Below are 113403 nucleotides of genomic sequence, written 5' to 3'. Positions count from 1 at the left end.
ACCGATGACCTCTTGCATGCCATGCAAGCGCTCTCCCAGCTGAGCTATACCCCCACTAAATGACTTCAAACACTTGGTATTTGTTGTCATCACCTGAGCCTTGAATTATAGACAGATTTTTAGCGGTTTCGCAAACGCGCTACAACTTTTTCACGTCCGACCAATTCCAGCACCGCATCGACCGATGGCGTGTGGGCGGTACCAACCGTCAACACGCGCGCAGGCATGGCCAGTTGGGGCATCTTCAGACCTTGGGCAGCCAGCACTTGCTTGAACGCCGCGCTGATGGAAGCCTTGTCCCATTCACACGCAGACAGCGCATCGGCCAGCGCGTCCAGAGCCGGTGCAATGGCGTCGGTGACATGCTGCGCGCGCTCAGCATCCACGGGCGACACATCGCCATAAAAAACCTGCGCCCAGGTGGCGAGCGCAACGGTGGTATCGCACCGGTCTTTGAACAGCGCGCAAATACGGGGCAGACGCCCATCGGCCAGCGCCTCCGCCGAAACACCACGCGCCTGCAATTGCGGAGCCACCAGCGCAGCCAAAGCGTCATCAGCCATGGCTTTCAGGTGCTGGGCATTCACCCAGCGCAGCTTGGCTTCATCGAACTGCGCCGCGCTGCGGCCCAGATGGTCGAGGTTGAACCACTGCAGGAACTGCTCACGGCTGAAGATTTCATCGTCGCCGTGACTCCAGCCCAAGCGGGCCAGGTAATTCACCATGGCATCGGGCAGATAACCTTCATCACGGTACTGCGTCACAGGCTTGGCACCATTGCGCTTGCTCATCTTCTCGCCCTGCTCGTTCAGCACGGTGGGCAGGTGGGCATAGACCGGAGGTTCCTTGCCCAGGGCGCGGAAGATGTTGATCTGGCGTGGAGTGTTGTTAACGTGGTCATCGCCACGGATCACGTGCGTGATGGCCATGTCGATATCGTCCACCACCACGCAGAAGTTGTAGGTGGGCGTGCCATCGGGCCGCGCGATGACCAAGTCATCCAGCTCATCGTTGCTGATCTCAATGCGGCCCTTGACCTTGTCGTCCCAGGCCACCACCCCGCCCTGCGGGTTCTTGAAGCGCAGCACAGGCTGCACGCCTTCTGGAATGGCGGGCAGAGTCTTGCCAGCCTCGGGGCGCCAAGTGCCGTCGTAGCGCGGCTTCTCCTTAGCGGCCATCTGCCGCTCGCGCAGAGCATCCAGCTCGGCCACGCTCATATAGCAGGGATACACATGACCGGCAGCCTGCAACTCTGCCAGGACCGCCTTGTAACGGTCCATGCGCTGCATCTGATAGAACGGGCCTTCGTCGTGGTTCAGGCCCAACCAGGCCATGCCCTCGATGATGACGTCCACCGCTGCCTGGCTGGAGCGCTCCAGGTCGGTGTCTTCAATGCGCAGAATGAAGTCACCACCCGTGGCGCGAGCGAATGCCCAGGGGTACAAGGCCGAGCGGATATTGCCCAGGTGGATGAAGCCGGTGGGCGAAGGAGCGAAGCGGGTGCGTACGCGGCCCGTGCTGGAAGCAGTGGTTTCAGTCATAAAAATCAATGCTGGCCCTCAACGGGGCCAGTTCTCAAGTGGGGTCAATCCATCGGGCGCAGTCAATACTGAAACAGCATCGCCCGCTTTGCCGAAAGTCCAGCATCGCGTGCGATGGCCCTAAGGGGCTGCGCAAGCCCTTGGCTACGCCTCTTGCGCGTTGGGCAAAGCAAGGCGCGAGGTGTCTTCCTCGCCTTCTTCCGCACCCACGCGCCCTTCATTCAGGCTGGCGATCCCTTCCGCAGTGATGTCGCCAGTCACATACACACCGTCAAAGCACGAGGCATCGAAGCCGACGATAGCGCTGTTGAGCGCACCCACGGCCTTCTTCATGCCATCAACATCCTGGTAGATGAGAGCATCGCAGCCGATGGCCTGACGAACTTCTTCGACCGTGCGGCCATGGGCCACCAGTTCGCTGCTGGTGGGCATGTCGATGCCATACACATTGGGGTAGCGCACGGGCGGCGCAGCACTGGCCAAGTACACCTTGCGGGCACCCGCGTCGCGCGCCATCTGCACGATTTCGCGACTGGTCGTGCCTCGTACGATGGAATCATCCACCAGCAACACATTGCGGCCTTTGAATTCGCTGCCAATCACATTGAGCTTCTGGCGCACCGACTTCTTGCGCACGCCCTGCCCCGGCATGATGAAGGTACGACCCACATAACGGTTCTTGACGAAGCCTTCGCGGTACGGGACGCCGAGCAGATGCGCCAGTTGCGTAGCGCTGGGGCGGCTGGACTCGGGGATGGGAATGATCACATCGATCTCGTTGGGCGGCACCGTGGACACCACGCGCTTGGCCAATGCTTCACCCAGGTTCAGACGCGCCTGATAGACCGAGATGCCGTCCAGCACCGAATCAGGCCGCGCGAGGTACACAAACTCAAAGATGCATGGATTGAGCTGCGGGTTCTCTGCGCATTGGCTCGCGTGAACCTGGCCATCGAGCGTGATGAAAATCGCTTCGCCGGGGTTGATATTGCGCTCGAACACATGGGAGGTGCCTTCCAGCGCCACCGACTCGCTGCCCACCATCACGGTGCCGTCCTGGCTGCGGCCCATGGCCAAAGGGCGGATACCGTGCGGGTCGCGGAAGGCCAATAGGCCGTGGCCTGCGATCAGCGCGATGACGGCATAGGAGCCCTTGATGCGCTTGTGAACCGCACGCACGGCCGTGAAAACATCCTCGGGCTGCAGAGGCACGCCGCGCGTGGCTCGTTCGAGTTCGTGCGCAAACACGTTCAGCAGGACTTCCGAGTCACTTTCCGTATTCGTGTGGCGGTGGTCTGTCTGGAACAGCTCGGTGCGGAGTTCGCGCGCGTTGGTCAGATTGCCGTTGTGCACCAGCACGATACCGAACGGGGCGTTGACGTAGAACGGCTGTGCCTCTTCTTCGCTGTAGGCGTTGCCGGCGGTGGGGTAGCGCACCTGGCCCAGGCCCACGTTGCCCGGCAGAGCACGCATGTTGCGCGTGCGAAAAACGTCGCGCACCATGCCCTTGGCCTTGTGCATGAAGAATTTGCGGCCCTGCTGGGTCACGATGCCAGCAGCATCTTGTCCGCGATGCTGCAACAGCAGCAAAGCGTCATAGATCAGCTGATTGACGGGCGCAGGACTGACGACGCCGACGATTCCACACATAGTTGTATTCCATCCGTTTGCGGGAACAGCCCCGCGGTCATCCAACGGCAGCAGCTTCTGACCGCTGCCGCTTCGATCTTACGAAGGCAGATGCCTTCCAAATTCGTCCGGCAGCGCCGGTTTCAACCCCTTGAGCACTTCGGCCAAGACCGGCGCGCCCCGCGACTCCTGCCACCACTGCGCCTCGTGCACGGGGGTGATGCCAGCCACCACAGCCACCGCAAGTAACAAAACGAGGCCACGCAACACACCAAAAACAGCACCCAGCGTGCGGTCTGCCGGGCGCAGCCCCACAGCCTCCACCAGCTTCTTGGCCACCCAGGCCAGAAAACCACAGGCAAAGACTGAAGCCACAAACACCACCACGAAGCCGGCGGCGTATCGCAACGACTCACCCAACCCGCCCATGGGCAACAAGGCCGCCGCATCGGCTGCAAACCACTGCGCAACAAAAAACGAGACCACCCAACCCAGTACCGACAACACCTCAAACACCAGACCGCGCCACGCACCGATCAGCATGGAGGCCAGCAACACGGCCACGAATACCCAATCCAGCGCGGCCATGGACAAATGGCAGTCCGACTAACGTTTACAGGGTGAGCACTGAAGCAGACAAGTCCAGCGCCTTGATGCGCGCCGCCGCCTTGTCTGCCTCTGCCCGATTAGTGAACGGGCCCACGCGCACACGGGTGCGCTTCCCGTCCTTCGTGTCCACCACCTGTGTGTAGGTCTTGAGACCAGCCCGCTCCACCTTGGTACGCGCCTCGCGGGCCTTTTCGGCATCGGCGAAGGCACCCACCTGAACAATGAAGCGCGCCTCCTCGGCACCGGCAGCGGCGGGCGCCTCGGTGCTGCGGCCTTCCAGCAGGGCACGGGCACGCGCCGAATCATCAGCCCGTGCAGGCTTGGGCTCTGGGGCCGGAGAAGGTGCGGGCGCCGCAGGCGGCTTGGCTTCGTGTTTCACCTCGGGCTTGGCGGCTGCAGGTGCGGCTGCCGGTGCAGGAGTGGGTTTGGCGGGAGCCGGGCGAGCACTTGGCACCAGCTCCTCACCGTCCGCCAGGCCATTGGCAGCGGCAGTGCGCGAAGGCGCAGGCCGCTGCACTGCTGCCGTCGGGGCAGGCTCTGGCGTGGCTGGAGCTGCGGGCTTGGCAGCGGGTGCATCGGCCACCGGCGCGGGCACCACCAGGGGCGCTACCTTGTTGCGGTCCGGGATTTCGATGGGAATGTCCACGGGGATGGGCCGTGGCTGGGTATCAAACAGCAGAGGAAACCCAATGACCCCCACCAGCACCAGCACGGCAGCGCCGATCAAACGGTGCCGGGCGCGGCGGCGCATCACTTCGATGCTCTCAGCCTGGGGTGTGCGCGAGCGCTTGGACGGCTTTTCAGCCTGTTGCTGCTCACCCTGACCGGGCCACCGGAACTTGAAAAATGCCATGGACTAAGGACTCGTGAGGCGCTCAGGCGCCCAGATGTTTGGCGTGCAAGCGGGGTGTTCCGTTGATCAACACTCCACCCACCGTATAGAACGAGCCAAAGACCACGATTCTATCAGCGGGGTCTGCGGCGGCCACCGCCGCCTGCAGGGCCTGCAGCGGGTCGGCATGCAAGCTGGAGGTGACGTCTCGGCGACCGCCCGCCACCATGTGCACAGCATTCCACTTCTGCTGCAACACGGCAGCCGACTCAGCGCGCGGCGTGGGAAGGTCGGTGAAATACCAGCGGTCCACCAAAGGCCCGACCTTGGCCAACATGGGCGCCAGGTCCTTGTCCGCCATCGCGCCAAACACCGCGTGGGTGGTGGGAAAGAACCCCATTGCATCCAGATTGGCCGTGAGCGCTGCCACGGAGTGCGGGTTGTGGGCCACGTCCAGCACCAGGGTCGGTTGCCCCGGCACGATCTGGAAGCGCCCCGGCAACTCCACCATGGCCATGCCGTTGCGCACAGCCTGGGCAGTCACGGGCAGCCGCTCACGCAATGCCTCAAAAGCCGCCAGCACGCCCGAGGCGTTCACCAGCTGGTTGGCCCCCCGCAACGATGGGTAGGCAAGTCCGGCATAGCGCCGCCCCCGGCCAGCCCAGTTCCACTGCTGCTTGTCGCCCGAGAAATTGAAATCGCGCCCAAAACTCCACAAATCGGCGCCGATCTCCCTCGCGTGGTCCACCACGCTCTGCGGGGCCATGGGGTCACTCACGATGGCTGGGCGCCCCGTGCGCATGATGCCTGCCTTTTCGCGGCCAATGCTCTCGCGGTCCGGGCCCAGAAACTCTGTGTGGTCGATGTCGATGCTGGTGATGATGGCGCAGTCGGTGTCGATCACGTTCGTGGCATCCAGGCGTCCTCCGAGGCCGACTTCGAGAATCGCCACATCCAGCAACGCATGGCTCATCAACCGCAGGATGGCCAGGGTGGTGAACTCAAAATACGTGAGCGAGACCTCATTGCCGTTCTGGATTCTGGCGGCCTCCACTGCCTCAAAATGCGGCACCAGATCGGGCGCCGAGACGATCTCTCCATGCACCCGGCAGCGCTCTTCAAAGTGCACCAGATGCGGTGAGGTGTACACGCCGGTGCGATAACCTGCCTGCAGCGCCACCGCTTCCAGCATGGCGCAGGTCGATCCTTTTCCGTTGGTGCCCGCCACCGTGATCACCGGGCACTCTAACCGCAGTGCCATGCGGCGGGCGACTTCCGCGACCCGGTCCAGGCCCATGTCGATGTTGCGGGGGTGCAGCTGCTCGCAGTGGCGCAGCCAGCCTTCCAGGGTGTGGGGTTTGGTTTGCATACAGCCCGGGATTGTCGCCGAGCCCGCATTCACCCCGGCAATTTCGAGGATGATGCGCGGCATGAACACCGTCATCACCGTCTACGGCATCCCCAACTGCGATACCGTCAAAAAATCCCGCGCCTGGTTTGCCGAACAAGGACTGGATATCCAGTTTCATGACTTCAAGAAGCAGGGTGTTCCCGCCGACCTGCTCCCTGGCTGGCTGAAAGCGGTCGGCTGGCAAAAGCTGGTCAATCGCCAGGGGACCACTTGGCGCAAGCTGGACGCAGCCACCCAGACATCGGTGCAGGACGACGCGAGCGCCAGCGCATTGGTGCAGCAACAACCCAGCGTGATCAAGCGCCCCGTGGTGCAGTGGCAGGACGCCCAAGGCCTGCATGTCACGGTCGGATTTGTGCCGGACCAGTGGCCCGCCGGGCCCAATCGCGCACCCAAAGGCTGACTTCGGACGAGTAACGCGGGAAAATCGCACAAATCTTTACGCAGATTTACGGCGCCCGGGCCCCGAATTGACCTTGCGGGCCTAAACTTTTCTTCAGTCTGGTGCGTTATGTACCGACCCGAAAGGAGTTTCTCCATGAAAAAGATTGTGATTTTTTCTGCCCTGGCTGCCGTCGCTGTTGCGGCCAGCGCTCAGGAACAAGGCCGTGTGCTGTCTGCCACGCCCATCATTCAGCAGGTCGGCGTTCCGCAGCAGGTGTGTGGCAACGAAACCGTCTACAGCGGGAACCGCACGACGGGTGCCGGTGCAGTGATAGGTGCCATTGCCGGGGGCGCAGTGGGCAACACCATCGGCAAGGGCAGCGGCCGCGCCGCGGCCACCGCCATTGGGGTGCTGGGAGGCGCCGTGGTGGGTAACCAGATCGAGGGCAATGGTCAGCCGCAATACCAAAATGTGCAGCGCTGCACCACCGAGACCTACTACGAAAACCGCACCGTGGGCTACAACGTGGTGTATGAATACGCTGGCCGCCAGTACACCACGCGCACCCAGAACGATCCAGGCCGCTGGATCCCCGTGAACGTGCAGCCCGCTGGCCAGACCTATTCCACACAGCCCGACCCGTATGCCGCCCAGGGCGTGTACAGCCAGCCGGGGGTGGTGACCTCCACCTACCCTGTGCAGCCGGTGTACCAGGCGCCCCCCACCTATGTGACGCCTCCGGTGACGGTGATTGAGTATGGCTACGACAGCGGTCGCCCCTACTACCCGCACCACCGCAACCCCTACTGGCGTTGAGCGCAGGCAGCCAAGCTGCGCAGCCCAGTGAACAAAGAGCCCTCCGGGGCTCTTTTTCTTGGTGCGTGCGATCAAGTGCGCGGATTTCGTGGCAGCGCTCCGTCCGGGGCGTCAGCACCCTGCCCTAAAATCGCGGGTTTCCTCCATTCCTACCCGCGCATCCATGACCACCGAAAAAATCGACGGCGTGTCCGTCACCACCCAGGCCAATGTGTACTTTGACGGCAAGTGCGTGAGCCACGGCATCACCTTCCCGGACGGCACGAAGAAATCGGTGGGCGTGGTGCTGCCCGCAACGCTTACGTTCAACACCGGCGCGCCTGAAATCATGGAATGCGTGGCAGGCTCGTGCGAATACAAGCTGGCAGGCGCCGATGCATGGGTGAAATCGTCCGCAGGCGAGAAGTTCAGCGTGCCCGGCAACTCCAAGTTCGACATCCGCGTGACCGAGGCCTATCACTACATCTGCCATTTCGGCTGAGATGTTCGAGCTGAAATTTGATTGATTTTGGCCTCTGGCGCTAGTCCACAATGCGCTGGCAGCTATCATTTTTGAAGAAAACTCCATGGCAACCATCCTCCAGAACCTCCCCCTCGGCCAGAAGGTCGGCATCGCGTTTTCCGGCGGCCTGGACACCAGCGCCGCGCTGCGCTGGATGAAGAACAAGGGCGCCCTGCCCTACGCCTACACGGCCAACCTGGGCCAGCCCGACGAGCCCGACTACGACGCGATTCCGCGCAAGGCCATGGAATACGGCGCCGAGAAGGCCCGCCTGATCGACTGCCGCACGCAGCTCGCCCACGAAGGCATCGCCGCGCTGCAGGCCGGCGCTTTCCACGTGCGCACCGCCGGTGCCACCTACTTCAACACCACGCCCCTGGGCCGCGCCGTGACCGGCACCATGCTGGTGGCCGCGATGAAGGAAGACGATGTCAACATCTGGGGCGACGGCTCGACCTTCAAGGGCAACGACATCGAGCGCTTCTACCGCTACGGCCTGCTGACCAACCCGTCCCTCAAGATCTACAAGCCTTGGCTCGACCAGCTGTTCATCGACGAACTGGGTGGCCGCGCCGAAATGTCCGCCTTCATGACGAAGGAAGGCTTCGGCTACAAGATGAGCGCCGAAAAGGCCTACAGCACCGACAGCAACATGCTGGGCGCCACGCACGAGGCGAAAGACCTGGAGTTCCTCAACAGCGGCATCCGCATCGTGAACCCCATCATGGGCGTCGCCTTCTGGAAGGATGACGTGGTCGTCAAGGCCGAGGAAGTCTCGGTGCGCTTCGAAGAAGGCCAGCCCGTGGCCCTGAATGGCATCGAGTTCAACGACCCGGTAGAGCTGTTCCTGGAGGCCAACCGCATTGGCGGCCGCCATGGTCTGGGCATGTGCGACCAGATCGAGAACCGCATCATCGAAGCCAAGAGCCGCGGCATCTACGAGGCCCCGGGCCTGGCGCTGCTGCACATTGCCTACGAGCGCCTGGTGAGTGGTATCCACAACGAAGACACCATCGAGCAGTACCGCGTGAACGGCCTCAAGCTCGGCCGCCTGCTGTACCAGGGCCGCTGGTTCGACCCGCAAGCCATCATGTTGCGCGAAACCGCCCAGCGCTGGGTGGCGCGCGCCGTGACCGGCACCGTGACGCTGGAGCTGCGCCGCGGCAACGACTATTCCATCCTCAACACCGAGTCGCCCAACCTGACCTACGCGCCCGAACGCCTGTCGATGGAAAAGGTGGAGGACGCGCCGTTCAGCCCGCTGGACCGCATCGGCCAGCTGACCATGCGCAACCTGGACATCGTGGACACGCGCGACAAACTGGGCGTGTACTCGCGCGCTGGACTGCTGTCGCTGGGAGGCAATGCCGCCCTGGCCCAGCTGGAAAACGACCGCAAGTAAGCCCTGAAGAAGCCCTCAGCTGTCAGAAACCTCCCGGGTGCCGCCGGGAGCACCTTGGCAGTTCCTTTGGGATGAAAATGACTGGTAGCGATAGTGCAATATGCCTGAGCAGCTATCAATCAATGAGTAAAGCCACCCCTGGGGTGGCTTTTTCATTGCCGCATCGGAGCAGGCGCTATACATGCATGCCTGAGGCACAGGGGCCGCAAAACACTTCGCGCGCTACACCACCACCGGCTCGGGCTCCAACCGGATGCCAAAGCGCTCGTACACGCTGGTCTGGATGGCCTTGGCCAGGGTCATCACCTCGCCCCCCGTCACACTCTCCGCCCCCCGCCCCCGGTTGACCAGAACCAGGGCCTGCTTTTCGTACACCCCAGCCTTGCCGATGGATTTGCCCTTCCAGCCACAGGCATCGATCAGCCAGCCCGCCGCCAGCTTGATGCTGCCGTCCGGCATGGGGTAGTGCACGATCTTGGGCTCGCGGGCGATGATGTCGGCGCACTGGTCGGGCGACACCGTAGGGTTCTTGAAGAAGCTACCGGCGTTGCCCACCACGGCAGGGTCGGGCAGCTTGGCGCGGCGAATGTCGCAGATCCAGTCAAAAATCTGCTCGGCACTGGGGTGCTCCACCCCCGCCTCGGCGCGGCGGCGCTCCAGGTCCAGGTAGCCCAGCACCGGCTTCCAGGGTTTGGGCAGACGAAAGCGCACGTGGGTGATCACCGCCCGGCCGGCCAGCCCCATGCCGCGTGGCAGCCCGCTGCCGCCCTGCGCCTCCGAAGGCGCGTGCTTGAAGACCGAATCGCGATAACCGAAGCCGCATTGCGCGGCATCCAGGCTGAACGACTGGCCGGTGGCCAGATCGATGGCGTCGAGCGACTCGAAACGGTCCTGCAACTCCACGCCGTAAGCACCAATGTTCTGGACGGGCGACGCCCCGACGGTGCCCGGGATCAGGGCCAGGTTCTCCAGGCCGGGATAGCCATGGGCCAACGTCCAGGCCACGGCGTCGTGCCAGACCTCGCCAGCACCCGCTTCCACGATCCAGGCCTTGGGCGTTTCCTCGACCAGGCGCAGGCCCTTGATTTCCATCTTGAGCACGACGGGCTTCACATCGCCCGTCAGGATGATGTTGCTGCCCCCGCCCAGCACAAACTTCGGTGCGGGTGCCAGTTCCGGGTCGGCCAGCACAGCCAGCAGGTCATCCACTGAACACACACGCACCAGGGTCTGGGCGCGTGCGGCAATGCCGAAGGTGTTGCAGGGCTGTAAAGGGGCGTTTTTCTCGACTACCATTGGCCCGATTGTCGCACCCGCCCCCGCCGGCGGCCTGTGAGCCACCTTTGTTTCCCGAGATTGATTGAGACCCACCATGCCATCTTTTGACACCGTCTGCGAAGCCAACCTGGTTGAAGTGAAGAACGCCGTCGAGAACACCGCGAAAGAAATCGCCACCCGCTTCGACTTCAAGGGCACTGCCGCCAGCATCGAGATCAAGGACAAGGACATCACGCTGATCGGCGACGCCGATTTTCAGCTCACCCAGATCGAAGACGTGCTGCGCAACAAGCTCACCAAACGCAATGTGGACGTGCGTTTTCTGGACATGGGCGACGTGCAGAAAATGGGCGGCGACAAGGTCAAGCAGGTCATCAAGGTACGCAACGGCATCGAGAGCGAGCTGGCCAAGAAGATCCAGAAGCTGCTCAAAGAGAGCAAGCTCAAGGTGCAAGGCGCCATTCAGGAAGACAAGGTGCGCGTGACTGGCGCCAAGCGCGACGACCTGCAGGCCGCCATGGCCCTGATCCGCAAGGACGTGACGGACGTACCGCTGTCGTTCGACAACTTCCGCGACTGATATGAAGCGACACCCCCCTGAGGCCGTGCGGGCCTTTCCCCCGCTCTCGCAGGGGCTGCGCCGTTATCAGCGCCTCGTCGCCCTGTGCATCGGGTTGCTGCTGGCCCCCGCATGGGCGCATGCGCAGGCCGTGGCGCTGGCGGGTGTGCTGGGCAGCAAGGCACTGCTTGTGGTGAACGCCAGCCCGCCCAAGGCGGTGGGCGCGGGGGACGAGTTCCAGGGGGTGAAAGTCATCGCTGTCGCCAAGGACGAGGCCACTGTCGAGATCCAGGGCGCGCGGCGCACGCTGCGGCTGGGCGAGGCACCCGTGAGCGTGGGCGGGCGCAGTGGCAGCGGCAAGCGCATTCAGCTGGTGGCCGACGGCCGCGGGCATTTTGTGAACAGCGGCACGATCAACGGTCAGGTCATGCAGTACATGGTGGACACCGGTGCTTCCACCGTGGCCATCGGGCGGCCCGATGCGGAGCGCATGGGCCTGAACTACCAAAGCGGCCAACCGGTGCGCGTGAACACCGCCAATGGTGTCGCCCAGGGCTGGCGCATGAAGCTCGACTCCATCCGCATCGGCGACGTGGAGGTTTTTGGGGTGGAGGCGATCATCACCTCGCAGCCCATGCCCTATGTGCTCCTGGGCAACAGCTTTCTGAACGAGTTCCAGATGACCCGCACCAACGACCAGATGGTGCTGGAAAAGCGCCACTGACGCCGGTACACCCGCCATGTCTGCACACCCATCCTCCACCCACGCGCACTCCGAAGGGGAGTACGAAGACCTGCTCAGCCTCTGGTCCGATCTGGAGTCAGCCCTGTCGGTGCTGCTGAGCCGGCCGCTGCAGGTGCAGGACTTTCCGGGCAAGGTGCGGCAGTTCGATGCCTGGCTGCAGGACCTGGTGGCGCATGACATCGACGCGGCGCTGTACCTGATGTTCCAGCACGCGTCCACATCCACCGTGGGCTACAGCGCATCGCACGCGCTGGTGTGTGGCACGCTGTGCCACATCATGGCGCTGGAGCTCAAGCTGCCGCCGCGCGAGCGGGACAGCCTGGTGCGGGCTGCGCTCACCATGAACATTGGCATGACGGCCCTGCAGGACGAACTGGCCGTGCAGCGCGAACGCCCCACGGCCGAGCAGCAGGAGGCCATCAAGAGCCACCCCGAAGACAGCATGCTGCTCCTGGAGCGCCTGTTCATCAACGATCAACTCTGGCTGGACGTGGTGGGGCAACACCATGCCAGTATTGCAGAGCGCGTCCCCCTGGCCCAACAGGAGCCAATCGACCGGCTCACCCGCGTCCTCGGCACCATTGACCGGTATGCCGCCATGATCAGCCCGCGCAAATCCCGCGCCGGGCGCAGCGCCACCGACTCGGTGCGCGCCATCGTGGGACAAGAGGTGGACCAGCGCGACGAGGTGAGCTACACGCTGGTGCGCTCCATCGGCCTGTGCCCCCCGGGCACCTTCGTCAAGCTGGACAACGGCGAAACCGCCATCGTGCTGCGCCGCAGCGACAAGGCCAACCACCCGCTGGTGGCCAGTCTGCTGGACAACACCGGCAACCACCGCAGCCAGCCCAGCCTGTACCAGACCGCCAGCGGCAAGCCCCGCATCCAGTCGGCCTTGGCCCGGTCCGCCGTGAGCCTGGAGCTGAACCACCGTACCATGGTGCGGCTGGGACTGTATGCCGCGCAGCACAGCGCGGGGCTGCGCGGGCTAGTGACGGCGCCCGGCGCGCTCTGACGCAGGGCACGCGCCCAAACCGGGCGCGTGGCTACATCAGTGTTTGGCCTTGGGCTTTGCTTTCGGCTTTGCCTTGGCGCTCTCTTCACCCTCGGCAGGTTTCGCCTTCTTGCTGCCCAGGCGAGATTCCGTGCCCGCAATCAGGCGCTGGATATTTTCGCGGTGGCGCCAGGCCAGCAACAGCGCCATGACCACGATCGAGGCTGCAATCGTGCCCTCGGCATACCAGACCACGCCGTCCACCATCAGGTAGTACACCGGGGCAAACGCAGCGGCCACCAGCGAGGCCAGCGACGAGTAGCGGAAGAAAAACGCAATGATGAGCCAGGTGGCCGCCGTGGCCAGGCCCAGCCAGCCGCTGATGCCCACCAGCACGCCCAGCGCCGTCGCCACGCCCTTGCCGCCCTGAAACCGGAAGAAGACCGGCCACAGGTGCCCCAGGAAAGCAGCCAGACCCACCAGCGCCACGGTGCCGTCCTCCAGCCCATAGGGGTGGCCAAACCACATCACCAGCGCCACCGGTAGCCAGCCCTTCATCGCGTCCAGCAGCAGGGTCACGATGGCCGCCGCCTTGCTGCCCGAGCGCAGCACATTGGTGGCGCCGGGGTTCTTGCTGCCATAGGTGCGCGGATCGCTCAGGCCCATGACACGCGTCACGATGACGGCAAACGACAGCGAGCCCAGCAGGTAGGCGGCCACAGTGGCAAGAACGGGATAGACGGCGGTCAAAGCAACTCCTTGGAAATCATTGGGTCAGCCTTCTGACGGGCTGAATCGCACGGCGGCCTATTCTGCCAGCGCGCACTGCACCGGCTTGGCGCCCAGCAGCTGCACGCACACCTGCGGGTCCAACTGCACCAGAAAGCCCCGGCGCCCGCCATTGATGGCAATGCGGGGCAGCGCGAGGATGGTTTCTTCGATGTAGACAGGCATGGTGCGCCGCGTGCCGAACGGGGACGTGCCGCCCACCAGGTAGCCGCTGTGCCGGTTGGCCACCTCGGGCGCGCAGGGCTCGACCGACTTGGCTCCGATCTGGCGCGCGAGGTTCTTGGTCGAAACCTTGCGGTTGCCGTGCATCAGCACCAGCAGTGGCTTGGCGTCCTGGTCTTGCATGACAAGGGTCTTGACCACGGTGTAGGGGTCCAGACCCAGCACCTCGGCGCTGTGCATGGCACCGCCGTGCTCCAGGTACTCATACGGGTGTTCGGTGAAAGCCACCTTGTTCGCCTTGAGCAGCTGGGTGGCTTGGGTCTCGGAAACGTGTTCTTTCTTGGCCATGGTGTGGTGCGGATAGGGCACTGATGGTATCCGTATCCAAATGTGAGCGCGTTGAATCCTGCAGCGACGTGTCAGAACACCGTGGCAGGCGCTGCAGCGGCCTTGCGGCGTCGCCCCACCTTGCGTTTGCCGTATTCCTCAATGGCGACCACCAGTGCCTGCGTGAACTGCCGCACCAATGTGGACTGACTGCGCCCCTCGGCCGCCAAGACCTGCAGGCGGCGCTGCTGCAGCTGCGCCTCGTCAAAAGGCCGGGCGGCCAGCAGGCCCGCCTCCACCCAGCGCGCCGCCGTGAGGTAGCTGGCCAGCACCACGTCCTGCCCGCTCAGCAGCGGCAGCAGGGCCGATGAGAAATTGCTCTCCACGGCGGGCACATAGCGCAGCCCCTGCACCGCACAGCTCAGGTCAAACAGCTGCCGCCCTGTGGTGTTGGCGGCGCCCAGCAGCAGCGGGTAGCGCACCACATCGGCCACGCTCACGCTGCGCTGGCGCGCCAGCGGGTGCTGCGCGGGCATGACAGCGTAAATGGGTGCGATGGCCGAGTGCAGCACCTGCAGGCCCTTCTCGGGTGCCGTGCTGTACTTCAGCGCCAGATCCGCCTCGCCGCGCAGCACCAGGGCCGACACCTCTTGCGGCACGGCCACCTGCAACTGCAACTGCACCTGCGGGTGCGCCTGCCGAAACCCCGCCATGACCAGCGGCATGAACGCTGCCGCAAACCCTTCGGTACACGCCAGCCGCACCCGCAGGGCACCTTGGGCAGACAGATCCTGCAATTGCTCGACCAGCTCCAGCGCCTGCGCGTCGTGCGCGCTGGCGTGGGCCAGCAGCCGGGTGCCTGCCTCGGTCAGCGTCATGCCCCGGGCCTGGCGCTCGAACAGCACCACGCCCAGGCTGTCTTCCAGCTTGCCCAGCTGGCGGCTCACGGCCGACGCAGCCACATGCAGGCGCTGCGCCGCCTGGTTGACGGAGCCGGTGCGCGCCACCTCCAGAAAGTAACGCAAGGGCAGGCTGAGCAGTGAAATGGCCATGGTTGTTTGAATCACAAAAAGGCAACGGTCAGTTGCCAAATCTCTATTCAAAGCAATGGTAAACCAGCATCCATCTTGCATGGCTTGAGGCTCCAATTCACCCATGCCCTGGCACGTGCGCCGCTTGGCCTCATGGAGCCACGCGCCCGCTGCCGGGGCCCTACCACCGGAGTCCGCATGAAACGCCTTGTTCGAGCCACTTTCCTGTCTGCCACCCTGGCAGTGTTTGCCGGCCACGCCAGCCTGGCCTCGGCCCAGACTACCCCTCCTGCCGATGCCTGGCCCCAGCGTCCGGTGCGCATGGTGGTGCCCTTCCCGCCCGGCGGCGGCACCGACGTGGTGGCGCGCGCGCTGGCACAGAAGCTGGCTGGCCGCCTGGGCACGGCGGTGGTGATCGACAACAAGCCGGGCGCCTCTACCATCATCGGCACCGAAACCGTGGTGCGCGCCGATCCGGACGGCTACACACTGCTGGTCTCGGGCTCCACCAGCTACACGGTCAACCCGGCACTGCGCAGCAAGCTGCCCTACGACCCGGCCAAGGACCTCGTGCCCGTGGCCACCGTGGCCCGGGCGCCGCTGGTGCTGGTCGTCAGCGCCAGCGCGCCGTACAAAGACCTGAATGCGCTGATCGCAGCCGCCAAAGCCAAGCCCAAGAGCATCCACTACGCCACCTTCGGCTCGGGCTCCGGCCCGCACCTGGCAGGCGCACTGCTGGAGCAGGCTGCGGGCATCCAGCTGCAAGACGTGCCTTACCGGGGCAGCAGCCAGTCGCTGATCGCCCTCATGGGCGGTGAAATCCAGTTGGGCATCGACACCGTGGCCGCTGCGGCGCCGCAGGTGAAGGCCGGCAAGCTGCGCGCCCTGGCCATTGCAGGCAAGTCGCGCTCCAGCATGCTGCCGGGGGTGCCCACGGTGGAGGAACTCAAGCTGCCCGACGCCGTGTTCGACGCGTGGTACGCCATCGCCGCCCCCGCCAAGACGCCACCATCCGTCATCCGCAAGCTGGTGACCGAGGTGGAAGCCGTCACCCGCGACAGTGGCCTGCAGGAACAGATGCGCACCCAGGGCATGGAACCCGTGCACCTGGGCCCCGTGGCCACGCGCGCCATGATCGATGACGAAATCGGCCGCTACCGCGCGCTGGCCCACCGCGCCAAGATCGTGGTGGATTGACGAACACCGGAACTGGAGCTGCACGATGAACCGCCAACAACTCATTCAAGACGTCCAGCGCTACTTTGACGAGGGCCGCTTTGCCACCGACCTGCGCCGCCGGGTGGCCTGGCGCACCGAAAGCGACACCGGCAAGGTGCCGCCCGAACTGCGCGCCTACCTCACCGACGAAATGGTGCCCTGGCTCACGCCTCTGGGTTTTGAGTGCGAGGTGCTCGACAACCCCTCGCCGCAAGGCGGCCCCTTTTTGGTGGCACGCCGTGTGGAAGACCCTGCGCTGCCCACCGTGCTCACCTACGGCCACGGCGACGTGGTCAACGGGCAGGACACGCAATGGCGCGAGGGCCTTTCGCCCTGGGAGCTGACCATAGAAGGCGAGCGCTGGTACGGCCGGGGCACGGCCGATAACAAAGGCCAGCACACCGTGAGCCTGGCCGCACTGGCCCACACCATCGAGGCCCGGGGCGGCCGTCTGGGCTACAACGTGACGCTGCTCATGGAGATGGGTGAAGAAGCGGGTTCACCTGGCCTGGCCGCCTTCTGCGAGCAACACCGCGATGCATTGAAAGCCGACCTGTTCGTGGCCAGCGACGGCCCGCGTGTGAATGCGGGCCACCCCACCCTCTTTCTGGGGTCGCGCGGTGCGATCAATTTCTCGCTCGCTGTGCGCAGCCGCGACAAGGCGTATCACTCGGGCAACTGGGGCGGCGTACTGGCCAACCCGGCCACGGTACTCACGCACGCTCTGGCCACGCTGGTGGACGCGAAGGGCCGCATCCTGGTCAAAGGCCTGCTGCCGCCTGCGGTGCCCGACAAGCTGCGCACTGCCCTCCAGGACGTGGTGATTGGCACCGGAGCCGATGACCCCGCGCTCACCCCCGGCTGGGGCGAGCCCGGCCTCACCCCCGCCGAGCAACTGGTGGGCTGGAACACGCTGGAACTGCTGGCGCTGGGCGCGGGCAACGCGCAGCGGCCCATCAATGCCATCCCTGCACAGGCCGTAGCGCATTGCCAGCTGCGCTTTGTGGTGGGCACCGATTGGCAGAACGTGCAGGCCACGCTGCGCGAGCACCTGGACGCGCATGGCTTCAACCAAGTCGAAATCACCATGGGCATGCACTGCGGCGCCACGCGGCTCGATCTGCACAACCCCTGGGTGGACTGGACGATGGCCTCGCTGCAGGCCAGCGCCGGCCAGCCCGCCACGCTGCTGCCCAACCTGGCAGGCTCGCTGCCCAACGACATCTTTGCCGACCAGCTGGGCCTGCCCACGCTGTGGGTGCCCCACTCGTACCCTGCCTGCGCCCAACATGCACCCAACGAGCATTTGCTGGCACCCGTGGCCCGCGAAGGTTTGGCGGTGATGGCCGGGTTGTTCTGGGACCTGGGCGAGCCCCAAGGAACGCCGTGGACGGAAGGACGCACCGCCCGGCAAGAGGCGACGGCCTGACGGCTGTGCCCGACGATTCGTCAATAAACAAAGGGGCCCTGCTGGGCCCCTTTGTTTTTCTCCTGCAGAGTCACAGGGCCACGCCCTGCCCGCTCACAGCGCCGGGTCGCGCAGCTCCCAGCGGATCGCGTCGATGGCCTTCAGTACCTCGGGCGACAGCGTGGTGCCCCAGGCGTTCAGGTCTTCCTCCAGCTGCGCCACCGACGTCACGCCGATGATGGTGCTGGCCACTTGCCACTTGGTGTAGCAGAACGCCAGCGCCATCTGCGTGGGCGTCATGCCGTTGGCGCGGGCCAGCGCGTTGTAGCGGCGCGATGCCTCCAGCGCCTCGGGGCGGCCCCAGCGCTGTTTGCGCACGGATTCATACGATGCAATGCGCGCGCCCTGCGGAGCGTTGGGGCCGGTGATGCCGCTTTCGTCATACTTGCCCGTCAGCAGGCCAAAGCCCAGGGGCGAATAGGCCAGCAGCGACACATCCAGGCGGTGGCAGGTTTCATCCAGCCCGTTTTCCCAGGTGCGGTTGATCAGGCAGTACGGGTTCTGCACGGTGGCGACACGCGGCAGGCCGTGCTGCTCGGCCAGGCGCACGAATTCGTGCACGCCGTAGGGGGTTTCGTTCGACAGGCCGATGTAGCGCACCTTGCCGGCCTTCACCAGCCCGGCCAGCGCTTCCAGCTGCTCTCGGATGGGGGTTTGCGACGTTTCCTTGGCGGGGTCGTAATACAGGTTGCCGAACGCAGGCACATGGCGCTCGGGCCAGTGGATCTGGTAGAGATCGATCACATCAGTCTGCAGGCGGCGCAGGCTGCCTTCGCACGACGCCACGATATCGGCCGCCGTCATGCCCTTGCCCTCGCGCACCCAGGGCATGCCGCGCGATGGGCCCGCCACCTTGGTGGCCACCACCAGCTTCTGGCGCGCGCCGGGGTTCTTGGCAAACCAGTTGCCGATGATGGTTTCAGTCGCGCCAAAGGTCTCGGCCCGGGCGGGCACGGCGTACATCTCGGCCGTGTCGATGAAGTTCACGCCGCGCGCAAGCGACTGGCTCAGGATGGCATGCGAGTCGGCCTCATTGACCTGCTCGCCGAAGGTCATGGTGCCCAGGCAAATGGGGGTGACAAGCAGGTCACTCTGACCCAAGCGGACGGTGTTCATGCGGTGAAGGCTCCAGATGGTGGAAAAGGAAACAGGGCCTGCTGCGGCCCGGCTGGCGATGGTACAAGCGATCGCCAAAACCTGCCGGGCGCCGGACTCCTTGGTGACACCGCAGGGCGCCCCTCCAGAGCGGCGGCAACGTAACATTGGCACAGCATGTACCAAGTCCTCACCCCTTCGCGCAGCAGCACACTGGCGCTGCGGCACCTCAACTACCACGTCCGCCACTGGGGCCCAGAGCAAAGCGACCTGCCCACGCTGGTGCTCCTGCACGGCTGGATGGACGTCAGTGCCTCTTACCAGTTCACGGTGGATGCGCTGCGCCAACCACGCCGCATCATCGCGCCGGACTGGCGCGGCTTCGGCCTGACCACCGGCGCACCGGTGGACCACTATGTGTTTGCAGACTACCTGGCCGACCTGGACCTGCTGCTGGACCAATACGCGCCCGGCGAAGCCATCGACCTGGTGGGCCACAGCATGGGCGGCAACGTGGCCATGATGTATGGCGGCGTGCGGCCCGAGCGGGTGCGCAAGCTCGTCAACCTGGAAGGCTTCGGCCTGCCCGCCACACGCCCCGCGCAGGCGCCCACGCGCTACGCGCAATGGATCGACGAGATCAAGCAGCTGCACCAGGGCACCAAGGAACTCAAGACCTATGACAGCGCTGACGGCGTGGCCCGCCGCCTGATGAAGACCAACCCCCGCCTGTCCGAAGACAAGGCCCAATGGCTGGCCCAGCACTGGGCACGGCCCAACGCGCAGGGGCAGTGGGAAATCCTGGGCGACCCCGCCCACAAGATCACCAGCGCGCAGCTGTACCGCGCGGACGAGGCCCTGGCGATCTACGAACGCATTACCGCACCCGTGCTGGCCATCGAGGCCAGTGGCGACAGCCTGGGCCAGTGGTGGAACGGCCGGTACACCCTGGACGAATATCACCAGCGCCTGACCCATGTGCGCACCTGCAGCACGGCCGTCGTGCAAGACGCAGGCCACATGCTGCACCACGACCAGCCCGAGCAGGTAGCGCAGCTGATCGAAGCGTTTTTGGATGCTGCCTGAGGCAATTTGACGCCCTAGCGCCTCCAAGCGCTAGTGCATATTGCCTGAGTAGCTATCATTTTTGATATTCACCCGGCAGATTGCCCGCCGGGCTCCACGCGCCGCTGCAGCGATCGCCCCGCGCAAAGGGCATTGCCGGGGCACTTAGAGCCTGTTCAAAGTCTTTTTGGAGATCGCATTTGAGTGCAATCGGGATGATTGGATGCTTCGGATGCGCCGCATGGGCTCGTGCCCATGCAAGCAGCCGGGGCGTCCAATCGCCCGATTTCGCTCCAACCCTTCGGGCAAGTACCTTGCCGGGCGGTTTGCTGCGTAGCGGCGCTTGTGGATAGCCGAGCTATCCACGGCGCACCGCGCCTTGCATCCCATCCCGGCAAGGGACTTGTGAGACTCCAAAAAGACTTTGAACAGGCTCTTATCCTTCCCATGAGAAAATCGCGGGTTATTCCACAGAACACGCAGGACAAGAATCATGGACGCAGAACGCATCAACCTCATCGGCACCACCCTCGAAGACCTGGCTCAGCGCACCACTGAGTTACGGAGGTATCTTTGACTTCGATGCCAAGTTCGAACGCCTGCGCACGGTAAACGCATCGCTGGAAGACCCCGCGGTCTGGAACGACCCCAAGAAGGCCCAGGAGCTGGGCAAGGAACAGAAGTCGCTCTCCAGCGTGGTGGTGACGCTCGACAAGCTCACCCGTGAGCTGGCCGACAACGCCGAGCTGTACGAGATGAGCAAGGAGGAAGGCGACGAGGCCGGCCTCATCACCATCGAGGCCGAGGCCGCCAAGCTCAAGCCGCTGATCGAGGAGCTGGAGTTCCGCCGCATGTTCCGCAATGAGGCCGACCCGCTCAACTGCTTTGTGGACATCCAGGCCGGCGCTGGTGGTACCGAGGCCTGCGACTGGGCCAGCATGCTGCTGCGCCAGTACCTCAAGTACGCCGAGCGCAAGGGCTTCAAGGCCACGGTCGAAGAAGAAACCCCGGGCGACGTGGCCGGCATCAAGAGCGCCACGATCAAGATCGAAGGTGAATACGCCTTCGGCCTGCTGCGCACCGAAACCGGTGTGCACCGCCTGGTGCGCAAGAGCCCGTTCGACAGCTCCGGCGGCCGCCACACTTCGTTTGCGTCGCTGTTCGTCTACCCCGAGATCGACGACTCCATCGAGATCAACATCAACCCGGCCGACGTGCGCACCGACACCTTCCGTGCCTCCGGCGCGGGCGGCCAGCACATCAACAAGACCGACTCGGCCGTGCGCCTGACGCACATTCCCACCGGCATCGTGGTGCAGTGCCAGGACGGCCGCAGCCAGCACAGCAACCGCGACGTGGCGTGGCAGCGCCTGCGCAGCCGCCTGTACGACTTCGAAATGCGCAAGCGCATGGAAGAGCAGCAAAAGCTGGAAGACACCAAGACCGATGTGGGCTGGGGCCACCAGATACGCAGCTATGTGCTGGACAACAGCCGCATCAAGGACCTGCGCACCAACGTCGAAATCTCGGCCACGCAAAAGGTGCTGGACGGCGACCTGGACGCCTTCATCGAAGCTTCGTTGAAGCAAGGCGTCTGAGCGATGCGGATGCGCACCGACGCCATCATCTTCGACATGGACGGCACCATGATCGACTCCATGCCCTGGCACGCCCAGGCATGGGTCGAGTTTGCACGCCGCCGGGGCATGGACATCGACGTGCCCGACCTCATGGCGCGCACCACGGGCCGCAATGGCACCGAGTGCATCGTGGAACTGCTGGGCCGCCCTGTGTCGCAGGACGAGGCCGACGCGCTCACGCACGAAAAAGAAACCATCTACCGCGAGCTATTCGCCCCGCGCTTTGCCGAGGTGGCGGGCTTTCGCCAGTTTGCAGCTCAGGTGCGCGCGCGCGGCCTCAAGGTGGCCGTGGGCACGGCCGGCGACATCGGCAACGTGGAATTCGCCCTGGGCCACCTCGGCCTGGAGCCCGCGCCGCAAGCGATCGTGCGCGGCGACGAGGGCCTGCCTGGCAAGCCCCAGCCCGCCATCTTTCTCGAAGCCGCACGCCGCATCGCGGCTGACCCGGCGCATTGCATCGTTTTTGAAGATGCGCCTTTCGGCATCGAGGCCGCCCGCCGCGCGGGCATGCGCGCCGTGGCCATCTGCAGCACCCACACGCCCGAGCAACTGGCCGGGCCCCATGTGCTGGCCGCCGTGCGCGACTACACCGAACTCATGAACACCGACTTTCTGGAGAGCATCCATGTTGCAACTGCATAAAGCCGACGGAAGCGGAGACGGCGCGGCCCCGGCCATCGCCATCCGCCGCGAGGACTACACCGCCCCCGCCTACTGGATCGACAGCGTGGAGCTGACCTTCGACCTGGACCCGGCCAAGACGCGCGTGCTCAACCGCATGACGCTGCGCCGCAACCCCGACGTGGCCGCGCAGCCGCTTAAGCTCGACGGTGACGACCTGAACCTGGCGCGCGTGCTGGTCAACGGCCAGGGCACATCGTTCAAGATGGAAGGCTCCCGCCTGGTGCTGGAGAACCTGCCTGAAGGCTCCGAGCCTTTCGCGCTGGAGATCTTCACCACCTGCTGCCCCGCCAAGAACACGCAGCTCATGGGCCTGTACGTGAGCCAGGGCACCTTCTTCACGCAGTGCGAGGCCGAGGGCTTTCGCCGCATCACCTACTTCCTGGACCGGCCCGATGTGATGGCCAGCTACACCGTCACACTGCGCGCCGACAAGGCCCAGTACCCGGTGCTGCTGAGCAACGGCAATCTGGTGGACAGCGGGGACCTGGAAGACGGCCGCCACTTTGCGAAGTGGGTCGACCCGCACAAGAAGCCCTGCTACCTGTTCGCCCTGGTAGCGGGCAAGCTGGTGGCCCGCGAGCAGAAGATCAAGAGCCGCTCGGGCACCGACCACCTGCTGCAGGTCTACGTGCGTCCGGGCGACCTGGGCAAGACCGAACATGCCATGAACTCGCTGATGTACAGCGTGGCCTGGGACGAAGCCCGCTTCGGCCTGCCGCTGGACCTGGAGCGCTTCATGATCGTCGCCACCAGCGACTTCAACATGGGCGCCATGGAGAACAAGGGCCTGAACATCTTCAACACGAAGTACGTTCTGGCCAGCGAATCCACCGCCACCGACACCGACTTTGCCAACATCGAAAGCGTGGTCGGCCACGAGTACTTCCACAACTGGACCGGCAACCGCGTCACCTGCCGTGACTGGTTCCAGCTGAGCCTGAAGGAAGGCCTCACCGTCTTCCGCGACCAGGAATTCAGCATGGACCTCGCGGGCAGCCCGTCCGCCCGCGCCGTCAAGCGCATCGAGGACGTGCGCGTGCTGCGCACCGCCCAGTTCCCCGAAGACGCGGGCCCCATGGCCCACCCGGTGCGGCCCGACAGCTACGTCGAGATCAACAACTTCTACACCGTCACCATCTACGAAAAGGGTGCCGAGGTCGTGCGCATGCAGCACAACCTGGTGGGCCGCGAGGGCTTTGCCAAGGGCATGAAGCTGTATTTCGAGCGCCACGACGGCCAGGCCGTGACCTGCGACGACTTTGTGCAGGCCATTGCCGATGCCAACCCGGGCAGCCCGCTCACGCAGCACCTTGGGCAATTCAAGCGCTGGTACAGCCAGGCCGGCACGCCCCGCGTGCGCGCCACGGGCCGCTACGACGCCGCCACACGCTGCTATGCACTCACCCTGTCGCAAAGCTGCGCGGCCACGCCAGGCCAAAGCGAGAAGCTGCCCTTCGTCATCCCAGTGGAGCTGGGCCTGATCGACGCCACCACCGGTGCCGCCCTGCCCTTGCACCTTGCGGGCGAAGGCGCTGCAGACGGTGCTACCCACGCCACCTCGCGCGTGGTGGTGCTCACCGAAGCATCGCAGACCCTGACCTTCACCAACTTGGATGCCGAACCCGTGCCCTCGCTGCTGCGCGGCTTCAGCGCGCCCGTGGTGCTGGACATCGACTACACCGATGCGCAGTTGCTCACCCTGCTGGCGCACGACGCCGACGCCTTCAACCGCTGGGAAGCAGGCCAGCGCCTGGCACTGCGAATCGCTATTAATACAATAGCTAACGAGGCATATAAAACTAGCGCTAACGGCCGATTTGACCAAGCCATCCTTTCGGTAGAGTTTGTGGAAGCCATGCGCAGCGTGCTGCGCAACCCGGCCCTGGATGCAGCGTTCAAGGAGCTGGTGCTCACGCTGCCCTCCGAAACCTACATCGCCGAGCAGCTGGACGTGGTGGACCCGCAGCGCATCCACGCGGTGCGCGAAGCCATGCGCGAAGAGCTGGCGCTAGCACTGCAGGGCGACTGGGAAACCGTCTGGGAACAGAACCAGGACACCGGCGGCTACTGCCCCGACCCCGTCTCCTCCGGCCGCCGCGCGCTCAGCGGCCTGGCGCTCCACATGCTGTGCATTGCCGCGCAGAAGACAGGCGATGTGGTGTGGCCTGGCAAGGCCTACCAGCGCTTCAAGGTGGCAGGCAACATGACGGACCGCTTCAACGCCCTGACCGCCCTGGTAGCCAGCGGCAGCGAGCTGGCCGCCCCTGCCCTGGCACGCTTTCACGCCATGTTCAAGGACGAGCCGCTGGTCATCGACAAGTGGTTTGCATTGCAAGCCGGCGCCCCGGACCGTGGCGGCAATGTGTTGCCCGCCGTGCGCCAGCTCATGTCGCACCCGGACTTCAGCCTCAAGAACCCGAACCGCGCACGCAGTGTGATCTTCAGCTACTGCAGTGCCAACCCCGGCGCGTTCCACCGGTCGGACGCAGCGGGCTACGTGTTCTGGAGCGACCGCGTGATCGAGCTGGACGCCATCAACCCACAGGTTGCCGCGCGCCTTGCGCGTGCGCTCGACCGCTGGAAGAAGCTGGCAGACCCGTGGCGCAGCGCTGCCCGCGAGGCCATCGCCCGCGTCGCCGCCAAGCCCGACCTGTCCAACGACGTGCGCGAGGTGGTGACCCGCGCGCTTGCCGAATAAACCACGACCGAGAAGAGACTGACATGGCAAAAAGCATCAGCCTGACCCGCTACCTCGTTGAGCAGCAACGGGTGGACGGACTCATCCCCTCGCAGCTGCGCCTGCTGCTTGAAGTGGTGGCCCGCGCCTGCAAGAGCATCAGCCACGCCGTGAACAAAGGTGCGCTGGGCGGCGTGCTGGGTACGGCCAGCAGCGAAAACGTGCAGGGCGAGATCCAGAAAAAGCTCGACATCATCGCCAACGAGGTGCTGATCGAAGCCAACGAATGGGGCGGTCACCTGGCGGCCATGGCGTCCGAAGAAATGGACGGCATCTACCTGGTGCCCAACCGATACCCACAGGGTGAATACCTGCTGCTGTTCGACCCCCTGGACGGCTCCAGCAACATCGATGTGAACGTGAGCATCGGCACCATCTTCAGCGTGCTGAAGAAGCCCGATGGCGACCGGGGCGTAGAGGAAGGCGACTTCCTCCAGCCCGGCACGCAGCAAGTGGCCGCAGGCTACTGCATCTACGGCCCGCAGACCACGCTGGTGCTCACTGTGGGCGACGGCGTGGCGATGTTCACGCTGGACCGCGAACAAGGCTCCTTCGTGCTGACCGAAGAGAACATCCGCATTCCCGAAGACACCAAGGAATTCGCGATCAACATGAGCAACATGCGCCACTGGGACGAGCCCGTGAAGCGCTACATCGACGAATGCCTGCAGGGCAAGGAAGGCCCGCGCGGCAAGGACTTCAACATGCGCTGGATCGCCAGCATGGTGGCCGACGTGCACCGCATCCTGACCCGTGGCGGTGTCTTCATGTACCCCTGGGACAAGCGCGAACCCAACAAGCCCGGCAAGCTGCGCCTGATGTACGAGGCCAACCCCATGGGCTGGCTGGTCGAACAAGCCGGTGGCGCTGCCACCAACGGCAAGCAACGCATCCTCGACATCCAGCCCACCCAGTTGCACGAGCGTGTCAGCGTGATCCTCGGCTCAAAAAATGAAGTCGAACGCGTGACCAGCTACCATTCCACGCTATAATGCAAGGCTAAGCCGGTGTAGCTCAGTCGGTAGAGCAGCTCATTCGTAATGAGAAGGTCGGGTGTTCGATTCATCTCTCCGGCACCAAATGAAAAGCCCTGATTCGCAAGAGTCAGGGCTTTTTTCTTGGCGGCCTCGAAAGGTCAAGAAATCGACCCACTGCATTGCAGGCTCGCCGACCATAGGATGGCGGCCGACGCCCTCCAAAACGGCCATTTCGGCGGCAAGGCGTCGACCAACAACAAGTACCACCCCACCACGATAGGCACCCGCCTTCGTCAACAATCGTTTCTTGCGCCACGTGCAGAGCGAGGATGGCACCTTGGATGTTTGCAAATGCCAGCAACTGATGCAGACTGTGTGCCTCAGTCGACGCCCAAAGATGACCCATCCATTGGCGGCCGGCTGTGTACGTAACCCACCTCACTCCATCCACCACCACCAGCAGCATCATGAGTGTCGAACGCAGAGGCAGCATGGACCGCCGCAGCGGCAAGGATCGCCGCCAGGAAGAAAAAGGTCCACCCACCAATTTCGAACGGCGGCGAGCCATTGAGGCGCGCCAGCCCGAATTGACCGAACTGCACATGAGCGAGGATGAGCTCAAAGCCTTGGGTTTTGCCCCCAATCCTTCGGGCAATGCCCGAAAGACCGGCTAAGCCTCGAGCCTGCCGCCCGTGCAGGCATTCATCCCGCCCAAAAGTCACCACACTTCGCCGGCGGAGCGCGGCTTCCTTATTGCTCAGCGTCGGAAATCGGCATGCTGATCAGGCGGTGCGCCACCATATCCAGTGCGGGCCTTGCATTGCCCTGCTTGTCTGTCCACACACGGGGATTCAAGCTGCCAGAAAGCGCCACGGAATCACCATCGCGCAATCGATGCAGGGACGCGCACAGATCGTCATCAAAGGCGATGACGTTGACGAACAGCACTTCGCCTTCTGCAGTACTGGCCCTGACCTTCGCCAGGCTGTAAGCCTTGCCCGCCTTGTCCGTGCGGCGCTCCGCCTCACCATATAGCCGTCCGGCTACCAAGCCATCAATCATGAGGTCTCCTTGCCCATCACGGGGCGCTGGGCTGTTATGCCTTAGTAGCCATCCTTCGCCGCCGTCCGGCTGGCATAGCCACCACGGGCTCTTGATTTCGCCGCCTTCAGAACACAGAGGCGCCAGTGTGAATCCGGAGGGCCGACCTTCCAGCGCCAGCGGTGATGCAAAGAAAGCCCGAAGCGACAAAAGCAAAAAAGCCCAGAACCTTTCGGTTCTGGGCTTTTGCTAACAATGGTCGGCGTGGCGGGATTCGAACTCGCGACCCCTTGCACCCCATGCAAGTGCGCTACCAGGCTGCGCTACACGCCGACAAGACTTAGATTATATGCAGAAAAAAGCTCAGTTCAGAGAAAGTAGCGCACGAATTTCAAATAATTCTTGGCGCACTGCGTTGGAGTCCAGAGAAAAGCCTGCAGCAACGATGGAAAGGTCGCGCGTGCTGTCCACCAGCATGCTGGGCAGCTCGGTATCTTGCGCCACGGAAACCTCGTCGCCCCCCCCTCCATCCCGCACCGGATGGGCAAGCTCTTGCAGGCGATTGCGCGCCCCACTGATGGTGAAGCCCTGGTCGTACAGCAGATCACGAATCCGGCGAATCATCAGTACCTCATGGTGCTGGTAGTAGCGGCGGTTGCCGCGCCGCTTCATCGGGCGCAACTGCGTGAACTCCTGCTCCCAGTAGCGCAACACATGCGGCTTGACGCCGCACAGCTCCGCGACCTCACCAATCGTGAAGTATCGCTTGGCGGGAATGGAAGGGAGGGTGGTGCCCATGAGATGCAGGTTCAAACGGGAAAGCTTTCAAGCGTACTGCAGACCAGCCTGCACCGCCAGCCACCAAGAACATCTTGGCAACAAAAACAGCACAAATTCACGCAGCAGCCGCCGTCTGGATCTGCTCCTTGAGCTTGCTGCTGGCGTGGAAGGTCACCACACGGCGCGCCTTGATGGGAATGGCCTCTCCCGTGCGCGGATTGCGTCCGGGACGGGGCGCCTTGGTCCGGATCTGAAAGTTGCCAAAGCCCGAGAGCTTGACGTCCTTGCCCTCGACCAGGCTTTGGGCGATCAGGTCGAAGAAGGCGTCAATCATGTCCTTGGACTCGCGCTTGTTCAGGCCGATCTGATCGAACAACAGATCTGCCAACTGCGCCTTGGTCAGTGCCGGTGTCTCCAGGCTTTCGACTGCAAATTCGATCATGGTTGGTCACTCCCCTTGGACATCGTCACACCCGCAGACGAGCGCCTGTGCGCTGCGTCAGCTGCGTTATCACGGACTGCACTGCGGCGTCGATTTCCGCCTCGGTGAGCGTGGCTTCATCGCGGCCGAGGGTGAGGCGCACAGCCAGGCTTTTTTCACCGGGTGCCAAACCCCCTGCGGGTGCATCTTCGCCAGCACGCAGCGCCTTGGGTCGGTACACGTCGAACAGCACCGCAGAGCGCAACATGCCGCCGGGAACAGCCTGCTCGACCGCGCCCATGATGTCGGCGTGGGTCACACGCTCGGCCACCACCACGGCCAGATCGCGCTCGACCGCTTGGTGTTTAGTCACGGGCTTGAACTGTGGCACCACACGCTGCAACACAGCGTCCAGCTCCAGCTCGAACATCACAGGCGCCTGGGGCAGATCCCACGACTGACGCCATTGCGGATGCAGTTCGCCCACAAAACCAATCGCGCGACCACCGACCAGAACGCGCGCGCAGCGGCCGGGGTGCATGGCTGGGTGGTTGCCGGGTTCGAACGTTGCGCGCAGAGGGGCCAGCAGGGCCTCCACGTCGCCCTTCACATCAAAGAAATCGATGGCCTGCTCCTTACGCCCCCACTGCAGCATGTCGTTCGGGCCGTAGGCCAGACCCGACACGCGCATGGGCTGGTGGAAACCTTCCACCGTGGTGTCGGTATTGCGCACACTGCCCTCCCGCAGGAACACGCGGCCCAGCTCAAAGACACGTACTCGCTCGGCCTTGCGGTCGAGGTTGAACTTCAAAACTTGTAGCAAAGAACCCAATAGAGTCGAGCGCATCACGCTCATCTGGCTGGCAATCGGGTTCAGAAGCTTGATGGGCTGCGGATTGGCAGCCAGCTCGTGCTCCCACCGCTCTTCCACAAAGCTGAAGTTGATCGTTTCCTGATAGCCCAGCGCTGCCAGCGATCGGCGCACCGCAAACGGGCTGCGAGTAGCCTCTAGCGCCAGCTTGGGCGTGATGGGGGCCAAAGGCGGAGTGGTCGGCAGGTTGTTGTAACCCACCATGCGGGCGACCTCTTCGATCAGGTCTTCCTCGATGGTGATGTCGAAACGGAACGATGGGGGCGTGACCGTCAGCGTGCCGTCGCCCTGCACCACCGGCAGGCCCAGGCGCTGCAAGGCGTCTGCACACTGCGCCTGCGTCAGCGGCATACCGATGACCTTGGCGGCACGAGCCACGCGCAGCGTGACAGGCTGCGGCGCAGGCAGGTTCACGGCCTGATCATCCATGGGACCGCAGGCGGTGTCGGGCGTGCCGCAAATGTCGATGACCAGCTGGGTGATGCGCTCGATGTGCTCCACCGTGAGGCTCGGGTCCACGCCACGCTCGAAGCGGTGACCGGCATCCGTCGAAAAGTTGAAGCGGCGCGAGCGGCCCGCCACCGCCTTGGGCCACCAGAAAGCGGCCTCGATGTAGATGTGCCTGGTGTCATCCGACACAGCCGTGGCGTCACCGCCCATGATGCCTGCCAGCGACTCCACCTGGCTGTCATCCGCGATCACCCCCACCTTGTCGTCCACCATGATGGTGTTGCCATTGAGCAGCTTGAGCTGCTCGCCCGGCTTGCCCCAGCGCACATCCAGGCCACCATGGATCTTGTCCAGATCAAAAATGTGCGAAGGGCGGCCCAGTTCGAACATCACGTAGTTGGAGATGTCCACCAGCGGCGACACGCCACGCTGACCGCAACGGGCCAGACGGTCCAGCATCCACTGGGGCGTGGCGGCGCGCGTGTTCACATTGCGCACTATGCGGCCCGAGAAGCGGCCGCACAGATCAGGAGCGCTCACCTTCACCGGCAGCGTGTCCGCCAGCTTGGCAGCCACCGCAGGGAACGCGGGGCTTTGCAGCGGTGCACCCGTCAGTGCAGACACCTCGCGAGCAATGCCATAGACGCTCAGGCAATGCGCCAGATTAGGCGTGAGCTTGAGCGTGAACAGCGTGTCGTCCAGATTCAGGTACGCACGGATGTCCTGACCCACCGGCGCTGCGGCATCCAGCTCCAAGAGGCCGCCGTGGTCTTCCGACAGCTTGAGCTCGCGCGCCGAGCACAACATGCCCTGGCTTTCCACGCCGCGCAGCTTGCCCACCTTGATGAGAAACGGCTTGCCGTCATCACCCGGCGGCAGTTCGGCACCCACCAGGGCGCATGGCACCTTGATGCCCACGCGGGCATTGGGTGCGCCACACACGATGTTCAGCAGGGCGCCCTGCCCCACATCCACCTGGCACACGCGCAGGCGGTCGGCATCAGGGTGCTGGACGGCTTCTTTGATCTCGCCCACAACGATTTTGGTGAACGGTGGGGCCACGGGACGCAGCTCCTCTACTTCGAGGCCCGCCATGGTCAGCGTTTCAGCCAGTTCGGCCGTCGTCAAGGGGGGGTTGCAGAACTCGCGCAACCAGGATTCAGGAAATTGCATAGTCGGACACTCTTGTACGGAAGGTGCGCGGCGCTGGGCTGGCCCTGCGCGCTGCGTGAAGTCGGCGGGCTTTACTGGAACTGCGACAGGAAACGGATGTCGCCGTCAAAGAACAGGCGCAGATCGTTCACGCCGTAGCGCAGCATGGTCAGGCGGTCTGGCCCCATGCCGAACGCAAAGCCAATGTACTTCTCTGGGTCGAGGCCCATGTTGCGCACCACGTTGGGATGCACCTGGCCAGAACCCGCCACCTCCAGCCAACGACCCGCCAGCGGGCCCGTCTGGAACTGGATATCGATCTCGGCGCTGGGCTCCGTGAACGGGAAGAAGCTGGGACGGAAGCGCAACACGAGGTCGTCGCTTTCGAAGAACGTGCGGCAGAAATCCGTGAAGATGACCTTCAGGTCCTTGAAGCTCACGTTCTCGCCGATCCAGAGGCCTTCGCACTGGTGGAACATGGGCGAGTGCGTGGCGTCACTGTCCACACGGTAGGTGCGGCCCGGGGCGATCACGCGGATTTCGGGCATAGCCTGGCCGGCATCCAGCGCGGCGCGGTGCTTCTTCACGTGCTGCACCGCATGGCGGATCTGCATGGGGCTGGTGTGGGTGCGCAGCAGGTTGGGTGCGGTAGCGGTGCCGCCTTCCACGTAGAACGTGTCGTGCATGGAGCGCGCGGGGTGGTCTTCCGGCGTGTTCAATGCAGTGAAATTGAACCAGTCGGTTTCAATCTCGGGGCCTTCGGCCACGTCAAAACCCATGGAACCGAAAATGCCCTGGATACGTTCGAGGGTCAGCGAAACGGGGTGCAGCCCCCCCTGCCCGCGCTGGCGACCTGGCAGGCTCACGTCCAGCGCTTCGGCCTTGAGCTGCAGTTGCAGTTCCGCGTCGGCCAACGCCTGGCGACGCGCAGTGAGCGCCGCTTCGATGGCCTGCTTGGCCACATTGATGGCCGCACCACGGGATTTCTTTTCCTCGACGGACAGCTGAGCCATGCCCTTCATGAGCTCCGTCACGCGACCCGACTTACCCAAAAACTGCGCCTTGGCGTTTTCGAGGTCAGCGGGGGTGGCGCTTTGGGCAAACAGTTGCGTCGCGCTCTCAACCAGGGAATCCAACTCGTTCATAACGACTCTTTCATGACTTACGCAAACAAGGATGCACAAGTGCCATTGGCATATGCCATATGGCATATGGCAAGCGTCTTGCCTCAGCAGCCTGTTTTGCGTAAGTCGTTTTTATCGACCCGTGAAAATGAACAAGGGCTAGTGCCTTTACAAGCCCTAGCCCTTGCTGTTATTGCGCAAGCAGCTATCAAAAAGATAGCCGCTCATCGTGAACTCAAGCAGCCAGCTTGGCCTTGACTTGCTCCACGATGCTGCCAAAGGCAGCCTTGTCGTGCACTGCGAGGTCGGCCAGCATCTTGCGGTCGATCTCGATGGAAGCCTTCTTCAGGCCGTTGGCGAACTGGCTGTAAGTCAGGCCCAGTTCACGGGCAGCGGCGTTGATACGGGCAATCCACAACTGGCGGAACACGCGCTTCTTGGTGCGGCGGTCACGGTAGGCATATTGCCCAGCCTTCATTACCGCCTGTTTGGCGATACGGAAGACATTACCGCGGCGACCACGGAAACCCTTGGCAAGGGCGAGAACTTTCTTGTGACGGGCACGGGCCGTTACACCACGTTTGACGCGAGGCATGTATGTACTCCTTGTTCGTCAGTTATTAAAGGCCAGCGCTGGGCAGCATTTGTGCGATCGAGCCCATGTTGGTCTCATGCACATTCACTGCACCACGCAGGTGGCGCTTGTTCTTGGTGGTCTTCTTGGTCAAGATGTGACGCTTGAAGGCTTGACCGCGCTTGACGGTGCCACCGGGACGAACGCGGAAACGTTTTTTCGCGCTGCTCTTGGTCTTCATTTTGGGCATGTGAATGCTCCTTTTTCATTGTGCTCGTGAGGCGTTTGCAAACCGATCTGCAAACTTGTTGGCCCCGAGCCACTTTTATCGAAAGGCTTTCGCCTTCCGCTCGGCAATGCCCGAAAGCACCGCCTTTCCGAGCACTCCGCCTGTTGAATGGCGCAGTGCTCAAAACTTCATACCGATCCGCAGCTTTATGCCGCCTGGCCCGCCGCTGGTGCAGCGCCTTCAGACGCTGGCTTGGCCGCAGGCTTTTTCTTGCCGGGGGCAATCATCATGATCATCTGGCGGCCTTCCAGCTTGGGAAACTGCTCGATGATGATGCTGTCAGCCAACTCGTCACGAATCCGGTTCAGCAAAGCCAGACCAAGTTCCTGGTGCGTGATTTCGCGACCGCGGAACCGCAGCGTGATCTTGCATTTGTCACCATCCGCCAAAAAGCGGCGGATGTTGCGCATCTTGATGTTGTAGTCGCCGTCGTCCGTACCGGGACGGAACTTAACTTCCTTGATCTCAATGACCGTCTGCTTGGCTTTGGCTTCTGCCGCACGCTTTTGCTCTTGGTACTTGAACTTGCCGTAGTCCATGAGACGGCACACCGGTGGGTTCGCCGTGGCAGCGATTTCCACCAGATCCACGTCCAGCTCACCGGCCATCCGCAAGGCCTCCATGAGACTGACAACACCCAAGGGCTCGTTGTCAGGCCCGGACAGACGAACTTCCGGGGCCATGATTTCACGGTTCAGGCGGTGCTTGCGCTCTTCCCGCTGGCGACGATCACGAAATTCAGTAGCGATGGCTATCTTCCTTGAATCAAAATGCTACAAATAAAGTAGCTACTTCCGCACAGTCCACGAGCGGCAAAGCAGTTTTTTGTACAAAATCAGGCTTTGGTGGCGATGTCGTTGGCGATCAATTCAATGAACGCATCAACCGACATCACGCCGAGATCACGATTACCTCGGGCTCGCACTGCAACGGCTCCCGCCGCCTTTTCCTTGTCGCCTGCGACGAGGATGTAGGGCAGCTTTTGCATCGAATGCTCCCGTATTTTATACGTAATCTTCTCGTTACGCAGATCCAGGGCCACCCTAAGGCCTTGATTGGGCAGCGCTTTTTGCAGTTTTGCTGCGATTTCACGACAGTAATCGGACTGCGCATCCGTGATGTTGAGCACCGAAACCTGCACGGGAGCGAGCCAGGTGGGCAAGGCGCCTGCATGCTGCTCGATCAGAATCCCGATGAAGCGCTCCAGGCTTCCCACGATGGCACGGTGCAGCATGATGGGCCGATGGCGGCCGCCATCCTCGCCCACGAACTCTGCATCCAGGCGCTCGGGCATGTTGGGATCGACCTGGATCGTGCCGCATTGCCACGGGCGCCCCAGCGCGTCCTTGAGCGTGTACTCGATCTTGGGGCCGTAGAACGCGCCTTCGCCAGGCAGGTACTCAAACTCGCAACCGGACGCGCGCAAGCCCTCTGCCAAGGCATTTTCAGCACGGTCCCAGCTTTCCTCACTGCCGATGCGCTTTTCGGGGCGTGTGGACAGCTTGTAGATGATGTCCGTGAAACCAAAGTCCTTGTAGACCTTTTGCAGCAGGGTGGTGAACGCCACCACCTCTGACTGGATCTGGTCTTCGGTACAGAAGATATGGCCGTCATCCTGGGTGAAAGCACGCACGCGCATGATGCCATGCAGCCCCCCTGTGGGTTCATTGCGGTGGCACTGGCCGAACTCGCCAAACCGCAGCGGCAGGTCGCGGTAGCTCTTGATACCTTGCTTGAAGATGATGATGTGCCCGGGGCAGTTCATCGGCTTGAGCGCGTAGTCGCGCTTTTCCGACTCCGTCACAAACATGTTCTCGCGGTACTTGTCCCAGTGGCCCGTTTTCTCCCACAGACCCTGGTCCAAAATTTGTGGCCCCTTCACCTCTTGGTAGCCGTTCTCGCGGTACACGCGGCGCATGTATTGCTCGACCTCCTGCCACACCGTCCAGCCCTTGGGGTGCCAGAACACCGTACCGGGCGAATGCTCGTCAATATGGAACAGGTCCAGCTCACGGCCCAGCTTGCGGTGGTCGCGCTTCTCAGCCTCCTCCAGCATCGTCAAATACTGCTGCAACTCGTCTTTGGTGGCCCAGGCCGTGCCGTAGACACGCTGCAGCATTTCGTTGCGGTGGTCACCGCGCCAGTAGGCACCCGCCACCTTCATCAGCTTGAAGAACTTGAGCTTGCCGGTGCTGGGCACGTGCGGGCCTCGGCACAGGTCTTCAAAATTGCCTTCGCGGTACAAACTGACGTCTTCGTTGCTGGGGATGCTGGCAATAATTTCGGCCTTGTAGTGCTCCCCCAAGCCCTTGAAATACGCCACGGCCTCGTCGCGCGGCAACACGCGGCGCACCACGGGCTCATCTTTGGCTGCCAGCTCGGCCATGCGCTTTTCGATGGCCACCAAGTCCTCGGGCGTGAAGGGGCGCTTGTAGGCAAAGTCGTAATAGAAGCCGTTTTCGATCACTGGACCGATGGTGACCTGGGCATCAGGAAACAGCTCCTTGACCGCGTAGGCCAGCAAGTGGGCGGTGGAGTGGCGGATCACCTCCAGGCCATCCGCATCCTTGGCCGTCACGATGGACAGCGGGCTATCAGCCGTGATCTGGTAGCTGGTGTCCACCACCTTGTCTCCGATCTTGCCCGCCAAAGCGGCTTTGGCCAGACCAGCGCCAATGGAGGCGGCCACCTCGGCCACCGTGACGGGGCCTGGAAACTCGCGCTGCGAACCGTCAGGAAGCGTAATGTGAATCATGGGAGCAACTCTTTCTCTGTGATCAGTGCAATGGATGCGGGCACGCGCCAGGCCCGTAAAACAAAAAAGCGCGGAACAGGTCCGCGCTTTTTGGAGGTGTGTGCAATCTCGTGCAGGCGCGAACAGCCAGCCTCAAAGGCCGGTCAACATCTCCGATGTAGTTCGCGGTGTCATAACCAGATTGCCTTTCTCGCTCTTGTGCAGTGAATTTCTACGGATTTTAACCCCAGCACCCAGAAAAAAAGCCCGAAGCAGATGCTTCGGGCTTTTGTCGAGTGCATTTGGCGCCACAACAAAGTGGCGCCAAGCCTCGCAGATCAGTGGAACTGCTCTTCTTCGGTCGAACCCGTCAGGGCCTTCACTGAGGACGAGCCGCCCTGGATCACGGTGGTCACGTCGTCGAAGTAGCCTGCGCCCACTTCCTGCTGGTGCGACACAAAGGTGTAACCCTTTTCGCGTGCTGCGAATTCGGGTTCTTGCACCATCTCGGTGTAGTGCTTCATGCCTTCGCCTTGGGCGTATGCATGGGCGAACTGGAAGGTGTTGAACCAGTTGATGTGGATACCAGCCAGGGTGATGAACTGGTACTTGTAGCCCAGAGCCGACAGGTCTTCCTGGAACGAAGCGATCTGCTTGTCGTTGAGGTTCTTCTTCCAGTTGAACGATGGCGAGCAGTTGTACGACAGCAGCTTGCCGGGGCAGGCAGCGTGCACGGCTTGCGCAAACTCACGGGCAAAGCCGATGTCTGGCACGCCGGTTTCGCACCACACCAGGTCCGCGTAGGGGGCGTAGGCCACGCCACGGCTGATGGCTTGTTCCAGACCGTTCTTCACGCGGTAGAAGCCTTCTTGCGTACGCTCGCCGGTCAGGAAAGGCTTGTCGTTGGCGTCGTGGTCGGAAGTGATCAGGTTGGCGGCTTCGGCATCGGTACGAGCCAGCACGATGGTGGACACGCCCATCACGTCAGCGGCAAAGCGTGCAGCGATCAGCTTTTCGCAGGCTTCTTGTGTGGGCACCAGCACCTTGCCACCCATGTGGCCGCACTTCTTCACGGCAGCCAGTTGGTCTTCAAAGTGCACGCCGGCTGCGCCTGCAGCGATCATGTTCTTCATCAGCTCGAAGGCGTTCAGCACGCCGCCAAAGCCAGCTTCAGCGTCGGCCACGATGGGCAGGAAGTAGTCGATGAATTCCTTGTCGCCGGGGTTGATGCCACGGCCCCACTGGATTTCGTCAGCGCGCTTGAAGGTGTTGTTGATGCGGCGAACCATGGTGGGCACCGAGTCATACGCGTACAGCGACTGGTCGGGGTACATGGTTTCGCTGGTGTTGCCGTCGGCAGCCACTTGCCAGCCCGACAGGTACACGGCTTCGAGGCCGGCCTTGGCTTGCTGCATGGCTTGACCGGCAGAAATGGCGCCGAAAGCGTTCACGTAGCCCTTCTTGGCGCCGCCGTTGATCTTGTCCCAGAGCTTTTCAGCGCCGCGCTTGGCCAGCGTGTGCTCGATAGGCAGCGAGCCACGCAGGCGCACCACGTCGGCTGCGGAGTAACCACGCTTCACGCCCTTCCAGCGGGGGTTGGTCGCCCAGTCTTTTTCCAGGGCGGCAATTTGCTGTTCGCGGCTCAGTTGTTCGTTGAGGGATTGGGGCATGAGATCACTCCAGGGGTTGGTTGAAAACGCCGGGCTGCTGTGTGCCGCCCTTGAAGACAACTTTAAGTCTTCTATAAGACTTGCGCAAGCTCTTATGTCTTATAGAAGAGATAAATTTTCTTCTTTCAAAACAACCACTTAACCACGTGATTTCTCAATACAGAAATTGATTTCTCATATCGAGAAAAATTGCGGCAATGCAACATCTATCGCATTCCACATCAAGAAATTTAGCTTTCGTATTGTGATAATTCAAGCGGGCGCAGTGCCAACTGCCCTGAGCCAGTCGCCATGCTCGATCCGGCGTACGCCCTCTGCGTATCGGGGATGGATCTCGTACACCAGACAAGACAGCCGTTGGCCCTCAACTGTCACCACGATCTCGCGCTTGAGGTATTCGTCGGTGGGGTGATCTCCGGTCAACCCTTCAATGGCATCCAGAACCTCCTCCAGCGCAGGCTCGATGGCGTACACCTCGCCATGCACCGGCTGATCGCCACCCAGCGTCATGCCCGGATAAGCCCCCAGGTGAAACAACACTCCCGGCACCTGCGCAAAACCCACCCAGTGCGGCGCAGGCAACAAGCGCGTGATGTCATTCGACCCACCGCGGCGCAAGGTGCCGTATACAAACACATGGCGTGGGGTGCCAGCAGGCAAAGAAGGCTCGGGCATGATGCGCAGTCTTTTTTGATTGAACAGCGCCCCAGTCTAGTGAATACGCCCGCTCCCAGCCGCCCTTTCGCCTATTTGTGCCTGGCTCTCAGCATGTCGCTGGTGGGCAGTTATGTGGCACTCTCCAAACCCCTGGCAGCCGTGCTGCCCGTGCTCTTGCTGGCCTGGATGCGCTTTGGCATCGGGGGCGTCGCCATGCTGCACTGGCTCAAAAAGCCCGCCAACGAGCCGCCACTGACGCCGCAGACCAAACGGCTGCTGTTCCTGGAGTCCTTTCTGGGCAACTTTCTATTCACCATCTGCATGATCTATGGCGTGAGCCTGACCGACGCTGTCTCAGCAGGGGTGACCATGGCAGCCATTCCTGCAGCCGTGGCATTGATGGGATGGGCATTTCTGGGTGAACGGGTGGCGCCTCGCACCTGGATGGCGGTGCTCTGTGCGGTGATTGGCATTGCCCTGTTCTCACTATCAAAACCAGAGCACGCAGCGCATATGGAACCTGCGCTTGGAGCCAAAAACACTGCAAACCATGCCTTGTGGGGCCAAATGCTGCTGCTGGGGGCAGTGATTTGCGAGGCCGCCTACACGGTGATCGGCAAGAAGCTCACCGGCAGCCTGGGGCCCAAGCGCATCACCTCGCTCATCAACCTGTGGGGCTTTGTGCTGACGACACCGTTTGGCCTGTACCTGGCGCTGGACTTCCCGTTTGCCTCGGTGGGATGGGGCACCTGGCTATTGCTGCTGTTTTATGCGCTGGCCGCCTGCATGTGGACGGTGTGGCTGTGGATGACCGGGCTCAAGGCCGTGCCCGCTGCGCAAGGCGGCGTGTTCTCGGTCATGCTGCCGGTGAGTGCTGCGCTGGTGGGCGTGCTGTTTTTGGGCGAGGTATTGACGCGCCTGCAACTGGTCGCCTTTGTCATTGCCCTGGCCAGCGTGTTGCTGGCCACCCTGCCCTCGCGCGCGGCGCTGCGCGTAGGGCGGCGGGGCGGCAGCGCCGACTGACGGGCCCTTCGGCAACCGTCTTCACCATCCTGCCACGGGGACTGGACAGACCGGGCAGAACCAGAGAAGGCCGGACTCAGCCGTGCAAGGGCTGCGCACTGACCACGATGCCATCGGCATCGGCATACAGCCAGTCGCCGGGGCGCACGGGCACGCCCTGGATCGACACAGCCACATCGCGTTGCCCCTCGCCACGCCGCTCGGTGGGCAGCGGCATCAGCGCCAGCGCGCGGATGCCGACGGCTTCCGCGTTCAGCTCGGCCACGTCACGCACACAGCCGTCCACCACGATGCCGGCCCAGCCATTGCGGGCGGCGGCTGCCGCCAGGTTGCCGCCCACCAGGGCCCGGCGCAGAGAACCGCCGCCATCCACCACCAGCACCCGGCCCTCGCCTGCTGACTCGACAGCCGCCTTGACTTGGGTGTTGTCCTCGTGGCACTTGACGGTGGTGACGGGGCCCGCGAACGCGGCAACGCCCCCAAAGCTCTGGAACACCGGGGGCAGCACGCGGAACGCACCGCTGGTGTCGCCCTTGTGGACGTCACAAAAGTCGCAGGTGGCAAACGGCGTGAGGGGAAGAGGCGAAGCTGCAGCCATTCCAAGATCCTTTCAGTCAATCAAACGGTTCCAACAATCAAACCCGCCCCAACGGCAGCGGCGAGCACGAACCCCATACTGAACGCCCCCTCGCTGCGGCACACGCCTGCGGGCGAGCCGCGTTCGTTGAGCGGCAAATCTGTTGTGCAAGATTGTGCAGCAGCAGCAGCAGCCACCCCAGATGCGGTGCCCAACGCCGCACTCAGAAGATGCCCCCGGGGAACCGCACTTGAAACCCGCCCTCTGCCGCGTCTTTGTCAAGCCTGGCGCGCCTTGGCGGCCTATTGCTGCGGGGTGCGCGGCGCCACCGCTACAAATCGAGGCAAAAAAAGCCGTTTCTCCCTTGGAAACGCGTTTTTTTCCCATTAGCATCGGCCTGCCAGTGGGAAAGCGTCGTTTTCGCTGGTAAAAATTTATTCCCAACAAGGACAACCCAACATGGCAACTGCAAAAAAAGCTCCGGCAACCACAGCCCCAGCAGCCAAGAAGGCCGCTGCACCCGCCAAGAAGCGGACCCCCAACGCCGCATTCATGAAGGCGCTCACGCCCAGCCCCGCGCTGGCCGCTGTGGTGGGCTCGGCACCTCTGCCGCGCACGGAGATCATCAGCAAGCTGTGGGTCTACATCAAGGCCAACAACCTGCAGGACGCCACCAACAAGCGCAACATCAACGCCGACGCCAAGCTCAAGGAGCTGTTCGGCAAGCCCCAGGTCTCCATGTTTGAACTGGCTGGCCTGATCGGCAAGCACGTCAAGTAAGCCCTGGCGCTTTGCGACCCGCGTCGCACCCGTAAAAGAACCGGCTCTGCCGGTTTTTTTACGCCCCTACCCGGTCGAAGTGTGGCGCGCTCGCATCAATGCAAATGAGAATGACCCGCATTTGATGTAACATAAAGCTGCACGACGACGCACAGCCATGTTGATCTAGCCACTGCCTCTCGCCTGCTCTTGGTGCCTCTGCGCGCCACCTGCACACCCCTATTGACGGAGGCCCTCTTGGCTAAATCTCGCGCCCAGCGCCGCAGCGGCATGCTGCGTTCTTCTCCCGCATTTGTTGTTTCTCACGCTGCTGTGCCCCCGCAAGCCGCATCGTCTGACAAGGCCTTGCTGCCACTGGGCGCGCTGATGCTGGCCGCCTCGATGGGCGCCATGGCGCAGACCAACACGCCAGAAACCACCTTGTCCACCGTGACGGTGAAGGAAACCGCCGAAGTCCAGGGCAAGGACACCCTGCTCATCAAGAAGACCACCGTGGGCAAGGGTAAGCAGGACATCAAGGACATTCCCCAGTCCGTGACGGTGTTCACCGAAAAGCTGATGAACGACCGCAACCAGGACGACTTCCGCGAAGTGCTGCGCACCACCGCGGGCGTGACCTTCCAGTCCGGCGAGACCGGTGAAGAAGATGTGCGCCTGCGCGGCTTCTCGCTGGGCCTGGCGGGCGACATCTATGTGGACGGCATGAAGGACGCCCCGCTGATCGAGCGCGACACCTTCAACAATGACCGCATCGAAGTGCTCAAGGGTTCGGCCTCCATGCTGTTTGGCAAGGGCTCGACCGGCGGTGTAGTCAACCAGGTCAACAAGTACCCGCTGCTGATCGACCAGCACGAAGCCGGCTACACGCTGGGCACCGGCATGTACCACCGCGCCACGGGCGACTTCAACTGGGTGACGGGCGAGAACGCGGCCTTCCGCCTGAACGCCATGGTGCAGGAGTATGACAACTACGGCGCCAAGCAGGACAAGCGCGGCATTGCACCCACGTTTGCCTGGGGCATCGGCACGCGCGATGAGTTCTCCATCGGCCTGTACTACCTCGAATCCAAGGGCCGTCCCCTCTACAACCACCCCTGGCGCCTCTCGGCCGACGGCAAGATCAACATGCCGCTGGAAGCCGGCAAGTACTACGGCCTGGCCAGCGACCACAACGACACGACCTCGCAATACGTCACGCTGGGCCACATCCACCGCTTTGACGACAACGGCGAGCTGACCACGCGCCTGCGCTACGGCAAGTACGAGCGCGACCTGTTGGCCAGCACCATCGGCTTCCAGAACAGCGCCATCACGCTCGACCAGATCAACAGCAGCACCGTGCTGACCCGTGGCTCCAAAGGCCGCGTGGGCGAAAGCAACGTGCTGCAGGTGCAAAGCGACTACAACAACACCTACACCTGGGGTGGCAAGAAGCACGCGGTGCTGACCGGCGTGGACTACTACGACGACGACGCCAAGCGCAACCAGAACTACGCCAACACCACCACACGCCCCACCACCACCGTGGGCACGCCCAACGATGGCGCCTGGGTGGCCGACGGCCGTGCGCCGGTGCAGTGGAACACCTTCACATCGCGCAACCTGGGCCTGTACTTCCAGGACACGGTCTCGCTGACCGACACACTCAAGCTTGTAGGCGGCCTGCGCTACGACAACTTCCGCGCCTCGTACCGCAATGCCGCAGGCAACCTGAGCAACTCGCGCTCCGACAGCCTGTTCAGCCCCCGCATGGGCTTGATCTTCCAACCTGACGAGCTGACCTCGTACTACGTGTCGTACGGCACTTCGTACAACACCTCGGGCGACACCTACCAGTTTGGTAACCCTGGTGCCACCACGGCGCGCACGGCCAACACCGACCCGGAAAAGAGCCGCAACATCGAAGTCGGCGGCAAGTTCGAGCTGTTCGAGCGCCGCGCCCTGCTGGGTGTGGCCGCCTTCTACAGCCAGAAGTACAACGAGCGCAACACCGACCCCGACACCGCTGCCGCGCAGGAACTGCTGTCGGGCAAGCGCCACGCCACCGGCATGGAGTTCAACCTGGCCGGCCGCCTGACACCGAAGTGGGAGCTGTTCTTCAACCACACCTGGATCCCATCGGCCAAGATCGACAAGAGCAACGTGGTGCTGGCCTCCAACGGCGGCGGCGCGCAGGTGCAGGGCGACCGCCCCGGCCTCACGCCCAAGCACAGCGGCAGCGTGTGGAGCACCTATGCCGTCACGTCCAAGCTGCGTGTGGGCGCCGGCCTGACGTACCGCGCCAAGCAGAACCCCGAGGGCTCGCGCGCCGTGTACGCCAGCGGCTTTGCGGTGGTGGACGCCATGGCCGAGTACGCGTTTGACGACAAGACCTCGCTGAAGCTGAACGTGAGCAACCTGTTCGACCGTACGTATGCCGAAGGCCTGTACCGCGGCTTCTACACGCCCGGCGCACCCCGCGCCGTGCAACTGACGCTGAAGACACGCTTCTGACGCACCTCTGAAGTCCCTCGAATGAACCGGCCTCGGCACTGCCCGGGGCCAGTTCACAATGGCTCCATGTTCCTGCACATCCAAGACGTTCTCACCGCCGACGAGGTCGCGTTCTTCCGGCAAAAGCTCTGGGCGGCCGACGCCCCCTGGGTGGACGGTGCTCGCAGCGCGGGCGGCCAGGCGGTGCACCAGAAAAACAACCTGCAGCTCGCGCAAGCCAGCGAGCTGTCCGCGCAGCTTCAGGGCCTGGTCAAAGCCGCGTTGAATCGCAACGCCCTCTTCTTTTCGGCGGCTCTGCCGCGCCGCATCTACAACCCGCTGTTCAACAAGTACGGTGATGGCGCCAACTACTATGGCAACCACGTGGACAGCGCCGTCATGCACTCGCGCGCCGACAACTGCTGGGTGCGCAGCGACCTGTCGTGCACGCTGTTCCTCACCCCGCCTGAGGACTATGAGGGTGGCGAGTTGGTGATTGCCGAGGCGCTGGGCGAGAAGCGCATCAAGCTGCCTGCGGGCGACATGATCGTGTACCCCAGTAGCACCGTGCACCAGGTCGCGCCGGTCACGCGCGGCCACCGCGTGAGCAGCTTCTTTTGGGTGGAGAGCATGGTGCGCGGGCTGGAGCAACGGCAGTTGCTGTTCGACATGGACATGGCCCTGCTCAAGCTGCGCCAGACCCACGGTGACACCGACCCATCGGCCATCGCGCTGTCGGGCACGTACCACAACCTGCTGCGCATGTGGGCCGATGTGTGAGACACCTCAAACGCCCAATCCCACTGCAGCTACTGGGGGTATGAGACACCCCAAAAACTATTATTTTGATAGCACCCAGCGCATGATCCACTAGCGCTTGGTGCTATTTTTGTTTGTATGACCCCACTTCCTGCACGCCACACCATCCCCCCGGGCCTGGTCACCCTGGCCGACCACGAGCTGCACGCCCGCACGCAGCTGGACGACAACGCCTGGGCCTACTTCAGCGGCGGCGCGGCCGACGAGATCAGCCTGCGCGCCAACCGCAGCGCCTGGGACGCCCTGCCCCTGTGGCCCCGCGTGCTGCGGCCGCTGGCGGGTGGGCACACCCGCGTGCCCCTGCTGGGCCGCACGCTGGCGCACCCCATCCTGCTCGCACCCGTGGCCTTCCAGCGCATGGCGCACCCCGATGGCGAACTGGCCATGGCCTATGCCGCAGCAGCGCTGGGCGCGGGCGTGGTGCTCAGCACCCAGGCCAGCGTGTCGCTGCAGAGCGTGGCCCAGGCCGTACTGCCCGACCCGGGGCGCGGCCCGCTGTGGTTTCAGCTCTACCTGCAGCCGGACCGAGGCTTCACCCAGGCGCTGGTGCAGCGTGCCGAAGCCGCCGGCTACGAAGCCCTGGTGCTCACGGTGGACGCCCCCACCAGCGGCGTGCGCGACCGGGAGCGGCGCGCGGGCTTTCGGCTGCCGCCCGGCGTGAGCCCGGTCAACCTGACGGGCCCACAGGTCCCCGCCCCTTCCGCATTGAGCCCCGGCCAGAGCGCCTTGTTCGACGGCCTGCTCCACCATGCGCCCACGTGGGACGACATCGCGTGGCTGCAGTCCATCACCCGGCTGCCCGTACTGCTCAAGGGCGTGCTGCACCCCGCCGACGCGCGCCAGGCCGTGTCGGTGGGCGCGGCGGGCCTCATCGTGTCCAACCACGGCGGGCGCACGCTCGACACGGCCCCCGCCACCGCCACCGCCCTGCCCCGTGTGGTGCAGGCCGTGGGCGGCGCGGTGCCGGTGCTGGTGGACGGCGGCATCCGGCGCGGCACCGACGTGCTCAAGGCCATGGCACTGGGCGCATCGGCCGTGCTGGTGGGCCGTCCTGCCGTTTGGGGCCTGGCCAATGCGGGGGCGGCGGGCGTGGCCCATGTGCTGCGCCTGTTGCGCGACGAGCTGGAGGTCGCCATGGCACTGACCGGCTGCGCCACCCTGGCAGAGGCCACGCCTGCACTGCTGGAGGGGCAGGACGGAGCCCCATCGGGCAGAGACTGAGCCCGGGGTATCAGCAACCTGCCAGAGGCAGGTGTCACCTTCCCCCTGTCGGCAGGAATGATTTATTGCAAATGCGATAGATTCGTATTTATAATCTCAATCATCCTTTCAACAGCCAGCCACACTGCCTGCCGCCATGATCGTCTGTGTTTGCCGCCGGGTTTCGGACCGTGAGATTGCCCGCCATGCCCGTGCCGGCATGAGCTTCGATGAGATCCAGTTCGAGCTGGGCGTGGCCACCCAATGCGGATGCTGCGAAAGCTGCGCCCGCGACGTGGTGGCGCAGTGCAGTGCTTCGCAACCGGTAGCCGCCTTGCGCAACGACGCGGCGCCGCAGGCGATCCAGCTTGCCAGCTCCATCCTGGAAAGCAAGTCATGGAACTCCTCTCAACCCTCGCAGGCAGCCTGATCCTGGTCGCAGGATCGGCCTGGTGGATCTTTCGCAAATAATCCGGGTTTACCCGGCAACGTCGGCTCTATGCTCTGGGTCGGCGCTGCCTTTCCTTTCGTTTTATGTCTCACCCTGATCGTTTTGCCTCCCCCGGTGGTGTGAGCCGCAACACCGTGATCGTCGGGTCCGTTTTGGCGCTGCACGTGGCCGGCATCTGGGCCCTGCAATCCGGCCTGGTGCGCAAGGCGGCCGAAGTGATCGTGCCGGCCGAGCTGCTCAGCGAATTCATCGCACCGCCCGCCCCGCCCAAGGTCACCCCACCGCCACCGGCCCCTCCTCCACCGCCCAAGCCCGCCCCCAAGGCCGCGCCCCGCCCGGCCCCGATGCCGGTGGCGATTGCCGACCCCACGCCAGCGCCCAATGCCCCCACCGGCATCACCACGCCCCAGCCACCCGCGCCGCCCATCGAGGCCCCTGTGGCGCCCCCGGCCCCCACGCCTGCGCCACCGGCACCACCCGCACCACCTGCACCGCCCAAGATCGAGCTGCCGTCCAGCGACGCGGCCTACCTCAACAACCCCAAGCCCAGCTACCCCGCCATCAGCAAACGCATGGGCGAGCAAGGCAAGGTGGTGCTGCGGGTGCTCATCGGCACCGACGGCGTGCCGCAGAAGGTCGAGGTCAACAAATCCAGCGGCTTTGACCGGCTGGACCGCCAGGCCCAGGACGCCGTGATGCGCTGGCGCTTTGTGCCCGGCAAACGCAACGGCGTGCCCGAGGCCATGTGGAACCTCGTCCCCGTCAACTTTGTTCTCGAATAAACCAATCACCGCTCAGGGAGTTTTCATGGAATCGCAATTCGGCATCGCCAACGTCTGGATCCAGGGTGACTTTGTCACCCGCGCCGTCGCCATCCTGCTGCTGGCCATGTCGCTGGCCTCGTGGATCGTCATCCTCATCAAGGCGCTGGACATCATCAAGTTCAAGAAACACGCCCGCGCCGCCCAGGACTTCTGGCACAGCGAAGACTTTGCCGCTGGCCTGACCAAGCTGGGCGCCGACCCGACCAACCCCTTCCGCCACCTGGCGCTGGAGGGCCGCGAAGCCACCGCCCACCACCGCAACACCAAGGCCCATCTGCACGACAGCCTGGACGTGAGCGACTGGGTGACCCGCTGCCTGCGCAACTGCATCGACGAGTTCACTGCCCGCCTGTCCTCGGGCCTGGCCATCCTGGCGTCGGTGGGCTCCACTGCCCCGTTCATTGGCCTGTTCGGCACCGTGTGGGGCATCTACCACGCGCTGCTGGCCATCGGCACATCGGGCCAGTCCACCATCGACAAGGTGGCCGGCCCCATCGGCGAGGCGCTGATCATGACCGCCCTGGGCCTGGCCGTGGCCATCCCGGCGGTGCTGGGCTACAACGCGCTGGTGCGCGGCAACAAGTCCATCCTGAACGGCCTGAACAGCTTTGCCCATGACCTGCACGCCTACTTTGTGACCGGCGCCCGCGTGAACGCTGGCGAGCCCGGCAAGGTGCTGCCCATGAAGAAAGGCAGCTAAGCCATGGCCTTTGGAACCCAAGACGACACCGATGACGTGATGAACGAGATCAACATGACGCCCTTGGTGGACGTCATGCTGGTGCTGCTCATCATCTTCATCATCACCGTGCCGGTAATGAAACACGCGGTGAACGTGGACCTGCCCCGCGCCACCAACCAGCCCGAGAACGTCAAGCCCGAGACCGTGCGCCTGTCGGTGTCGGCCGATGGCAAGTTCTTCTGGAACGAATCGCAGGTGTCCGAAGAAGAACTCTTCCCCCGCCTGCAGGCCGAGGCCGCCAAGGAGCCCCAGCCGGACCTGCACATCCGTGGCGACAAGAACGTGCGCTACGAATTCGTGGCCCAGGCCATGGCGGCCGCGCAACGCGCTGGCGTGCGCAAGATCGGGTTTGTGACGGACCCACAGGGGCATTAACGGCACGGCGACAGCTACCTGCAGCCCCCGCGCATCCTGCCAGCCTACCCACGGGGGACGCGCTGGCGGGCGGCAAAGAGGTTGGGCTTTTGCAGCGGGCTCATGGCCTGCTTACCCGGCGCCCGCAGCGCACAAAGCCCCCGGCCTTGCGCCTGATGCAGGTCGGGCGCAGGAACAAAAAGAAACACACTCTTCGCTTGACTTGTAATTGCGAATCGTTATCATTAACAAAACGCACTGCAATGACCCAGGAAACCTCCATGCAAGCCTCCCTGACCTCCGCCCCGCTCCGCCGCACTGCGTCTGCCGACACGGCGGGCGCCCCGGTATCTGGCGAGGCATCGTCCTCCGGCGCGCAGGGCGCCACCGCCGCGCTGGACAGCAGCGTGCTGCTGCAAGGCCACAAGACCGTCGCCATCAGCCACAACGGCTCGGTCTACCGCCTGCAGGCCACCAAGCTGGGCAAGCTCATCCTGACCAAATAGTTTCATCGTGGGGCGACTCCCGGGCTTGCAACAAGCTCGAAAGGGTCGTTTTTGCCAGCCAACGGGTTTGCGCCCGCGTAGCCAGGCTTTTTTTGCTGCCCCCGACCCCGCCAACGAAAAACCGGCCCACAGGCCGGTTTTTTTATGCTCCCACAGGTTTTGAAGCCTTTTCGGCGCCATGCGCTAGTGGAATATGCGCTTGAAGCTATCAAAATGAGAGCGAATGCAATCCCTGCTGGGAGTGCTCCCGAATCACAGCCCCAGGGCTGCGATGCCCGCGCGGGCGATCTGCGCATCTTCGGTGGACTTCACGCCGCTCACACCCACGGCGCCCAGGCACTGGCCGTCCTTCATGATTGGCACGCCGCCTTCGAGCAGGCCATCAATGGTGGGTGCGCTCAGGAACGAGGTGCGGCCGCCGTTGATCACGTCCTCATACACCTTGCTTTCGCGGCGGCCCAGCGCGGCCGTGCGGGCCTTGGAAGGGGCGATGTGCGACGACACAGCCGCTGCGCCGTCCAGACGCTGCAGCCACAGCAAATGGCCGCCATCGTCCACGATGGCAATGGTCACGGCCCAGTTGTTCTTGAGGGCTTCGGCTTCAGCGGCGGCGGCCACGGCCTTGACGTCGGCCAGTTCGAGTTCGTGCTTGGTTTTCATGAAAGGATCCGAAGGTGGGAGAGGAAACCGGGCCGCACAGGCCGCCCCGGCACGCAAAGAGAACCGAGCATACCGGCATCCCCGGCGCCGTTGCCCTCAGCCAGGGTGAAAGTATCCTTACCAAAAGTAGGTAACCGGGTGCGGTCATTGCAAAGCAAAAAAGCATCACCACCTAGAATTTGTGATGTCTGCGTCGTGCAGGCCAACAAGGAGAGACACAAGATGAATGACCAAGTCACCACCCTGGGCCACTCTGCGGGCTATGGCATCTCGCAGGAAGAGCGCCATACGGTGCTTCGCAATACGTACTGGCTGCTGGCCCTGAGCATGATCCCCACGGTGCTGGGCGCCTGGATCGGCGTGGCCACCGGCATCACCCGCTCGCTGACCGGCGGCCTGGGCCTGATCGTGTTCCTGGGCGGCGCGTTCGGGTTCATGTTCGCCATCGAAAAGACCAAGCGCTCGGCCGCTGGCGTGCCGGTGCTGCTGGCCTTCACGTTCTTCATGGGCCTGATGCTGTCGCGCATGATCGGCATGGTGCTGGGCTTCAAGAACGGCACCGACCTCATCATGACGGCCTTCGCCGGCACGGCCGGTGTGTTCTTCGTGATGGCCAGCCTGGCCAGCGTCATCAAGCGTGACCTGTCGGGCATGGGCAAGTGGCTGATGGTGGGCGCGCTGGTGCTCATGGTCGGCGGCATCATCAACGTGTTCGTCGGCTCCGGCGTGGGCATGATGGTGATCTCGATGCTGGCCATCGGCATCTTCAGCGCCTACATGCTGTATGACCTGAAGCAGATCCTGGACGGCGGCGAAACCAACTACATCAGCGCCACGCTGGCCCTGTACCTGGACATCTTCAACGTGTTCCAGAGCCTGCTGGCCCTGCTGGGCATCATGGGCGGCGAGCGCGACTGAGCCCTGCCAGTCCCTTGACCTCCATCAAAAGGCTCCCTCGGGAGCCTTTTTTGTGGGTCGCGCCCCAGGATCAAGCCTCAATAGCGCGGCCAGTGTGCCGATAATGCAAGTACATGTGTCCACAAAGCCCCTCCACCGCATTGCGCCTGATGGTTCTGGCGGGCCTGTTGCTGCTTGCCGGCTGCGACAAGATCCCGGGCCTGGGCCCTGATCCGCGCGTGGCGCAACGCGATGCCGAGGCCAAGGCCATCGGGGGTGCCTGCCGCCACGCACTGCGGGGGCTGGAAGACTGCTACACCCTCAACCCCAAGGCGTCCAAGGCCTCGGTGTTTGCAGGCTGGAAGGACATGGACGCCTACATGCGGGAGAACAAGATCGAGGGCACGCCCTCGGTGCTGGGCAAGGTGGAAAAGCCAGAACGCAGCGAACGCGCACCCGACATCGAAACCGAACCCCGGGACCCCGCCGCCAGTCGCAACCGCAGCTGACGTGGCGCCCGGGTGGCGATGGCACGGGATGGAGGGCTGAACCCTCCGCGCACCCTCTTTCTCACGGACTCTCAGACCCGCTCGAACACCGCCATGCTCTCCACATGGGCCGTGTGCGGAAACATGTTGACCATGCCCGCCGCCGTGCACCGGTAGCCGGCCAGATGCACCAGCAACCCCGCGTCGCGCGCCAAGGTGGCCGGGTTGCAGCTCACGTACACAATGCGCTTCGGAGGCGTCCAGCCTTCGGCCCCTGCGGGCAACGGGCCAGCGCCCTCGGCGCCAATGCGGGCCTGCTCAATGTCCGCCAACGCCTTGGCCAGAGCAAACGCCCCTTCGCGGGGTGGGTCCACCAGCCACTTGTCGGCAGCGCCGTCGGCCACCAGCATCTCCGGTGTCATCTCGAACAGGTTGCGCGCTACAAAATTCGTAGCTGCCAGCGCTTTATGGTCGGGCGCCTGGGCCTGATTCAGTGCATAGTTCTCACGCGAGCGGGCCACCAAGGCCTCACTGCCTTCAATGCCCAGCACCTCGCGCGCCTGCGTGGCCAGCGGCAGCGTGAAGTTGCCCAGGCCGCAGAACCAGTCGATCACGCGCTCGTGCGGCTGCACGTCCAGCAGGCGCAGCGCGCGGCTCACCAGCACGCGGTTGATGTGCGGGTTCACCTGGGTGAAGTCCGTGGGCTTGAAAGGCATGGTGATGCCAAAGTCAGGCAGCGCGTACGACAGGGGCTCGCCGCCCTCGTCCAGCAGCTTCACCGTGTCAGGGCCCTTGGGCTGCAACCACCATTGCACGTGGTGCTCTGCGCCAAAGGCACGCAGCCGGGCGATGTCCTCGGCGGAGAGCGGCTCCAGGTGGCGCAATACCAGCGCGGTCACGGTGTCGCCACAGGCCAGTTCGATCTGCGGGCAGGTGTCGCGGGCGTCCAGGCTGGCAATCAGGGCGCGCAGGGGCATCAGCATCGCATCGACATGCGGCGGCAGGATCTTGCAGGTCTGCATGTCGGCGATATAGCGGCTCTTGCGCTCATGAAAGCCCACCAGCACCTGCCCCTTCTTGATCACGTGGCGCACGGCAAGGCGGGCACGGTAGCGGTAGCCCCAGGCCGGCCCTTCGATGGGACGCAGCATGGTCTCGGCCTTCACCTTGCCCAGGTGCCAGAGGTTGTCCTCCAGCACCCGCTGCTTGACGGCCACCTGGGCACCGACGTGCAAATGCTGCATCTTGCAGCCGCCGCAGGCGCCTGCGTGCAGGCCAAAGTGCGGGCAATCCGGCCGTACGCGCTGGGACGATTCGCGGTGGATCGCCACCAGGCTGGCCTGCTCCCAGTTGTTCTTTTTGCGGTGGGTGTTGGCGGTGACCAGCTCGAATGGCAGGGCGCCATCGATGAAGACCACCTTGCCGTCGGGCTTGCGGGCCACGCCCTGGGCGTCGAGGTCCATGGACTGCACATGCAGCCAGCCTTCAGGCAGGTTGTCTTGAGCGTTCTGCTCGGTGGGTTCAAACGAGGGGGATAGTTCTTTCGGTGCGCTCATCCCCCGATTGTCTCAGGCGCGGCATGCCCGCTGGCAGCACCCGGGCGAACTGCCCATGTCAGCCCCGATCAGCCCCGGTCAGCGCGCGCAGGCCGCATGCCACCGGGCGCGGACACAGCCGTCAGCGGCAGCTTGTTGATGGTGAGCTCGCAGCCAAAGTTGTCGGGAGAAAACACCAGGGTCGAGCCTGGCGCCACCAGCGGCAGGGTTTCGTGGATCTGCCGCGACATGTCCACTGGCGGCTCCGGGGCGCGGTACACGATGTCCTTGTCGGGGCCATAGACGACGTAGCAGGATGCAGCGGCCGTCTGGCTGAACAGGGCAGCCACCAGGGCTGCGGCGGCATAGGGAAAAGCGGTCGTCATGGTGTGGCTCCTCATGCAAGCAAATCTGCAGGGAATTATGCGGGCTTCTGCCAGCACCGCCAATCCGGTGGGTGTACGCGCACCGTGCGCGGTCAGCGCAGGTACAGATGGTTGGTGTGCTTGACCTCTTCCATCACCGCATAGGTCCGCGTCTCGCGCACTCCTGGCAGCTGCCACAGCACATTGCCCGCAAACACGCGGTAGGCGTTCATGTCGGCGGACCGGGTTTTCAGCAGGTAGTCGAACCCGCCCGCCACCATGTGGCATTCCATGATCTCGGGGTGCACCTGCACCGCCGCCTTGAACTGGTCGAACACGTTGGGCGTGGTGCGGTCCAGCAGCACCTCCACAAACACCAGCATGCCCGCGCCCAGCTTGAGCGGGTTGAGCCGCGCCTCGTAGCCCAGGATGAAGCCATCGCGCGTGAGGCGCTGCACCCGTGCCAGCACGGCCGTGGGCGACAGGGCCACGGCCTCGGCCAGCTTGAGGTTGGCAATGCGTCCGTCCTCCTGCAGGATTGACAGGATCTTGCGGTCGATGCGGTCCAGATCGGGTTCTGTTTGCATTTGTATTAGCGATTTATTCTGCCTGAACCGCCATTTTCGAACATTTATTCACCAGCAACCCAAGGATCATCGCCAGTAACACGCCCAACGCCTTGTTTGGCCCTCCAAACCACCGAAAGACATCGCCATGACGCAGCCCTCCGCCCCGTTTGCAGACTTCGCGCCCCGCACACCGCTGAACAACCCGCTGCGCGCCGCCATCACCGCCGCCTATCGCCGCCCCGAGCCCGAGGCCCTGGCCCCACTGCTGGCCCAGGCCCGCCTGCCGGCCGATCAAGCCGCAGCGGCCGAGCAACTGGCCCTGCGAATCGCCAAGGCGCTGCGTGAACGCAATGCCAGCGCCGGGCGCGCGGGCATCGTGCAAGGGTTGCTGCAGGAGTTCTCGCTGTCGTCACAAGAAGGCGTGGCGCTGATGTGCCTAGCCGAGGCGCTGCTGCGCATTCCCGACAAAGCCACACGCGACGCGCTCATCCGCGACAAGATCAGCCACGGCCAGTGGGATGCCCACCTGGGCAAGAGCCCATCGCTCTTCGTCAACGCCGCCACCTGGGGCCTGCTGATTACCGGCAAGCTGGTGGCTACGCACAGCGAAAGCAGCCTGGGTAGCTCGCTCAGCCGCCTGATCGGCAAGGGCGGCGAACCCCTGATCCGCAAGGGCGTGGACATGGCCATGCGAATGATGGGCGAGCAGTTTGTGACCGGCGAGACCATTGACGAAGCCCTGCGCAACGCCCGCACGATGGAGGCCGAGGGCTTCCGCTATTCGTACGACATGCTAGGCGAAGCCGCACTGACCAGCGAAGATGCCAAGCGCTACTACGCGTCGTACGAGCAAGCCATCCACGCGATTGGCAAAGCTTCTGCCGGGCGCGGCATCTACGAAGGCCCCGGCATCTCCATCAAGCTCTCGGCCCTGCACCCGCGCTATAGCCGCGCACAGTTCGACCGCGTGATGGACGAGCTGTACCCGCTGGTGTTGCGCCTGACGGTGCTGGCCAAGCAGTACGACATTGGCCTGAACATCGACGCCGAAGAAACCGACCGGCTGGAGCTGTCGCTGGACCTGCTGGAACGCCTGTGCCACGAGCCCACGCTGGCAGGCTGGAACGGCATCGGCTTCGTCATCCAGGCCTACCAAAAGCGCTGCCCTTTCGTCATCGACTACGTGGTGGACTTGGCCCGCCGCACCCAGCGCCGCCTGATGGTGCGCCTGGTGAAGGGCGCGTACTGGGACAGCGAAATCAAGCGCGCCCAGGTCGATGGCCTCACGGACTACCCCGTCTACACCCGCAAGGTGCACACCGATATTTCGTACATCGCCTGCGCCAAGAAGCTGCTGGCCGCGCCCGAGGCTGTGTACCCCCAATTCGCCACGCACAACGCGGAAACGCTGGCCACCATCTATCACCTGGCGGGCAGCAACTACTACGCCGGGCAGTACGAGTTCCAGTGCCTGCACGGCATGGGTGAGCCGCTGTACGAGCAAGTGGTAGGCGCCATCACGGCTGGCAAGCTGGGCCGCCCCTGCCGCATCTACGCCCCCGTGGGCACGCACGAAACCCTGCTGGCCTACCTGGTGCGCCGCCTGCTCGAAAACGGCGCCAACACCTCGTTCGTGAACTGCATTGCCGACGAAACCATTGCGCTCGACGAGCTGGTGAAAAGCCCCGTGCAAGTAGTGGATCAACAAGCCGCCACCGAAGGCACTGCCGGCCTGCCCCACCCTCGCATTCCGCTGCCAGCGGCGCTGTACGGAGCCCACCGCAGCAATTCGCGCGGGCTGGATTTGTCGAACGAAAACACGCTGACCGAGCTGGCCACCACTCTGCAAGCCACGGCAAGCCACACCTGGACGGCAGCGCCCCTGCTGGCCGCTGATGTGCCCGCAGGCACCACCCAGCCCGTGCGCAACCCCGCTGACCACAACGACGTGGTGGGCCAGGTGCAAGAAGCCACCACCGCCGACGTAGACCAGGCCCTGGCCCACGCCCAGGCCGCCGCAGCCCCCTGGGCCGCCACACCGCCGGCTGAGCGCGCCGCCGCCCTGCTGCGCACCGCCGACCTGCTGGAAGAGCGCATGCAGCCCCTGCTGGGCCTGCTGATGCGTGAAGCGGGCAAGAGCGCCAGCAACGCCGTGGCCGAGGTGCGCGAGGCGGTGGACTTCCTTCGCTACTACGCGGCCCAGGTGCAAAGCACCTTCGACAACGCCACCCACATCCCGCTCGGCCCCGTGGCCTGCATCAGCCCCTGGAACTTCCCGCTCGCCATCTTCATGGGCCAGGTGGCGGCAGCGCTGGCCGCAGGCAACCCCGTGCTGGCCAAGCCGGCAGAGCAAACCCCGCTGGTCGCCGCCGAAGCCGTGCGCCTGCTGTGGCAGGCCGGTGTACCTCGCGCCGCCGTGCAGTTGCTGCCCGGCCAGGGCGAAACGGTCGGTGCCCGCCTGATTGGCGACGCCCGCGTGATGGGTGTGATGTTCACCGGCTCCACCGAAGTCGCCCGCATCCTGCAGCGCACGGTGGCCGGCCGCCTCGATGCCGCAGGCCGCCCCATCCCGCTGATTGCCGAAACGGGTGGGCAGAATGCGATGATCGTGGATTCGTCCGCGCTGGTGGAACAGGTGGTGGGCGATGCGGTGTCGTCCGCCTTTGACAGCGCTGGCCAGCGCTGCTCCGCCCTGCGCGTGCTGTGCGTGCAAGAAGAAGCTGCCGACCGCGTGGTCGAGATGCTGCAGGGCGCCATGGGCGAACTGCGCGTGGGCAACCCCGCCGAGTTGCGCGTGGACGTGGGCCCCGTCATTGATGCCGAGGCGCAAGCAGGCATCACCCAGCACATCGAAAAATTCAAGGCCCAAGGCCACCGTGTGTTCCAGCACCCGAATCACGTTTCTGCCGTCAGCGCACCGGGCACTTTTGTACCCCCTACCCTGATCGAACTGAACCACATCGGCGAGTTGCAGCGAGAAGTCTTCGGCCCCGTGCTGCACCTGGTGCGCTACGCGCGCAACGACCTGGACCAGTTGCTCGACCAGATCAACGCCACCGGCTACGGCCTCACACAAGGCGTGCACACCCGTATCGACGAAACCATTGCCCGCGTGGTCAACCGCGCCCATGCCGGCAACGTGTACGTGAACCGCAACATGGTCGGCGCCGTCGTGGGCGTGCAGCCCTTTGGTGGCGAAGGCCTGTCAGGCACGGGCCCCAAGGCGGGCGGGCCGCTGTACCTGCTGCGCCTGCTGTCGCAGCGTCCGGCGGATGCGCTGGCCCGCACTTTTGCAGACGCTGACCGCGCCACGCCACCGGAGGATGCTGTACGCGAGCGTCTGCTGGCGCCCCTGGCCACCCTGCAGCAATGGGCCCGGCAACAAGGCAATGCGGCCCTGGCCAGCACCTGCCAGCGCTTTGCCCAGCAAACCCAAAGCGGCACAGCCCGCACCCTGCCCGGCCCCACCGGCGAGCGCAACGTCTACACCTTGGCGCCCCGCGCCCGCGTGCTGTGCATGGCGCAAAGCGCGGACGACCTGCTGGTGCAGACGGCAGCCGTGCTCGCCAGCGGGGGCACCGCCCTGTGGCCCAGCCCCCACGCCGGGCTGCGCGCAAAGCTGCCCACCCACGTGCAGGTCCAGGTCATGCAGCAAGACAACGCCCTGAGCGATGGCGCCGTGGCATTGGACGCCGTGCTGCACCATGGCGACGCCGCATCGCTGCAAGCCGTATGCACCAGCCTCGCCCACCGCCCTGGGCCCATCGTGGGCGTGACCGCGCTGCAGCCCGGTGCTACCAACATCCCGCTGGAGCGCCTGTTGATCGAGCGGGCGCTGAGCGTGAACACCGCAGCAGCTGGCGGAAACGCAAGCCTAATGACGATTGGATGAGGGCCACTTGCCGGGCTACCAACCGAGGAAAGCATTTTTGAATCAAATGGGCTGCTAGCGCCTTTTAATCATGCGCTAGCAGCTATAGATTCAATAGCAATCAAGATGCCGATGCCAACGGCAGATTGAGCAACAGGTTCTGCGGCTTGATGCGCACCACGCCCTCGGCGTTGGTCGCCAGCCCCAAGTACACCGGCTTGCCCGCCACGTCGGCCCGCATCTCGGCCGGGTTGGCGAAGGTCAGCGTGAACAGGCTCACCAGGCGCTGCATGCGCTCGGCCTCCACCGGGCGGTCCTGGTACAGGTCGTTGAGGATGGCAGTGGACTCCACATCCAGCCCCACATGCCAGCGCCACGCGCTGTCGGTGACCTGGTGCACTGGCTCGACATGCACCTGCACACCCAGCAGATGCGCCACCCAGCGCTCCAGCACACGGGCCAGCGCTTTCAGGCCCGAGCGCGCACGGGTCATCTTGAAGGTCAGGCCATGGCTCAGGTCCTGCGTCAGCTCGTGGGTCAGGTCGAGCAGAAAGTGGTGGCGATCGCTCTCCAGCCAATATTGCGCCGCATTGTCGGCAGACAACACCTTGACCTGCGCTGTGGGCTGCAGCGCGCCACTTTGCAGCAGCAGACGCCCCACCTCGCCCAGACCCACAGTCTCGTTGAGCATGTCGAGCGTATCCCGGTCGCCTGCCAGCATTTGCCCGTCTTGCAATGTGATGCGCTGGGGCCGAAACAGCATCTCCGCGGCGCGGGCTTCAAAGGCATCATTGCAGTCATCCAGCACATTGCGCAACAGGGCCTGCACCACGGCGTCGATGAATACGGCGGGCACGTTCACCGCCCCACTGCGCATGAGTTGCAGGTAATAAGCCTCCAGCGTGCCGGCGGCCAGCAGGCCATCGCGGAAGCGCAGGAACACGGTGTAGTTCTCGCGGGCGTCGTCGTCCTGCAAAGCAGCCAGCTCCGCCGAGGCGACCGCCCGCGCGGGTGACTCCTTCAGCGATTCATGCAGTGCGATCTCAGCAGCGCATGACTCTGGCACCAGCGCCAGCTCTGGTCGGGCCAGCAGCCAACGCAGGTATCCGTCGGTGGGGGGCAGCCAGCCACGGGCATCTCGATCCAGCGTTTGGAAACCACAACCTGACCAGAAATCGTGAAATGTCGTCATGAAGAAATGAGAGAGCCAATGACCTCAGAGGATGGTAGCTGCGGAAGCTTCCGCACCACGATGCAGCACAGCAAGTCCACATGGGTATCCGCTTGCTTCGCAAGGTCACCAGTCAAGAAAGACCTGTTGCCGTGCCTTCAAGGTCCAGCGCGAGCACATCATGCCTGCCCAGGCCGTAGAGGCTGTCTACCAAGGCAAACTGTGTCACGGTCCACGCTACGGGAGCGACCACCATCCGGTCAATGCGTTCGTGCTTGTAGTGCAAAGTCATGTGCGGGTTGAAATGGCTGCGGATCTGAGTCTCTGCAAACCCCATGCGGCGCATCGTGTTGCCAAGCGCATGTTGAAATCCTCGCAATTCACGCGCAGCGCCCGCTTGTGGCGCCAGCTCGACAGTGCCGAAAGTCCCCTTTTCAAAGCCGCCCCGGGACTGCAGCACGTCGAGGCGGACCCCAAACGGTTCGTTGTCCATGGCGCTACCCGCCGCCAGCGCCAAGTCGATTACCTCTCGGGGGATGCTGTTCAGGAAGCGCCCCAGGTAATGGAGCGTGATGTGCAGCCGATCCAAGGACATGGGCTCGCCTCTGCCCGCACAACGGGGGCCTTGGAGGCGCCGCAGCAACTCCTTGGCCGTCTCGGCGGCAAGCGGCGTAGGGAAGAGAAAATAGTAGAGATCGTGAAGCTGGGACATGGCACACGAATCTCCGGAAGATCCGTTGCATTGTGTGTCAATACTGTTTAAATAAACAGTATTTTGATTTACCCTTACTCACTCCCACTCGATCGTCGCTGGTGGCTTGCTGCTCACGTCGTACGTCACGCGGTTGATACCGCGCACTTCATTGATGATGCGGCCCGACACCTTTTTGAGCAGCGCGTAAGGCAGCTCGGCCCAGTCGGCGGTCATGAAGTCGCTGGTCTGCACGGCGCGCAGGGCCACCACGTAGTCATAAGTACGGCCGTCGCCCATCACGCCCACGCTCTTGACGGGCAGGAACACGGTAAAGGCCTGGCTGGTGAGGTCGTACCAGGTCTTGCCGGTGGCGTCGTCCTTAAAGTTGCGCAGCTCTTCGATGAAGATCGCGTCGGCACGGCGCAGCAGGTCGGCGTATTCCTTCTTCACCTCACCCAGGATGCGCACGCCCAGGCCGGGGCCGGGGAACGGGTGGCGGTAGACCATGTCGGGCGGCAGGCCCAGAGCCACGCCCAGTTCGCGCACTTCGTCCTTGAACAAATCACGCAGCGGTTCCAGCAGCTTCAGGCCCAGCTGCTCGGGCAGGCCACCCACGTTGTGGTGGCTCTTGATGGTGACGGCCTTCTTGCTCTTGGCACCACCGGATTCGATCACGTCGGGGTAGATGGTGCCCTGGGCCAGGAAGGTGGCGCCCTTGTGGCCGCCGGTGCCGGCCTTGAGCTTTGCGGCTTCGGCCTTGAACACGTCTACAAACAGGCCGCCGATGATCTTGCGCTTTTGCTCGGGTTCGCTCACGCCGGCCAGCTTGCCCAGGAACAGGTCACTGGCGTCCACTCGGATGACCTTGGCGTGCAGCTTGCCTTCGAACATGTCCATTACCATGTCGCCTTCGTTCAGGCGCAGCAGACCGTGGTCCACAAACACGCAGGTGAGCTGGTCGCCAATGGCGCGGTGGATGAGCGCTGCCGCCACCGACGAATCCACACCGCCCGACAAGCCCAGAATCACTTCTTCGTCACCAACCTGCTCGCGGATTTTCTGGACGGCTTCTTCGATGTAGTCGCCCATGACCCAATCTGCACGGGTGCCGCAGATGCCCAGCACAAAACGCTCCAGCAAGGCGCGGCCCTGCACGGTGTGGGTGACTTCGGGGTGAAACTGCACGGCGTAGTAGTGGCGGCTTTCGTCGGCCATGCCAGCAATGGGGCACGACGGTGTGGAGCACATCACCTTGAAGCCCGGCGGCAGCGCAGTGACCTTGTCGCCGTGGCTCATCCACACCTTGAGCATGCCGTGGCCTTCGGGCGTGGCGAAGTCTTCAATGCCCTTGAGCAGCTCGGTGTGGCCGTGCGCGCGCACTTCGGCGTAGCCAAATTCGCGGGTGTTGGAGCCTTCAACCTTGCCGCCCAGCTGCTGGGCCATGGTCTGCATGCCGTAGCAGATGCCCAGCACAGGGATGCCCAGCTCGAACACTGCATTGGGTGCCTTGTCGTCCACCTCGTACACGCTGGCGTGGCTGCCCGACAGGATCACGCCCTTGAGCGAGCCGTCCTTGGCGTAGTCACGGATCCATTCGTCCGTCACATCGCAGGGGTGCACTTCGCAGTACACATGGGCCTCGCGCACGCGGCGGGCGATGAGCTGGGTGACTTGCGAGCCGAAATCGAGGATGAGGATTTTCTGGTGTTGCATGGTGGTGGTCCGTCAGAGGCTGGAGAGATCAAGAAGCGGGACGCCGCTGCGCTGGGCGGCAGCGATCTGCTGGGGGTCGAAAGTGGCCAGCGGCAGGCGCAGCGACCGCGCCAGCCACAGGTAGGCGGCATCAAAGGTGGGCAGGCCGGTGTCGAGCGCCACGTCCATCACGGCCTTGTGCTGCGCGGGGGCCAGGTCGTGCAGCTCCACGCGGTGTCGGATCGCCTCCAGCACGCTCCACAAACCCTCGACCGAGACAGCCGGGATGCGGCCGCTGTGCACGCCGCTGCTGATGAGGTTGCTGCATTCCCACTGCCAGAGGTTGGGTGCCTGAGGCTCGACCTCGTCGCGGCGGATCAGGGTGTAGAGGCGGCGGGTGTGTTCGCTGGCCGCGTCGGGCAGCAGCCAGGCGGCGGTGACGGAGGCGTCGAGGACGAACGCAGTCATGCAGTAGCCCTGCCCTGGCGGCGTAACGTATCGGGATTCGCGGCTTCAGCCACGGAGCGGATGCTGGCATGCAGCGCATCAATCTGGCCGAGCTCGCGGGCGATCTGCTCGTCGGTGATGACGGGGCGACGGCGCACGGGCAGCATGCGCACCACCTCTTTGCCGTGACGCGTGATGCGCACTTCCTCACCCTGCTCGACCAGCTCGATCAGGGCGGAGAACCGGCTTTTGGCTTCGTAGATACCAACGGACTGCATGGAAACGCGGGCCCCAAAACAGAAAAGTCTGGCCTGAAAAATAAATTCAGACCAGACTATATCATTCTGACCAGATTTTTTCAATCAGGCCAGATTGGATCAACAACGATCAGTCAGCGCGATAGTTCGGCGCTTCCTTGGTGATCTGCACGTCGTGCACGTGGCTTTCGCGGATACCGGCGGTCGTGATCTCGACGAACTCGGCCTTGTTGTTCATCTCTTCAATGGTGGCGCAACCGCAGTAGCCCATGGATGCCCGCACGCCACCCGCCATCTGGTAGACGATGCTGACCATGGAGCCCTTGTAGGGCACACGGCCTTCAATGCCTTCAGGCACGAGCTTGTCAGCGTTGGGGTTGCCCGTGCTCGATTCCTGGAAGTAGCGGTCCGCGCTGCCCTGCTGCATGGCGCCAATGGAGCCCATGCCGCGGTAGCTCTTGTAGCTGCGGCCCTGGAACAGGATCACCTCGCCAGGTGCTTCTTCAGTACCCGCAAACATGCCGCCCATCATCACGGTGCCTGCGCCAGCGGCCAGGGCCTTGGCGATGTCGCCGCTGTAGCGGATGCCGCCGTCGGCAATCAGCGGCACGCCTGTGCCCTTGAGCGCCGTAGCCACGTTATCGATGGCCATGATCTGGGGCACGCCCACGCCGGCCACGATGCGGGTGGTGCAGATGGAGCCGGGGCCGATACCGACCTTGACGGCATCCGCACCGGCCTCAACCAGTGCCAGCGCAGCGGCGCCGGTGGCGATGTTGCCGCCGATCACGTCCACTTGGGGATAGTTCTGCTTGACCCAGCGCACGCGGTCGATCACACCCTTGCTGTGACCGTGGGCCGTGTCCACCACGATGGCGTCCACACCGGCCTTGACCAGTGCTTCGACGCGTTCTTCGGTGCCCTCGCCCACGCCCACCGCAGCGCCCACACGCAGGCGACCAGCGGCGTCGCGCGCCGCATTGGGGAAGCTGGTCTGTTTGGTGATGTCCTTCACCGTGATCAGGCCCTTGAGTTCAAAGGCGTCGTTCACGACCAGGATGCGTTCGAGCTTGTGCTTGTTGAGCAGCGCCTTGGCCTGTGCAGGCGTGGTGCCCTCTTTTTCATTGACCGTGATGAGCTTCTCACGCGGGGTCATGATCTGGTGGACCTTAACGTCGTAGCGGGTCTCGAAGCGAAGGTCGCGGCCCGTGACGATACCGACCACCTTGCCACCGTCGCACACCGGGAAGCCCGAGATGCCCAACTGCTCGGACAGCTGCAGCACCTGCAGCACCGTGTGCTCGGGCGTGATCACCACCGGGTCGCGCAGCACGCCGGACTCGTAACGCTTGACCTTGGCCACATGGGCAGCCTGCTCTTGCGCCGTGAGGTTCTTGTGCACGATGCCGATGCCGCCCTCCTGGGCAATGGCAATGGCCAGGCGCGCTTCGGTCACGGTGTCCATGGCGGCGGACACGAGCGGCAGGTTCAGCTGGATATTGCGGGAGAGTTTCGTCGCGAGGGACGTGTCCTTGGGCAGGACCTGGGAGTACGCTGGCACCAGCAACACATCGTCGAAGGTGAGCGCTTTTCCAAGAAGGCGCATGAGAAAGCTCCAAAAAACGGATTGTACCCGCGCCGCATGTGGCGAAAACGCGCCCACCCATCTCCAACGCACTGGCGGGGGGGGAATCACATGGATAAACTTGTCCGAATGAAAATGCACAAGCTTCTCCTGCTGGCCGTGGCCTGCACCTGGGCCATGGGCGCGGCGGCGCAATGGCAGTGGACAGACAAAGACGGTCGCAAGGTCTTCAGCGACCGCCCCCCGCCACCCGACATTCCTGAAAAAAGCATCCTGAAGCAGCCAGGCGGCAACCGTCCGGCACGTGCAGCGACCCCTGCCGCACCCGCAGCCTCCGATGCAGCCCCTGCCGTGGCAGCAGCGCCCAAGGCCGCAGCCAGCGCTGCCGGCGCGGGCAAGGACAAGGAGCTGGAAGAAAAGAAGGCCCAGGCTGAGGCCGCGGAAGCCGCCAAGAAAAAGGCTGAAGACGAAAAGATCGCCAAGGCCAAAGCCGAAAACTGCACCCGCGCACGTGCGGCCAAAGCAGCGTTCGACGCAGGCAAGCCCATCACCCAAGCCAATGCCCAGGGCGAAAAAATCTTCCTGGATGGCCCCGCCCGCGCGGCAGAGGCCAAGCGCATCGACGAGATCGTCGCAAGCGACTGCGTACGCTGAGTTCTGAGTGACGTGCTGCTTCGGCCTCCCCCGCCGCCCAGCACGTGAGATTCAGTAGCCCGACTTGCCCCCGGGCCGGCGCCGCGCAAACAGCCCGGTGGTGCGCGCGCCTTGGCGGGCAAAACGCTCCCGGCGGGCCACCTTGGGGTCCACCTTCAACGGGCGGTAGATTTCCACACGGTCCAGGGGCTGCAGCACCGCATCCAGGCTGGCGGCACGGCCCCAGATGCCAACGGACGGCGCATCACCCGCCTCCACCCCACAGCTGGCGCGCAGGGCATCCGCCACGGTAGCGCCCACCGGCAAATCCAGCACCCATTCCCGCACCTCGCGCGGCGCTAGGCAGACGACCACGGAGATGGCGAGGGTCGCCGGGGCGCCGGGGCCTTTCTCAGCCATAGACCTGTTCCGCGCGCTTGACGAAGGCATCGACCATGCTGCCCGCGATGCGATCGAACACCGGCCCCACCAGCGCGGCCAACGCAGCGCTGTCAAACCCGTAGTTCAGCAGCAGCTCCACCTTGCACGCACGCTGCGTGCCGTCCCCCACGGGATGAAAGTGCCAATCTCCGTCCAGCCGTGAAAACGGTCCTTTCACCAGATGCATCTGCACACGCTTGCCCGCCTCGTGCGTGTTGCGCGTGACAAAGGTCTGGCGAATGCCGCTGAACGCAATGCCCACCTCAGCGGTCATGCCCTCGCTGGTCTGCTCCAGCACCGCAGCGTGGTCGCACCAAGGCAGGAACTGCGGGTAGTGCTCCACCCCGGTGACCAGGGAAAACATCTCTTCGGGGCTGTACCAAATGAGGACGGACTTGTGGACGGTTTTCATGCAGGCAATGGGCGCGCGGCTTTCAGAAGGGAAAGGCGGCCAGGGAAACTAGAATCACGGGTCTCTGAACGGCCACAATTGTATGTAGGGAGGCCTTTTATCTCCCGCAGGGCGCCGCATCTGAACTACATGGCCAAAAAACCCGATCCCACATCCCGCATTGCCGACAACAAGAAAGCGGCCTACAACTACTTCTTTGAGGAGCGCCACGAGGCGGGCATGGTGCTGCACGGCTGGGAGGTCAAGGCGCTGCGCGAGGGCAAGGTGCAGCTGACCGATGGCTATGTGCTGATCCGCGATGGCGAACTGTTTCTGCTCGGCTGCCTGATCCACCCGCTCAAGACAGCGTCCACCCACGTCAACCCGGAATCGGCGCGCACCAAAAAGCTGCTGCTCAAGAAGGATGACATCAAACGGCTGATTGGCAAGGTCGAGCAAAAGGGCTACACCCTGGTGCCCATCAATCTGCACTGGAAGAACGGCTTCGTGAAGTGCGAAATCGCGCTGGCCAAGGGCAAGGCCGAGCACGACAAGCGCGACACCATCAAGGACCGCGAGGGCAAGCGCGAAGTGGAACGCGCCATGAAGAGCCGCAGCCGCTGAGTCTGCTGCACGATGGGGTCTGTGCGTACCCAGACCGGACCTTGAGATTTTTTTGCGATGCTGTGGAATAAACCGCAGCGTCCATGTGTTTGTCCCGGTGCAAGGCAGCATTCGCCTTTGCCTGCACCACCCTCTGGAGAAACCCATGAAGAAACTGATCTCGATGACCACCCTCGTCGCAGCCGTTGCTCTGGCTGGCTGCGCCGCCATGGACACCTCGCCCGTGAAGACCATGGACGGCGTGTTGGTCGGCACAAACGGCATGACCCTTTACACGTTTGACCGCGATGTGGCCGGCAGCGGCAAATCGGTGTGCAACGGCCCCTGCGCCACCAACTGGCCGCCACTGATGGCCAGCAAGGCCCCGGGCGCTGACTACAGCGTGATCACCCGCGACGATGGCAAGACCCAGCTAGCCTACAAGGGCAAACCGCTGTATTACTGGGCCAAGGACGCCAAGCCCGGGGACAAGACGGGCGACGGAGTGAACCAGGTCTGGCGCACCGCGCGGCCATAACAAACCGGTCAGCGCACCCCAGGCTTCGCGCGGAATGAACCGCTCCCAGGTTATCGAACAGCTGCCCGCCCTGCGCCGCTACGCGCGGGTGCTGACAGGCGATGCCTGGGCGGCCGATGACCTGGTGCAGGACACGCTGGAGAGGGCCTGCAGCAAATGGCTGCTGTGGCGCACCGGAAGCGACCTGCGCGCATGGTTGTTCACCCTGATGCACAACCTGTACCTCAACCAGCGCCGCGCATTGCCCCCGATGCAAACCCTGGACATCGACGAAGTTCAAGACCAGCTGCCCGGCACGCCGCCCCGGTCGGACGATGCGCTGGACCTGGAGCGCTGTCTCCAGCGCCTGCCCGCCGACCAGCGGGCCGTGCTGCTGTTGGTGGCGATGGAGGACATGGGCTACGAAGACACGGCACGCATCCTGGGCATTCCGGTGGGCACCGTCATGTCACGCCTGTCGCGGGCCCGCACGCGCCTGCGGGTGCTCATGGACCGTGAACCCGCGTCAGGCCCTACAGCCGCCACCCAACCAAACACCGTGATGGCTGCGGGCAGTACCACGCCGGTGCTGCGTCGCCTCAAATAGCCCCCAGACCCGATCCCCCGCCATGGACCCCAAGCACCCTGCCCCTCCACCGCGCGCTGAAGAAACCAGCGCCTGGCACGCCCTTGTGGACGGCCAGTTGACCCCTGCGCAGGCCGAGGCGCTGCGCGAGCAACTGCGGGACGATGAGGAGGCCCAGGCCACGCTGGCCCACTGGCAGACGCAGCGGCAGCGTCTGCAGGCCCTGCACCAGGACCTGCTCCAAGCCCCCGTGCCCGACGCCCTGCTGGCCGCAGCGCAGCGTGCCACCGACCGACGCGAGCAATACGCGCAATGGTGGCGCTGGGGTGGAATGGCTGCATCCGTGTTGCTGGCCTTTGTGCTGGGCTGGACGGGGCGCAGCCATTGGCCCGCCGGGATGTCCGGTCAAACCATTGCTGCGGGCCAGGGCACCACGCTGGTGGCTGCCGAACCGGCACAGCGCTTTGCACAACAGGCCTCGGTGGCCCACGCGGTGTACCAACCCGAGGTACGGCACCCGGTAGAGGTCACTGCCGCCCAGCAAGACCATCTGGTGCAATGGCTGTCCAAGCGCCTGGACCGTCCCCTCAAAGTCCCCGCGCTCGGTGCGCAAGGCTATGAACTGGTGGGTGGCCGCTTGCTGCCGGGCGACACGGGCGTGCGCGCGCAGTTCATGTACCAGAATGGCGCCGGCCAGCGCATCACGCTGTACCTGGGCGCTCTGGCGCCGTCCTCGCCCCGCCCTGCGGGCGAAAACAAAGGCGGCGCGCCACAAAGCAGGGAATCGACGCTGGCGGCGGCCCCCGCTACCGCGTTCCAGTTCACGCAGGAAGGCCCTGTGCCCGGCTTTTACTGGACAGATGGGGGTTTTGGCTATGCGCTGAGCGGGCAGCTCTCGCGGCCCGATCTGCTGGCCCTGGCCACTGCCGTGTACCAGCAATTGAACCCATAAAAGCGGGAACATCGCAGCCGTCATGGCAGGCAGATCGCAGGCCTCCCGGCCCGCGATCACCGATGCATGCGCCCTCAGAGGTCTTGAACAGCCGCTTGGTGCGCAACCCAAACGCCCGACTACAGCCTTCGCCGGTCAGGCCAGATGGGCCAGCGGATGGGCGTGCACAGGCCAGGGGCTGGCAAAGAACGGAGTGACCATGTCCGGCGTCACGTCTTCAATGCGGCCGGGATTCCAGCGGGGCGCATGGTCCTTGTCTACAGCCAGGGCGCGGATGCCTTCGACGGTCTCGCTTTGCCCCGGGCGCAGGAAGAAGCAGTGGCGCACCATGTCGCGCTCCATGCGCAGGTCGTCGGCCAGGCCCATAGTGCGGGCGCGGCGGATTTGTTCCAGCACCACATGCAGCATCAGTGGCGAACGCTTGCGCAGCGTGGCGGCCGTGGCACGCGCCCAGTCGCTGTCAGCCGCTTCAAGCCCCTGCACGATCTCGCCAACGGTCGGCAGCGCAAAATATTGGTCAATATCGGTCTGAGCGCTAGAACCGCTTGCCTGAGCTGCTACAAATTGAGAAGCAACATAGGCCTTGATAGCCGCGCCATCTGCAAAGCTTTGTGTGGCCAGGGCGTCCCACACCGCCGCCTGCCGGTCTGACGGCATGCAGCCATCGGCCAGCTGGTAGGCAATGGCATCGCCTGCGCCGATGGTGTCGCCCGTCAGGGCCAGCCACTCGCCCACCCGGCCGGGGCAGCGGCTCAGAAAGTACCCACCACCTACGTCCGGGAACAGGCCAATCGCGGTTTCGGGCATGGCCATCTTGGTGCGTTCGGTCACCACGCGCAGGGCGGCGCCCTGGCTGATACCCATGCCGCCCCCCATCACGATGCCGTCCATGAACGCGATGTAGGGCTTGGCGTAGTTGTGGATCAGGTGGTTGAGCGCGTATTCCTCGGTGAAGAAATCCTCGATGAGCGGGTTGCCCTGGCTGCCTGCCTGGTGCAGAAAGCGGATATCGCCGCCCGCGCAGAAAGCCCCAAACGGGCCTTCCTTGTTGCTGCCACGAATGGCCACCGCCAGCACCCGCGCATCGTTCTGCCATGCCAGCAGGATGCCCATCAGGTCACGCACCATGCCCAGCGACAGGGCATTGAGCGCCCGTGGACGATTCAGGGTGATGAAGCCCACCTGGCCACGCATTTCGCTCAACACTTCAGACACAACCGTCTCCGTCATTTTTGTTCCTTCCAACCCAACAGTTCATTGAAAACCAGCGCACCGATGACCAGTGCGCCTCCGGTCAGCACGGCAGGCGCAGGCTTCTCGCCCGCACCCAGCCATGCCAGCAGGATGCCGAAAATCACTTCCAGCAAACCCAGCAGCGCCATTTCGGGCGCCTTGAGCACCCTGCCGCAGCGCACCGCCAGCACGCAGGGAATCGCCAATTGCACCACGCCCAGCAGGGCCAGCAGCCCCAGGTCGTAAAAAGATGCCTGAAACGGCAACGCCAGCGGCAGGGTGGCCACCACCGAGATCACCGCACCCACCAGCACCGCCGGCACCAGGTCCACCGCATGGCCATGGCGCTGCGAGTGCTGCACCACCGTCCAGTTCACCGCCGCCGCCACCGGTACGCACAGGGCCACCAGGGTGCCCAGCAGCGGCAGGCCGGCCATTTGCGAACCGTACATCCAGCCAATGCCCAGCCCTGCCACCGCAATGGCGGCCCAGGTGCGGGGAGCGATATGGTGGCCGATGAACACCCGTGCCAACAGCGCCGTGAGCAAGGGGCCCACCGACATGGTCACCAGCACATTGGCTACTGGCATCAGCACCAGCGCCACCATGAACGCCGTGAACATCACGCTCCAGCACACGCCCGAGATCCACAGCGCCCGCCCGCCATGGCGCATGGAGGCAAACACCGCCCTGCCCTGCAGCACGGGCAGGATGACCAGCAGCGCCAGCAGCGTGAAGAAGCTGCGCCAGAAGGTCACCTCAAAGCTCGCCGCATGCTCCAGGTGGCGCGTGACCACACCGGCGATGGACCACATCAGGGTCACGGCCACCATCAGCACCACGGCGCGGGAATGTGTGAGTTTCAACATGGGTTCCAACTTGCAGACGGAAAAAAGGCCACTGCGCTGCAGTGGCCCTTGTCGGAAACGGTCAGTCTATCGATCCATCGATGGACCGACCCGCCGATCCATCAGGAACGGGCGGCGCGCTTGCGCTCGTTTTCCGTCAGGTGGCGCTTGCGCAGGCGCACGGACTTGGGCGTGATCTCGACCAGTTCGTCGTCCTCGATGAACTCCACACCGTATTCCAGCGTCAGGTCAATCGGGGGCGTGATCTTGATCGCGTCTTCCTTGCCGGACACGCGGAAGTTGGTCAGCTGCTTGGTGCGCGTGGCGTTCACCACCAGGTCGTTGTCGCGGCTGTGGATACCGACGATCATGCCTTCGTACACGGGGTCGTTGGCCTTCACGAACATGCGGCCACGGTCGTCCAGCTTGCCCAGCGCGTAGGTGAAGATTTCACCGTCGTCCATGGAGATCAGCACGCCGTTCTTGCGGCCACCGATATCGCCCTTGTGCGGCTCGTAGCTGTCGAAGATGTTGCTGATGAGGCCCGAACCGCGCGTCAGGTTCAGGAATTCGTTGGTGAAACCGATCAGGCCACGGGCCGGGATGCGGTATTCCAGGCGTACGCGGCCACGGCCGTCAGACTCCATGTTCACCAGCTCGCCCTTGCGCTCGCCCAGGGCTTGCATCACGCCGCCTTGGTGGCCTTCTTCGATGTCAGCCGTCACCAGCTCGATAGGCTCGTGCTTGACGCCGTCGATGTCCTTGAACACCACGCGGGGCTTGGACACGGCCAGCTCGTAGCCTTCGCGGCGCATGTTTTCCAGCAGGATGGTCAGGTGCAGTTCGCCACGGCCCATCACTTCGAACACGCCTTCTTCGTCGGTTTCCTTCACGCGCAGGGCCACGTTGTGCTGCAGTTCCTTTTGCAGGCGGTCCCAGATCTGGCGGCTGGTCACGAACTTGCCTTCACGGCCGGCCAGGGGCGAGGTGTTCACGCAGAAGTTCATGGTCAGCGTGGGCTCGTCCACCTTCAGCATGGGCAGCGGCGCGGGGTTGGCCGGGTCGGTCACGGTCACGCCGATGCCGATGTCTTCAATGCCGTTGATCAGCACGATGTCGCCCGGGCCTGCCAGGGGCGTCTGCATGCGGTCCAGCCCCTGGAAGGTCAGCACCTGGTTCACGCGGCCCTTGGTGGTCTTGCCATCGGGGCCTTCCATCACCAGCACGTCCTGTGCGGGCTTGAGCGTGCCTTGGCTGATGCGGCCTACACCGATGCGGCCCACGAAGCTGGAGAAGTCCAGCGCCGAGATCTGCAGCTGCAGGGGCGCGTCAGGGTTACCGGAGTTTGGTGGCACGTGCTTGAGGATGGTGTCGAACAGGGCCGACATGTCGGGACCCCACTGCTCACCAGGAGCACCCTCTTCCAGCGACGACCAGCCGTTGATGCCCGAGGCATACACCACGGGGAAGTCCAGTTGCTCGTCGGTCGCGCCCAGCTTGTCGAACAGGTCGAACGCAGCGTTCACCACCTTGTCGGGGTTGGCGCCAGGCTTGTCCACCTTGTTCACCACCAGGATGGGGCGCAGGCCCAGGGCCAGGGCCTTCTTGGTCACGAAACGCGTCTGGGGCATGGGGCCTTCCTGCGCATCGATCAGCAGCACCACGCTGTCCACCATGGACAGGGCACGCTCCACTTCGCCGCCGAAGTCCGCGTGGCCGGGGGTGTCGACGATGTTGATGTGCGTGCCTTTCCAGCTCACGGCGCAGTTCTTGGCCAGGATGGTGATGCCACGCTCTTTTTCAATCGCGTTGTTGTCCATCACGGTGTCGACCACTTTTTCGTGGTCGGCAAAGGTGCCGGATTGGCGCAGCAGTTGGTCGACCATGGTGGTTTTGCCGTGGTCAACGTGGGCGATGATGGCGATGTTGCGGATTTGTTTAGTCATAGTTTTTCCAATGTGCCGCTGTGCGCCATGGACGCGGGATGCGGCGTGCCTTCCAAGATTTGTTGAATTTCCAGCGGACTCAGGAGCCTGTCCGGCACCAGCTCCCCGCCCACGATGTGGCCCACCCCCAGCAGCACCGGAGGGTTCTCGCCAAACACGGCAACGGCACTGGCATCGTGCCAGTTGCCACGGCGACGCACGCCCGACAGGAAGCGGGCTGCATTGTCACTGTTCAGCGTGACACGCACGTGTTGTGCCAGCAGCGATTCTGGCGCCTCCAGGCTGGCCAGACGCTCCGCTTCAGGCATCGCCTCCAGCTGCGCCAGCGTGACACAGCGCTCCACGCCCAGCCCGCCCGTATCGATGCGGCGCAGAAAGGTGAGATGTGCCCCGCAGCCCAATGCAGCACCAATGTCTTCACCCAACGTACGGATGTAGGTGCCTTTGCTGCAGGTCACTATTATTTTGATAGCTAGCTGCGCTTGGTCTGTTTGCACCAGCGCCAGCCTGAGGGCATGAATGACCACGTCCCGTGCTTCGCGCTCCACCGTGACGCCGGCACGTGCATATTCGTACAGCGCCTTGCCGTCCTTCTTGAGCGCGCTGTGCATCGGAGGCACCTGGCGAATGGGGCCGGTGAACTGCTGCTGGACGGCGGCTAGGCGCTCTGGCGTCACCAGCTCGGGCAGCACTTCACGCCGCTCGACCACATCGCCCTCGGCATCGCCAGTGGTCGTCGTGGCACCCAGCAGCGCCACGGCTTCATAGGTCTTGGGAGCATCCAGCTGCAGCTGGCTGAACTTGGTGGCCGCGCCAAAGCACAGCGGCAACACGCCCGTCGCGAGCGGATCGAGCGTGCCGGTATGGCCCGCTTTCTCGGCGCGCAGCAGCCATTTCGCCTTTTGCAAGGCGTCATTGCTCGAAAGGCCGAGCGGTTTGTCGAGCAGCAACACCCCATGCACAGGGCGCCGCTGCACCCTGGTGCGTGGCGCGTGCATGGACTAGTCCTCTTTCGCGCGCGAAGACACCGCCTTGGCGATCAAGGCGTTCATGTCGGCCGCACGCTCGGAGGTGCGGTCAAACACGAAATGCAGCGTAGGCACGGTGTGGATGTGCAAACGCTTGAACAGACCGTTGCGCAGGAACCCGGCAGCCTGGTTGAGCGCTGCCTGGGTTTCCACCGGGTCGCCCGTCAGCAGGCTGAAGAACACCTTGGCATGGGCGTAGTCGGGAGTGACTTCCACGCCCTGCAGCGTCACCATGCCCACGCGCGGGTCTTTCAACTCGCGCGCGATCAGCTCCGTCAGATCGCGCTGGATCTGGTCGGCCACCTTGAAGGCACGGTTGGGGGTGGATGATTTCTTCGCAGCCATGTTGTCGCTTGTATCCCGTTCGCCTTACAGCGTCCGCGCGATTTCCTTGATCTCGAAGAACTCCAGCTGGTCGCCCTCTTTGATGTCGTTGTAGTTGCGCAGCTTGATACCGCACTCGAAGCCTTCCTTGACTTCCTTGACATCGTCCTTGAGGCGGCGCACAGACTCGACTTCGCCGGTGTAGATGACCACGTTGTCGCGCAGCAGGCGGAACTTGCAGTTGCGCGTGACCTGGCCGGAGGTGACGTACGAACCCGCCACCGTACCGATCTTGGAAGCCACGAACACCGTGCGGATCTCGGCGGTACCCAGGGCCTCTTCGCGCTGCTCGGGGGCCAGCATGCCGGACATGGCGGCCTTCAACTCATCCACGGCGTCGTAAATGATGTTGTAGTAATGCAGGTTCACATCGCTCGACTCGGCCAGCTTGCGCGCACCGGCATCGGCACGCACGTTGAAGCCGATCACGATGGCCTTGGAGGCAATCGCCAGATTCACGTCGGACTCGCTGATACCGCCCACGCCGGCATAGACCAGCTGCACGCGGATCTCGTCGGTGGACAGCTTGAGCAGCGAGGCTGCCAGTGCTTCCTGCGAGCCCTGCACGTCCGCCTTGATGATGATGGGCAGGGTCTGCACCTCGCCCGCAGTCATCTCGTTGAACACGTTCTCCAGCTTGGCGGCCTGCTGCTTGGCCAGCTTGGTGTTGCGGAACTTGCCCGCGCGGTAGGTCGCGATTTCGCGCGCACGGCGCTCGTCAGACAGCACCATGAACTCGTCACCGGCCTGCGGCACATCCGACAGACCCTGGATTTCCACCGGGATCGACGGACCAGCCGTCTTGGCGGGCTTGCCGTTTTCGTCCAGCATGGCGCGCACGCGGCCGGAGGTCTGGCCAGCCAGCACCACATCGCCCACCTTCAGCGTACCGGACTGCACCAGCACCGTGGCCACCGGGCCGCGGCCCTTGTCCAGCTGGGCTTCGATCACCAGGCCCTTGGCCATGGCTTCGACCGGCGCCTTCAGTTCCAGCACTTCGGCCTGCAGCAGGACCTGCTCCAGCAGGTCGTCGATGCCCATGCCGGTCTTGGAAGACACGGCCACAAAGGGCGAATCGCCACCGTACTCTTCAGGCACCACCTCTTCCACCACCAGCTCTTGCTTGACGCGGTCGGGGTTGGCATCGGGCTTGTCCGCCTTGGTGATGGCCACCACGATCGGCACCTTGGCCGCCTTGGCGTGCTTGATGGCTTCCTTGGTCTGGGGCATGACGCCGTCGTCGGCAGCCACCACCAGAATCACGATATCGGTCGCCTGGGCACCACGGGCACGCATGGCCGTGAAGGCCTCGTGACCGGGGGTATCGAGGAACGACACCATGCCGCGTGGCGTTTCCACGTGGTAGGCACCAATGTGCTGCGTGATGCCGCCGGCTTCGCCTGCAGCGACCTTGGCGCGGCGGATGTAGTCCAGCAGCGAGGTCTTGCCGTGGTCCACGTGGCCCATGACGGTAACGACCGGCGCGCGTGGCAGCAGCTCGGCGTCCTTTTGACCTGCATCGTCGTCGGTGAAGGCTTCTGGATCGTCCAGCGCCGCCACCACCGCCTTGTGGCCCATTTCTTCCACCACGATCATGGCGGTGTCCTGGTCCAACGGCTGGTTGATGGTGACCATCTGGCCCATCTTCATCAAGGCCTTGATGACTTCAGAAGCCTTGATCGACATCTTGTGTGCCAGCTCTGCCACCGTGATGGTTTCAGGCACATGCACTTCAATGATGCGGGCTTCTGCCGGGGCTGCGTTCTGGTGGTCATCGCGCTGGTCGCGGTTGTCACCACGACGGCCACGGGGGCCACCACGCCAGTTGTTACGGCCCACGCCCCCGCTGCTGTCGCCGCGGGTCTTGATTTCTTTCTTCTTGGCGGTGTCGTTGGCCCAGCTGGACGACAGCTTGGCCGACTTGACTTCCTTGCCAGCGCCGGGAGCGCCTGCAGTGGCAGGGGCAGCCGCTGCCGTACGCGCACCACCGGTACCAACGGCGGGCTTGTGCAGAGTACCCTTCTTGGCGTCGCCCACGGCAGCAGGCTTGGCCGCTGGCTTGGGTTCCTCGGGCTTCTTGGCCACCATGACCGCCTTCTTGGGCGTGGCCATCATGGCGCGAATGGCCTCTGCCTCGGCCAGGGCCTTGCGACGGCGCTCTTCCAGATCGCGGGCACGGGCAGACTCTTCGTCCGCGCGGGCCTTGGCTTCTGCCTGGGCCTTTTCGCGGGCTTCCGTCTGGGCGGCGGCGCGCGCAGCAGCTTCAGCCGCCTGCTCACGCGTGGCTTCCTGCTTCACGGCAGAGGCCTGGGCCTTCTTTTCGGCTTCTTGGGCGGCGTAGGCGGCAGCGCGCTCTTCGGCTTCGCGCTCGCGCTTTTCGCGGGCTTCGCGCTCTGCGCGCTTCTCGGCCAACTCCGCTTCCTGGCGACGGATCAGCTCGGCCTGGCGGCGGGCTTCTTCCTCGCGGCGAGAAAGTTCGAGGTCTTCGCTCGACACGGCGGGCTCTTCCACCGCAGCCGTGGCCTGGGACTCGGCCGTGGCCTCTGCGCCTTCGTCGCGCTGGATGAACGTGCGCTTCTTGCGCACTTCCACCTGGATGGTGCGGGCCTTGCCCGTCGCATCGGCCTGCTTGATCTCGCTGGTGGACTTTTTGACCAGCGTGATCTTCTTGCGGTCGGCCGAAGCCGTGCCGTGGCTGGCCTGCAGGTAAGCCAGCAGCTTCTGCTTGTCCGACTCGGTCAACGCGTCGGAGGGGGCAGCCTTGCCCACGCCCGCAGCCTTGAGCTGGTCGAGCAGGGTTTCAGGCGATTTTTTGAGTTCGGTGGCGAACTCGGCGACAGTGTTACTGGACATATGTGGTTCGTGCCTCCCTGACCTTTACTCTTGCCCCGCGAACCAGTGTTCGCGCGCCTTCATGATCAAGGCTTTGGCTTCTTCTGCAGACTGTCCGGTCAGGTCGGTCAGTTCATCAATGGCCAGGTCGGCCAGGTCGTCACGTGTGTGCACACCGCCCTCGGCCAACTTGGCAATCAGCTCGGGGGTGAGGCCTTCGAGATCGCGCAGGTCCTGGGAGACCTCTTCCACGCTTTCCTCACGGGCGATTTCCATGGTGAGCAGCGCATCCTTGGCGCGGGCGCGCAGCTCGTTCACGGTGTCTTCGTCGAAGCTTTCGATCTCCAGCATTTCCTGCAGCGGCACATAGGCCACTTCTTCCAGGCTGTTGAAGCCTTCGGAGATCAGGATGTCGGCGATTTCCTCGTCCACATCCAGCTTTTCCATGAACAGCTTGCGGGCCGTGTCGGTCTCGTTGGCCTGCTTTTGCGCGCTTTCGGCGGCGTCCATGATGTTGATCTTCCAGCCGGTCAGATCGGACGCCAGGCGCACGTTCTGACCACCCCGGCCAATAGCGATGGCAAGGTTTTCCTCGTCCACGACCACGTCCATGGCATGCTTTTCTTCATCGACCACGATGGAGGACACATTGGCCGGAGCCAGCGCGCCAATCACAAACTGGGCCGGGTCTTCCGACCACAGCACGATGTCCACGCGCTCGCCAGCGAGTTCATTGGTCACCGCGTTCACGCGGGTGCCGCGCACGCCGACGCAGGTGCCGATGGGGTCCACACGCTTGTCGTGGCTCAGCACGGCGATCTTGGCGCGCGAGCCGGGGTCACGGGCGCAGGACTTGATCTCAAGCAGACCTTGCTCGATCTCGGGCACTTCGTTGCGGAAGAGTTCGATCATGAACTCAGGTGCCGAGCGCGACAGGATGATGGGCGCGCCACGCAGGGTCAGGTCCACTTCCATGATCATGGCCCGCACGCGGTCGCCGCTGCGCAGGTTTTCCTTGGGGATCATTTCGCTGCGGCGCAGGCGGCCTTCCACACGACCGGATTCGACAATGATGTCGCCCTTGTCCATGCGCTTGACGGTGCCGGTGAAGATCTTTTCGCCGCGCGACATGAAGTCGTTCAGCAGCATCTCGCGCTCTGCGTCGCGGATCTTCTGCAGGATGACCTGCTTGGCAGCCATGGCACCGATGCGGCCGATGGGCACGGACTCGACGCCCTCTTCGATGTATTCACCCACCTCGATGTCCGGGATGCGCTCTTTGGCATCCATCAGCAGCTCTTCGGCTTCGGGGTTCTGCAGACCGGCGTCGTCGGGCACCACCAGCCAGCGGCGGAAAGTCTCGTAATTGCCGCTGTCGCGATCAATCGACACGCGAATGTCCACCTCGCCCTGGTACAGCTTCTTGGTAGCCTGGGCCAGGGCCGACTCCACGGCGCCCAAGACCACATCACGCTCCACGTTCTTCTCGCGCGAAATGGCCTCAACCAACATCAACAATTCGCGATTCATGCGACGACTCTCCTATTTCAATCACCCGAGGGCGGGGGCTGCGCGCTGCGACCACCCACCCCACAATTTTCTGCAGCAAATCAGGCAGGTGCTGCCCCGGCCTTGCCTGCACGCCCCTTGAAGTCCACGATGGGCGCCAGACGCACATCCCGGCACTCGTCCAAGGTGAAGCCCATGGCCTGCAAAGGGGCGGGCACGCGTTTCTTGCTGACTCTTTGACCTGGCTTGACCGGCGGCTCGTCGCTCCAGACGATCTGCCAGCCACCAGCCTCGGCCCGCTCCAGCGTGCCGCGAAATTTCTTGCGGGTGGCATTGACTTGCCCTCCCGCTGCTGCGGCGCCAATGGGCGCCTTCAGGGTGATGTCGATGACCGAACCTTCGAAGCGCACGAAGTCTTGCTCGTGGCGCAGGGGCCGGTCGATACCGGGGGATGACACTTCGAGGCGCTTGTACTCGACGCCATCGACCTCCAGCGCAAACTGCAGCTGGCGGGTGACCTTCTCGCAATCCTCGACCGTCACGAACTGCTCGATCACGGGCTGGGGGGCATCAGCGGCTGGCTGCTCCCAGGGCAAGTCGATGGTGACGCGCAACAGGCCGCCGGCAGAGCGCTCGATCTCCACCAGGTCATATCCCAGTCCCGTCACAATTTGTTCAACGACTTGCTGTAGTGCCACGTGCTCAGTTCAATCCCGGAAAAACAAAAAACCCGATAACCCCCGGAGACTCTTCCCCGACAGCTTCGAGCTCCAAAAGCGTTCGACCAAAAAAAACGGGCGGTTGGTACCCGCCCGTTTGGTCGTGAGAGTCGTATTGTAGCGTGCAAACTGTTGATTTGCAAAGGCACGGGTTCGGAAAACTGTTGTCAACCGGCCCCAGCCAGTGTTCATGCGGCCTGCGGGGCCGCAGCGCACCAAATCAGCGTCTTGCGCTTGTCCCACATGCGCTACCAGCTATGACACTGATAGCGGCTGCAACAACTCTGCCAGATCGGTTTCGGTGAAGAGCGGCTCCTTGCGGGCGGCCGCGCCGCTGTACAGGCTGTCTGCCAGCTCGGCCTTGCGCTCCTGCAGCGCCAGGATTTTCTCTTCAATCGTGCCCTGCGCCACCAGCTTGATCACCCACAGGCTTTGCGTCTGGCCGATGCGGTGGGCGCGATCGGTGGCCTGGTCCTCTACTGCCGGATTCCACCAGGGATCGAAATGGATTACGGTGTCGGCCTGCGGCAGGTTCAGCCCCACCCCGCCCGCCTTGAGGCTGATGAGAAACAGGGGCACCTGCCCGCTGGTGAACTGCTCGATGATCGCGTCGCGCTTGACACTCTGCCCCGTGAGCTTGACCCAAGGCAGGTTGCGCGCCTTCAGCTCGGCCTCGATCAGGGTGAGCATGCTGGTGAACTGTGAGAACAGCAAAACGCGCCGCCCCTCGGCCAACATTTCAGGCAGCAGTGCCATCAAGTGGTCGAGCTTGGCCGACGTCTTGACCTTGGCAGCAGCCTCTAGCGGCACAAGCTGCGGGTGGCAGCACACCTGCCGCAGCTTGAGCAGTGCGTCCAGGATCGCGATCTGCGATTGCGCCAGCCCCTTGGACTGCAGCGCCTCGCGCACGGTCCTTTCCATGCCCAGGCGGATGGTTTCGTACAGATCGGCCTGCGCGCCCGTCAGCTCCACGGGCATGACCGATTCCACCTTGGGCGGCAGCTCACCCGCCACCAGGGCCTTGGTCCGCCGCAGCATGAAGGGCGTGATGCGCGCCCGCAGTTGCGCCATGCGCGCGCTGTCGCCCTGCTTTTCGATGGGTGTGCGAAATACTTCCTTGAAGCGCGTCGCGCCGCCCAAAAAACCCGGCATCAAGAAGTGGAACAGGCTCCAGATCTCACCCAGGTGGTTTTCCATGGGCGTGCCCGACAGGCACAGCCGGTGGCGCGCCTGCAGCTCGCTCACCACCTGCGCGGCCTGGCTGCTGGCGTTCTTGATGTTCTGGGCTTCGTCCAGCACCACCAGGTGCCATGGGTGCGCCAGCCAGCGGTCTCGGTCGCGATGCAGCAGCGAATACGGCGCGATGACCAGGTCGTGCGCGGTGACTTCGTCGGCCACTTCGTGCCGACCCGCGCCATGCAGCACCAGGCACCGCAGGCCCGGGCAAAAGCGCGCGGCCTCGCGCTGCCAGTTGCCCATCAGGCTCACGGGGGCGATGACCAGTGCGGGGGCAGTCAGCCGTCCGGCATCTTTTTCGACCTGGATGTGCGCCAGGGTCTGCAGCGTCTTGCCCAGGCCCATGTCGTCGGCCAGCACACCGGCCAGGCCGTGGGCCCGCAAAAACTGCAGCCAGTTCAGGCCCTGCTGCTGGTACGGGCGCAGCGTGGCCCGCACGCTGGTGGGCAGCGGCACCTCGGGCAAGGCGCTGGCGCCGCGCAGCTGGGCCACCATGTCGTGCAAGGCGGCGGCGCCCTGCCAGACCGCGCCCTCGCCCAGCGCAGCACTGGTGCGCAGAGCGTCCAGGCGCGAGAGCTTCAGGCTGTCGGCGTTGAAGTCGCGCGCGCGGTCGCCCGCCAGATCCAGCAGCGCGGCCATCCAGGGCCGCAGCGAGTCGGTGGGCAGGCGCACAAAACCAGGGCCGGTCAACGAGGCCATGTAGACATGCGCAGGCAGCTGGGGCAGGCCCGTGGCAGGGTCCAGCGGCCGGGCCGCCGCCGCGGCAATCAAATCGGGCAGCCAGCGCAGGATGTTGTGGCGCACACCATTGATCTCCATGCCCAGCGACAGCGCAAACCAGGGCGATGTGGCCGCATCGTCACCCGCAGGCTGCAGCACCACATCCAGCCGGTCGGCGTGCTGCACCCAGCCCTGCAGCGCAGGGTCCAGCGTGACATCCAACCCCGCGCCGCGCAGCGCTGCAAAGCCGTCGTCCGCCCAGTGCATCCAGTCGTCCTGCGAGCGCTCGCCGGGGATGCCGAACAGGCCGTCGTCGGTGGCCAAGAGGCCCAGCCCCTCCAGGCGCTCGACGACGTGGCGTTCAGCCACGGCATCGCGCTGCAGCAGCACCTGACTGCCGTCGGCACCGGGCACTAGCACCGCCAGATCCTGCCCTGCCCACCAGCCCACATGGCCCTGGTAGTCAAACCGCAATTGCGCGGTGATGAGCCCCATTTCGGCCACCCTGTCGGCAGGCGACGGTGCCAAATGCAAGCGCGCCACGGGCTTTACCCCCCGCACCTGCGTGAGCGGCCCCAGCGCAGGAGGCAACGGCAACACGCCGCCAATGCGGCGCACCACCTCGGCATGGTGCTTTTGCAGGGCCGCTGCACTGAGCGCGGGCGCCTTGAGCAGCATGGCCACCTGCGCAGGGCTCAGGCACTCTGCGTGCACCGGTCCACAAACGCCCTGGACGGCGTCCAGATACAGCGGCGGGTGGTTGTCGCACAGCATGGCGGTGTCGCCCGGCAGCCGTGCCTGTAGCCCCCAGACGGCCTCGCCGCCTTGCGCAGGCGTGGGCGCCTGCCATGCCCACGTGATCGGCAACGGGTCGCCCCATCGCAAAGGCGCGCCCACAGTGGACCCACCCGCATCCACAAACAGGCGGCCCGTGGCCGCTGCCTGCTCCAGCGCCAGCAGGCCCACCGCGCCCTCCAGCACCCCAATGGGCGCGACGCTGTAGGCCGAGTAGTACCCCACGCTGCGGGGCATGGCACGCAGCAGCTGCAGCACCTGGCGGTCGGCGTCGCTGGCGCGGTCGTACACGGCCTGGCCAGGTGCCGGCTGGGTGCGGATCTGCTGCGGCTTGGCCCAGCCGCCCGTGAGTTTGGGGTACGACACCACGGCCTCCAGCTGCAACTGCGGCACTGTGGTGCGCGCCCGCCCGATGGTGGAGACCAGATAGAGATAACACTCGGGCCGCCCTGGCCGTGCAACCGGCTCCTGCGGCACCGCAACGCCCAGGGCACGGTCCCACTCTTGCAGCCAGTGCAGCAAGCGGGCCTCGGCCTCGGCGCGCGCCAGGGCCTCTTTGCGCTCCTGCATGGCCTTGAGCGCATCGGCAGCCCGCGTGGACGACGGGCCCTGCGCCAGGTCGCGGTGCGCGGCCTCCAGGGTCAGGGCTACGGCGTGTTTGCAATCGGCCCCCACGGGGCAACTGCAGTCGCCCGACCATTGCTTGACCTGGCCGTTGGGCGCAAGCACCAGTTGCACCGACACCTCGTACGGGTGGGGCAAACTGCCCTGCACTTCCCCCGCCAGGGCCCAGCGCCCCTCGGCTGGTTGCCGAATACCCACGCGCACCACGTCGGCCTGGCGGTACAGCTCCATGCCCCGCTCCCACGCGCCCTTGTCGCACTGGGCCTGCAGTGAATTGAGCGGGAACCAGGGTGGGCGGGGTGTGGACACGGATTTCGAGCAAAAAGTGGCTGTAGCGCTAGTGGATCATGCGCTATCAGCTATCAAATAAAGAGCATTCAGACAATGAGCGGAGTTACGGCAACGACCGCTACCAGGCCGCAAGACTGCCCACTAGCCGCCGCGTGCAGCACGCACCCTGTCAAAAACGCCTTGGGCGTCGCCCCCAACGCCAGCACCACCGGGCGCCGCCCCCTGCAGGCTGGTCAACAACCGTGTCAGCACCGGCGCCTGCGGCAACAACGGGCCCAGGAACAGGGCCCGCTCGCCGTCGGCAATCAGCAGGGTGGGAAAGGTTTCCACGTCCAGGTCGCCGACCAGATCGGACTCGTCTTCGATGTCCACCCATTCAAACCGCACGTCCGGGTGCGCACGGGCCAATTCGTCGAACAAGGGGCGGTAGATGCCGCAGGTGCCGCACCACGCTGCGCACAGGCACAGGGCCCACCAGCCGCTGGGCGTGGCGCCCCCCGGGCTCGTGGGGGTGGGTTCGGGCAGTGCGGCGGGACTGGACATCAAAAGGGCTCCTGAAGGGCCGCGCTGCGGGGCGGCGGGCGCTGGCCCCGGGGCCTGGCGCTACATGCCGCGCCGCTCGCGCGCGCGATAGACCTCGATGGTACCCACACCCGGCGCTTGGTTGCCCCAGCTGTTGCGCACAAAGGTAGTCACCGCCGCCACTTCTTCGTCCGACAGCGTCTGCTGAAACGGCGGCATGCCATGCGGACGCGGGTTGCCTGCCGTGGCGGGCGGGTAGCCGCCCTGCAGCACGACGCGCACCAGGTTGGTCGGGTCGGCCAAGGTGACGGCGCGGTTGCCCGCCAGCGCCGGGAACGCGTCGGGCTCGCCCTGCCCCCGGTCGCCGTGGCAGTGGGCGCACTGCTGCTCGTACACCTTGCCGCCCCGGGCCATCGCACTGGCGGGGGGGGCTGCCACGGTGGCGGGCGCCTTGCGGTCCTGTTGCGGCAGGGCTTGCAGGTACACAGCCATGGCGCGCGCGTCGGCATCGCTCAGGTACTGCGTGCTGCGGAACACCACCTCGGCCATGGGGCCCAGCACCGAGCCCTGCGGGGCCACGCCGGTTTTCAGCAAGGCCACCACGTCATCGGTGCGCCATTCCTTCACGCCCGCCTCGTGCGCGGCATTGAGCGCGGGGGCATACCAGTTCTGCACGGGGATCAGGCCGCCGGTGAACGCCTTGGCGTCCGATGTGGCGCCCAGTGCATTGCGCGGCGTGTGGCAGGCGGTGCAGTGGCCCAGGCCGTTGACCAGATAGGCGCCCCGGTTGTATTCGGCCGTCTGCGTGGGTTCGGCGGCGGGCGCTCCGGGTGCAAAAAACAGCGCACGCCATACCGCCAATGCCGCCTGCGTGTTGTACAGAAAACGCAGCGCATGGGCGCGGTTGGCGTCGGGCGCAGCGGGCAGGCTTTGCAGATAGGCAAAGATGGCGTCCGAATCCTCGCGCGTCACCTGGGTGTAGTTGGGGTACGGGAAGGCTGGGTACAGCAGCCGCCCGTCCTTGCTGCGGCCATGGTGCATGGCGCGCCAGAACTCGGCCGAGGTCCAGCTGCCAATGCCTTGCGCCCTGTCGGGCGTGAGGTTGGAGCTGTGCACTACGCCAAACGGCGTCTCGATACCGCGCCCGCCCGCAAACGGCGAGCCGCCTGGGGTCGTGTGGCAGGCCATGCAGTTGCCAACGCGGGCCAGGTATTCGCCGCGCTGCACCAGCGCAGGCGTGGATTGCAGCGTCTCGGTGGCGGGCAGCGGCTCTTCGCCACGCAGGTTCAGGGTGATCAACACGGCGGCGACAATGCCGAGCGCCGCCAGCACGGAAGACAGGGTCCAGAGGATGCGTTTCATCGGTGCATCCCTTCTCAACGTGCTGCCGCAGCGGCCACGGGCACTTCGGCCACACCACCACAGCGCGCGGGCATCGCGGCAGGCAATGTGCGGGCCGGCTTGCCCCCAGCTGCCACCGGCTGCGCGGCCAGCCAGGCCGAGACTGCACTCACATCGTCGGGCGTGAGCTGGCGCGCAATGTCGGCCATGCAGTCAGGCAGATGCGCGCGGCGCTGGCCGGTCTTCCAGGCACCCAGCTGGCTGTTGAGGTAGTCACGCGGCAGGCCCAGCAGGCCGGGGATGGACGGCACCACACCCGTCATGGCCGCACCGTGGCAGGCCACGCAGGCCGGGATGTTGCGCGCAACGTCACCCCGCTGCACCAGCACGCGCCCGCGCTCCAGCACGGCGGGTGGCACTTGCGGCGCAAGCGGCGGCGGGTACGGCAGGTCCTGCGCGGCAAAGTACTCGGCCATCTCGCGCAGGTAGTCGTCTGTCAGGTGTTCGATCAGGTACCCCATCTGCGGGTAGCTGCGCCGCCCGTCGCGGAAGTTGAGCAACTGGTTGGTTAAGTAGCCCGCCGGCTTGCCCGCAATGCGCGGAAAGTAGCCGTCGGGCGTGGCCCGGCCCTCTTTGCCATGGCAGGCAGTGCAGGCCAGCACGCGCGACGCCATGGACGACGCAGGCACCGTGGCCGCAGTGGATGCGGTGGCCACGGGGTGTGCAGGGGCGGAGCTGGGGGGCACCGTCTGGGCCGCAGCGTCAGCGCTCAAGGCCAGCGCCAGCAGGGCGGCGGCTACAGGCAGGCAGACAACGGGACGCAGCAGGCTGCGCAGGCAATCGATCATGGCTTTTTATCTCTGGAGAAACAGTCGTTGGGCGTGCGCCCACACAGTCCGCCACTCTACGCCCGACCTTAAAAACAGTACAGATTCAGTTTCGAGTTAAAAATACAGATCAGTTTGCACTGCATCAACCCCGCCCCGCCCATGAAGCGCTACGAACGCCACGCCGACGCCATCGCCCAGCTCATCCACAGCGGCGCCCTGCGCCCGGGTGACCGCGTGCCCTCCGTGCGCGAGGCCAGCCGCACGCGGGGGATCAGCCCGTCCACCGTGTTCGAGGCGTACTACCTGCTGGAGGCCCAGGGCCTGATCCACGCGCGCCCGCGCTCGGGCTACTACGTCAGCGCCCGGCTCCCCGGCACGGCAGAGGCCCGCCCGGCCGAGCCCCAGCCCTCCCAGCCCGCAGTCACCTCCACCGAGGTGGCCATCAGCGACCTGGTTTTCGAGGTGCTCGGCCTGGCGCGCGACCGCGACCTGGTGCCGCTGGGCTCTGCCTTTCCGGGGCTGGAGCTGTTTCCGCTGGAGCGCCTGGCGCGGTGCCTTGCCAGCGGCATGCGCAAGCTCGATCCGTGGAACATCGTGCAAAGCCTGCCGCCCGGCGACGAACGCCTGCGCCAGCAGATCGCGCTGCGCTACGGCGTGCACGGCACGGCGGTGGATGTGGAAGAAATCATCATCACCAACGGCGCGATGGAGGCCCTCAACCTCTGCCTGGAGGCCGTCACCCAGCCCGGCGACGTGGTGGTGGTCGAATCGCCCACCTTCTACGCCGCGCTGCAGGCGCTAGAGCGGCTGAACCTGCAGGCGCTGGAAATCGCCACCCACCCACGCGATGGCATCGACCTGGCCGCGCTGGCCGAGGCGCTGGAGCGCCAGTCCGCGCGCCAGCCTCACCAGCCCATCAAGGCCTGCTGGCTCATGCCCAGCTTTCAGAACCCGCTGGGCAGCCTGATGCCCGAGGGCAAAAAGCGCGAACTGGTTGCCCTGCTGGCCCGCTACGGCGTGCCGCTGATCGAAGACGATGTGTATGGCGAACTGCACTTCGGCCCCCAGCGCCCGCCCCCGGCCAAGGCGTTTGATGGCGCGGGCTTGGTGATGCACTGCAGCTCTTTCAGCAAAAGCCTGGCGCCCGGCTACCGCGTGGGCTGGGTGGCAGCGGGCCGTCAAGCCACAGCGGTGCAGCGGCTCAAGCTGATGACCACGCTCTCGGCCGCCACGCCGTCGCAGCAGGCGCTGTCCGAATACCTGGCCCAGGGGGGCTACGACCGGCACCTGCGCGCCCTGCGCCGCAGCCTGGAACAACAACAGGCGATCGCACTGGCGGCGGTGGCCCGACACTTCCCGCCCGGCACGCGCGTGTCACGGCCCGAGGGCGGGTACTTTTTATGGGTGGAACTGCCTCCCCAGGTGAACGCACTGGAGCTGCACCGCCTGGCACTGCAGCAGGGCATCAGCCTGGCACCGGGGCAGATCTTCTCGGCCGATCAGCGGTTTGCGCACTGCGTGCGCATCAACTACGGCCACCCCGCCCACCACCGGCTGGAGGCCGCACTGGCTACCGTGGGCCAACTGACCACGGACTTGGCGACGGCCGTACCAGAGAGCGCGAAAGTGCCCAAAAAACTATCAAAATAATAGCAACCAAGGTATGCAACACTGGCGCTTGGAGCCATTTTTAGCAAAACCCTGGCATCCACACCCGGTGCGCAGCCCCTGGCCTCCCTTCTACCGCATGGCCTACCCCACAAGGCACCGCGCCAGCCTTGCACCAGGCTGACACGCACATAACGCGTTGGAAAGGCCCAACCTCGGGTTCTCCCGCAGCAGGCATGGCGCTTGCAGCGGCATACTGGCGCCCGCCCGCACCCCGGGCAATGCACCACGGCGGCCCACCCGCCCCGCCCCCTAACCCCAACGCCCAGCACCATGGCCGCACCCCAGCATGTTCCGTTTGTGATGGTGGAAGACGAAGACGACTGGGTGGTCTCGTTCGCCCTGGGCCCGCAAGGTGCTGACCGCCTCACCCTGGTGCGCACCCCCCACCTCGAATTCATGCTGCGGCCCGAGCAGCGCGGCGTATCAGTCGGCGCCGAGGCAGGCCAGCGCCCCGCCCTGCTCGTGGCGGTGCAATGGGGTCACAAGTGTGTGGATGTGGTCTCCACCGCCAAGCGCTACAGCCTGGACATCAGCAAGGTGGACAACGCCACCCGCAACGCGGCGCTGCGCGTGCTGGGCAAGATGAATTTTGACCAGCGGTTTCAGTTGGCAGGATTTTGAGGCGGCGCTTTCTGATCGCACCAGTTAGGGCATGAGCTCAGTTCAACGCATCATTTTGAAGTAGGCCGTCGTCACGGCCACCTGAGACTCGTCAAGCGAGGTTGGCGCGGTGGAACCGAACGCAACACGGTCGTCAATGGACCAATTCATGCCAGTACTGTTGGTTGTGTTGGCAGCAGGGATTGTGCCGTTCGCCAGAGGTCCTTCGCGCAAGCTTCCAAAACGCGCATCGGTGCGGCCATCAATCTGCTGGTCCAGCGAGCCCGCCAAGGAAAAGGTCACACCGCGAATCACCATCACATTGCGTGGACGGAGCACGTAATTGTTCACGGTGTCGGCGGGTTCAGACCAGTCAACGCTCTGAAAACAGACACGCGCCTCCTGGGGGTTACCGTTGCTGTCGAGGTACACGTACCTGTCTTGCTGCCCCTCAGTACGCCCAGTCGGCACGCGAATTCCCGCTGCCAAAAATTGATTGATCATTGTTGTGCCACACAGCTCCGTACCCGCAGGAGTGACATTGCCGTTGACACGGCCCGTTGGGTTGGATGGGTTGTCCCCAGGCGGGCGCCCCACGCCATTGAAGTACGCCTCATAAGCCAGTTGCCACCCTTGAATGAAGTCCGTGGACAAGCGCTGGTTGGCGGCAGACCGCTGGAGGTCCCGACCCACAGCTACGGCACCAATCACAAGCCCGATCACGATAAGGACTACGCTCAATTCGATAAGTGAGAAGCCGCGCTGGCGGCGAAATACCCTGACGCTGGCGGCGAATGCAGAAATGGGGGTCATAGTGCGTAACTCGAAAAGCATTGGGTTCAATGGCCGATTGCATCGGCGCGCAGCGCGTTCTCGTTAAGGGTGCGCGACAGGTTAGTCATAGCCGTAGTGCGGGCCGCGAAGTCGCTATGAACCTGTTCCGCCTCCGCCAACGACAAGGCGGCATCAATCACTGCATAGGCCGCTGCCACGTCGCTGGCAACCGCCAGCCCGATGCCCACAGCAGCCAAAGCAATCTGAAAGGCACGCGCACCCACGGACATTGTTGTGTCTGCCACGGCGGACACCATCTCCTTTGCAGCGTCCAGAGATCCTGCTACCGCTGACGCTACGCCGGCAGCTGCGGCTGCCACATCGGCCCGCGCCAACACCACCGCGATGTAGAGCTGATCTCGGTAGTCGTACATCGCTCGCTCCATTACCAACGAGCCTGTGGCGACGTTGAAATGGGCATGGGATACTGCAGACAGCGAAGCGCCGCAGCTCAATTCGGAAAACAGCTCGTTATGGCTCGCTGCCACCACTATGTCGTCATAGATGTCGGTGACAGCCCGGCCCGGCGCCTCAAAGGTTGGATTAGCGTTATCAGCAGTCGCGTTGGCCCCATCAAAAGCCGCACCATTGCCATCTGCGTCGAGCATTCCTGGAGCAGCGATTGCAAACGCAGCAGCCCGTCGGCTCGCTCCCACCTGCGTGGCCAATCGACCCGCAGCAGGCACGAGGCCATCCCCCCCTCGGTTCAACGCCAAACAGATATCTATCAGATTGACAGCGTTTTCAACTCCAAGCGGGCAAGGAGGCGCATTCGCCGCGTTACATGCCGAATTGAGCGGAATAGCATCGTCGCCGGAATAGGTCGCACCCAGAATTCCAGCAGCGGTGGCGGGGATCGGAGGTGCGTTCGGATTGGGGGCATCGGCATTCTGTGGTTTGGGATCCGGTGTGCGCACTCTCAGCGGATTCATCCGATCCAGCCGCACCGCCAAATCCTCATCCAAAGATGCAGAGGCAGAGTCAGGCGCGCGAGAAACGCCGTACCTCAGCGCTCCCGCTTCCGGCCGAGGAAGATTGAGGGTACGCCACGGCAAAAATCCCACCTGACGGTTGCTCGCGCAGTCCTCCAAACCGAGCGAATTGGCGGCTGGGCATGGCAAGCGATAGTTGGAATGCAGAAAACCCAGCAATGAATCACGTGCCTGCTTTTGCACGTCCATTTGCTGTGTGGTTACGCGTTGGCGCTCTGATAACTGCCAGAAGATCACGGCACCAGGCAGGATCAGCCCTAATGCAAGTAAAACCACCGACAGTTCCACCAGGGTGAATCCCGTCATACGGCGCTTGATGGTAGGGCGCTTCATGGATTGAGTCCCTTGCGGTCCAACAGCACAGCGTAGTTCATTGCCTGTGCCAGTGTTTCATACAAATGCACCACATAGGCGCGCACAGCGGCCTCCTTGTCGATGGAAGCTTGCAACGCGTCCTCAGCTTCTTTTAGGTCAATTGCTGCCAAGGTCACCTCAGCTATTGCGAGTCCAAGATTCACACCAGCCAGTGCAATACCGAATATGGTGATCCCTTCCGTATTGGAAGCTGATGCAATCGCCAACGCCAAGCTACCGCCCGCCAGGGCGGCGTTGACTGCCGCCAAGGCAACACCTGATTGGGCTCCTGACAATGCAGACTCGGCCTGCGCAATGTCGAACACACGCAGCGACCAGTACTCCTGCGTCAAAAGCGCATTGTCATAAGCGGTGTAAGCCGCCTGAGCAGCGGCCTGCATGGCGCTCAAACGAGTAGCGCAGCCAATGCGCCCAGCCAAATCGGCTGGACCAACACCGATCGCGATGTCGTCGTAGTTTGCGGATTGAGCCCGGCCAGGAAAATCAAAGAATCGCCCCCCCACACCGCCACTGACGTTGCTTCCTTCGAAGATGTTGTTCAACCCGGGGTGCACCACTACAAACGCGACAGGCATACTGTCGGTCGCATTCCCCGCCTGCAAAACGCCAGCCGCCGAGGGGTTAGCAGCAAACCGCCGCAGCACCCGGCACCAGTCCAGGCCATTCGCATCCGCTGCGCGCTGAGCAGTCGCGGCCGTCATGGCGGCCTCCACCTTAGTCAGAGCGGCATCAACCGCTGCATCGGAAGGCAAATCGGGATCGATGGATGGAATGCCAGTCAGTGTGAGATTCAGGTCAGGTGACACCGATCGCGCGAGTGCTCCCGCCTCGGGGGCAAGATTCAACCCGGTCCCCCCCCGGTTCACACCGTAGTGCAGTTGGCCGAAACGGCTGCTCAACCCTAAAGTGCGCCATGGCAGAAAAACAGCCGCGGCATCAGCGCAGTTCTCATTGCCGCCCGTGTTGGATGCAGCGCAAGGCAAGCGGCTTTGCGCAAGCACAAACCCTTCCAGCGCAGCCTGCGCCTCCGCCAACTGCCCCACGATGGCCGGCCGCTCAAGCGGCTCCCGAGTAGAGGCTACCCAACGCCAGACAATGACGCCGATGATGCCAACGATGGCCATTGCTACACCTAGCTCCACCAAAGAGTACCCGGATTGACGTCGAACAGAGAGGTGTTTGAGCATCATCGCGTGCCTCCCTTGCGATCCACATTCTCCAGAATGGTTTGAGCTTGGGCGGGCGTCATAGGTACTACAGCCGACCCAGTGGTGTTGCAGGCAGCTGGTTTGTCGACCATTTCCTGCATCTGAGTCACTTGCGCTTGGGCTTTGGTCGCGCGCTCTGCGGCGGCCTCCCTTTTCTTCACCAACGCGTCCAGTTCTTTCTGTAGCTTCAAGGGTTTCAGATACGTGGCATCTGTGTTAGGGGCTGTAGTGCCAGGAAAACCGAATAGAGTCCACAACAGGGTGTTGAGGTCGTTGGTGATGTTCACTTCGCCTTGCGCACACCCGCTCGTACACCGGTAGGCAATCACATTCCCGCTACCGTCAAACACAGCGTAACGGCCAGCACCGGTCAGATTGGCATATGCGGTTTGGTATTGGGTTTGCGCCTGACCAAAGCTGGATGACGCAGCATCACGATCAGCGATTGCGGTGTTCAGCGTCGCCTGGGCAGATGCCAGGGAATTGACTGCATCCGCACGAGCTGCACGGAACAGATTGGCGTCCAACTCACGGGCCTTGCGCGCGCGCTCCTTCTCCAACTCTGCCTTGTTCGGTGGATTGGTGGCAATCTGCGCATCCAGCGCTGCAATTTGATTGGTTAGGGTCTGTATCTGCGGAATGCTCTCCAACATACGAATTTCGGCTTCTTTGCCGGAGCGCTGCCCGCGCAACAGATTCAACCGGTCGGTGTCGCTCGGGCTGGTCGCGGCAATCTGAGCGTCGAGCGTAGCGATGTCCGCGTTGAGCCGCGCCAACGAGCCCGCGCTGTCAGCAAGCATCGCATCGTAGCTAGCGACTTTGTCAGCCCAGGTGTCGCGCGCTTCAGTGGCGCGGCTGACGTTGGCCACGGCAGCCTCGTAGGCGTAGGAGTAATTTCCCCAACTCTGTGCGGCATTAAGCAGCGGATCCACACGGTCATCGATCTGCGACGATGCGCCGCTACCTCGCAGCAACGCTCGCAAGGACGCCACTGTGTTGTCGCGCACAGTGATTGCTGTATTGCGCTCGTTTGTCTTATTGACGATTTCAGCATCCACAGCGGCAAGCGCATTCACTGCGTTGTCTCGTTCGGTCTTGGCGTTTGCCAGCATCTGGTTGATCAGAGTTTGATCACGCGGAGGACAAATTTCTGCGGCAGTGGCAGAGCTGTCTGCCAGGGTGAGGGCTGTTCCTGCAATACCTGCAGCCGTGGCATTCAAGGCTACGGCCACAATATTGGCGTACACCACCCCGCCCGCAAGCCCAATGGCTACCGTGTGCTGCGGCGCGGCAGCACACGCATTGACAGCCAGCCCCAGCGATGCTGCGCAGGTCACCCACTCGGCAGCTGCATTGCCAGCATCCGATATACCCTCTGCCACAGCCAGCGCAATCTCCAGGCTGGTCATGACGGCGGCCAGCGTTGAGAACGCAACGGCGCGCCGTGCGGCTTCAATATTGTCTGCTTTCATGTCTGCCACTTGACTCACGATGTCCTCACCGAGAGCAACAGCGTTGATGGAGTCAATTAAAGGCTGGCACTGAAAAGCAGCCAACAGGCTGGTGAACGAACGCTCCAGCACAATGTCGTTGTAGGTTGCGAGCAAGGGCCTTCGCGCAGGGTCTTCCATCAAATTGGCGTTAGCTGCCCCGTTTGCGTTTGCTCCGTCGAAAAGATCCCCATCGCCGTCCGCATCATTGATACCGGGATGTGCCAACGCATAGGCAACGGACCGCACCGGGGACGCATTCACGCGGGCCATATCGGCAGATATCGTGGTGGTACGAGCCGTATCAATGCGTTGGCAAAGATCCGTCAACGTGAGGATGTCACTGGGGTAGCCAGTTCCGCGCATGCTGAAGAACGTCGTGCCTGCATCGTCGTACGCCAGTGGTCTCCACGAGTCTGTCAGCGTAGTTAGGTTGTTATCTCCTGCACCTCGCTGCACCATGTAGCGCAGCTGGCCCACATCCACGCCGGGGTCAACGCCGGCGAGACGCAGCGTAACGGACGGCAGCCAGCCTTTTTGATCTGTCAGTGTTCCGCAATCTTCCTCTCCGTCGCGGTTGGTGTCGGGGCACGGCAACCGATGGTTCACAGTGGCAAAGGCAACAAGCGCCTGATCCGCTTGAGCAAGCACCTGCCTCTCCTGGCGCGAAGACTCTATAAGTGCGCGCTCACGCCATTGCAGGTAGCCGATCGTGGCCAAGCCAGACATTACCGAGATCAGCAGCAGCACCTGCAAGAGCCCGAAGCCACGCGCGTCAGAGCTTGTCTGGCGGCATACAGGGGCTTTGGAAAAGAAGGAACGCATGGATCTTGTAAGTGTTTTTATTGAAACGCTATGGCAAGCTAGAACGCAACCAGCCCGCCAACTGAATGGGCGACTCCGCCATCACCACGTCGTCGGAGAAGCGAGTCAGTGGCGCAGAAGGGCTTGCGGCACACACATTGTTCAGCGTATGAGGTGGGTCCAGACGGCTGCCATCGTTATCCCGGTCCTGTAGCGGGACGACAACCCAGTACGCGACCGCCATGAAGGCATTGGTAGCGCAGTCGATGTTTCCGCTTGCACCGCCATCACCTGTGATATGGGTTCTTGACGAGGCAAAAGGCAGTCGGGACGCGTTGTTGAGCGCCACGACGAGATCCGTAACGTCCTTGAACGTATCCGCACCTTCTGTATCTCCAGAGCGCTCAAGCGCCACCGCCAGATCGGCATCCTGCGTCGGATCGACGTTCGCACCGCGAAACACGGAATAGCGCGCACGCAACCGGTCAGAAGGAGTAGGTAACCCCGCGGAGGTGTAAGGAAACCACCCGACCTGGGTACCCGATGTGCAGCTGCCAGAACTCAGCGACTCGTAGCCCGTACCTGCTGCGTCAGGGCAAGGGAGCCGGCCGTGCCGCAATGTAAATGCACGGATAACGGACTGAAGCTGGTGAGCCTCCGCTCGGCCCCGTTCGATTTCCTGCTGCGCCGATACCGTCTCGTAACCACTGAAGGCAGCCCATGACATCAAGCCGGCGACGACGAGCACCACCGACACCTCCAACAAAGAAAACCCCCGCTGCGCAGGCCGCCACAAATGTAGGTGGAGCGACGGGAAGCAGCAAATAGTCATGGCGTTTTAGCCCCTGACCCTGGCTTGGGTGCGTAGGTTTGCAAATTCCGAGCTTCCGCGCCGACACGCTCACCCAGCGCACGCATTTCGTCCATCAGCACTTTCTGACGCTCTAAATCTTTGGGAGATGTGCCCTTGCTGATGGCTTGCAGTTCCTTGTTCAATACCTGAATGCGCGCACTGGACTCGAGCATCTTGCGCAGGGCTTGGTAATAGCGTGGATCAAACCCTGGCGGTGCCAGCGCCTCAAGTTCATTGACCAAAGAAAGCATGCGTTCCGGCGACGCATTGACCCCTTGGGCGCGCAAGGCATTGAATTCGGCACGAACCTCCGCCAGACGTCGCCGCCGCTCCTGCACTTCTTGTGGCGAACGGAAAGCCGCGCTGTTGCCTCCAGCCAAAGAAGGGCTCTGACCGGTCGGAGATGAAGACGAGGACAACGAAGAAACCCGTTGACTAACGTTCGACCTTGCTGGTGTTGACGGAGTGGTTTCGGCGCTATTCCCGGCCAGCCAGAAGCTACCCGCTACCAGGGCCAGCACCAGCAGCCCCAGGCCACCACCAATCAATAAAGGCTTACGCATGCTTTAGCACCCAACCCTGCGCAACCGCGGGCGGGTCATTAAAAAAAAGAAAACTCGCAGGCAACCCAGGAGACACATAACTATCCGCCCCCCATGCTCTGCGTGACCGACTGCCGCACCAGGTCGTACACCGGCAACAACAGCGCAACGATCAGGAAAAGAAACAAGCCGCCTGCAACCAGAATGATCAGAGGCTTGAGGATTTCGGCGAGCGACTTCACCAACACCTCCAGGCGCTTGCGATAGTCCGCCGCAAGGTGTGAGAGTTGCTGATCCATGCTACCGGACTCTTCCCCTACAGAAATCATGCGAACTGCCATCGCAGGAAAACCGCCCACGCGCCGCATGGATGAAGACACGGACTCCCCACGCGAAACCGATTCCGCCACGTGGATGAGTCGGGTACGGTAATAGCGGTTCTTGGTGGCACGCCCCAGAACGCGCAGGCTGGACACCATGTCCACCCCCGCACGCACCAAGATCGAGAGGTGCTCAGTGATGTGCGCCATGCCAGAGGACACCAGCAACGTACGAGCAATCGGCAACCGGTGCATCAGCGTATAGGTGGCAAGCTGGAACCGCTCGGACCGCCTGAACGCAATGACGCCGATAGACACGACGATGACAGTGACCAGCAGCACCCAGGGCAGATGGGTGGACAGCAAGTTAGCAAACGCCACCAGCCCTTCAGTGATGGGCGGCAGTTTCGCTTGTAGCTGCTTGAACAGGCGCGCCATGTTGGGCACGACGTAGTAGATCCAGAAGATGGCGACGCCGATGATGGAGGCGAACACGAACGCCGGATAGATCAGCGCTGTCTTGATGTCACGCCGGATATTGATCATGCGCTCCACGTGCTCGGCGGCATCGCCCAGCATGCGGTCCAGAGTACCTGTCTGGTCCCCGATGGAGATCAGGTTGCGCACGGTCTCGGGGAACACGTTGGGGTGCCGGTTAAAAGCTTCGGTCATGCCCACACCCGCGTTCAGGTCGTCCAGCATATTGCGAGCGACAGACGCCATGGCCGGATTGCCCACACTGTGGCTTTCTTCCACCAGGGTGGTCAGCGCATCGAGGGCAGGAACACCCGCGCGCATCATGAGACCCAGGTCGCGAAGGAAGCCTGCAAGGTCCTCGCCGCGCACCTGCTTCCGGAACAGGTGCAAAAGCGCATCGGCCACCACGGCCAGCCATGCAGGAAAACGCCAGAGACTGATCACCGTGCCGTCCGTGTCGGCCTCCAGCCGCAGGCGGGCAGACAAGTCGCGCTTGACTGCCAGGCGCAACAGACCCGAGCGCACCCCACCGTGAGGCAGCAGTACGCGGTAGTAATAAGTGTTGAGATTGGCCATGCAATGCTTCCGCCAAAGCGGCTCAGTCCTCGCCCACGGTGCGGAGGATTTCCTCCATCGTGGTCTCACCTGCCAACACACGGTGCCGCGCCAACGTCAAGATGGGCCGCATACCTGCTGCCAGCGCGCGCTGCCGCATTTCTGCCCGCGTGGCATCTGAGGCGATGGCATCCGCCAGATCCCGGTTGACCACCAGCATTTCGTACACCGGCAGGCGGCCCAGATACCCTGTGTCGCGGCAATGGTGACAGCCGGCGCCATGGAACACCTGCAGCATTTCGCCCGCGGCGCCCTGCCCCAGCCAACGGCGCTCATCATCAGTCGCAAGACGTGGCTTGGCGCAATGCGGGCAGATGCGGCGCACGAGGCGCTGGTTGATCACTGCCACCAAGTTTTCAGCGATCGTTTCGGTGTCCACCCCCAAGAGCTTGAGGCGAGGCATCACCCCAAAAATGCTGCCCACGTGCAAGGTAGACAACACCAGGTGACCTGTAGAGGAAGCGTCCAACGCTGCACGCGCCGTCTCGGAGTCCCGGATTTCTCCCACCAGGATGATGTCGGGGTCATGCCGAAGGAAGTGTCGCATGGCATTCGCGAACTCATAGCCCGCACGGCGGTTCACTTCGGTCTGGCAGGCGACCGGGACACGGTATTCCACCGGGTCCTCCACGGTCAGCACATTGCGCTCAATCAAAGGCTGCATGCGCAGCGCGGCATGCAGCGTCGTGCTCTTGCCTGAGCCGGTAGGGCCCGTGATCAAGATGAGGCCGTGCGGACGCGAGAACGCCTTGGCCATGACGGCCACGTCCTCCTCCAGGAATCCGAGGTCCGCCAACTTGTCGAGGTTGCTGCGCTCGGGCAGCAGGCGCAGCACCATGCGCTCGCCAAATTCCGAGATCAAGGTGGAGACACGGATAGTGAAGTTGTGCTCCATCACCTGTGCGGTAAAGCTCCCGTCCTGGGGCAAGCGTTGCTCGCTGGCATCCATGTCAGCCTGCAGCTTCACGTAGACCACCAGACGGTCCAAGGCCGGCGAGAGCGCAAACACAGGACGCAAAACACCGTCCACCCGCAGCAGCACCGAACGGCTGCGCGCCGTGGGCGCCAGGTGAATATCCGTCGCGCGTTCGCGCACAGCCAGGTGAAGCATGTGCTCCAGCAAGCGAGCGGGGCTGTAGGCACGATCCACGTCGGCTTCGAGCTTGCGGACCTCGCTCTCGATCAGACGTGCAGGCGGGTGCTCGGCAAAGTAATAGTGCTGCTGGATGGCCTGTGCAACGCTGTCGAACTCGCCCTGAAAGAAATGGCAACCCTTGCCCAGCTTGCGCTGAACAAGCTCGGTCACAGTGTCTGGCTGCGCGTCGCCCAGCACCACCTCGATCAGACCTTCGTCGTTTTCCCGCACGGGCAGGAAACCATACGTCAGGCACAGCGATCGGTTGAAGATGCCCGCTACCGCTGTATCGGGCTCTGGCATTTCGTCGGCGTTGACAAAGCGCAGCCCGCGCTGGCCAGCGAGTTGACGCGCGACCTCATTGGCACTTGCGAAACCCAGCTCCACCAAAAGGTTGCCCATAGGCACCTTCTCGATCTTCTGCTTTTGCAACACGTAGTCGATGGCGACTGCAGACACAAGGCCAGCATTGACCAATGCAGCGCCCAAGGAAGGACTCTTGTCACGCAGCACCGCCAGGCGATCCTCGGCCGTAGGGCCTGCGGGCTGCAACTGGCCCGAGGCCTCTAGCAATGATTCAGCGGGGGGATGCATCCTGATGCTCCAGAATTAAGAAGGTCAGTTCGTCGGGTTTACCAGTGGGCGGCAGACCCTGCTGCAGTTGAAAGCGGGCGAACGCCTCTCCAGTCTTCGAACCAAAAAAACCGTCGTCCGGCTCACGCTTGTCCAGCAAGCCCATGCTCTTGAGCTTGGCCTGCACCTTGCGCGTGACCTGTTCAGCGGCCTCGATGTTGCGCGTGTTGTTGCGCCCCAGCCATGCGACCCAGGACTCCTTGTCCACATTGAAGCGGCACAGGCGAGTCGATGGTTTCAGGGTGTCCCCCATGCCATCAGGCAGACGGTAAACGTGCACGACCTCGTCAGCATTAGCCGCCGCCTTGAGCTGGGTTTCGCACGCTTCACGCCCGGATACCCCCGCCGAAGGCTGCAGCTTGGGTGCCGGTGCAGCTGCCACTACGGCGGCCGCAGAGCTGCCATTGGGCGGAACCGCCGACGCAGCGCCCGATACCGTCGGCCGGACTACCTCAGGGGTGGGGGCTGCCACCACTGCGGCGGCTGACGCCACATGCTCGCCGGGTTGGGTGGCCAACCCCCAGCTGGCCAAGGCGACGGTTGCTGTGGTGCCCGCCAGCAAGCCAGCAAGCACCCAGGCTTTGCGGCCACGAGTGCCGCCAGTTACCTTAGCAATCGCCGCAGCTTCATCCCCCAGTGCGGGCAGATCGGCCACCGCACGCTGAACCAGGGATTCCGTCACCACAGATGCCCTGGTACTCGCCAAACCGTACAGACAACGGTCCAGCACCAAGTGAATGCGTCGCAGGTTTCCCTGCGTGGCGCGATGCAAAACGTCCGCTGCGGCAGGTTCGATGGAGAGGCGCCCCTCAGCGCCCGCAGCGTTCACACGAAAGTCGAAGTAACGGGTGACTTCATCTTTTTGCAGACCCGACAGGCGAGCGTGTTTGATGATGCGACTCTTGAGCTGACGCAACTCTGGCGTCGCCAGGGTCTCCTCCAACTCAGGCTGTCCGACCAGCAGGATCTGCAACAGCTTTTCCTGGCCGGTCTCCAGATTGCACAACAATCGCACCAGCTCCAGCGATTCCACACTGAGGTTCTGCGCGTCATCGATCACCAGCAAGCTGATCTCGCCTGCCTGGTGCCCCGCGATCAGGAACTCTGTGAGTCGCGCGAGCCCCTGCTCCACGGAGTCCGAAGGCGGCAAACCGAAGTCTGACTGTATGGCAGACAAAAGGGCGCTGTCTTGCAAAAAGGTGTTCAGGATCAGCGCTGAGTGGCAGTTCTTGCCGCTGAGGGTGTCCAGCAGGCGCCGCACCAGAGTGCTCTTGCCCAGACCCACTTCTCCGGTGAGAAGAACAAAGCCCTTGCGCGCCTCAATGCAATGCACGATCTCCGCGAAATCCTCCTCCAGCCGCGGTGTGAAGAAGTACGAACCCGCATCCGGTGTCGGCGGAAACGGATTGCGCGACAACCCCAGCGTGGCATAGATGGAATTGGCCGTCATTGGCGTGCAGCGGGTGTGAACTGGGCCAATGCAGCCCGCAGCGCAGCCGAATCTGGTTGCAGTCGCGATGCGGCATCAAGGGTTGCGCGCGCTTCTTCCGTCTTTTGCTGGCGCGACTGGATGCTGGCTAGGTTGATGGCGGCCTCTTCGTCACCAGGCAGGCGCTCAAGGATGGTGCGATAACCATCTGCCGCTGCGGCATCGCGGCCTGCGCGCAGGTCAAACCAGGCTTGGGCGCGCACGAGTCCCAGAGACCCCGCGGGCAGACGCTCCTTCAATGCGGCCAATTCACGTTCAGCATCGGCTGTCCGCGACTCTTTCATGGCGGCGACGAAACGGGCGAAGCGCAGCTCTACGGGTGCATCATCCACGGCAGGGGCTGGAGCCACAGCCGGCGCAGCCGCCGTGGTGGAGCGATTGACACCACGTGCCTGTCGCGTCGTACTGCTGCGATTCACAGCAGCTGCTGCAGGCGTAACGGTCTCACCGCGCGGACCAGCCGCCAAAACCGTCTTGGGAGCGGCAGGCTCCACAGCAACGGCCGGAGCGGGAGTCTGTGACTGCACTGGTGCAGGCGCAGGAGCCGCCGCAGCAACAGCGGGAACTGGCACGGCTGCAGGCACAGAGACTACTGGTGCAGGCGCAGCAGCCATCGTAGATGCAGGGGCAGCAGCAGGCGCAGCGGTTTCAGCAACCGGCGAAGTGACCGCCACCGGTGTCGGCGCTGGAGCAGGAACCGGGTTTGGCGCAGCAGCCATCGGCGGCGGCAGAGCCTTGGGCTTCATCTGGGTCTGCCAGACAAACCATCCCAAAATCCCCGCCCCTAATACGACGGCAAAAGCCAGCATGGCATCCAGCCACGCAGGACGGGCACGCACCGTCGCCTTGGAAGCCCTTGCCATGGCAGGCTTGGAATCTTGAGGCGCATCCATGGATTTCAGCGCGTCGTGGATGAGGCTCATAGCACGCGCACCCGCAAGACGATCACCAGTTCACGGCTTCCGTGCACCTTGTTTTCGTTGCCAAACAACTTGCCCAGCAACGGCACGTCGGAGACACCGGGTGCGCCGCGATCATTGTTGGAACTGCGCTGGTCGATCAACCCCCCAACCACCACCACGTCCCCATCACCCACGTTCAAGGTCGTGGTCAGCCCCTTGTAGCTCACCTTGGGCAGGGAGACCAGGTTATCGCCCCCTACCGAGACCAACTGCAGGCTTGCAGGGTCCACATCGCTCTGCATGGGGTTCAGCAGCAGCTCGATGCGACCATCATCACGCACCATGGGCAGCACGCCTACCATGACGCCGGAGAACACCGTGTCGGTCTGTACGCTGGACGAGGTGGTGGAAGCTCCACCGCCCGGCACAGTCTGCGTCGATGCGGACTGAGAGACGTACCGCGAACTGGTGCCCACCGACAGCAACGCAGGGGTGCCATTGCGTACCTGCACGTTGGGGTTGGACAAGACCTTGAGATTGCCAAACGAACGCAGCGCGTTGATCACGATGCCGTAGTTGCTGCCCTGGTAGGAAACGCCCAGCGCAGGCCCGGCCACGCTCCCGATCAGCGCTGCAGGAATGGAAATCGCCCGCGAAGGGTAGCCAGTGGCGGCATTTGGCAGCGTGCCCGAACTGCCACCCAGCTGCATGGGCGACGAGCCAAAACCGGCCGCCAGACGGCTGCGCAGGGACGTCCAGTCCACTCCGAACTCGAAGTTGTCAGACAGTTGTACGTCGATCAGCTGCGCCTCGACATACACCTGCTTGCCCAGCACCTTGTGCACTTGGGCCAGCATCTTTTCGACCGCCCGCATCTTGGACGGCCGGGCCTTCACATACAGCGTGCCGGTCATCTTGTTCAGCGTGAAGCCACTGTCCTCGGTCATGGTGGCCAAAGGTGCCTGTGGCAACTGGGCTGGACGTGTAGGGTTGGCACCGCTTCCAATCCAGGGCGAAGAAGAACCCGGCGTCGTCATGGTCAGGTTCTGCTGCTGCATTTGCTGCTGGGCCAGACGGTCCTGGTTGGCGTCGCCCAGTACCGACTTCAGCGCTGTCTCGATTTCCTGGTACGGGTCCGTGCTGCCGCCGCCAGAGCCAGACATGGTCAGGCTGCCCTGCTGGGCGCCCGAACCGCCGCCACCGCTGCTGCCACTGCCGCTTCCGCCTCCACCACCCGAATTGGTACTGCCGAAGACATTACCGCCAGAGCCCATCTGGATGCTGGTCTTGGTGTTGAGAAAGTTCAGCGAGAAGAACTTTTCCTCGGTCAGATTGACCCGCAGCGTGTTGCCACGGAACTCGCCAGCCACGTCGTAAGTACGCAGCACTTCATTGAAGCCTTCGCGCAATGTCACTTGGCGCAAGTGCATATCTGCCAATTGACCGCCCTTCAGCACATTGGGGTCAACGATCAGGTTCAGATTTCCTGCGTCGGCAAATGCACTCAGGATCTGGCTGATGCTGGCGCGGGACATGGCCACGTTGATCAACTTGCCTTCCAGGGGATCGAACACCGGAGCCACTGGAGCAATGACCGGTGCCGCAGCCGTCTTGTTGATTTCGGTCAGCAACATCTGCTGATGCACCAGCAAGCGCTGGGCCTCCTGCGCAGCGTGCTCGCGCATCTGGTCTGCCGCGCTGGTGTCTGGCGGCGGGAGGCTGGCAGCGCTACGGGGCGAAGGGCTGGCGCAACCAGCCAGCACCAGGGCGGCACATACCAGCGCCAATGGCTTGAAAAACGGAGGATTGTTCATATCGCTGTCCTTGGCGCTACTAGCGTGATTTCTTGAAATGGTCATGAGGAGAAGCCAACAGGTACCCACAACGCGATGCACTCATCGAACAGTGCTCGACGCAGTCTGTGTGCTGTCCGCAGGCCTTCGTGGTCATGGCAAGCTCTTGATGGGGCCGGGTTGTCCACCCGGTAGGCCCGAGCGGAATTCCTGGGTATTGATGCTTGCCAGCGATCCGTCGGGCCAGCGCAGCGTGCCCACCCGCAAATCGCCCTGGGGCAGCGTCAGCGTCTGGCGACCCAGCCGCTCCGTGACCACTGCCTCGCTGGGGCGTACCTGCACGACGCGCCCACCACCCTCCAGCCGTGCACCCTGACGGGCCAACTGGCCATCGATCACCACCGACTGCCGCTCCGATGCCAGATCATCCAGATGCAATGACAGTGAACGGCGCGGCATCTGCACGCTGCCCACTACATCGCTGCCAGGCACCGGCAGCGCGATCAGACGCTGCGGGTCAGTGCCAGCCGTCGTCGTCTGCGCCTGGATGCGGGACATTGCGCCAAAAGCTTCGGTAACGCGCTCCTGATCCGTCCGCAAAGCAGTTGGCAAGGGTGCCAGCTCCACGGTCATGGGACGCATCGACGGAGTGCGCGCCTGAGTGAGCTGAAAAACGCCATACAGCCCCCAGCCGAGCAAAAGAATGGCAATCCCATTGAGAAGTAAAGCCGCGTATTTCATGGTTTCACATTTCCTGGTGCTGCTGCATTGGCCACCAGCTCATACGAGAAAGAACCTGGCAGCGTGAAGGTGGGGTCCACCGCCCGGAGCGTCCAGCCAGCCGCAGCCATCTGCGAAACCCAACGCGTCACGGAAGCCGAGGCACCAGGTGCCACCACGCCGTCTACACGGAAGGCCTTTTTGCTCGGTTGCGCACCGCCCAAAGAGTTTGTGGTTTCCAGGCGGACACGCTGAATCCGAATGTCTTTGTTCGACGCAGCTTTCAACACGGCCATGAACGCCACTGGATCATGGCGCGCACCTTCATCCAGCGTGCGAGAGAACTCAGCCACCGGCAACAGCTTCAGCGGAGCCTCGACCGACGACACCGCCTGGATTCGGCTTTGCAGCGTCTCCAGCTCTGCGCGCTGGTTCATGCCCGCATTGCGCTGCTGATCCGCCAGTTGCCCGACCAGCATGCCCGCGATGGCCAGAACGATGCCGACGAGCGCCGTCACCACCGTGATCGGAGCCACCCAGCGCTCTGCACGCCATGCCACCCGCTCCAGACTTGGATTCAGAGCATGGCGGCCTGCCGCCTTGCGTGCCAGCGCAGGCATGACGGTGTGTACCCGCTCGGAAGCCAGCGTCATCTCCTGCGCGTGCATGACCACTGGTGCACCACCCGCCACGCTGCGTACCGCAGCAAGGCAGGTGTCCACATCGGCGGGCTGCGTGGACCACAGCGTGCCCCACTCAACGGCCTCAGCGCCCAGCCGCGTCAACAACGCACTGTGATTGCTCGTCAGTACCTGGGCCGCACTCGCCATAGCAGATGGCCCAGACCCCAATGCCTGGGTAGAGCCAAAGACCATGCCCTCTTCCGATTGCACGAAGCACATCAACCGCCGTTGCGTCAGCACGATGCGCGCACCGCCAGAAGCCACGCCGTCACACAGCAGGCCACCAGCCATCATGACCAGACAATGGTCGTCCTGCTCCTTGGCCCACTGAGTGCAACGCTGCCACAAGTCCAGCGAAATCGCCGAAAAGAACACTTGAAAGCCGCCCGGCAGCTTGACCAGCCGGTGCACCACCACGTGGGCGGCGCCTTCGACCAGCCCCTGCGTCCGCACACGCTTTTCAACCAGCGCGGCGGCGTATTCCGTCTTGCCCTCGAAACGCCAGACGTCGGTGTAGACGTCGTCCATGTCGAGCACCACCAGCGCACTATGGGTCAAGCGCGGCCATGCAGGAACCTCTTCAACCTGATGCCCGTGGCAGTGCAACCAGCCGGAACTGGCTACGCGATACACATGTTCTGCACTCATGGAGTCACCTTCGGCGATGAAGAAACAGACGCCGTCTGAAAGTGCAACGTGCCCGTGACGCCCAGCAAAAGCCCTTGGTCGCCCGGCAGCGGGGGTTGGAACAGGCTGGCTTCCGGCGACACTGTGCCGATCTCGAACACGTCCGCCACAAAAATCTGCCCGGCTCCGCCACGACCCAGTTCGCCCAGGAACTGAGCCGCCTCGACCCGCGTCGCCGGGGCTACGGCACGGCGCAGCCGGCGTTCGCCCCACTGGGACGGGTCAAAGCCCATGCGCTCCACCTGTTGCGAAACGTCTTTGATAGAACGCACCAGTTGCTCGCGCCGCTGCACTTCAGGCACAAGACTGCGGGCGCTTTCGAGCCCCTGCTGCAACTGCGCGAATTGCTGCCGCTCCCAAGCCAGTTGCTTGAGACCGCGTTGCGCCAGCCAGGCTCCACCGCCCAGCAGGGCAGTGGCCAGCGCCAGACAGGCCAGCTTGAGCGTACGGGTGCCGTTCAATTACTGCTCCATGATCCAGTGGGCGGTCAGCAAGATGACCTGGTCTTCGTCCAACGTACGCCCTCCAGCTGTCCCTCCGTTGCTGTTGTTCGGGTTGTTGACAATTCCAGGGCGAGCATCGTTGTTAGTCATCGCTGTCGCACCAGTACCAGCTCCGAGACTATTGCCTTGGGTGTTATTGGCCTCCCATTGCGTACCAGGGGCATTGGCTTGGTTGGCACCTCCATTGGCGTGAGCAGGACGTCCTTGGATACGGAAGCGGCCTTCGCGCGAATCGGGCTTTCCGTCGATCACTTGGTCCATGAATCTGGCCAAGTCAGGGGTCAGTCCACGGATCACCATCACGTTCCCAGCACCACTCGCAGTGCCACTGACATTAAATTGGAAGCAAACTTGTAACTCGGCAGGGTTACCGTTGGAGTCGATGTACAAAAACCGGTCTTCGTGTCCTTCGCCGCGGCCCGGGGGCATGCGCACACCAGCCCGAGTCATCAGCGTACGCAGGTTTAATGTCGCCAACGCTGCGTCTCCGTCACCCACAGTGTCTACGGCATACCCTTGGCCCGAGCAAATTTTTGCCCCTCGCCCCTCAAAGCTGGCTGGAATGCCAGGAACATTCATAGATCCTGCACGCGTGCATGCATTACCGCCATTGATTGTGGTTTCGGAACCATCCACCATGTACGTCGGGGCTTGCTGGCAATCACCCACCACCACACCCGTCCGCTGGTAGTACTGGTCGTAGGCCATCTTCCACTGATAGGCAAACTTGTTAACGGCCTTCTGATATTCCGCATTGCGCTGAACATCCTTGGCAATGGCTACAGCACCGATGATCAGGCCTATGACTGCCAGCACGATGGCCAGTTCGACCAATGTGAAACCTTGCTGGACCTTACGGCCCAGCCCACGAAACGAGTGCATCTTTTTCATTGAAACCTCCGACGAGGGAAATAAGTTGTTTAAAGAGTCAATGGTGGAAGGGCTCACGCCACATCACTGATTCATGCGGTAGATGGCCGTGACGATGGCGATCTGGTCTTCGTCAAAAGCACGATCATTGGTCGTGCCGATCTGGTCACGGTTGGAGGCTTGCCACTCCTGCCCCGGCGCATTGGGATTGGTGCCGCCTGCGTTGTTCAACACGCCCTGGCGACGGAAACGGCCTTCACGTTCATCAGGCTTGCCGTCGATCATTTGGTCCAGTGCGCGTGCCAGGTCGGGCGTCAGGCCAGTGATGACCATCACGTTACCCATGCCGTCACCCACAGCATCCGCAGCAGATCCATTGCCCAACGGCACATTCCACTGGAAGCACACCTGGACTTCTTGCGGGTTCCCATTGGTGTCCAGGTAGACGTAGCGGTCTTCCAAACCTTCCGCACGCCCGGGGGGCATGCGGATACCTGCACGGGTCATCAAGGCGCGCAGATCAGGGTCCGTGCCAGCGGTGAATCCTCGGGTCATGCCTTGCCCTGCAGCCGCGCGGCAAATCGCGTTTGGGGGCGTAACACGCGTCATATCGCGACCAGAGCGCGTACCTGCGGCCAGAAAGCGCTCGCCATTGACCATGTTCTGGGGCGCAGTCTGGCTGTCTCCCAACACCACACCATTGCGCTGGTAGTACTGGTTGTAGGCCTGCTCCCATTGGTCGATGAACTTGTTCTTGATCTTGGTGTACTCGGCGTTGCGCTGCACATCCTTGCCGATGGCCACCGCACCGATGATGAGGCCGATCACCGCCAGCACAACCGCCAGTTCGACCAGCGTAAAACCCTGCTGGCGCGTTGCGCGCGAACGAAGGGCCAGGTTCTTGAATACTTGGTTCATGATGTTTTATTCCTCGCCCTGATTACTGGTTCATCTTGTAGATGGCGGTCAGGGTGATGACCTGCTCTTCGTCACGGGTGTTGCCCGCGCCGGTGGCTGTGGGAGTTCCTGCACCCCGGCCAAAGGAGTTGTTGGCAGACCATTCCACACCAGGTCCATTCGGCGTGCCGTTGGCAATGCCGCGCAGACGGAAACGACCTTCTTGCGCATCAGGCTTGCCATCGATCATCTGGTCCAGCATGCGGGCCAAGTCCGGGGTGAGTCCGGCAATAACCATCACATTGCCTGCGCCCTCTGCTGAGCTCGGCGGATTCCACTGAAAACACACTTGGATTTCCTGTGGTGACCCATTGGTGTCTGTGTAAACGTAGAGATCCTCCTGCCCCTCGGCACGGCCCGGGGGCATACGGATACCCGCTCGCGTCATGTACTGGCGCAGATCATTCGTGTTTGCCACGAAGGCGGTAGCAGAGTTACGAATCGCGTTATCGCTTTCCGGCGCATGCGCGCAGACAGGTGCAGGCGGAGTGACTGCAGTCATGTCTCCACCAGATAACGGTGTTGTTCCGGTCACCGTGTAAGCAGTGCCGTTCACCATGATGCGAGGCGCCGTCTGGCTGTCGCCCACCACCACGCCAGTGCGCTGGTAGTACTGGTTGTACGCCTGCTCCCACTGGTCAATGAACTTGTTCTTGATCTTCGTGTACTCGGCATTGCGCTGCACATCCTTGCCGATTGCCACGGCACCGATGATCAAGCCGATGACGGCCAGCACAACAGCCAATTCCACCAGGGTAAAACCACCCTGCGCCGCTCGGGAACCGGGAGAACAGTGTGCGCGCCGAGCAGGCAGGACGGAGAAAAGTGATCGCATGATTTCCTCAGGCGTTGAAAGAAGAGTGAGCGCGGAGATTACTAAACGTAACGAAAGTAAACAATTAAAAATTGGCGTCAGCGATCCACGCGTTTTGCATCCCTCAACTGCCTTGCGGCACTGCTGGCAACGCTTGTTGGGTGGCATCCGACCCGCATCCCATCCATCTATTTTTTTGATTTGAATCAATGGCTTACGGCCATTCTTTGTCTAACCACCAACTTCAGAAGATGGTGCGCAAGCATCGCGCAAGTGCCCTCGCATAGCCATAGTGCGTATGTATTAGTGACACAACAGCAACAAAAACAAACAATTAGTCATGCTTTTCAATAGCTAAAAGCTATCGAGAAGCTCAGGGTTTTCCTGACCAAAAAATCCGGGGAATTCAGAACTTGCCAACAGGCCTGGCGTTTGCGCCAACCTCACACGGACAAGCAGGCGGAAAGGCTCCGCAAAGTGAGCGACATTTAGCGAGCGCAGAACCTCCCGCCAAAGGTAGGGGCGGAGATGGTCGCGGCTACCCAACCCTCGCAGGGCGCAGCTGCGAGGCATGCGTGTGGGTGTAAACCACCGGCGTAACAAACCAGGGGCGTATGCGCGTTGCGCCCCTTCTCAACACTGTTTCATCTCTTTGATCGCAGATGCAGAAGATCCCATGCGGTGTGACGGCAGCGTTGCTCAACGCAACGCCGTCCACTTCTGCTCGCTGGCCGCAGAAGCCACCACCCTCTCGATAAAGTGCACGCCCCGTGCGCCGTCTTCCACGCGCGGGTAGTCGGCATGCAGCGGGTCGGGCGCCGTGCCTGCCTGCCGTGCGCGGATGTCAAAGGCCACGCCCAGGTAGACGTTGGCAAAGGCTTCGATGAAGGCCTCGGGGTGGCCCGCAGGAATGCGCCCGGCATGCAGCGCGGCCGGGCTGAGCCACGGTGAGCCGCGCGTGAGGATGCGGCGCGGGCCGTCCACGGGGGAGTGGATGAGCTGGTTGGGTTCTTCCTGCCGCCAGGTGATGGTGCCCAGCGTGCCGGATACCTGCAGGCGCAGGTCGTTCTCCAGCCCCGCTGCCACTTGCGATGCCACGATGAAGCCGCGCGCGCCGCTGTCGTAGCGCAGCAGCAGCTGGGCGTCGTCGTCCAGCCTGCGCCCGTAGCCAAAGGTGGTGAGGTCGGCGCACACCCAGGCGGGGTGCTGGCCGGTGACGGTGGCGGCCAGGTTTTCGGCGTGCGACCCGATGTCGCCCAGCGTGCCTGCGCTGCCGCTGCGCGCCGGGTCCAGCCGCCAGTCGGCCTGTTTGTTGGCGCCGCCCTCTTCCACTGCGGTGGCCAGCCAGCCCTGGTTGTATTCGACGGTGATCTTGCGGAGCTGGCCCAGCACGCCGCTCTGCACCAGGTGCCGTGCCTCGCGCACCATGGGGTAGCCGGTGTAGTTGTAGGTCACACCAAACACGGTGCCCGCCTTCTTCACGGCCGCAACCAGTTCATCGGCCTGCGCGCTGGTGTGCACCAGCGGCTTGTCGCACACCACATGAAAGCCCGCCTGCACAAACGCCAGCGCCACCGGGTGGTGCACATGGTTGGGGGTGACGATGCTCACCAGGTCGATGCGCTCATGCGCGGGTCGGCGCAGTTCGTCGGCCAGCAGGTCTTGCCAGCTGCCGTGGTTGCGGTCGTCCGCCAGGCCCAGTTCAGCGCCAGATGCGCGCGCCCGCTCGGGCGACGACGAGAGTGCACCGGCCGCCAGCTCGAACTGGCCGTCGAGCGCCATCGCCTTGCGGTGCACGGCACCGATGAAGGCTCCATGGCCGCCGCCGACCATGGCGTAGCGGAGCTTTTGGGGACTGGACATACGAAACGCCTTTGCTCGCGGTGTGTTGTTGTTATGGCTTTTAGAAACGGGCAGCGGCTAGGCCTGCTTGTCGCGCGCAAAGACGGCGTCAAACGCACCGGCGGCGGGCTTGAAGTCGAGTCGCTTGCAAAACGCCGCGCTCTCGGTGGCGCCGTGCACGCGGTCCATGCGGCTGTCTTCCCACTCCACCGAGAGCGGGCCCTGGTAGCCGATGTCGTTCAGCGCAACGATGATGGATTCAAAGTCGATCATCCCGCGCCCGACGCTGCGAAAGTCCCAGTTCCGCCGCGCGTCGCCAAAGCTGGTGTGCCCGCCAAATACGCCCACCGTGCCATCGCCCTTGCCCCACCACACGTCCTTCATGTGGGCGTTGTAGATGCGGTCGGCGAACTGGCGGATGAACTTGATGTAGTCCACGCCCTGATAGGCCAGGTGGCTCGGGTCGTAGTTGAAGCCGAAGCGCTTGTTGCCGCCCACCGCTGCAATCGCGCGCTCGGCCGAGGCGATGTCGAACGCGATCTCGGTGGGGTGCACTTCCAGCGCAAAGTTGATGTCGTGCTGCTCGAACACATCGAGGATGGGGCCGAAGCGCTTCGCAAAATCGGCAAAGCCTTTATCCCAATACGCCTGCGTAGTGGGCGGAAAGGCATAGATCGAATGCCACACCGACGACCCCGTGAAGCCTGTCACCGTCTTCACGCCGAACGCTGCGGCCGCACGCGCCGTGTCGGCCAGCTCGGCGGCGGCCCGCTGGCGCACGCCCTCAGGTTCACCGTTGCCCCACACATGCGGCGGCAGGATGGACTGGTGGCGCTCGTCGATCAAATCACACACGGCCTGGCCCACCAGGTGGTTGCCGATAGCAAAACACTGCAGGCCATGCTGGGCCAGCAGCGCATGTTTGTTTTTGACGTACTGGGGCGAAGACAGCGCCTCCTGCACGTTGAAATGGTCGCCCCAGCACGCCAGCTCCAGGCCGTCATAGCCCATGCTTTTGGCCAGGGGCGCAAGTTCTGCCAAAGGCAGGTCGGCCCACTGGCCGGTGAAGAGGGTGACGGGTCTTGGCATGGCGGCTCCAAGGGGCGGGGGTTGCAGTTGCATGGCGGCAAGCAGCTATTATTTCGATAGCTGCTTGCGCTTGATGAATAGGCGCTAGCTGCCTATTTGGTTCAAGAAAACCATCAGAACGGCGAGTCGGGGAAGTAGAAGTCCTTCGCCGTTTCCTTGGTGATCAGCACCGACGGAATGATGGTGTTGGCGGGCAGCTTCTCGCCCTTGATCCGCGCCTCAGCCGTGAGCTTGATCGAGTCATAAATGAACTTGGGGCTGTACGACACGTTGGCCTGGATGAGCGGGTTGCTGCCGTCCATCAGCGTCTTGATCATGCCCTTGGCCCCCGCGCCGCCAAACACCAGCTTGATGTCCTTGCGCTTGGCCTGCTCGATGGCCTTGAGCACGCCCACGGCCATGTCGTCGTCGGCGGCCCACACGGCGTCGATCTGCGGGAAGCGGGTGAGGTAGTCCTGCATTACCTTGAAGGCGTCGTCGCGGTTCCAGTTGGCGTACTTGGCATCCAGCAGCTTGATGCCGGGGTGGTTCTTCAGCACGCTGTTGAACGCGTCCATGCGCTCGTTGTCCAACGTGGTCGCAATGCCGCGCATGGCCACCACGTTGCCCTTGCCGCCCAGTGCCTTGGCGATGTACTCGGCCGGGATCTTGCCAAACGCCGTGTTGTCACCCGCGACATACGCGTCCTGCGCGCTGGTGTCGGTCAGGCCACGGTCCACCACCGTCACGTACACGCCCTTGGCCTTCACCTGCGCCACCGGCTTGGTCAGCGCGGCCGATTCAAACGGGAAGATGACCAGCGCGTTGATCTTGTTCACCGTCACCAAGTCCTGCAACTGGTTGGCCTGCTCGGGCGCGCCGCCTGCGGTCTTCACGATGACCTGCAGGCCGGGGTGGGCCTTCTCCAGGTCCTTCTTGGCCTGGTTGGCCCAGTACACGATGCCACCGGTAAAGCCGTGCGTGGCCGACGGAATGGCCACGCCCACCACCGTCTTGTTGGCCTGCGCCATGGCGGGGGCGGCCAATACAAGGGCAGCGGCGCCCACGGCCGAGAGGGCCAGGCGGCGGGTGAAAGAAGTAAGTTGGCTGTTCATGCGTTGTCTCCTGTTGCTTTGGAATATGGCCATGGAAGCTGGCCGGCTGGGGAACACCTTGAAAAACAAATGCACGCAAAGAGTGGCTGGAAAACTCAGCGAAGCGGTCCTGGCTAGGCGCTGTGTCGCAGACAGTGCGAGTAGCACGGCAAGACACAGCAACAACGCCAGGAGAGTTGTTCCAGCCACTCCATCACCGCTTGCCCCTCTGCATGAAGGCAACCGCAATGATCACGAAGCCCTGCACCGCCGCATTCAGGTACACGCTGATGATGCTGGTGAGGTTGAGGATGTTGCTGATGACCGAGAGCAGGATCGCGCCCACCACCGTGCCGGTGATGCTGCCCGCCCCGCCCTTCAAGACGGTGCCGCCCACGATGACGGCAGCAATCGCCTCCAGCTCCCACAGCAAACCCGTGGTGGGCGATGCAGAACCCAGGCGCGGCACATACAGCAGCGTGGCAATGCCCACGCACACGCCGAGCAGCATGTACGTGAGGATCTTGATCTTGTGCACGTCCACCGCCGCGTACTGCGCCACCTGCTCGTTGGAGCCGATGGCTTGCACATAGCGGCCATAGGCCGTGCGGTTGAGAATCACGCCGCCGATGACAGCCACCAGCAGGAAGATCCACACGGGGATGGGCACGCCCAGCAGGTTGGCGTAATACACCGGGCTGTAGATGTCCGACAGATCGTTCTCCAACGTGATGGCCCCGCCGTTGGAGAAGTACGTGAGGTACGCGCGGAAAATGCCCAGCGTGCCCAGCGTGACGATGAAGGGCTCGATGCGCCCCTTGGTGATGAGCAGGCCGTGCACCAGCCCAAACACCGCGCCCAGCACCACGGCCAACAGCATGCCCACCACTACGGCCGCCATCGGCGAGCCCAGCACGGGCGCCATCGCGTTCATGAACAAGATGACCGAGCCTGCGATCAGCGCTGCCATCGACCCCACCGACAAATCGATGCCGCCCGAGATGATCACAAAGCACATGCCCACCGCGATGATGCCGATGAAGGCCGTGCGCGTGAGCACGTTCATCACGTTGTCGTAGGTGGCGAAGTTGCTGTTGAGCAGCGTGCCGGCAAAACACAGCAGCACCAGCCCGATGACCGGTCCCAGCCCGTGCAGCTTGCCCCACCAGGCCGTGGCGCCGCCGTGGCGGCCCGCTGCGGTGGGTGCGTTTTCAGCGGGTACCTGTGGCATGGGCAATCAACTCCTCTTCGGTCAAATTTGGCTCTTGCAGCGTGGTCTGCAGCCGCCCGGCGCGCATCACCGCCACGCGGTGGCACAGGCCGATCAGCTCCATCAGTTCTGAAGAAATCACCACAACAGCAAGCCCCTGCTCTGCCAGGCGCTGCACCAGGTGGTAAATCTCGCGCTTGGCGCCCACGTCCACGCCGCGCGTGGGCTCGTCCAGCACCACCACGCTGGGGCCGGGGTGCAGCACCTTGGCCAGCGCCAGCTTTTGCTGGTTGCCGCCCGACAGCGACGACGCGCGCACCTCCAGCGACCCGGTGCGGATGCCGAACTCCTGCACCGCATCGCGCAGCGCAGCCTGCTCGGCCGCCGGGTCGAGCCAGGGCTTGGCATAACGCTCCAGCGCCATCAGCGTCAGGTTGGGGCGCAGGCCAAAGTGCACATGCAACCCCTTGCCCTTGCGGTCTTCGCTCAGGTACGTGAGGCCGTGGCGCGCCGCATCGCGCGGGCTTCTTAAATACACGGGTTTGCCAGCAATCTCCACCGTGCCCGCCGTGCGCGGGCGCAGGCCCAGCAAGCCTTCAAACAGCTCGGTGCGCCCAGCGCCCACCAGCCCGGCAAAGCCCAGGATCTCGCCACGCCGCACGTCAAAGCTCACGTCCTCGGCCCAGCCCGGCACCGTGAGGCCGCGCACCTTGATGGCCGGCTCTCCACCCGCAGGCGCGGGCAGCTTGGGCGGGAACAAATCCGCCAGCTCGCGGCCCACCATCAGGTTGGCCATCTGCCGCCGCGTCACGTTGGCCGTGGGCTCGCGCGCCACCAGCAGGCCGTCGCGCATCACCACCACCTCGTCGGTGGTGCGCTCCACTTCGTCGAGCTTGTGCGATATGTAGATGATGGTCACGCCCGCGGCCTTCAGCCCGGCCATCAGCGCAAACAGGCGTTCCGTCTCGCCGGGGGTCAGCGTGGCGGTGGGCTCGTCCATGATGAGCAGGCGCGCATTGCGGGCCAGCGCGCGGGCGATCTCCACCAACTGCTTTTCGGCCACGATGAGCTTGCGCACCCGCGTGTCCGGGTCCAGGGGCAGGCCCACTTGCGCCAAGGCAGCGCGCGTCTTCTCGCGCATCGCCTTGTCATCAAGGAAGGGGCCGCGCTTGATCTCGTGGCCCAGGAAGATGTTCTGCGCAATCGTCAGGTCGTCCGCCAGGTTGAACTCCTGGTGGATGAGCACAATGCCCTGCGCCTCCGCCGCGCGCGAGCCGCCGCCCGGGGCGCGCACCGCGCCGTCCACTACCACCTCGCCAGTGGTGGGGCTCTCGTACCCCGCCAGAATCTTCATCAGCGTGGACTTGCCCGCGCCGTTCTCGCCCAGCAGGCCATACACGCGGCCCGGCTGCAGCGCAAAGTCCACCCCGTGCAGCACCCGCACGGGGCCAAACTCCTTGGTCACGTTGCGGAACTCGACGGCTACGCTCATCGCGCTGCCCCTGTTCCTACAACTGCTCCAACGCCCACGCCCGCCACCGAGCCCGCGCGCGACAGGCTCTCCTGCATCGCCAGCACGCCCGCACCCACCACACCGGCATCGTCGGCCAGCGGCGCGTATTGAATCTCCAGATGACGCGTAGAAAGCGCCAGCGACCGGTGGTACACGCTCTGCCGCACCGACGCGAGGAACAGCGGCCCCATGTCCGTCACACGCCCTGCAATGAACACATGCGACGGGTTGAAGAAGTTGACGATGGACGCCAGCATCTGCCCCACCAGGCTGCCCGCGCGCTGGATGATGGCGTTGGCCGCCACATCGCCCGTGCGGCTGGCCTGGGCCACGTCTTCAATGGTCAGCGTGCCGGTGCTTTGCAACCGCTCGGCCAGCATGGGGCTCTCGCCTCGCTGCGCGGCCTCCATGGCCATGCGCGCCATGGCGGGCGCTGCGGCCATCGCCTCCACACAGCCCTGGTTGCCGCAGTGGCAGCGCGGCCCGTGCTGGTCCACACAGATGTGGCCCACATCGCCCGCCGAGCCATTGGCGCCCCGGTACACCTGCCCGTGGCACACGATGCCGCAGCCAATGCCCGTGCCCACCTTGATGACCAGGAAGTTGGGCAGATTGCGCTGCAGCCGGTACATCTCGCCCAGCGCCATCAGGTTCACGTCGTTGTCCACAAACACCGGCGCGGCAAACGCCTCGCGCAGGTAGTCGCGGATGGAAAAGCCGTCCCAGTCGGGCATCAGCGGCGGGTTGACGAGTTGCCCGCTTTCAAAATCCACCGGCCCCGGCAGGCCCATGCCGATGGCAATCACCTGCGACGCCGCCAGCCCGCAGCGCGCCAGCAGCTCGCGCATCAGCCCCCGCACCCGCGCCAGGATCACGCCCGGCCCCTGGCGCACATCGATGGGCTCGCGGTGCCGCGCCAGCACCGTCATGTCGGGCCGCATCACAGCAATTTGCATGCTGGTCGCGCCCAGGTCGGCGCCAATCACCACGCCCAGGGTTTCGCTCAAACGGAGGGTTTCGGCACGCCGGCCGCCAGAGGATTCCTGCAGGCCCACCTCGTCGAGCAGGCCCTCGTCCAGCAGCGCCGCGACCATGGCATTGGCCTTGCTTTTGGAACAGGCCAGGCGCTGCGCCAGCGCATTGCGCGACGCGCCTGCGGACCAGAAGATGGTCTGCAAGACGCTCAGGTCTTCAGTGCCGCAGTGACTCCAGCGGGTGGATGGCAAGGCTTGTCTCCTGTCATGTTTTTGTGCAGCACCTCATGAGGGTGGGTGCTTGACAGGGATGCTATGCGGTCTACTTTGGCCGGGCAAGACTGAACTTTGACCTAAACATAGCCAAAGAAAAGCGTGTTGGCATTAAAAACCGCTCAGATAGCATCAGGATTATTCGGGAATGTCATCCATTTCATCCCAGTCAGATACGTGCACTTGCGCGCGCACTGTCGGGCTTCCCTTTAACACCCATTTAGCCATCCATTTTTCCAAGTCATTCAATGAATTTCCTCGGATCAATGGCTCGAGCCATTTCTCACGCTCATCTTGTGAAAGAGTAGCGGCACCGAGAATCACAGACCTTCTGTCAGCGGAACCTAGCCGAAGCATGGCACTTTTATGCTCACGCACCCACTCTGGAGTCTCACGAGTAAGCGCGGCCTGCGCTTGGTGTCTCATCTCCCTGCCACGAATTACAAAAGCACGAATTCGCCTATTCTCGAGCAACGTTTTATGGCGTGCAAAATACCACTGCAACCACATTGAGACAGCATGAAATTTCATGCATTTTTCATCACAGATTTGGCTAAACCTCTCAACATACTTAGCACAGTATTCATGGTCACTAACGGCATCAAAATATATTACAATATCGTTTATTGCCGGCGCAAAGAAGTCCATATTCTCCAATAGGACATCGCTAATGGTTTTCACGCGCCGCGCCTTGGCACTCCGAACTATTGCACGAATGAGCCCAAGATCCAAAGTCGGATATTGAAGCATCTTTTTAAGCGATACATTCAGAACTTCTGAGGCCTCTTCCTCTTCCTCTTCCTCTTCCTCTTCCTCTTCCTCTTCCTCTTCCTCTTCCTCTTC

Annotated in this window: 106 protein-coding genes and 2 tRNA genes; 37 read left to right on the top strand and 71 right to left on the bottom strand. The window is 63.6% G+C overall.

Annotated features, from left to right (window positions below):
* Positions 1-119 precede the first annotated feature (119 nt).
* The 5 genes from gltX to folC form a co-directional block, all read right to left on the bottom strand.
* Positions 120-1541 (bottom strand): glutamate--tRNA ligase, encoded by a 1422-nt coding sequence (gene gltX, locus ACODSM_RS19695; protein WP_488806595.1) that lies wholly within the window; start codon positions 1539-1541, stop codon positions 120-122.
* Between the two features lie 144 nt (positions 1542-1685).
* Complete coding sequence (gene purF / locus ACODSM_RS19690) at positions 1686-3191, bottom strand: amidophosphoribosyltransferase (protein ID WP_488806594.1); 1506 nt, start codon at positions 3189-3191, stop codon at positions 1686-1688.
* 78 nt (positions 3192-3269) lie between these two features.
* Positions 3270-3758 carry a CvpA family protein gene (locus ACODSM_RS19685; protein ID WP_488806593.1) on the bottom strand — a complete coding sequence of 163 codons (489 nt, stop codon included), beginning with the start codon at positions 3756-3758 and terminating at the stop codon, positions 3270-3272.
* Positions 3759-3783: 25 nt separating this feature from the next.
* Positions 3784-4632 carry an SPOR domain-containing protein gene (locus ACODSM_RS19680; RefSeq protein ID WP_488806592.1) on the bottom strand — a complete coding sequence of 283 codons (849 nt, stop codon included), beginning with the start codon at positions 4630-4632 and terminating at the stop codon, positions 3784-3786.
* A 22-nt stretch (positions 4633-4654) separates the two neighbouring features.
* On the bottom strand, positions 4655-5980 hold the full coding sequence (gene folC, locus ACODSM_RS19675) for a bifunctional tetrahydrofolate synthase/dihydrofolate synthase (RefSeq protein WP_488806591.1): 1326 nt from the start codon (positions 5978-5980) through the stop codon (positions 4655-4657).
* A gap of 52 nt (positions 5981-6032) precedes the next feature.
* On the opposite strand from folC, the gene ACODSM_RS19670 reads away from it, so the two are divergent.
* The 4 genes from ACODSM_RS19670 to argG all read left to right on the top strand — a co-directional run bounded on the left by ACODSM_RS19670 (position 6033) and on the right by argG (position 9127).
* Positions 6033-6425 (top strand): arsenate reductase, encoded by a 393-nt coding sequence (locus tag ACODSM_RS19670; protein WP_488806600.1) that lies wholly within the window; start codon positions 6033-6035, stop codon positions 6423-6425.
* A 135-nt stretch (positions 6426-6560) separates the two neighbouring features.
* Entirely contained in the window at positions 6561-7223 is a 663-nt protein-coding gene (locus ACODSM_RS19665; protein WP_110961286.1) for a glycine zipper 2TM domain-containing protein, read from the top strand.
* Positions 7224-7386: 163 nt separating this feature from the next.
* The gene (gene ppnP, locus ACODSM_RS19660; RefSeq protein WP_476016892.1) at positions 7387-7704 is read left to right on the top strand and encodes a pyrimidine/purine nucleoside phosphorylase; all 318 of its coding nucleotides are present in this window, start codon (positions 7387-7389) and stop codon (positions 7702-7704) included.
* Between the two features lie 85 nt (positions 7705-7789).
* A complete protein-coding gene (argG, locus tag ACODSM_RS19655; RefSeq protein WP_488806590.1) occupies positions 7790-9127 on the top strand; it encodes an argininosuccinate synthase in 1338 nt (445 codons plus the stop codon).
* Between the two features lie 222 nt (positions 9128-9349).
* Here argG and murB read toward each other — a convergent pair whose 3' ends face one another.
* Positions 9350-10423, bottom strand: coding sequence for a UDP-N-acetylmuramate dehydrogenase (gene murB / locus ACODSM_RS19650; RefSeq protein ID WP_309824616.1), 1074 nt, complete (start codon positions 10421-10423; stop codon positions 9350-9352).
* Between the two features lie 76 nt (positions 10424-10499).
* Here murB and ACODSM_RS19645 point away from each other — a divergent pair, with 76 nt between their 5' ends.
* Genes ACODSM_RS19645 through ACODSM_RS19635 form a run of 3 tightly spaced genes read left to right on the top strand, consistent with a single transcriptional unit; the run spans position 10500 to position 12724 of the window.
* The gene (locus ACODSM_RS19645; protein ID WP_015014473.1) at positions 10500-10985 is read left to right on the top strand and encodes a YajQ family cyclic di-GMP-binding protein; all 486 of its coding nucleotides are present in this window, start codon (positions 10500-10502) and stop codon (positions 10983-10985) included.
* Between the two features lies 1 nt (position 10986).
* Positions 10987-11688 (top strand): retropepsin-like aspartic protease family protein, encoded by a 702-nt coding sequence (locus tag ACODSM_RS19640; RefSeq protein ID WP_488806589.1) that lies wholly within the window; start codon positions 10987-10989, stop codon positions 11686-11688.
* Positions 11689-11704: 16 nt separating this feature from the next.
* Positions 11705-12724, top strand: coding sequence for an HD-GYP domain-containing protein (locus ACODSM_RS19635; RefSeq protein WP_488806588.1), 1020 nt, complete (start codon positions 11705-11707; stop codon positions 12722-12724).
* Between the two features lie 36 nt (positions 12725-12760).
* On the opposite strand, the gene plsY is transcribed toward ACODSM_RS19635, so the two are convergent.
* The 3 genes from plsY to ACODSM_RS19620 all read right to left on the bottom strand — a co-directional run bounded on the left by plsY (position 12761) and on the right by ACODSM_RS19620 (position 15033).
* Positions 12761-13453: a glycerol-3-phosphate 1-O-acyltransferase PlsY gene (gene plsY / locus ACODSM_RS19630; RefSeq protein ID WP_015014476.1), complete on the bottom strand. Its 693-nt coding sequence runs from the start codon at positions 13451-13453 to the stop codon at positions 12761-12763.
* Positions 13454-13510: 57 nt separating this feature from the next.
* Complete coding sequence (locus ACODSM_RS19625) at positions 13511-14002, bottom strand: aminoacyl-tRNA deacylase (protein WP_015014477.1); 492 nt, start codon at positions 14000-14002, stop codon at positions 13511-13513.
* 71 nt (positions 14003-14073) lie between these two features.
* Positions 14074-15033 carry a LysR family transcriptional regulator gene (locus tag ACODSM_RS19620; protein ID WP_108625278.1) on the bottom strand — a complete coding sequence of 320 codons (960 nt, stop codon included), beginning with the start codon at positions 15031-15033 and terminating at the stop codon, positions 14074-14076.
* A 177-nt stretch (positions 15034-15210) separates the two neighbouring features.
* Here ACODSM_RS19620 and ACODSM_RS19615 point away from each other — a divergent pair, with 177 nt between their 5' ends.
* Positions 15211-16209 (top strand): Bug family tripartite tricarboxylate transporter substrate binding protein, encoded by a 999-nt coding sequence (locus tag ACODSM_RS19615; protein WP_108499088.1) that lies wholly within the window; start codon positions 15211-15213, stop codon positions 16207-16209.
* 25 nt (positions 16210-16234) lie between these two features.
* A complete protein-coding gene (locus ACODSM_RS19610) occupies positions 16235-17659 on the top strand; it encodes a M20 family metallopeptidase (RefSeq protein WP_488806587.1) in 1425 nt (474 codons plus the stop codon).
* Between the two features lie 93 nt (positions 17660-17752).
* Here the strand turns inward: ACODSM_RS19610 and ACODSM_RS19605 are convergent, their stop codons facing one another.
* Positions 17753-18814, bottom strand: a complete 1062-nt coding sequence (locus ACODSM_RS19605) for an aldo/keto reductase (RefSeq protein ID WP_110961278.1) — start codon at positions 18812-18814, stop codon at positions 17753-17755.
* 156 nt (positions 18815-18970) lie between these two features.
* On the opposite strand from ACODSM_RS19605, the gene ACODSM_RS19600 reads away from it, so the two are divergent.
* From ACODSM_RS19600 to ACODSM_RS19570, 7 genes are all read left to right on the top strand, one after another.
* A complete protein-coding gene (locus ACODSM_RS19600) occupies positions 18971-19879 on the top strand; it encodes an alpha/beta fold hydrolase (RefSeq protein ID WP_488806586.1) in 909 nt (302 codons plus the stop codon).
* Positions 19880-20351: 472 nt separating this feature from the next.
* A protein-coding gene (gene prfB / locus ACODSM_RS19595) for a peptide chain release factor 2 (protein ID WP_488806585.1) occupies positions 20352-21456 on the top strand; the annotation gives its coding sequence in 2 pieces (ribosomal slippage) (positions 20352-20432 and positions 20434-21456; 1104 coding nt in all).
* Positions 21457-21465: 9 nt separating this feature from the next.
* Entirely contained in the window at positions 21466-22140 is a 675-nt protein-coding gene (locus ACODSM_RS19590; RefSeq protein ID WP_488806599.1) for an HAD family hydrolase, read from the top strand.
* On the top strand, positions 22124-24880 hold the full coding sequence (gene pepN / locus ACODSM_RS19585) for an aminopeptidase N (RefSeq protein ID WP_488806584.1): 2757 nt from the start codon (positions 22124-22126) through the stop codon (positions 24878-24880). The genes ACODSM_RS19590 and pepN overlap by 17 nt, the downstream gene beginning before the upstream one ends.
* A gap of 23 nt (positions 24881-24903) precedes the next feature.
* A complete protein-coding gene (locus tag ACODSM_RS19580) occupies positions 24904-25911 on the top strand; it encodes a class 1 fructose-bisphosphatase (protein ID WP_063460605.1) in 1008 nt (335 codons plus the stop codon).
* A gap of 11 nt (positions 25912-25922) precedes the next feature.
* A tRNA-Thr gene (locus ACODSM_RS19575) sits at positions 25923-25998 on the top strand.
* Positions 25999-26387: 389 nt separating this feature from the next.
* Positions 26388-26570 (top strand): hypothetical protein, encoded by a 183-nt coding sequence (locus ACODSM_RS19570; protein ID WP_309824633.1) that lies wholly within the window; start codon positions 26388-26390, stop codon positions 26568-26570.
* A gap of 76 nt (positions 26571-26646) precedes the next feature.
* Here ACODSM_RS19570 and ACODSM_RS19565 read toward each other — a convergent pair whose 3' ends face one another.
* From ACODSM_RS19565 to pheS, 6 genes are all read right to left on the bottom strand, one after another.
* Positions 26647-26958, bottom strand: coding sequence for a single-stranded DNA-binding protein (locus tag ACODSM_RS19565; RefSeq protein WP_295942217.1), 312 nt, complete (start codon positions 26956-26958; stop codon positions 26647-26649).
* A 235-nt stretch (positions 26959-27193) separates the two neighbouring features.
* A tRNA-Pro gene (locus ACODSM_RS19560) sits at positions 27194-27270 on the bottom strand.
* Between the two features lie 30 nt (positions 27271-27300).
* Positions 27301-27735, bottom strand: a complete 435-nt coding sequence (locus ACODSM_RS19555; protein WP_343734730.1) for a MerR family transcriptional regulator — start codon at positions 27733-27735, stop codon at positions 27301-27303.
* A 97-nt stretch (positions 27736-27832) separates the two neighbouring features.
* Positions 27833-28159, bottom strand: coding sequence for an integration host factor subunit alpha (locus tag ACODSM_RS19550; RefSeq protein WP_110961273.1), 327 nt, complete (start codon positions 28157-28159; stop codon positions 27833-27835).
* A 25-nt stretch (positions 28160-28184) separates the two neighbouring features.
* Entirely contained in the window at positions 28185-30632 is a 2448-nt protein-coding gene (gene pheT / locus ACODSM_RS19545) for a phenylalanine--tRNA ligase subunit beta (protein WP_488806583.1), read from the bottom strand.
* Between the two features lie 71 nt (positions 30633-30703).
* Positions 30704-31756, bottom strand: coding sequence for a phenylalanine--tRNA ligase subunit alpha (pheS, locus tag ACODSM_RS19540; RefSeq protein WP_056063795.1), 1053 nt, complete (start codon positions 31754-31756; stop codon positions 30704-30706).
* A 12-nt stretch (positions 31757-31768) separates the two neighbouring features.
* On the opposite strand from pheS, the gene ACODSM_RS19535 reads away from it, so the two are divergent.
* A complete protein-coding gene (locus ACODSM_RS19535) occupies positions 31769-31993 on the top strand; it encodes a hypothetical protein (RefSeq protein WP_488806582.1) in 225 nt (74 codons plus the stop codon).
* Here ACODSM_RS19535 and rplT read toward each other — a convergent pair.
* From rplT to ACODSM_RS19505, 6 genes are all read right to left on the bottom strand, one after another.
* A complete protein-coding gene (gene rplT, locus ACODSM_RS19530) occupies positions 31971-32330 on the bottom strand; it encodes a 50S ribosomal protein L20 (protein WP_005795139.1) in 360 nt (119 codons plus the stop codon). The two genes, ACODSM_RS19535 and rplT, sit on opposite strands and share 23 nt — an antisense overlap.
* 25 nt (positions 32331-32355) lie before the next feature.
* Complete coding sequence (rpmI, locus tag ACODSM_RS19525) at positions 32356-32559, bottom strand: 50S ribosomal protein L35 (protein WP_005795135.1); 204 nt, start codon at positions 32557-32559, stop codon at positions 32356-32358.
* A gap of 185 nt (positions 32560-32744) precedes the next feature.
* On the bottom strand, positions 32745-33353 hold the full coding sequence (gene infC / locus ACODSM_RS19520) for a translation initiation factor IF-3 (RefSeq protein ID WP_082753551.1): 609 nt from the start codon (positions 33351-33353) through the stop codon (positions 32745-32747).
* Positions 33354-33433: 80 nt separating this feature from the next.
* Positions 33434-35353, bottom strand: a complete 1920-nt coding sequence (gene thrS / locus ACODSM_RS19515; RefSeq protein ID WP_476016905.1) for a threonine--tRNA ligase — start codon at positions 35351-35353, stop codon at positions 33434-33436.
* Positions 35354-35670: 317 nt separating this feature from the next.
* Positions 35671-37002 carry an isocitrate lyase gene (gene aceA / locus ACODSM_RS19510; protein ID WP_015014551.1) on the bottom strand — a complete coding sequence of 444 codons (1332 nt, stop codon included), beginning with the start codon at positions 37000-37002 and terminating at the stop codon, positions 35671-35673.
* Positions 37003-37254: 252 nt separating this feature from the next.
* Positions 37255-37677, bottom strand: a complete 423-nt coding sequence (locus ACODSM_RS19505; RefSeq protein ID WP_488806581.1) for a gamma-glutamylcyclotransferase family protein — start codon at positions 37675-37677, stop codon at positions 37255-37257.
* Positions 37678-37716: 39 nt separating this feature from the next.
* Between ACODSM_RS19505 and ACODSM_RS19500 the strand changes: the two genes are divergently transcribed.
* Positions 37717-38682 (top strand): DMT family transporter, encoded by a 966-nt coding sequence (locus ACODSM_RS19500; RefSeq protein WP_436075018.1) that lies wholly within the window; start codon positions 37717-37719, stop codon positions 38680-38682.
* 76 nt (positions 38683-38758) lie between these two features.
* On the opposite strand, the gene rraA is transcribed toward ACODSM_RS19500, so the two are convergent.
* Positions 38759-39280 carry a ribonuclease E activity regulator RraA gene (gene rraA, locus ACODSM_RS19495; protein WP_056063808.1) on the bottom strand — a complete coding sequence of 174 codons (522 nt, stop codon included), beginning with the start codon at positions 39278-39280 and terminating at the stop codon, positions 38759-38761.
* Positions 39281-39718: 438 nt separating this feature from the next.
* On the opposite strand from rraA, the gene ACODSM_RS19490 reads away from it, so the two are divergent.
* From ACODSM_RS19490 to hemP, 9 genes are all read left to right on the top strand, one after another.
* A complete protein-coding gene (locus ACODSM_RS19490) occupies positions 39719-40039 on the top strand; it encodes an SWIB/MDM2 domain-containing protein (protein WP_015014555.1) in 321 nt (106 codons plus the stop codon).
* Positions 40040-40309: 270 nt separating this feature from the next.
* Positions 40310-42532, top strand: coding sequence for a TonB-dependent receptor (locus tag ACODSM_RS19485; RefSeq protein WP_488806598.1), 2223 nt, complete (start codon positions 40310-40312; stop codon positions 42530-42532).
* Between the two features lie 66 nt (positions 42533-42598).
* Positions 42599-43291, top strand: coding sequence for a Fe2+-dependent dioxygenase (locus tag ACODSM_RS19480; protein WP_488806580.1), 693 nt, complete (start codon positions 42599-42601; stop codon positions 43289-43291).
* A gap of 117 nt (positions 43292-43408) precedes the next feature.
* Positions 43409-44551 carry an alpha-hydroxy acid oxidase gene (locus ACODSM_RS19475; RefSeq protein WP_488806579.1) on the top strand — a complete coding sequence of 381 codons (1143 nt, stop codon included), beginning with the start codon at positions 43409-43411 and terminating at the stop codon, positions 44549-44551.
* Between the two features lie 136 nt (positions 44552-44687).
* Positions 44688-44960, top strand: coding sequence for a (2Fe-2S)-binding protein (locus tag ACODSM_RS19470; RefSeq protein WP_015014559.1), 273 nt, complete (start codon positions 44688-44690; stop codon positions 44958-44960).
* A 104-nt stretch (positions 44961-45064) separates the two neighbouring features.
* Positions 45065-45763, top strand: a complete 699-nt coding sequence (locus tag ACODSM_RS19465) for an energy transducer TonB (RefSeq protein WP_488806578.1) — start codon at positions 45065-45067, stop codon at positions 45761-45763.
* 25 nt (positions 45764-45788) lie between these two features.
* Entirely contained in the window at positions 45789-46505 is a 717-nt protein-coding gene (locus ACODSM_RS19460; RefSeq protein ID WP_015014561.1) for a MotA/TolQ/ExbB proton channel family protein, read from the top strand.
* A gap of 3 nt (positions 46506-46508) precedes the next feature.
* Complete coding sequence (locus ACODSM_RS19455; RefSeq protein WP_291442460.1) at positions 46509-46922, top strand: ExbD/TolR family protein; 414 nt, start codon at positions 46509-46511, stop codon at positions 46920-46922.
* Positions 46923-47182: 260 nt separating this feature from the next.
* A complete protein-coding gene (gene hemP, locus ACODSM_RS19450) occupies positions 47183-47407 on the top strand; it encodes a hemin uptake protein HemP (RefSeq protein WP_295942365.1) in 225 nt (74 codons plus the stop codon).
* 252 nt (positions 47408-47659) lie between these two features.
* Here hemP and ACODSM_RS19445 read toward each other — a convergent pair whose 3' ends face one another.
* Positions 47660-48067, bottom strand: a complete 408-nt coding sequence (locus tag ACODSM_RS19445) for a GlcG/HbpS family heme-binding protein (RefSeq protein ID WP_015014564.1) — start codon at positions 48065-48067, stop codon at positions 47660-47662.
* A gap of 222 nt (positions 48068-48289) precedes the next feature.
* Between ACODSM_RS19445 and ACODSM_RS19440 the strand changes: the two genes are divergently transcribed.
* Positions 48290-48985, top strand: coding sequence for a Bax inhibitor-1/YccA family protein (locus ACODSM_RS19440; protein ID WP_488806577.1), 696 nt, complete (start codon positions 48290-48292; stop codon positions 48983-48985).
* Positions 48986-49098: 113 nt separating this feature from the next.
* The gene (locus ACODSM_RS19435; protein ID WP_060985215.1) at positions 49099-49473 is read left to right on the top strand and encodes a hypothetical protein; all 375 of its coding nucleotides are present in this window, start codon (positions 49099-49101) and stop codon (positions 49471-49473) included.
* A 71-nt stretch (positions 49474-49544) separates the two neighbouring features.
* On the opposite strand, the gene rlmD is transcribed toward ACODSM_RS19435, so the two are convergent.
* From rlmD to ACODSM_RS19420, 3 genes are all read right to left on the bottom strand, one after another.
* Entirely contained in the window at positions 49545-51008 is a 1464-nt protein-coding gene (rlmD, locus tag ACODSM_RS19430; protein WP_488806576.1) for a 23S rRNA (uracil(1939)-C(5))-methyltransferase RlmD, read from the bottom strand.
* 68 nt (positions 51009-51076) lie between these two features.
* Positions 51077-51373: a hypothetical protein gene (locus ACODSM_RS19425; RefSeq protein WP_015014568.1), complete on the bottom strand. Its 297-nt coding sequence runs from the start codon at positions 51371-51373 to the stop codon at positions 51077-51079.
* 92 nt (positions 51374-51465) lie between these two features.
* Entirely contained in the window at positions 51466-51939 is a 474-nt protein-coding gene (locus tag ACODSM_RS19420) for an Lrp/AsnC ligand binding domain-containing protein (RefSeq protein WP_015014569.1), read from the bottom strand.
* Between the two features lie 127 nt (positions 51940-52066).
* On the opposite strand from ACODSM_RS19420, the gene putA reads away from it, so the two are divergent.
* A complete protein-coding gene (gene putA / locus ACODSM_RS19415) occupies positions 52067-55813 on the top strand; it encodes a trifunctional transcriptional regulator/proline dehydrogenase/L-glutamate gamma-semialdehyde dehydrogenase (RefSeq protein ID WP_488806575.1) in 3747 nt (1248 codons plus the stop codon).
* A gap of 100 nt (positions 55814-55913) precedes the next feature.
* Here putA and ACODSM_RS19410 read toward each other — a convergent pair whose 3' ends face one another.
* From ACODSM_RS19410 to guaB, 6 genes are all read right to left on the bottom strand, one after another.
* A complete protein-coding gene (locus tag ACODSM_RS19410; RefSeq protein ID WP_488806574.1) occupies positions 55914-56984 on the bottom strand; it encodes a DUF6352 family protein in 1071 nt (356 codons plus the stop codon).
* Positions 56985-57096: 112 nt separating this feature from the next.
* Positions 57097-57675, bottom strand: a complete 579-nt coding sequence (locus ACODSM_RS19405; protein WP_488806573.1) for a 2'-5' RNA ligase family protein — start codon at positions 57673-57675, stop codon at positions 57097-57099.
* A 78-nt stretch (positions 57676-57753) separates the two neighbouring features.
* Positions 57754-59370 carry a glutamine-hydrolyzing GMP synthase gene (guaA, locus tag ACODSM_RS19400; RefSeq protein ID WP_488806572.1) on the bottom strand — a complete coding sequence of 539 codons (1617 nt, stop codon included), beginning with the start codon at positions 59368-59370 and terminating at the stop codon, positions 57754-57756.
* Positions 59371-59382: 12 nt separating this feature from the next.
* Positions 59383-59817 carry a type II toxin-antitoxin system VapC family toxin gene (locus ACODSM_RS19395; protein ID WP_488806571.1) on the bottom strand — a complete coding sequence of 145 codons (435 nt, stop codon included), beginning with the start codon at positions 59815-59817 and terminating at the stop codon, positions 59383-59385.
* Positions 59814-60074, bottom strand: coding sequence for a type II toxin-antitoxin system Phd/YefM family antitoxin (locus ACODSM_RS19390; RefSeq protein WP_488806570.1), 261 nt, complete (start codon positions 60072-60074; stop codon positions 59814-59816). Before ACODSM_RS19390 ends, ACODSM_RS19395 begins: the two co-directional genes overlap by 4 nt.
* A 109-nt stretch (positions 60075-60183) precedes the next feature.
* On the bottom strand, positions 60184-61659 hold the full coding sequence (guaB, locus tag ACODSM_RS19385) for an IMP dehydrogenase (RefSeq protein WP_015014639.1): 1476 nt from the start codon (positions 61657-61659) through the stop codon (positions 60184-60186).
* 108 nt (positions 61660-61767) lie between these two features.
* Between guaB and ACODSM_RS19380 the strand changes: the two genes are divergently transcribed.
* The gene (locus tag ACODSM_RS19380) at positions 61768-62292 is read left to right on the top strand and encodes a DUF4124 domain-containing protein (RefSeq protein ID WP_110961257.1); all 525 of its coding nucleotides are present in this window, start codon (positions 61768-61770) and stop codon (positions 62290-62292) included.
* 51 nt (positions 62293-62343) lie between these two features.
* On the opposite strand, the gene ACODSM_RS19375 is transcribed toward ACODSM_RS19380, so the two are convergent.
* Entirely contained in the window at positions 62344-62691 is a 348-nt protein-coding gene (locus ACODSM_RS19375; RefSeq protein WP_488806569.1) for an RnfH family protein, read from the bottom strand.
* Positions 62684-63124: a type II toxin-antitoxin system RatA family toxin gene (locus tag ACODSM_RS19370; protein ID WP_015014642.1), complete on the bottom strand. Its 441-nt coding sequence runs from the start codon at positions 63122-63124 to the stop codon at positions 62684-62686. The genes ACODSM_RS19375 and ACODSM_RS19370 overlap by 8 nt, the downstream gene beginning before the upstream one ends.
* Positions 63125-63253: 129 nt before the next feature.
* Here ACODSM_RS19370 and smpB point away from each other — a divergent pair, with 129 nt between their 5' ends.
* From smpB to ACODSM_RS19350, 4 genes are all read left to right on the top strand, one after another.
* Positions 63254-63727, top strand: coding sequence for an SsrA-binding protein SmpB (gene smpB, locus ACODSM_RS19365; RefSeq protein ID WP_015014643.1), 474 nt, complete (start codon positions 63254-63256; stop codon positions 63725-63727).
* 145 nt (positions 63728-63872) lie between these two features.
* Complete coding sequence (locus ACODSM_RS19360; protein WP_203422363.1) at positions 63873-64244, top strand: COG4315 family predicted lipoprotein; 372 nt, start codon at positions 63873-63875, stop codon at positions 64242-64244.
* 34 nt (positions 64245-64278) lie between these two features.
* A complete protein-coding gene (locus tag ACODSM_RS19355; RefSeq protein ID WP_110961254.1) occupies positions 64279-64830 on the top strand; it encodes an RNA polymerase sigma factor in 552 nt (183 codons plus the stop codon).
* 22 nt (positions 64831-64852) lie between these two features.
* A complete protein-coding gene (locus ACODSM_RS19350) occupies positions 64853-65761 on the top strand; it encodes an anti-sigma factor family protein (RefSeq protein ID WP_110961253.1) in 909 nt (302 codons plus the stop codon).
* Between the two features lie 135 nt (positions 65762-65896).
* Here the strand turns inward: ACODSM_RS19350 and ACODSM_RS19345 are convergent, their stop codons facing one another.
* The 12 genes from ACODSM_RS19345 to ACODSM_RS19290 form a co-directional block, all read right to left on the bottom strand.
* On the bottom strand, positions 65897-66991 hold the full coding sequence (locus ACODSM_RS19345; RefSeq protein ID WP_488806568.1) for an enoyl-CoA hydratase/isomerase family protein: 1095 nt from the start codon (positions 66989-66991) through the stop codon (positions 65897-65899).
* Positions 66988-67863, bottom strand: coding sequence for a DMT family transporter (locus ACODSM_RS19340; RefSeq protein WP_291442423.1), 876 nt, complete (start codon positions 67861-67863; stop codon positions 66988-66990). Before ACODSM_RS19340 ends, ACODSM_RS19345 begins: the two co-directional genes overlap by 4 nt.
* A gap of 101 nt (positions 67864-67964) precedes the next feature.
* On the bottom strand, positions 67965-69788 hold the full coding sequence (gene typA / locus ACODSM_RS19335) for a translational GTPase TypA (RefSeq protein WP_488806567.1): 1824 nt from the start codon (positions 69786-69788) through the stop codon (positions 67965-67967).
* On the bottom strand, positions 69785-70786 hold the full coding sequence (gene truB, locus ACODSM_RS19330) for a tRNA pseudouridine(55) synthase TruB (RefSeq protein WP_488806566.1): 1002 nt from the start codon (positions 70784-70786) through the stop codon (positions 69785-69787). The genes typA and truB overlap by 4 nt, the downstream gene beginning before the upstream one ends.
* Positions 70787-70789: 3 nt before the next feature.
* Entirely contained in the window at positions 70790-71161 is a 372-nt protein-coding gene (gene rbfA, locus ACODSM_RS19325; RefSeq protein WP_008904004.1) for a 30S ribosome-binding factor RbfA, read from the bottom strand.
* A gap of 24 nt (positions 71162-71185) precedes the next feature.
* On the bottom strand, positions 71186-74053 hold the full coding sequence (gene infB, locus ACODSM_RS19320) for a translation initiation factor IF-2 (RefSeq protein WP_488806565.1): 2868 nt from the start codon (positions 74051-74053) through the stop codon (positions 71186-71188).
* A gap of 24 nt (positions 74054-74077) precedes the next feature.
* Complete coding sequence (gene nusA, locus ACODSM_RS19315) at positions 74078-75562, bottom strand: transcription termination factor NusA (protein WP_015014652.1); 1485 nt, start codon at positions 75560-75562, stop codon at positions 74078-74080.
* A gap of 80 nt (positions 75563-75642) precedes the next feature.
* Positions 75643-76239, bottom strand: coding sequence for a ribosome maturation factor RimP (gene rimP, locus ACODSM_RS19310; protein WP_422847041.1), 597 nt, complete (start codon positions 76237-76239; stop codon positions 75643-75645).
* A gap of 276 nt (positions 76240-76515) precedes the next feature.
* Positions 76516-79866: an SNF2-related protein gene (locus tag ACODSM_RS19305; RefSeq protein ID WP_488806597.1), complete on the bottom strand. Its 3351-nt coding sequence runs from the start codon at positions 79864-79866 to the stop codon at positions 76516-76518.
* 201 nt (positions 79867-80067) lie between these two features.
* Positions 80068-80469, bottom strand: coding sequence for a thioredoxin family protein (locus ACODSM_RS19300; protein ID WP_488806564.1), 402 nt, complete (start codon positions 80467-80469; stop codon positions 80068-80070).
* Between the two features lie 60 nt (positions 80470-80529).
* Positions 80530-81810 (bottom strand): c-type cytochrome, encoded by a 1281-nt coding sequence (locus ACODSM_RS19295; RefSeq protein ID WP_488806563.1) that lies wholly within the window; start codon positions 81808-81810, stop codon positions 80530-80532.
* A gap of 14 nt (positions 81811-81824) precedes the next feature.
* A complete protein-coding gene (locus ACODSM_RS19290; protein WP_488806562.1) occupies positions 81825-82637 on the bottom strand; it encodes a c-type cytochrome in 813 nt (270 codons plus the stop codon).
* A 141-nt stretch (positions 82638-82778) separates the two neighbouring features.
* On the opposite strand from ACODSM_RS19290, the gene ACODSM_RS19285 reads away from it, so the two are divergent.
* Positions 82779-84269: an aminotransferase-like domain-containing protein gene (locus ACODSM_RS19285; RefSeq protein WP_488806561.1), complete on the top strand. Its 1491-nt coding sequence runs from the start codon at positions 82779-82781 to the stop codon at positions 84267-84269.
* 291 nt (positions 84270-84560) lie between these two features.
* Positions 84561-84911: a hypothetical protein gene (locus tag ACODSM_RS19280; RefSeq protein ID WP_422847045.1), complete on the top strand. Its 351-nt coding sequence runs from the start codon at positions 84561-84563 to the stop codon at positions 84909-84911.
* 42 nt (positions 84912-84953) lie between these two features.
* Here ACODSM_RS19280 and ACODSM_RS19275 read toward each other — a convergent pair whose 3' ends face one another.
* The 24 genes from ACODSM_RS19275 to ACODSM_RS19160 all read right to left on the bottom strand — a co-directional run.
* Positions 84954-85703, bottom strand: coding sequence for a type II secretion system protein (locus tag ACODSM_RS19275; RefSeq protein WP_422847046.1), 750 nt, complete (start codon positions 85701-85703; stop codon positions 84954-84956).
* A 26-nt stretch (positions 85704-85729) separates the two neighbouring features.
* Positions 85730-87049, bottom strand: a complete 1320-nt coding sequence (locus ACODSM_RS19270) for a type II secretion system protein (protein WP_422847047.1) — start codon at positions 87047-87049, stop codon at positions 85730-85732.
* Positions 87046-88281, bottom strand: coding sequence for a type II secretion system protein (locus tag ACODSM_RS19265; RefSeq protein ID WP_422847048.1), 1236 nt, complete (start codon positions 88279-88281; stop codon positions 87046-87048). Before ACODSM_RS19265 ends, ACODSM_RS19270 begins: the two co-directional genes overlap by 4 nt.
* Positions 88278-90614, bottom strand: coding sequence for a hypothetical protein (locus tag ACODSM_RS19260; RefSeq protein WP_488806560.1), 2337 nt, complete (start codon positions 90612-90614; stop codon positions 88278-88280). Before ACODSM_RS19260 ends, ACODSM_RS19265 begins: the two co-directional genes overlap by 4 nt.
* Positions 90615-90642: 28 nt before the next feature.
* Complete coding sequence (locus ACODSM_RS19255) at positions 90643-91425, bottom strand: prepilin-type N-terminal cleavage/methylation domain-containing protein (RefSeq protein WP_488806559.1); 783 nt, start codon at positions 91423-91425, stop codon at positions 90643-90645.
* Entirely contained in the window at positions 91422-92009 is a 588-nt protein-coding gene (locus tag ACODSM_RS19250; RefSeq protein WP_422847051.1) for a hypothetical protein, read from the bottom strand. The genes ACODSM_RS19255 and ACODSM_RS19250 overlap by 4 nt, the downstream gene beginning before the upstream one ends.
* 80 nt (positions 92010-92089) lie before the next feature.
* Positions 92090-93361 carry a type II secretion system F family protein gene (locus ACODSM_RS19245; protein ID WP_488806558.1) on the bottom strand — a complete coding sequence of 424 codons (1272 nt, stop codon included), beginning with the start codon at positions 93359-93361 and terminating at the stop codon, positions 92090-92092.
* 22 nt (positions 93362-93383) lie between these two features.
* On the bottom strand, positions 93384-95129 hold the full coding sequence (locus ACODSM_RS19240; RefSeq protein ID WP_099730536.1) for a GspE/PulE family protein: 1746 nt from the start codon (positions 95127-95129) through the stop codon (positions 93384-93386).
* Positions 95113-96618 carry an ExeA family protein gene (locus ACODSM_RS19235; RefSeq protein ID WP_488806557.1) on the bottom strand — a complete coding sequence of 502 codons (1506 nt, stop codon included), beginning with the start codon at positions 96616-96618 and terminating at the stop codon, positions 95113-95115. The genes ACODSM_RS19240 and ACODSM_RS19235 overlap by 17 nt, the downstream gene beginning before the upstream one ends.
* Complete coding sequence (locus ACODSM_RS19230; protein ID WP_161958951.1) at positions 96615-96989, bottom strand: tetratricopeptide repeat protein; 375 nt, start codon at positions 96987-96989, stop codon at positions 96615-96617. The genes ACODSM_RS19235 and ACODSM_RS19230 overlap by 4 nt, the downstream gene beginning before the upstream one ends.
* A 587-nt stretch (positions 96990-97576) precedes the next feature.
* Entirely contained in the window at positions 97577-99373 is a 1797-nt protein-coding gene (gene mshL, locus ACODSM_RS19225) for a pilus (MSHA type) biogenesis protein MshL (protein ID WP_110961232.1), read from the bottom strand.
* Between the two features lie 132 nt (positions 99374-99505).
* A complete protein-coding gene (locus ACODSM_RS19220; protein ID WP_291442383.1) occupies positions 99506-100093 on the bottom strand; it encodes a hypothetical protein in 588 nt (195 codons plus the stop codon).
* Positions 100090-101403, bottom strand: coding sequence for a hypothetical protein (locus ACODSM_RS19215; protein WP_488806556.1), 1314 nt, complete (start codon positions 101401-101403; stop codon positions 100090-100092). Before ACODSM_RS19215 ends, ACODSM_RS19220 begins: the two co-directional genes overlap by 4 nt.
* Positions 101400-101903: a hypothetical protein gene (locus ACODSM_RS19210; protein WP_110961229.1), complete on the bottom strand. Its 504-nt coding sequence runs from the start codon at positions 101901-101903 to the stop codon at positions 101400-101402. The genes ACODSM_RS19215 and ACODSM_RS19210 overlap by 4 nt, the downstream gene beginning before the upstream one ends.
* Positions 101904-102836, bottom strand: coding sequence for a type II secretion system protein (locus ACODSM_RS19205; RefSeq protein ID WP_422849668.1), 933 nt, complete (start codon positions 102834-102836; stop codon positions 101904-101906).
* Positions 102837-102899: 63 nt separating this feature from the next.
* Complete coding sequence (locus ACODSM_RS19200) at positions 102900-103733, bottom strand: type II secretion system protein (RefSeq protein ID WP_488806555.1); 834 nt, start codon at positions 103731-103733, stop codon at positions 102900-102902.
* A 22-nt stretch (positions 103734-103755) separates the two neighbouring features.
* A complete protein-coding gene (locus tag ACODSM_RS19195; RefSeq protein ID WP_488806596.1) occupies positions 103756-104607 on the bottom strand; it encodes a type IV pilin protein in 852 nt (283 codons plus the stop codon).
* A 678-nt stretch (positions 104608-105285) separates the two neighbouring features.
* Positions 105286-106449, bottom strand: a complete 1164-nt coding sequence (locus ACODSM_RS19190; RefSeq protein ID WP_488806554.1) for a Gfo/Idh/MocA family protein — start codon at positions 106447-106449, stop codon at positions 105286-105288.
* A gap of 57 nt (positions 106450-106506) precedes the next feature.
* Positions 106507-107517, bottom strand: coding sequence for a sugar phosphate isomerase/epimerase family protein (locus ACODSM_RS19185; protein WP_488806553.1), 1011 nt, complete (start codon positions 107515-107517; stop codon positions 106507-106509).
* A 113-nt stretch (positions 107518-107630) separates the two neighbouring features.
* Complete coding sequence (locus ACODSM_RS19180; RefSeq protein WP_260667439.1) at positions 107631-108611, bottom strand: substrate-binding domain-containing protein; 981 nt, start codon at positions 108609-108611, stop codon at positions 107631-107633.
* A gap of 193 nt (positions 108612-108804) precedes the next feature.
* Positions 108805-109821: an ABC transporter permease gene (locus tag ACODSM_RS19175; protein ID WP_488806552.1), complete on the bottom strand. Its 1017-nt coding sequence runs from the start codon at positions 109819-109821 to the stop codon at positions 108805-108807.
* Positions 109802-111292 carry a sugar ABC transporter ATP-binding protein gene (locus tag ACODSM_RS19170; protein WP_488806551.1) on the bottom strand — a complete coding sequence of 497 codons (1491 nt, stop codon included), beginning with the start codon at positions 111290-111292 and terminating at the stop codon, positions 109802-109804. Before ACODSM_RS19170 ends, ACODSM_RS19175 begins: the two co-directional genes overlap by 20 nt.
* Complete coding sequence (locus tag ACODSM_RS19165) at positions 111289-112539, bottom strand: ROK family protein (protein WP_488806550.1); 1251 nt, start codon at positions 112537-112539, stop codon at positions 111289-111291. Before ACODSM_RS19165 ends, ACODSM_RS19170 begins: the two co-directional genes overlap by 4 nt.
* Before the next feature lie 159 nt (positions 112540-112698).
* The coding region (locus tag ACODSM_RS19160; protein ID WP_488806549.1) for a hypothetical protein at positions 112699-113403 on the bottom strand (705 nt) is incomplete at its 5' end.

The organism is Acidovorax sp. FG42, from assembly GCF_057809195.1.
This window is presented reverse-complemented; position numbering and strand designations above follow the sequence as displayed.

Bases quoted from the DNA above. Each gene is read 5' to 3' on its own strand.
- pheS (WP_056063795.1), bottom strand. From the start codon at position 31,756: ATGAACGAGTTGGATTCCCTGGTTGAGAGCGCGACGCAACTGTTTGCC.
- ACODSM_RS19195 (WP_488806596.1), bottom strand. From the start codon at position 104,607: ATGCGATCACTTTTCTCCGTCCTGCCTGCTCGGCGCGCACACTGTTCT.
- ACODSM_RS19410 (WP_488806574.1), bottom strand. From the start codon at position 56,984: ATGACGACATTTCACGATTTCTGGTCAGGTTGTGGTTTCCAAACGCTG.
- ACODSM_RS19440 (WP_488806577.1), top strand. From the start codon at position 48,290: ATGAATGACCAAGTCACCACCCTGGGCCACTCTGCGGGCTATGGCATC.
- ACODSM_RS19390 (WP_488806570.1), bottom strand. From the start codon at position 60,074: ATGCAGTCCGTTGGTATCTACGAAGCCAAAAGCCGGTTCTCCGCCCTG.
- rlmD (WP_488806576.1), bottom strand. From the start codon at position 51,008: ATGAGCGCACCGAAAGAACTATCCCCCTCGTTTGAACCCACCGAGCAG.
- ACODSM_RS19360 (WP_203422363.1), top strand. From the start codon at position 63,873: ATGAAGAAACTGATCTCGATGACCACCCTCGTCGCAGCCGTTGCTCTG.
- ACODSM_RS19350 (WP_110961253.1), top strand. From the start codon at position 64,853: ATGGACCCCAAGCACCCTGCCCCTCCACCGCGCGCTGAAGAAACCAGC.
- ACODSM_RS19640 (WP_488806589.1), top strand. From the start codon at position 10,987: ATGAAGCGACACCCCCCTGAGGCCGTGCGGGCCTTTCCCCCGCTCTCG.
- ACODSM_RS19295 (WP_488806563.1), bottom strand. From the start codon at position 81,810: ATGAAACGCATCCTCTGGACCCTGTCTTCCGTGCTGGCGGCGCTCGGC.
- ACODSM_RS19485 (WP_488806598.1), top strand. From the start codon at position 40,310: ATGCTGCGTTCTTCTCCCGCATTTGTTGTTTCTCACGCTGCTGTGCCC.
- guaB (WP_015014639.1), bottom strand. From the start codon at position 61,659: ATGCGCCTTCTTGGAAAAGCGCTCACCTTCGACGATGTGTTGCTGGTG.
- ACODSM_RS19685 (WP_488806593.1), bottom strand. From the start codon at position 3,758: ATGGCCGCGCTGGATTGGGTATTCGTGGCCGTGTTGCTGGCCTCCATG.
- ACODSM_RS19190 (WP_488806554.1), bottom strand. From the start codon at position 106,449: ATGTCCAGTCCCCAAAAGCTCCGCTACGCCATGGTCGGCGGCGGCCAT.
- ACODSM_RS19470 (WP_015014559.1), top strand. From the start codon at position 44,688: ATGATCGTCTGTGTTTGCCGCCGGGTTTCGGACCGTGAGATTGCCCGC.
- thrS (WP_476016905.1), bottom strand. From the start codon at position 35,353: ATGATTCACATTACGCTTCCTGACGGTTCGCAGCGCGAGTTTCCAGGC.
- ACODSM_RS19340 (WP_291442423.1), bottom strand. From the start codon at position 67,863: ATGTTGAAACTCACACATTCCCGCGCCGTGGTGCTGATGGTGGCCGTG.
- ACODSM_RS19175 (WP_488806552.1), bottom strand. From the start codon at position 109,821: ATGCCACAGGTACCCGCTGAAAACGCACCCACCGCAGCGGGCCGCCAC.
- ACODSM_RS19215 (WP_488806556.1), bottom strand. From the start codon at position 101,403: ATGAGTGCAGAACATGTGTATCGCGTAGCCAGTTCCGGCTGGTTGCAC.
- nusA (WP_015014652.1), bottom strand. From the start codon at position 75,562: ATGAATCGCGAATTGTTGATGTTGGTTGAGGCCATTTCGCGCGAGAAG.
- ACODSM_RS19565 (WP_295942217.1), bottom strand. From the start codon at position 26,958: ATGATTGATGGCTTGGTAGCCGGACGGCTATATGGTGAGGCGGAGCGC.
- ACODSM_RS19185 (WP_488806553.1), bottom strand. From the start codon at position 107,517: ATGCCAAGACCCGTCACCCTCTTCACCGGCCAGTGGGCCGACCTGCCT.
- ACODSM_RS19665 (WP_110961286.1), top strand. From the start codon at position 6,561: ATGAAAAAGATTGTGATTTTTTCTGCCCTGGCTGCCGTCGCTGTTGCG.
- truB (WP_488806566.1), bottom strand. From the start codon at position 70,786: ATGCACGCGCCACGCACCAGGGTGCAGCGGCGCCCTGTGCATGGGGTG.
- ACODSM_RS19305 (WP_488806597.1), bottom strand. From the start codon at position 79,866: ATGGAGCTGTACCGCCAGGCCGACGTGGTGCGCGTGGGTATTCGGCAA.
- argG (WP_488806590.1), top strand. From the start codon at position 7,790: ATGGCAACCATCCTCCAGAACCTCCCCCTCGGCCAGAAGGTCGGCATC.
- ACODSM_RS19245 (WP_488806558.1), bottom strand. From the start codon at position 93,361: ATGGCCAATCTCAACACTTATTACTACCGCGTACTGCTGCCTCACGGT.
- rplT (WP_005795139.1), bottom strand. From the start codon at position 32,330: ATGCCTCGCGTCAAACGTGGTGTAACGGCCCGTGCCCGTCACAAGAAA.
- ACODSM_RS19200 (WP_488806555.1), bottom strand. From the start codon at position 103,733: ATGAACCAAGTATTCAAGAACCTGGCCCTTCGTTCGCGCGCAACGCGC.
- pepN (WP_488806584.1), top strand. From the start codon at position 22,124: ATGTTGCAACTGCATAAAGCCGACGGAAGCGGAGACGGCGCGGCCCCG.
- ACODSM_RS19600 (WP_488806586.1), top strand. From the start codon at position 18,971: ATGTACCAAGTCCTCACCCCTTCGCGCAGCAGCACACTGGCGCTGCGG.
- ACODSM_RS19475 (WP_488806579.1), top strand. From the start codon at position 43,409: ATGACCCCACTTCCTGCACGCCACACCATCCCCCCGGGCCTGGTCACC.
- hemP (WP_295942365.1), top strand. From the start codon at position 47,183: ATGCAAGCCTCCCTGACCTCCGCCCCGCTCCGCCGCACTGCGTCTGCC.
- rpmI (WP_005795135.1), bottom strand. From the start codon at position 32,559: ATGCCCAAAATGAAGACCAAGAGCAGCGCGAAAAAACGTTTCCGCGTT.
- ACODSM_RS19270 (WP_422847047.1), bottom strand. From the start codon at position 87,049: ATGAAGCGCCCTACCATCAAGCGCCGTATGACGGGATTCACCCTGGTG.
- ACODSM_RS19220 (WP_291442383.1), bottom strand. From the start codon at position 100,093: ATGAAATACGCGGCTTTACTTCTCAATGGGATTGCCATTCTTTTGCTC.
- purF (WP_488806594.1), bottom strand. From the start codon at position 3,191: ATGTGTGGAATCGTCGGCGTCGTCAGTCCTGCGCCCGTCAATCAGCTG.
- ACODSM_RS19205 (WP_422849668.1), bottom strand. From the start codon at position 102,836: ATGAAAAAGATGCACTCGTTTCGTGGGCTGGGCCGTAAGGTCCAGCAA.
- ACODSM_RS19380 (WP_110961257.1), top strand. From the start codon at position 61,768: ATGAAAATGCACAAGCTTCTCCTGCTGGCCGTGGCCTGCACCTGGGCC.
- ACODSM_RS19395 (WP_488806571.1), bottom strand. From the start codon at position 59,817: ATGACTGCGTTCGTCCTCGACGCCTCCGTCACCGCCGCCTGGCTGCTG.
- putA (WP_488806575.1), top strand. From the start codon at position 52,067: ATGACGCAGCCCTCCGCCCCGTTTGCAGACTTCGCGCCCCGCACACCG.
- ACODSM_RS19235 (WP_488806557.1), bottom strand. From the start codon at position 96,618: ATGACGGCCAATTCCATCTATGCCACGCTGGGGTTGTCGCGCAATCCG.
- ACODSM_RS19445 (WP_015014564.1), bottom strand. From the start codon at position 48,067: ATGAAAACCAAGCACGAACTCGAACTGGCCGACGTCAAGGCCGTGGCC.
- ACODSM_RS19420 (WP_015014569.1), bottom strand. From the start codon at position 51,939: ATGCAAACAGAACCCGATCTGGACCGCATCGACCGCAAGATCCTGTCA.
- ACODSM_RS19480 (WP_488806580.1), top strand. From the start codon at position 42,599: ATGTTCCTGCACATCCAAGACGTTCTCACCGCCGACGAGGTCGCGTTC.
- ACODSM_RS19555 (WP_343734730.1), bottom strand. From the start codon at position 27,735: ATGGGCACCACCCTCCCTTCCATTCCCGCCAAGCGATACTTCACGATT.
- ACODSM_RS19635 (WP_488806588.1), top strand. From the start codon at position 11,705: ATGTCTGCACACCCATCCTCCACCCACGCGCACTCCGAAGGGGAGTAC.
- ACODSM_RS19355 (WP_110961254.1), top strand. From the start codon at position 64,279: ATGAACCGCTCCCAGGTTATCGAACAGCTGCCCGCCCTGCGCCGCTAC.
- mshL (WP_110961232.1), bottom strand. From the start codon at position 99,373: ATGAACAATCCTCCGTTTTTCAAGCCATTGGCGCTGGTATGTGCCGCC.
- folC (WP_488806591.1), bottom strand. From the start codon at position 5,980: ATGCAAACCAAACCCCACACCCTGGAAGGCTGGCTGCGCCACTGCGAG.
- ACODSM_RS19680 (WP_488806592.1), bottom strand. From the start codon at position 4,632: ATGGCATTTTTCAAGTTCCGGTGGCCCGGTCAGGGTGAGCAGCAACAG.
- ACODSM_RS19490 (WP_015014555.1), top strand. From the start codon at position 39,719: ATGGCAACTGCAAAAAAAGCTCCGGCAACCACAGCCCCAGCAGCCAAG.
- ACODSM_RS19435 (WP_060985215.1), top strand. From the start codon at position 49,099: ATGTGTCCACAAAGCCCCTCCACCGCATTGCGCCTGATGGTTCTGGCG.
- ACODSM_RS19620 (WP_108625278.1), bottom strand. From the start codon at position 15,033: ATGGCCATTTCACTGCTCAGCCTGCCCTTGCGTTACTTTCTGGAGGTG.
- ACODSM_RS19465 (WP_488806578.1), top strand. From the start codon at position 45,065: ATGTCTCACCCTGATCGTTTTGCCTCCCCCGGTGGTGTGAGCCGCAAC.
- ACODSM_RS19260 (WP_488806560.1), bottom strand. From the start codon at position 90,614: ATGCGTTCCTTCTTTTCCAAAGCCCCTGTATGCCGCCAGACAAGCTCT.
- ACODSM_RS19240 (WP_099730536.1), bottom strand. From the start codon at position 95,129: ATGCATCCCCCCGCTGAATCATTGCTAGAGGCCTCGGGCCAGTTGCAG.
- ACODSM_RS19290 (WP_488806562.1), bottom strand. From the start codon at position 82,637: ATGATCGATTGCCTGCGCAGCCTGCTGCGTCCCGTTGTCTGCCTGCCT.
- ACODSM_RS19455 (WP_291442460.1), top strand. From the start codon at position 46,509: ATGGCCTTTGGAACCCAAGACGACACCGATGACGTGATGAACGAGATC.
- ACODSM_RS19535 (WP_488806582.1), top strand. From the start codon at position 31,769: ATGACTTACGCAAACAAGGATGCACAAGTGCCATTGGCATATGCCATA.
- ACODSM_RS19255 (WP_488806559.1), bottom strand. From the start codon at position 91,425: ATGACTATTTGCTGCTTCCCGTCGCTCCACCTACATTTGTGGCGGCCT.
- ppnP (WP_476016892.1), top strand. From the start codon at position 7,387: ATGACCACCGAAAAAATCGACGGCGTGTCCGTCACCACCCAGGCCAAT.
- ACODSM_RS19180 (WP_260667439.1), bottom strand. From the start codon at position 108,611: ATGAACAGCCAACTTACTTCTTTCACCCGCCGCCTGGCCCTCTCGGCC.
- infB (WP_488806565.1), bottom strand. From the start codon at position 74,053: ATGTCCAGTAACACTGTCGCCGAGTTCGCCACCGAACTCAAAAAATCG.
- ACODSM_RS19610 (WP_488806587.1), top strand. From the start codon at position 16,235: ATGAACCGCCAACAACTCATTCAAGACGTCCAGCGCTACTTTGACGAG.
- ACODSM_RS19615 (WP_108499088.1), top strand. From the start codon at position 15,211: ATGAAACGCCTTGTTCGAGCCACTTTCCTGTCTGCCACCCTGGCAGTG.
- ACODSM_RS19280 (WP_422847045.1), top strand. From the start codon at position 84,561: ATGGCCGCACCCCAGCATGTTCCGTTTGTGATGGTGGAAGACGAAGAC.
- ACODSM_RS19275 (WP_422847046.1), bottom strand. From the start codon at position 85,703: ATGACCCCCATTTCTGCATTCGCCGCCAGCGTCAGGGTATTTCGCCGC.
- ACODSM_RS19345 (WP_488806568.1), bottom strand. From the start codon at position 66,991: ATGACGGAGACGGTTGTGTCTGAAGTGTTGAGCGAAATGCGTGGCCAG.
- ACODSM_RS19590 (WP_488806599.1), top strand. From the start codon at position 21,466: ATGCGCACCGACGCCATCATCTTCGACATGGACGGCACCATGATCGAC.
- ACODSM_RS19375 (WP_488806569.1), bottom strand. From the start codon at position 62,691: ATGGCTGAGAAAGGCCCCGGCGCCCCGGCGACCCTCGCCATCTCCGTG.
- smpB (WP_015014643.1), top strand. From the start codon at position 63,254: ATGGCCAAAAAACCCGATCCCACATCCCGCATTGCCGACAACAAGAAA.
- ACODSM_RS19670 (WP_488806600.1), top strand. From the start codon at position 6,033: ATGCGCGGCATGAACACCGTCATCACCGTCTACGGCATCCCCAACTGC.
- gltX (WP_488806595.1), bottom strand. From the start codon at position 1,541: ATGACTGAAACCACTGCTTCCAGCACGGGCCGCGTACGCACCCGCTTC.
- ACODSM_RS19405 (WP_488806573.1), bottom strand. From the start codon at position 57,675: ATGTCCCAGCTTCACGATCTCTACTATTTTCTCTTCCCTACGCCGCTT.
- aceA (WP_015014551.1), bottom strand. From the start codon at position 37,002: ATGCCCCAATCCCTCAACGAACAACTGAGCCGCGAACAGCAAATTGCC.
- ACODSM_RS19625 (WP_015014477.1), bottom strand. From the start codon at position 14,002: ATGGCCAAGAAAGAACACGTTTCCGAGACCCAAGCCACCCAGCTGCTC.
- ACODSM_RS19570 (WP_309824633.1), top strand. From the start codon at position 26,388: ATGGACCGCCGCAGCGGCAAGGATCGCCGCCAGGAAGAAAAAGGTCCA.
- ACODSM_RS19370 (WP_015014642.1), bottom strand. From the start codon at position 63,124: ATGAAAACCGTCCACAAGTCCGTCCTCATTTGGTACAGCCCCGAAGAG.
- ACODSM_RS19645 (WP_015014473.1), top strand. From the start codon at position 10,500: ATGCCATCTTTTGACACCGTCTGCGAAGCCAACCTGGTTGAAGTGAAG.
- ACODSM_RS19265 (WP_422847048.1), bottom strand. From the start codon at position 88,281: ATGATGCTCAAACACCTCTCTGTTCGACGTCAATCCGGGTACTCTTTG.
- ACODSM_RS19460 (WP_015014561.1), top strand. From the start codon at position 45,789: ATGGAATCGCAATTCGGCATCGCCAACGTCTGGATCCAGGGTGACTTT.
- guaA (WP_488806572.1), bottom strand. From the start codon at position 59,370: ATGCAACACCAGAAAATCCTCATCCTCGATTTCGGCTCGCAAGTCACC.
- ACODSM_RS19550 (WP_110961273.1), bottom strand. From the start codon at position 28,159: ATGATCGAATTTGCAGTCGAAAGCCTGGAGACACCGGCACTGACCAAG.
- ACODSM_RS19285 (WP_488806561.1), top strand. From the start codon at position 82,779: ATGAAGCGCTACGAACGCCACGCCGACGCCATCGCCCAGCTCATCCAC.
- ACODSM_RS19505 (WP_488806581.1), bottom strand. From the start codon at position 37,677: ATGCCCGAGCCTTCTTTGCCTGCTGGCACCCCACGCCATGTGTTTGTA.
- ACODSM_RS19580 (WP_063460605.1), top strand. From the start codon at position 24,904: ATGGCAAAAAGCATCAGCCTGACCCGCTACCTCGTTGAGCAGCAACGG.
- ACODSM_RS19170 (WP_488806551.1), bottom strand. From the start codon at position 111,292: ATGAGCGTAGCCGTCGAGTTCCGCAACGTGACCAAGGAGTTTGGCCCC.
- ACODSM_RS19300 (WP_488806564.1), bottom strand. From the start codon at position 80,469: ATGTCCAGTCCCGCCGCACTGCCCGAACCCACCCCCACGAGCCCGGGG.
- murB (WP_309824616.1), bottom strand. From the start codon at position 10,423: ATGGTAGTCGAGAAAAACGCCCCTTTACAGCCCTGCAACACCTTCGGC.
- rraA (WP_056063808.1), bottom strand. From the start codon at position 39,280: ATGGCTGCAGCTTCGCCTCTTCCCCTCACGCCGTTTGCCACCTGCGAC.
- ACODSM_RS19250 (WP_422847051.1), bottom strand. From the start codon at position 92,009: ATGCGTAAGCCTTTATTGATTGGTGGTGGCCTGGGGCTGCTGGTGCTG.
- rbfA (WP_008904004.1), bottom strand. From the start codon at position 71,161: ATGGCTGCGAAGAAATCATCCACCCCCAACCGTGCCTTCAAGGTGGCC.
- pheT (WP_488806583.1), bottom strand. From the start codon at position 30,632: ATGCAATTTCCTGAATCCTGGTTGCGCGAGTTCTGCAACCCCCCCTTG.
- typA (WP_488806567.1), bottom strand. From the start codon at position 69,788: ATGACTAAACAAATCCGCAACATCGCCATCATCGCCCACGTTGACCAC.
- ACODSM_RS19425 (WP_015014568.1), bottom strand. From the start codon at position 51,373: ATGACGACCGCTTTTCCCTATGCCGCCGCAGCCCTGGTGGCTGCCCTG.
- ACODSM_RS19605 (WP_110961278.1), bottom strand. From the start codon at position 18,814: ATGAACACCGTCCGCTTGGGTCAGAGTGACCTGCTTGTCACCCCCATT.